The organism is Nostoc sp. JL31 (assembly GCF_017114965.1).
GTDB lineage: Bacteria > Cyanobacteriota > Cyanobacteriia > Cyanobacteriales > Nostocaceae > Nostoc > Nostoc punctiforme_A.
The window spans coordinates 57,672-159,819 of the sequence record NZ_JABXKO010000022.1 but is presented as its reverse complement, the minus strand read 5'-3'; the positions used below and the strand labels follow the sequence as shown (position 1 = coordinate 159,819).

Annotated in this window: 90 protein-coding genes, 2 tRNA genes, 3 pseudogenes and 1 CRISPR repeat array; of the genes and pseudogenes, 51 read left to right on the top strand and 44 right to left on the bottom strand. The window is 41.2% G+C overall.

Translation table 11 applies throughout. The features are described from left to right. Positions 1-503 precede the first annotated feature (503 nt). Positions 504-759: a CRISPR direct-repeat array (repeat unit 37 nt; unit sequence GTTTCAACACCCCTCCCAGCTAGAGGCGGGTTGAAAG). A gap of 348 nt (positions 760-1,107) precedes the next feature. The 3 genes from HWQ43_RS04415 to trmFO all read right to left on the bottom strand — a co-directional run bounded on the left by HWQ43_RS04415 (position 1,108) and on the right by trmFO (position 4,034). Next, a tRNA-Arg gene (locus tag HWQ43_RS04415) sits at positions 1,108-1,180 on the bottom strand. A 44-nt stretch (positions 1,181-1,224) separates the two neighbouring features. Further along, on the bottom strand, positions 1,225-2,421 hold the full coding sequence (locus tag HWQ43_RS04410; protein ID WP_292730664.1) for a murein hydrolase activator EnvC: 1,197 nt from the start codon (positions 2,419-2,421) through the stop codon (positions 1,225-1,227). A 296-nt stretch (positions 2,422-2,717) separates the two neighbouring features. After that, positions 2,718-4,034: an FADH(2)-oxidizing methylenetetrahydrofolate--tRNA-(uracil(54)-C(5))-methyltransferase TrmFO gene (gene trmFO, locus HWQ43_RS04405; RefSeq protein WP_099103823.1), complete on the bottom strand. Its 1,317-nt coding sequence runs from the start codon at positions 4,032-4,034 to the stop codon at positions 2,718-2,720. 388 nt (positions 4,035-4,422) lie between these two features. On the opposite strand from trmFO, the gene HWQ43_RS04400 reads away from it, so the two are divergent. After that, entirely contained in the window at positions 4,423-4,677 is a 255-nt protein-coding gene (locus HWQ43_RS04400) for a hypothetical protein (RefSeq protein WP_292730661.1), read from the top strand. Positions 4,678-5,128: 451 nt separating this feature from the next. Further along, a complete protein-coding gene (locus tag HWQ43_RS04395; protein ID WP_292730659.1) occupies positions 5,129-6,400 on the top strand; it encodes a ribulose bisphosphate carboxylase small subunit in 1,272 nt (423 codons plus the stop codon). Between the two features lie 488 nt (positions 6,401-6,888). On the opposite strand, the gene HWQ43_RS04390 is transcribed toward HWQ43_RS04395, so the two are convergent. The 3 genes from HWQ43_RS04390 to HWQ43_RS04380 all read right to left on the bottom strand — a co-directional run bounded on the left by HWQ43_RS04390 (position 6,889) and on the right by HWQ43_RS04380 (position 9,758). Continuing rightward, on the bottom strand, positions 6,889-7,638 hold the full coding sequence (locus HWQ43_RS04390; RefSeq protein WP_292730657.1) for a hypothetical protein: 750 nt from the start codon (positions 7,636-7,638) through the stop codon (positions 6,889-6,891). 363 nt (positions 7,639-8,001) lie between these two features. Then, the gene (locus HWQ43_RS04385) at positions 8,002-8,397 is read right to left on the bottom strand and encodes a hypothetical protein (protein ID WP_292730655.1); all 396 of its coding nucleotides are present in this window, start codon (positions 8,395-8,397) and stop codon (positions 8,002-8,004) included. A 1,076-nt stretch (positions 8,398-9,473) separates the two neighbouring features. After that, the gene (locus HWQ43_RS04380) at positions 9,474-9,758 is read right to left on the bottom strand and encodes a hypothetical protein (RefSeq protein WP_292730653.1); all 285 of its coding nucleotides are present in this window, start codon (positions 9,756-9,758) and stop codon (positions 9,474-9,476) included. A gap of 265 nt (positions 9,759-10,023) precedes the next feature. Between HWQ43_RS04380 and HWQ43_RS04375 the strand changes: the two genes are divergently transcribed. The 5 genes from HWQ43_RS04375 (at position 10,024) to HWQ43_RS04355 (ending at position 12,470) form a co-directional block, all read left to right on the top strand. Then, complete coding sequence (locus tag HWQ43_RS04375; RefSeq protein ID WP_292730651.1) at positions 10,024-10,368, top strand: hypothetical protein; 345 nt, start codon at positions 10,024-10,026, stop codon at positions 10,366-10,368. A 2-nt stretch (positions 10,369-10,370) separates the two neighbouring features. Further along, the gene (locus HWQ43_RS04370) at positions 10,371-10,589 is read left to right on the top strand and encodes a hypothetical protein (RefSeq protein WP_292730649.1); all 219 of its coding nucleotides are present in this window, start codon (positions 10,371-10,373) and stop codon (positions 10,587-10,589) included. Between the two features lie 249 nt (positions 10,590-10,838). Next, entirely contained in the window at positions 10,839-11,936 is a 1,098-nt protein-coding gene (locus HWQ43_RS04365; RefSeq protein WP_292730647.1) for a Gfo/Idh/MocA family oxidoreductase, read from the top strand. 7 nt (positions 11,937-11,943) lie between these two features. Continuing rightward, entirely contained in the window at positions 11,944-12,189 is a 246-nt protein-coding gene (locus HWQ43_RS04360; protein ID WP_292730645.1) for an HNH endonuclease, read from the top strand. Between the two features lie 35 nt (positions 12,190-12,224). Continuing rightward, a complete protein-coding gene (locus HWQ43_RS04355) occupies positions 12,225-12,470 on the top strand; it encodes a hypothetical protein (protein ID WP_292730642.1) in 246 nt (81 codons plus the stop codon). Between the two features lie 272 nt (positions 12,471-12,742). On the opposite strand, the gene HWQ43_RS04350 is transcribed toward HWQ43_RS04355, so the two are convergent. Next, positions 12,743-15,484, bottom strand: a complete 2,742-nt coding sequence (locus HWQ43_RS04350; protein ID WP_292730640.1) for a DUF3536 domain-containing protein — start codon at positions 15,482-15,484, stop codon at positions 12,743-12,745. A 530-nt stretch (positions 15,485-16,014) separates the two neighbouring features. Between HWQ43_RS04350 and cax the strand changes: the two genes are divergently transcribed. Together cax and HWQ43_RS04340 are read left to right on the top strand one after the other, a co-directional pair. Further along, on the top strand, positions 16,015-17,106 hold the full coding sequence (gene cax / locus HWQ43_RS04345) for a calcium/proton exchanger (protein ID WP_292730638.1): 1,092 nt from the start codon (positions 16,015-16,017) through the stop codon (positions 17,104-17,106). A gap of 238 nt (positions 17,107-17,344) precedes the next feature. Then, positions 17,345-18,484 (top strand): serine/threonine-protein kinase, encoded by a 1,140-nt coding sequence (locus HWQ43_RS04340; RefSeq protein ID WP_292730637.1) that lies wholly within the window; start codon positions 17,345-17,347, stop codon positions 18,482-18,484. A 193-nt stretch (positions 18,485-18,677) separates the two neighbouring features. Here the strand turns inward: HWQ43_RS04340 and HWQ43_RS04335 are convergent, their stop codons facing one another. Together HWQ43_RS04335 and gndA are read right to left on the bottom strand one after the other, a co-directional pair. Then, positions 18,678-19,226: a hypothetical protein gene (locus HWQ43_RS04335; protein ID WP_292730634.1), complete on the bottom strand. Its 549-nt coding sequence runs from the start codon at positions 19,224-19,226 to the stop codon at positions 18,678-18,680. A 300-nt stretch (positions 19,227-19,526) separates the two neighbouring features. Further along, positions 19,527-20,957 carry an NADP-dependent phosphogluconate dehydrogenase gene (gndA, locus tag HWQ43_RS04330; RefSeq protein WP_292730632.1) on the bottom strand — a complete coding sequence of 477 codons (1,431 nt, stop codon included), beginning with the start codon at positions 20,955-20,957 and terminating at the stop codon, positions 19,527-19,529. A gap of 216 nt (positions 20,958-21,173) precedes the next feature. On the opposite strand from gndA, the gene HWQ43_RS04325 reads away from it, so the two are divergent. Further along, on the top strand, positions 21,174-21,911 hold the full coding sequence (locus tag HWQ43_RS04325; protein WP_292730630.1) for a Ycf66 family protein: 738 nt from the start codon (positions 21,174-21,176) through the stop codon (positions 21,909-21,911). Between the two features lie 418 nt (positions 21,912-22,329). On the opposite strand, the gene HWQ43_RS04320 is transcribed toward HWQ43_RS04325, so the two are convergent. The 4 genes from HWQ43_RS04320 to HWQ43_RS04305 form a co-directional block, all read right to left on the bottom strand. After that, on the bottom strand, positions 22,330-22,521 hold the full coding sequence (locus HWQ43_RS04320) for a YqaE/Pmp3 family membrane protein (protein ID WP_094353212.1): 192 nt from the start codon (positions 22,519-22,521) through the stop codon (positions 22,330-22,332). 129 nt (positions 22,522-22,650) lie between these two features. Further along, the gene (locus tag HWQ43_RS04315; RefSeq protein WP_292730627.1) at positions 22,651-23,046 is read right to left on the bottom strand and encodes a phage holin family protein; all 396 of its coding nucleotides are present in this window, start codon (positions 23,044-23,046) and stop codon (positions 22,651-22,653) included. 272 nt (positions 23,047-23,318) lie between these two features. After that, entirely contained in the window at positions 23,319-23,660 is a 342-nt protein-coding gene (locus tag HWQ43_RS04310) for a 2Fe-2S iron-sulfur cluster-binding protein (RefSeq protein ID WP_292730625.1), read from the bottom strand. A 13-nt stretch (positions 23,661-23,673) separates the two neighbouring features. Beyond that, entirely contained in the window at positions 23,674-25,833 is a 2,160-nt protein-coding gene (locus HWQ43_RS04305; protein ID WP_292730623.1) for a Tex family protein, read from the bottom strand. Between the two features lie 536 nt (positions 25,834-26,369). Between HWQ43_RS04305 and HWQ43_RS04300 the strand changes: the two genes are divergently transcribed. The 8 genes from HWQ43_RS04300 (at position 26,370) to HWQ43_RS04265 (ending at position 35,027) form a co-directional block, all read left to right on the top strand. After that, a complete protein-coding gene (locus HWQ43_RS04300) occupies positions 26,370-26,588 on the top strand; it encodes a hypothetical protein (protein WP_292730621.1) in 219 nt (72 codons plus the stop codon). Positions 26,589-28,501: 1,913 nt separating this feature from the next. Then, on the top strand, positions 28,502-28,798 hold the full coding sequence (locus HWQ43_RS04295; RefSeq protein WP_292730619.1) for an EamA family transporter: 297 nt from the start codon (positions 28,502-28,504) through the stop codon (positions 28,796-28,798). Between the two features lie 22 nt (positions 28,799-28,820). Further along, entirely contained in the window at positions 28,821-29,177 is a 357-nt protein-coding gene (locus HWQ43_RS04290) for an EamA family transporter (RefSeq protein ID WP_292730617.1), read from the top strand. An 81-nt stretch (positions 29,178-29,258) separates the two neighbouring features. After that, a complete protein-coding gene (locus HWQ43_RS04285; RefSeq protein ID WP_292730615.1) occupies positions 29,259-30,563 on the top strand; it encodes an NAD(P)/FAD-dependent oxidoreductase in 1,305 nt (434 codons plus the stop codon). A gap of 45 nt (positions 30,564-30,608) precedes the next feature. Beyond that, a complete protein-coding gene (locus tag HWQ43_RS04280) occupies positions 30,609-31,433 on the top strand; it encodes a glycosyltransferase (protein ID WP_292730613.1) in 825 nt (274 codons plus the stop codon). Between the two features lie 418 nt (positions 31,434-31,851). Beyond that, a complete protein-coding gene (locus HWQ43_RS04275; RefSeq protein ID WP_292730611.1) occupies positions 31,852-33,324 on the top strand; it encodes a TldD/PmbA family protein in 1,473 nt (490 codons plus the stop codon). A 37-nt stretch (positions 33,325-33,361) separates the two neighbouring features. Beyond that, the gene (locus HWQ43_RS04270; protein ID WP_292730609.1) at positions 33,362-33,607 is read left to right on the top strand and encodes a four helix bundle protein; all 246 of its coding nucleotides are present in this window, start codon (positions 33,362-33,364) and stop codon (positions 33,605-33,607) included. 79 nt (positions 33,608-33,686) lie between these two features. Further along, the gene (locus HWQ43_RS04265; RefSeq protein WP_292730607.1) at positions 33,687-35,027 is read left to right on the top strand and encodes a TldD/PmbA family protein; all 1,341 of its coding nucleotides are present in this window, start codon (positions 33,687-33,689) and stop codon (positions 35,025-35,027) included. 65 nt (positions 35,028-35,092) lie between these two features. Here the strand turns inward: HWQ43_RS04265 and HWQ43_RS04260 are convergent, their stop codons facing one another. The 5 genes from HWQ43_RS04260 to HWQ43_RS04240 all read right to left on the bottom strand — a co-directional run bounded on the left by HWQ43_RS04260 (position 35,093) and on the right by HWQ43_RS04240 (position 39,775). Next, on the bottom strand, positions 35,093-35,533 hold the full coding sequence (locus tag HWQ43_RS04260) for a pentapeptide repeat-containing protein (RefSeq protein WP_292730605.1): 441 nt from the start codon (positions 35,531-35,533) through the stop codon (positions 35,093-35,095). Positions 35,534-35,707: 174 nt separating this feature from the next. Beyond that, entirely contained in the window at positions 35,708-36,721 is a 1,014-nt protein-coding gene (locus HWQ43_RS04255; protein ID WP_292730603.1) for an aspartate carbamoyltransferase catalytic subunit, read from the bottom strand. A gap of 144 nt (positions 36,722-36,865) precedes the next feature. Next, positions 36,866-38,218, bottom strand: coding sequence for a magnesium transporter (gene mgtE / locus HWQ43_RS04250; protein WP_292730601.1), 1,353 nt, complete (start codon positions 38,216-38,218; stop codon positions 36,866-36,868). 146 nt (positions 38,219-38,364) lie between these two features. Beyond that, positions 38,365-38,538 (bottom strand): hypothetical protein, encoded by a 174-nt coding sequence (locus HWQ43_RS04245; protein WP_292730599.1) that lies wholly within the window; start codon positions 38,536-38,538, stop codon positions 38,365-38,367. A gap of 115 nt (positions 38,539-38,653) precedes the next feature. Further along, positions 38,654-39,775, bottom strand: a complete 1,122-nt coding sequence (locus HWQ43_RS04240) for a glycosyltransferase (protein WP_292730597.1) — start codon at positions 39,773-39,775, stop codon at positions 38,654-38,656. A gap of 1,126 nt (positions 39,776-40,901) precedes the next feature. Between HWQ43_RS04240 and HWQ43_RS04235 the strand changes: the two genes are divergently transcribed. Both HWQ43_RS04235 and HWQ43_RS04230 read left to right on the top strand, forming a co-directional pair. After that, a complete protein-coding gene (locus HWQ43_RS04235; protein WP_292730596.1) occupies positions 40,902-44,108 on the top strand; it encodes a glycoside hydrolase family 15 protein in 3,207 nt (1,068 codons plus the stop codon). A gap of 46 nt (positions 44,109-44,154) precedes the next feature. Then, positions 44,155-44,517, top strand: a complete 363-nt coding sequence (locus HWQ43_RS04230) for a GxxExxY protein (protein ID WP_292730594.1) — start codon at positions 44,155-44,157, stop codon at positions 44,515-44,517. A 161-nt stretch (positions 44,518-44,678) separates the two neighbouring features. On the opposite strand, the gene HWQ43_RS04225 is transcribed toward HWQ43_RS04230, so the two are convergent. The 3 genes from HWQ43_RS04225 to HWQ43_RS04215 form a co-directional block, all read right to left on the bottom strand. Then, complete coding sequence (locus tag HWQ43_RS04225; RefSeq protein WP_292730592.1) at positions 44,679-44,993, bottom strand: YkvA family protein; 315 nt, start codon at positions 44,991-44,993, stop codon at positions 44,679-44,681. 254 nt (positions 44,994-45,247) lie between these two features. Then, complete coding sequence (locus HWQ43_RS04220; RefSeq protein WP_292730590.1) at positions 45,248-46,969, bottom strand: serine/threonine-protein kinase; 1,722 nt, start codon at positions 46,967-46,969, stop codon at positions 45,248-45,250. Positions 46,970-47,193: 224 nt separating this feature from the next. After that, a complete protein-coding gene (locus HWQ43_RS04215; RefSeq protein ID WP_292730678.1) occupies positions 47,194-48,042 on the bottom strand; it encodes an alpha/beta hydrolase in 849 nt (282 codons plus the stop codon). Positions 48,043-48,334: 292 nt separating this feature from the next. Between HWQ43_RS04215 and HWQ43_RS04210 the strand changes: the two genes are divergently transcribed. After that, positions 48,335-49,867 (top strand): SagB/ThcOx family dehydrogenase, encoded by a 1,533-nt coding sequence (locus HWQ43_RS04210; protein ID WP_292730676.1) that lies wholly within the window; start codon positions 48,335-48,337, stop codon positions 49,865-49,867. A gap of 67 nt (positions 49,868-49,934) precedes the next feature. On the opposite strand, the pseudogene HWQ43_RS04205 reads toward HWQ43_RS04210, so the two are convergent. The 8 genes and pseudogenes from HWQ43_RS04205 to HWQ43_RS04170 form a co-directional block, all read right to left on the bottom strand. Then, a pseudogene (locus tag HWQ43_RS04205) lies at positions 49,935-50,138 on the bottom strand (hypothetical protein); the annotation flags it as partial. Between the two features lie 342 nt (positions 50,139-50,480). Beyond that, positions 50,481-51,209, bottom strand: a complete 729-nt coding sequence (locus HWQ43_RS04200) for an ABC transporter ATP-binding protein (RefSeq protein WP_099102504.1) — start codon at positions 51,207-51,209, stop codon at positions 50,481-50,483. 77 nt (positions 51,210-51,286) lie between these two features. Further along, positions 51,287-51,511, bottom strand: coding sequence for a ferredoxin family protein (locus HWQ43_RS04195; RefSeq protein ID WP_094353237.1), 225 nt, complete (start codon positions 51,509-51,511; stop codon positions 51,287-51,289). A gap of 135 nt (positions 51,512-51,646) precedes the next feature. After that, positions 51,647-52,861 carry an ATP phosphoribosyltransferase regulatory subunit gene (locus tag HWQ43_RS04190; protein ID WP_292730585.1) on the bottom strand — a complete coding sequence of 405 codons (1,215 nt, stop codon included), beginning with the start codon at positions 52,859-52,861 and terminating at the stop codon, positions 51,647-51,649. Further along, complete coding sequence (locus tag HWQ43_RS04185; protein ID WP_292730583.1) at positions 52,861-53,811, bottom strand: J domain-containing protein; 951 nt, start codon at positions 53,809-53,811, stop codon at positions 52,861-52,863. Before HWQ43_RS04185 ends, HWQ43_RS04190 begins: the two co-directional genes overlap by 1 nt. A 74-nt stretch (positions 53,812-53,885) precedes the next feature. Beyond that, positions 53,886-54,698: an inositol monophosphatase family protein gene (locus tag HWQ43_RS04180; protein WP_292730581.1), complete on the bottom strand. Its 813-nt coding sequence runs from the start codon at positions 54,696-54,698 to the stop codon at positions 53,886-53,888. 164 nt (positions 54,699-54,862) lie between these two features. Continuing rightward, positions 54,863-55,408, bottom strand: a complete 546-nt coding sequence (locus HWQ43_RS04175; RefSeq protein WP_292730579.1) for a thermonuclease family protein — start codon at positions 55,406-55,408, stop codon at positions 54,863-54,865. A 25-nt stretch (positions 55,409-55,433) separates the two neighbouring features. Further along, positions 55,434-55,802, bottom strand: a complete 369-nt coding sequence (locus tag HWQ43_RS04170; protein ID WP_292730577.1) for a 2Fe-2S iron-sulfur cluster-binding protein — start codon at positions 55,800-55,802, stop codon at positions 55,434-55,436. A 106-nt stretch (positions 55,803-55,908) separates the two neighbouring features. On the opposite strand from HWQ43_RS04170, the gene HWQ43_RS04165 reads away from it, so the two are divergent. Continuing rightward, positions 55,909-55,993: transfer RNA gene (locus HWQ43_RS04165), tRNA-Ser, on the top strand. Here the strand turns inward: HWQ43_RS04165 and HWQ43_RS04160 are convergent. Then, on the bottom strand, positions 55,954-56,292 hold the full coding sequence (locus tag HWQ43_RS04160) for a hypothetical protein (RefSeq protein WP_292730575.1): 339 nt from the start codon (positions 56,290-56,292) through the stop codon (positions 55,954-55,956). The two genes, HWQ43_RS04165 and HWQ43_RS04160, sit on opposite strands and share 40 nt — an antisense overlap. 502 nt (positions 56,293-56,794) lie before the next feature. Here HWQ43_RS04160 and HWQ43_RS04155 point away from each other — a divergent pair. Next, entirely contained in the window at positions 56,795-58,324 is a 1,530-nt protein-coding gene (locus tag HWQ43_RS04155) for a glycosyltransferase (protein ID WP_292730573.1), read from the top strand. 134 nt (positions 58,325-58,458) lie between these two features. Here HWQ43_RS04155 and HWQ43_RS04150 read toward each other — a convergent pair whose 3' ends face one another. The 3 genes from HWQ43_RS04150 to HWQ43_RS04140 form a co-directional block, all read right to left on the bottom strand. Continuing rightward, a complete protein-coding gene (locus HWQ43_RS04150; RefSeq protein WP_292730571.1) occupies positions 58,459-59,559 on the bottom strand; it encodes an alpha/beta hydrolase in 1,101 nt (366 codons plus the stop codon). Positions 59,560-59,704: 145 nt separating this feature from the next. After that, complete coding sequence (locus tag HWQ43_RS04145) at positions 59,705-60,988, bottom strand: MFS transporter (RefSeq protein WP_292730569.1); 1,284 nt, start codon at positions 60,986-60,988, stop codon at positions 59,705-59,707. A 379-nt stretch (positions 60,989-61,367) separates the two neighbouring features. Next, positions 61,368-61,535, bottom strand: a complete 168-nt coding sequence (locus tag HWQ43_RS04140; RefSeq protein WP_292730567.1) for a hypothetical protein — start codon at positions 61,533-61,535, stop codon at positions 61,368-61,370. Between the two features lie 249 nt (positions 61,536-61,784). On the opposite strand from HWQ43_RS04140, the gene HWQ43_RS04135 reads away from it, so the two are divergent. After that, complete coding sequence (locus HWQ43_RS04135) at positions 61,785-61,973, top strand: hypothetical protein (RefSeq protein WP_292730565.1); 189 nt, start codon at positions 61,785-61,787, stop codon at positions 61,971-61,973. 81 nt (positions 61,974-62,054) lie between these two features. On the opposite strand, the gene HWQ43_RS04130 is transcribed toward HWQ43_RS04135, so the two are convergent. Further along, positions 62,055-62,237: a hypothetical protein gene (locus tag HWQ43_RS04130; RefSeq protein ID WP_292730563.1), complete on the bottom strand. Its 183-nt coding sequence runs from the start codon at positions 62,235-62,237 to the stop codon at positions 62,055-62,057. A 598-nt stretch (positions 62,238-62,835) separates the two neighbouring features. On the opposite strand from HWQ43_RS04130, the gene HWQ43_RS04125 reads away from it, so the two are divergent. Continuing rightward, positions 62,836-63,816 carry an aldo/keto reductase gene (locus HWQ43_RS04125; RefSeq protein ID WP_292730561.1) on the top strand — a complete coding sequence of 327 codons (981 nt, stop codon included), beginning with the start codon at positions 62,836-62,838 and terminating at the stop codon, positions 63,814-63,816. 152 nt (positions 63,817-63,968) lie between these two features. Here the strand turns inward: HWQ43_RS04125 and HWQ43_RS04120 are convergent, their stop codons facing one another. Continuing rightward, positions 63,969-64,166: a hypothetical protein gene (locus HWQ43_RS04120; RefSeq protein WP_292730559.1), complete on the bottom strand. Its 198-nt coding sequence runs from the start codon at positions 64,164-64,166 to the stop codon at positions 63,969-63,971. Positions 64,167-64,200: 34 nt separating this feature from the next. On the opposite strand from HWQ43_RS04120, the gene HWQ43_RS04115 reads away from it, so the two are divergent. The 5 genes and pseudogenes from HWQ43_RS04115 to HWQ43_RS33705 all read left to right on the top strand — a co-directional run. Continuing rightward, positions 64,201-64,701, top strand: coding sequence for a DUF4174 domain-containing protein (locus HWQ43_RS04115; protein WP_292730557.1), 501 nt, complete (start codon positions 64,201-64,203; stop codon positions 64,699-64,701). A gap of 429 nt (positions 64,702-65,130) precedes the next feature. Beyond that, positions 65,131-65,403 carry a GlsB/YeaQ/YmgE family stress response membrane protein gene (locus HWQ43_RS04110; RefSeq protein ID WP_292730556.1) on the top strand — a complete coding sequence of 91 codons (273 nt, stop codon included), beginning with the start codon at positions 65,131-65,133 and terminating at the stop codon, positions 65,401-65,403. Positions 65,404-66,569: 1,166 nt separating this feature from the next. Then, positions 66,570-67,268 (top strand): hypothetical protein, encoded by a 699-nt coding sequence (locus HWQ43_RS04105; protein WP_292730554.1) that lies wholly within the window; start codon positions 66,570-66,572, stop codon positions 67,266-67,268. Positions 67,269-67,380: 112 nt separating this feature from the next. Then, positions 67,381-68,706, top strand: a complete 1,326-nt coding sequence (locus HWQ43_RS04100; RefSeq protein WP_292730552.1) for a hypothetical protein — start codon at positions 67,381-67,383, stop codon at positions 68,704-68,706. 148 nt (positions 68,707-68,854) lie between these two features. Continuing rightward, positions 68,855-68,944: pseudogene (locus tag HWQ43_RS33705) on the top strand (macrolide ABC transporter ATP-binding protein); the annotation flags it as partial. Here HWQ43_RS33705 and HWQ43_RS04095 read toward each other — a convergent pair. The 4 genes from HWQ43_RS04095 to HWQ43_RS04080 all read right to left on the bottom strand — a co-directional run bounded on the left by HWQ43_RS04095 (position 68,934) and on the right by HWQ43_RS04080 (position 73,421). Next, a complete protein-coding gene (locus HWQ43_RS04095; RefSeq protein WP_292730550.1) occupies positions 68,934-69,491 on the bottom strand; it encodes a 3'-5' exonuclease in 558 nt (185 codons plus the stop codon). The pseudogene HWQ43_RS33705 and the gene HWQ43_RS04095 overlap by 11 nt on opposite strands. 187 nt (positions 69,492-69,678) lie before the next feature. Continuing rightward, positions 69,679-70,113 carry a hypothetical protein gene (locus HWQ43_RS04090; RefSeq protein WP_292730674.1) on the bottom strand — a complete coding sequence of 145 codons (435 nt, stop codon included), beginning with the start codon at positions 70,111-70,113 and terminating at the stop codon, positions 69,679-69,681. Between the two features lie 125 nt (positions 70,114-70,238). Then, positions 70,239-71,501, bottom strand: a complete 1,263-nt coding sequence (locus HWQ43_RS04085) for a response regulator (RefSeq protein ID WP_292730548.1) — start codon at positions 71,499-71,501, stop codon at positions 70,239-70,241. Positions 71,502-71,534: 33 nt separating this feature from the next. Beyond that, entirely contained in the window at positions 71,535-73,421 is a 1,887-nt protein-coding gene (locus tag HWQ43_RS04080; protein ID WP_292730546.1) for an ATP-binding protein, read from the bottom strand. Between the two features lie 258 nt (positions 73,422-73,679). On the opposite strand from HWQ43_RS04080, the gene petN reads away from it, so the two are divergent. The 6 genes from petN to HWQ43_RS04050 all read left to right on the top strand — a co-directional run bounded on the left by petN (position 73,680) and on the right by HWQ43_RS04050 (position 79,875). Further along, positions 73,680-73,769, top strand: coding sequence for a cytochrome b6-f complex subunit PetN (gene petN / locus HWQ43_RS04075; protein WP_012408302.1), 90 nt, complete (start codon positions 73,680-73,682; stop codon positions 73,767-73,769). 7 nt (positions 73,770-73,776) lie between these two features. Next, positions 73,777-73,938, top strand: coding sequence for a hypothetical protein (locus HWQ43_RS04070; protein WP_292730544.1), 162 nt, complete (start codon positions 73,777-73,779; stop codon positions 73,936-73,938). Between the two features lie 153 nt (positions 73,939-74,091). Beyond that, positions 74,092-77,241: a GAF domain-containing protein gene (locus tag HWQ43_RS04065; protein WP_292730542.1), complete on the top strand. Its 3,150-nt coding sequence runs from the start codon at positions 74,092-74,094 to the stop codon at positions 77,239-77,241. A 13-nt stretch (positions 77,242-77,254) separates the two neighbouring features. Continuing rightward, on the top strand, positions 77,255-77,413 hold the full coding sequence (locus HWQ43_RS04060; protein ID WP_292730541.1) for a hypothetical protein: 159 nt from the start codon (positions 77,255-77,257) through the stop codon (positions 77,411-77,413). A gap of 116 nt (positions 77,414-77,529) precedes the next feature. Then, entirely contained in the window at positions 77,530-78,714 is a 1,185-nt protein-coding gene (tcmP, locus tag HWQ43_RS04055) for a three-Cys-motif partner protein TcmP (RefSeq protein WP_292730540.1), read from the top strand. A gap of 195 nt (positions 78,715-78,909) precedes the next feature. Further along, entirely contained in the window at positions 78,910-79,875 is a 966-nt protein-coding gene (locus HWQ43_RS04050) for a radical SAM protein (protein WP_292730538.1), read from the top strand. Positions 79,876-79,930: 55 nt separating this feature from the next. Here the strand turns inward: HWQ43_RS04050 and HWQ43_RS04045 are convergent, their stop codons facing one another. The 3 genes from HWQ43_RS04045 to HWQ43_RS04035 form a co-directional block, all read right to left on the bottom strand. Then, on the bottom strand, positions 79,931-81,337 hold the full coding sequence (locus HWQ43_RS04045; RefSeq protein ID WP_292730536.1) for an NAD(P)(+) transhydrogenase (Re/Si-specific) subunit beta: 1,407 nt from the start codon (positions 81,335-81,337) through the stop codon (positions 79,931-79,933). Next, positions 81,334-81,627, bottom strand: coding sequence for an NAD(P) transhydrogenase subunit alpha (locus tag HWQ43_RS04040; protein WP_012408294.1), 294 nt, complete (start codon positions 81,625-81,627; stop codon positions 81,334-81,336). Before HWQ43_RS04040 ends, HWQ43_RS04045 begins: the two co-directional genes overlap by 4 nt. 80 nt (positions 81,628-81,707) lie before the next feature. Then, entirely contained in the window at positions 81,708-82,880 is a 1,173-nt protein-coding gene (locus HWQ43_RS04035; RefSeq protein ID WP_292730672.1) for a Re/Si-specific NAD(P)(+) transhydrogenase subunit alpha, read from the bottom strand. A gap of 767 nt (positions 82,881-83,647) precedes the next feature. On the opposite strand from HWQ43_RS04035, the gene HWQ43_RS04030 reads away from it, so the two are divergent. From HWQ43_RS04030 to HWQ43_RS03975, 12 genes are all read left to right on the top strand, one after another. After that, entirely contained in the window at positions 83,648-84,160 is a 513-nt protein-coding gene (locus HWQ43_RS04030; protein WP_292730535.1) for a DUF2808 domain-containing protein, read from the top strand. 113 nt (positions 84,161-84,273) lie between these two features. Next, the gene (gene rpmH, locus HWQ43_RS04025) at positions 84,274-84,408 is read left to right on the top strand and encodes a 50S ribosomal protein L34 (protein WP_094327629.1); all 135 of its coding nucleotides are present in this window, start codon (positions 84,274-84,276) and stop codon (positions 84,406-84,408) included. 26 nt (positions 84,409-84,434) lie between these two features. Further along, complete coding sequence (gene rnpA, locus HWQ43_RS04020) at positions 84,435-84,857, top strand: ribonuclease P protein component (RefSeq protein ID WP_292730533.1); 423 nt, start codon at positions 84,435-84,437, stop codon at positions 84,855-84,857. Further along, on the top strand, positions 84,844-85,236 hold the full coding sequence (locus HWQ43_RS04015; RefSeq protein ID WP_292730531.1) for a PH domain-containing protein: 393 nt from the start codon (positions 84,844-84,846) through the stop codon (positions 85,234-85,236). The genes rnpA and HWQ43_RS04015 overlap by 14 nt, the downstream gene beginning before the upstream one ends. 165 nt (positions 85,237-85,401) lie before the next feature. Continuing rightward, a complete protein-coding gene (gene yidC, locus HWQ43_RS04010; RefSeq protein ID WP_292730529.1) occupies positions 85,402-86,553 on the top strand; it encodes a membrane protein insertase YidC in 1,152 nt (383 codons plus the stop codon). Further along, complete coding sequence (locus HWQ43_RS04005) at positions 86,550-87,077, top strand: R3H domain-containing nucleic acid-binding protein (RefSeq protein ID WP_292730527.1); 528 nt, start codon at positions 86,550-86,552, stop codon at positions 87,075-87,077. The genes yidC and HWQ43_RS04005 overlap by 4 nt, the downstream gene beginning before the upstream one ends. 155 nt (positions 87,078-87,232) lie before the next feature. Next, complete coding sequence (locus HWQ43_RS04000) at positions 87,233-87,748, top strand: YceD family protein (RefSeq protein ID WP_292730525.1); 516 nt, start codon at positions 87,233-87,235, stop codon at positions 87,746-87,748. Between the two features lie 108 nt (positions 87,749-87,856). Then, a complete protein-coding gene (locus tag HWQ43_RS03995; RefSeq protein WP_292730523.1) occupies positions 87,857-87,991 on the top strand; it encodes a hypothetical protein in 135 nt (44 codons plus the stop codon). 73 nt (positions 87,992-88,064) lie between these two features. Further along, positions 88,065-89,576, top strand: a complete 1,512-nt coding sequence (locus HWQ43_RS03990; RefSeq protein WP_292730521.1) for an AAA family ATPase — start codon at positions 88,065-88,067, stop codon at positions 89,574-89,576. 390 nt (positions 89,577-89,966) lie between these two features. Continuing rightward, positions 89,967-90,476: an SH3 domain-containing protein gene (locus HWQ43_RS03985; RefSeq protein ID WP_292730670.1), complete on the top strand. Its 510-nt coding sequence runs from the start codon at positions 89,967-89,969 to the stop codon at positions 90,474-90,476. 197 nt (positions 90,477-90,673) lie between these two features. Beyond that, positions 90,674-92,095 carry a peptidoglycan-binding protein gene (locus tag HWQ43_RS03980; protein ID WP_292730519.1) on the top strand — a complete coding sequence of 474 codons (1,422 nt, stop codon included), beginning with the start codon at positions 90,674-90,676 and terminating at the stop codon, positions 92,093-92,095. Between the two features lie 178 nt (positions 92,096-92,273). Continuing rightward, positions 92,274-92,513, top strand: coding sequence for a carbonic anhydrase (locus HWQ43_RS03975; protein ID WP_292730517.1), 240 nt, complete (start codon positions 92,274-92,276; stop codon positions 92,511-92,513). A 186-nt stretch (positions 92,514-92,699) separates the two neighbouring features. Here the strand turns inward: HWQ43_RS03975 and HWQ43_RS03970 are convergent, their stop codons facing one another. Beyond that, positions 92,700-95,726, bottom strand: a complete 3,027-nt coding sequence (locus HWQ43_RS03970; RefSeq protein ID WP_292730515.1) for an SMC family ATPase — start codon at positions 95,724-95,726, stop codon at positions 92,700-92,702. A 320-nt stretch (positions 95,727-96,046) separates the two neighbouring features. Further along, complete coding sequence (locus HWQ43_RS03965) at positions 96,047-96,244, bottom strand: hypothetical protein (protein ID WP_292730513.1); 198 nt, start codon at positions 96,242-96,244, stop codon at positions 96,047-96,049. A 162-nt stretch (positions 96,245-96,406) separates the two neighbouring features. Between HWQ43_RS03965 and HWQ43_RS03960 the strand changes: the two genes are divergently transcribed. The 3 genes and pseudogenes from HWQ43_RS03960 to HWQ43_RS03950 form a co-directional block, all read left to right on the top strand. Further along, on the top strand, positions 96,407-98,680 hold the full coding sequence (locus HWQ43_RS03960) for an NACHT domain-containing NTPase (protein ID WP_292730511.1): 2,274 nt from the start codon (positions 96,407-96,409) through the stop codon (positions 98,678-98,680). 404 nt (positions 98,681-99,084) lie between these two features. After that, positions 99,085-99,804, top strand: a complete 720-nt coding sequence (locus HWQ43_RS03955) for a conjugal transfer protein TrbI (protein ID WP_292730509.1) — start codon at positions 99,085-99,087, stop codon at positions 99,802-99,804. Between the two features lie 1,634 nt (positions 99,805-101,438). Continuing rightward, positions 101,439-102,080 (top strand): annotated as a pseudogene (locus HWQ43_RS03950) (S-layer homology domain-containing protein); the annotation flags it as partial. Positions 102,081-102,148 lie beyond the last annotated feature (68 nt).

Sequence of the window (102,148 nt, the reverse complement as noted above, 5' to 3'; positions counted from 1 at the left end):
CCCAGCCATACACAGATACACCCCTCTCATACGAGAAGTAGATTACCATATTTCGGTATTAGTGGGATAGGTTCAAGAAAATTCAACAGCGCCGCAGTTCATGCTTGTTATAAGCCTCTGTGCTGTGTAAATTTGGGTTAGTTTGACTGCTGTTAAACAGTCTTGCTTTCTGACCCTGGTAGCTGCCCACCTTGATGCTGCTGTCCCTTGTGGATAGGAATTAGGTGCGCCCCCAGTAATAGAGGTGCGGGTTTACCGCAGTGGTGGCTACTGAATCACCTCCGAGCAAGGAGGAACCCACCTTAATTATTTTTTGGCATGGTAAAGCGGGGGCGATTTCCCTGGGACTCCTGCCAAAACTTTAAATCGCTTGTTTAATAAGGTTTATAGCCTTTAATGTGTCAGTTGATTTACTTTTTTAAGTATTAACTGACGGGCGGTTTTGGGAGACGTGACAAAAATGCCTTCAGAACTATTGGTAAATCAAGGGTTTGAAGCGCAGAGTTTCAACACCCCTCCCAGCTAGAGGCGGGTTGAAAGGACAAATTCCTCTCGAATAGTGGATATCACTTCTGTTTCAACACCCCTCCCAGCTAGAGGCGGGTTGAAAGGCAAGAGAGTGAGCGTAAATAAAGGTGGATGGGATGGTTTCAACACCCCTCCCAGCTAGAGGCGGGTTGAAAGATTGACCATATTGATGCGATTGATGTGGAAGTTGTGGCGTTTCAACACCCCTCCCAGCTAGAGGCAGGTTGAAAAAATATATACCATCTTGTTCTTAAATTAGCTCTTTCTCGGTATTAGCATTACTTTAAAAGCTTTATCGACTTTTTGTGACTGGTTCTCAATTTCGATAACAAGCTGACAGGTTTTAGGTGGGTTGAAAGGATAGAGCAACAGATTCTTTGTTTGGAGGGAATGACCTCTGGCTCTATTAGTGAATAATTAATCCGGTTATAAGTTAGATGCACAAGGATAATACTGCCATACTTATAAAGAGATAGCAGTATATAAATGTGACAGCTAATATGTTAACAGTGACATCAATTAGTTAAATATGACATCAATCTGTTAACAGTGACAAATAATTAGTTAATGTACAGCTAACGAGCGCGGAGGGATTTGAACCCCCGACCCACAGAACCGGAATCTGTTGCTCTATCCACTGAGCTACGCGCCCCTACTCTTCCATATTATAGCACGTCTGTGATAAAATTCGCAGCTTTAAAGATAATTAGCTGGGTCTACAGGTGTACCATTCCGACGGACTTCAAAGTGAAGATGAGGGCCAGTTGAGAAACCTGTAGAACCAACAGCAGCGATCGCTTGTCCGCGTTCAACTGCTTGTCCCTCAGAAACATATAACTCGCTGGTATGACCGTAAAGTGTAGTTATGCCATTACCGTGATCGATAATTACCGCTCTACCGTAGCCACCATACCACCCAGCAAAAATTACTCTTCCCGAATCGGCTGCCCGAATTTTACTGCCATAGCTAGCGGCAAAATCTAACCCGGCATGAAAGCGACGATAGCCAAGAATTGGGTGTACCCGCCAACCGAAGGGACTGCTAGTAGAAGCATCGCTAGGATATGCCATTACACCAGTTCCCCGAATGATGATGTTTGTCCGGCTGTTGGTTTTTGCTTGCGCCTCTTCAGCTTCTGCTACCTTTTGTTGAATCAAGACTTCCAGATTTTTGGATTCTCTTTCTAGCTGATTTTGCGCGGCTTCTAAGGCCAGGCGATCGCTATTCAGGCGTTGAATCAATTCTGATTGTGATTGTGCCTGGGTTTGATAATCGGCTTTTTGTGCTAATAGTTGCTCACGAATTAAGCCAATTTCATTTTTTTGCTGTTCTACTTCCGTTTTTTGTTTATCGATTGAGTTTGCTTGGGTGTTGAGTTTTACCAAAATTTTCTGGTCTGCTTGAAACACTAACTTCAACTGATGACGACGGCTGAAAAAATCGCTGATATTTTCACTTTCGAGCAAAACTGCCCATCCAGCAAAAGCAGGCGATCGCTGAAGATAACGCAATCGTGCTACTGTTGCAATTTGCCGCTCCTGATATGAACGTTCTGCCACATCTAAATCAGTTTCTAACTGCTGGAGGCGTTGGGTAGCGAGTTGTAATCGTGATTCACTCTCTTGAAGATAGCTATCTGTAGTTTGCAGATTTTGCTTTAAACCAGTGAGGTGTTTTTGCGCCTCTTGTTGGAGATTAGTTAAGCGATCGCGCTCTCCAACTACACCCTGACGCTGCTGGTTCATTTGTTGCTGCTGTTGTCGCAGAGTATCAATAGACCCTGTAGACGTTGCGTGGGCTGGAATTAATGCCAAACAAATCCACAAAATACAGCAAAATGCAATAGATAAACAGCAATAAATCTGCTTTTTTTCTAGAAATCGCCCTCTCATAGTGCGAACCTAATCAATACGATACTTTCAAACACTATGAGGATTATTCCCAAAATCTAATTCACCCACGCCAACACATTATTAAATTGGTATGCCAAGTTGTAACACAAGGATTCCAGCTATGTCAGCTTTGAGCAGGTATGTGAGCAGGGGAGCAGGGGAGCAGGGGAGGCAGGGGAGGCAGGGGAGGCAGGGGAGGCAGGGGAGGGAGAAGAATTAATAACCAATGACCAATGACCAATGACCAATGCCCCATGCCCCATGCCCCATGCCCCATGCCCAATGCCCAATGCCCATTAATTACGATTAGCTTTCCAGTTTGCCAAATCAGCTAAAGAGCGATCGCGATAACGTCCATAACGCTCTGGTTTACTTTTGATTTTCATTCCTAAATCGGGAAAAATCCCAAAGTTCGGCGGCATTGGTTGGAAATGCTTCGGCGATGCGGAACTAATAAATTCTAATAACGCACCCATCATTGTTGTTGGTGGTAAAACCAAAGCTTCTTTACCCAAGGCTAACCGTGCGGCATTAATTCCCGCCAAGCAACCACCCGCAGCCGCTGCGGTATAACCTTCTGTACCAATCAATTGTCCAGCAGCTAATAATGTCGGACGCTCTTTAAATTGCAAGGTAGGATGCATTAACTGAGGAGCATTAATAAAAGTGTTGCGGTGCATCACTCCCAGCCTGACAAACTCTGCTTTTTCTAAACTTGGAATTAATTGAAAGATTCGCTTTTGCTCACCCCAACGCAGATTAGTTTGAAATCCTACCATATTCCACAGTTGACCAGCTTTATCTTCTTGTCGTAACTGCACCACAGCATAAGGACGTTCCCCTGTGCGAGTATCTGACAATCCCACTGGCTTCAGGGGGCCGTAACGCATGGTATCTTCCCCGCGCTGGGCTAGTTCTTCTATGGGTAAGCAAGCTTCAAAAAATTTCGCCGTTTCCCGTTCAAAACCCTTGAGTTCTGTTTGTTCAGCTTTACAGAGTTCTTCTCGAAAGTGCAAGTACTGCTCTTTATTCATTGGGCAGTTGAGATAAGCGGCTTCACCTTTGTCATAACGTGATGCCATAAAAGCAATGTCACGATTAATCGATTCTCCGACGATAATCGGACTAGCTGCATCAAAAAAGCTGAGGTATTCCATCCCTGTAAAGCGTTGCAAATCTTCTGCTAGATCGGGACTAGTTAAAGGCCCCGTTGCTAAAACCACAATCCCTTCAGGAATTGCAGACACTTCACCCCGCCGAAACTCAACTAAAGGATGACTCGCTAAAGTTTCAGTTAAATCTTGGCCAAATTGTCCCCTGTCTACAGCTAGCGCCCCACCAGCCGGAACGGCGTGTTCATCAGCTTTTGAGATGACAATCGAACCGAGTTGGCGTAACTCTTCGTGCAATAATCCCGCCGCGCGATCGCTTGCCATTGCCCCAAAGGAATTACTACACACTAATTCTGCTAAATGTTCTGTATGATGAGCCGGACTAAATCGCTTTGGACGCATTTCATGCAGAATTACTGGCACTCCAGCTTGCGCTATTTGCCAAGCTGCTTCTGTCCCAGCTAGTCCACCTCCAATTACTTGTATCGGTTGTGTTTCCATAGTTAAATTTTTAATTTCCATATTATAAGTATCCATCAGCATTACAAAAGTAAAATTAAATCAAAAGCCATGTTAAACCACAACAAGTGCAAATAAAGTATTGGGTCGATTGTAACGTTGAGACTGCACTCTCAAGATTTTTTACAATCGATTTTGCTGTCACATGAAAAGCCATCGTCAGCACTGGGCTGAACATTTTCCAACTGGTACACTGTCAGGAAGTGCGTTAGCGTAGCTTACCGTAGGTATCGCGTCCTCAGCCCTTCCCTAATTGCATGAATCAAAAAAGTAGGATTTTTGTATAAACCCTTGATTTTTCCTTTTTCCAGATGATACATTCAGTATGCATTCAATAATTAGTTAACAATGCGTAATTCGGACGTGATTTATGACTAAAAACAAAATCAAAAATAAGGTCGTTTTAAATCTAGCTCCAGTTATGTTTATTGAGGAAGTAACAGATGATGAGGAATTAAAAAGTGTATACGGTGGTGAAACGCCTCCTGATTCAGTACTAAACAGTAAGATTAATTCTGCTCTTGTAAATTACGGTATTCCATCTTCTGAAGATCCTAATAACCCATATACATTAACAGAAGAGGCGGTGTCTGCTTTCAAAGGAATTGCGGTTAATGAGACGTAGTAGATACAAACGATTTCCATTAACTATAGCAATATTGCAATACTAGGACGTGTTTTCAAACACGCTCTATTCTCAAAAATAGGCTAATCTAAGTAATCCTGGAATTATACAAATGGCTCATCAAAGTCATTTGATATTGTAATCAAATCTTTGGCACTACCAAATAACAGCAGTTTTCACGAGTCCATGCTTGGGAGCGTGTTCAACTTTGGCAACAGACAATAGACTTCTTAACATTGTGGGGATAAGGGGAAGGGGTAAAGGTATGGAATTTTCCCTTACCCTTTACCTTTAACCTTTCCCCAACATCTTACAAAAGTTACTTTTGCAAGATGTTTAATCAACCCAATAAATTAACAAGCACAAGCTTGTCTGAAAGAAAAGCGATCGCTATCCCCAAAAAAAACTTAACATTAATCTTAGAAGTGTTAATTTTTCATCACATAAACTCATGGGTTACTACATCGCTCCCCGCTTTTTGGACAAACTTGCTGTCCACATTACCAAAAATTTCCTGAAGCTTCCTGGCGTGCGAGTTCCCGTGATACTGGGTATTCATGGACGCAAAGGAGAAGGTAAAACATTTCAATGTCAATTAGTCTTCGAGAAAATGGGTATCGAAGTAACTCACGTATCTGGCGGCGAATTAGAAAGTCCAGATGCGGGAGATCCAGCGCGGTTGATTCGGTTGCGCTATCGGGAAACAGCAGAACTGATCAAAGTACGCGGCAAAATGTGTGTACTAATGATTAACGATTTAGATGCTGGTGCTGGACGCTTTGATGAAGGCACTCAATATACTGTAAACACGCAGTTAGTGAATGCCACACTAATGAATATTGCTGATAATCCCACAGATGTGCAGTTACCGGGAAGCTATGATTCCACACCTTTACATCGTGTACCGATTATTGTCACAGGTAATGATTTTTCCACCCTTTATGCACCGTTAATTCGGGATGGGCGGATGGAGAAATTCTACTGGGAACCAGATAGAGATGACAAGGTAGGAATTGTTAAGGGGATTTTTGAACCAGATGGATTGTCACAGAAAGAAGTTGAACAGCTAGTTGATACTTTTGTCAATCAGTCTATCGACTTTTTTAGCGCTTTGCGATCGCGTATTTATGACGAACAAATCCGCAACTACATCCATAAAGTAGGTTTTGAGCAGATATCCTTGAATGTGGTTAACAGCACTCAAGGGCCACCAGAATTTAAAAAACCAGATTTCAGACTGTCTCACTTAATCGAGTCTGGTAACTTCCTGGTTGGCGAACAAAAACGGGTGGAAAGTTCCCATTTGGTTGATGATTACAATCGACTAAATCGAGGTAGAAATTCTCAATCCACACCACCTGCTGTTGTAACACCAATTAGTCAGCCATCAAATGGCGCAACCAAAGAAGTAAAAACTAATCAATTCCAGAAACAGCAAGCATCAAGTGCCCATTTAACTTTAGAGACACAAGAACAGATTCGGCAATTATTGTCTCAAGGTTACAAAATTAGTATTGAACACGTAGATGAGCGCCGTTTTCGCACAGGTTCTTGGCAAAGTTGTGTTCATAGCCACATTGATGCCGAATCTGATGCCATCTCAAATTTAGAGGCAACTTTGTCAGAATATAGCGGTGAATATGTGCGCTTAGTAGGTATCGATCCTCAAGCCAAGCGGCGGGTGGTGGAGACAATTATTCAGCGTCCAAATGGAAACAATTAGGGGCAGATGCAGCAGAATCCGGGAGTTAAAAATCGGAAGTTAAATCGACGCTTAGAAACTGCATCTAAACAGACTAAACCCGCCCACGCGGGTTTAAAAAGCTTTATTTTCTATTAGCTCATATCATTTCTGGCTAATTATACCAATTTGAAAAAAGAATGCAACAAATAGACCATTTGTAGAGACGCGATTCATCGCGTCTTTACCCAAGGATATGTTGTTGCAATCATTAATTAAATTGGTATTAGCTGCTAAAGAGATAGTGTTTTAGCTATAGCAACGCCAATGCTGTTCGGTTAAGGCAAGAGACGCGATGAATCGCCGTCTCTACAAAGTCAATCCTAAATCATTTGTGAACAACAAAAACCCCAACTTCTTAGAAAAGTCGGGGTTCTAAGGCTACGAATTAGATTCGCCAGATTTTTTGTCAATTCTTAAACAACAGGAAACAATATGTTTCCTCAATTTGATAGCTGAATTTTTCCCTTTTACCTACAAGTACTGGCTGAAGCTGAGGTCATCGTTCTTAAATCGCCTGTAAATGCAGCTGTATATTGATAAGGTGATGAACCAGAGCAATACATGGAATTTGTATAGGTGTTACGGGGAGTCCACCATGACGTTGCTTTCACAGTCAAATTTGTGCCATTCCATGATAGATAATTGACAAGTAAAGAGTTAGTTTGTCCATTATCTGACTTTTTAGAAGAGAAAAATGTGGCATAATCAACCTGGCCATTATCTGGATTAATCCGGGCTATAACTGCGGCTTTTGGCCCGCCTCCATTGCCATAGCTAGGCAACCATCGACCACTAGCAAAACGGCGAAAATCATTACCTGTCTGACTGCCTGTGGAAGAGTAAATGCCATATAAAACATCACTTCCATTCCAATACAATCCGTAACCTGTACCATCGTCATTTGTTGTCTCGTAATCATTACGACACCATGCTTTTATGCCATTATTAAAGCGGATAGTTACAGGGTTTTTGTTATTTGAGAGTTGCTGATAACCAATGTAAATTCTTGCTGTTCCATTAACTACTTTGGGGCCATTTTTAGCTGCGATTGTCGCTTCACTATCATTGCAACTGAATGTCACAGAATCGCCGATCGATGTATTTATGGTTTCGGCTAAAACTGGAGCAGTTTTTTGTGTGATAACTAAGTCACTTACTAAAATTACAGACAAAGAAATGCCCGCAAAATACTTGTGTAATTTGCCAGAATAAATCATGTTATGAATCTGCCGAGACAAGGAACGGAAAACACCGTATCACTATAAACTCTAATCAGTATTTATACAAGCAAAAAGGTTGAAAATACTATATAGCAAGACTCTCAGCGCTCCAAAAAGTTAAGCAGAGCTACAAAATCCCCGTTCTAATATGCATGATGATGCATGATAATAGCTGTATATAATTGTTGTTTATCAGAGAGCATTAGTAAATATAAAAAAATGCAATAGGTTATGATATGTCATAAACAATTGCAGTATTTTAGAAAATAATTTTAATCAGTAAAGTCGCCTGTGTTCGTTCCCCACAGCCCTTGCAAGAAGATTTATTGCTCTCTGTCTTATGCTTTTATCCGGGCTGTATTAGGTAGTTTTAGGATTTTCAACTGATGCTTCTCCAGCAGCAGCTTTCAGGCGGCTCAATCTGCTTTTGCGAACCCGTTCACTATCGCGAATCCCACCTGCCATTTCATATTCGCTGCTATCTTTGCCATATTTAAAAGCAACCCCTCTTACCATCTTGTCTGTAAGATTACTTAGGGCCTTTTCCATTGCATCAATTTTAGTTTTAGAAGAATCAATTACAGTTAAAGCAGTGTTATAAGCATCAAGCATAGTTCTTAGCTGCTCAATTGCTTGACTTAAGCTTTGCAAATCGCAATTATCACCAAAACTCATATTTGAATCAATTGCTTTGAGTCCAGCGGATCTCAACTCAGCTTTTTCGAGAACACGGGATGTACGTTTTTTACGAGACATCAATATATTCCTTAGAGAGGTTTATAAAGCTACTTTGCCTTACTAAAGCTGTTTTTTGGTTCAGTAAAATTAGTGATAATTATATTTGTTAAAAAAATCTCAACCAATTTGAGTAATTTTTCTTGGTTTTCAGTTTTTACCTATTTTTCTTTGCAATTGCTTTAATCTTGATGAGAAACATTGCAATGTTGATGAAGAACATTACAATGTTGATGAAGAACATTACAATGTTGATGAGGAACATTACAATGTTGATGAGAAACATTTCAATGTTTATGAAGAACATCGCAATCTTGATGAAGAATATTGCAATGTTGATGAGGAACATTACAATGTTGATGAGTAATCTTGCAATGTTACAGCAGTTTTCAGGTGTTTAGACCACGAATTAGATGGAGAATGTGGAGTAGGCTTGCCGTAAGCGTAGTCGAACGGGAGTAAGGAGTGGGGTATGAAACAGCAGGAGGAGACAAAGGCAGTTATTTTGTTGATACTGCCAGGAAAATTCATAGTCTGGGAAATATAGCAATCCGTAGGAGGCAAGAGCAAGAGGCTATAGGCAATAAGCGACAGTCAAGAAGCCTCTTTGAGTTGTACTGAATTTTTTCGTAAATCAAATATTGATTTGGCTACTTAGCAAGTATTGACAGTAATTAAGTATAGTAAATCTCCTTACCGTGAATAAGTTCTATTTAATACAGTTAGATATTTATAAGATACTTATTTTCTCATAAATATTTCAATAAGTGGTCAGACAAAAATATTTACAGTCATTGTGATTGCTTTATTGCGCAACTCTTGGAGACGCTACCGCGTAGCTTGCTTCTCCGTAGGAGTACGCTCCATTCGCAATGACATTGTGTAATTAATTTTGTCTGACTACTTACTGCTTCACTCATGCCATTTATATTCCCAATACAAAGCTTTCAGAACGAAGACAAAGTAATATTTAGTACTATCATAGGGCGATCTTAGTGTGCCAGTTGGGTAAGTCTTAGCTAAGTATAAATACTTTCCCCCCAACACATCCCCAATTAGTGTGAGTCGTCCCCAGTCATCCCCATATTTATCCCCACTTACTCTTCATTTATTTCTGGAGATGCTTCTAAAAAGCCAGCAATTGGGAGAGGGAATTCACCGTTATTGAGTAGTATTTCAAAGCATTCATCTTCTGAAATTCCGTGTTTTTTAGCTTTGTAGGCTAGTAGCTCTTTAAACGCTCCGATATTTCTTCTTATGTAGAATGAAGTTATTGAGGCTAAATTAGCCCTTACAGATCGCTCCATTAGCTTTGAGGCTACCAAAAACCAATCTTTATCAAAATCTGATAAATTTACTGATCCGACATTTAATTTAGCCATTTTTTACTTTTTTATTTTTTCTATATTACACTTGTTTGATACTGGTATGGTTGTTTGATACTGGTGATGTAAATTACGTATACTAACTTTTTGATATACTAATGTTAAACCTATATAACATTGGTATATTAAAGAGGTGGACAAATATACAACATCTGACCAGACCGGTATACGCTACAAGATTAGACAGAGGATAGTAACTTTTCTTGTAGCTACTTGGACGCGTCTTCTACATGTCTAAGACTGTCGGTTTCTTGTCCGTTCCTTGTCTTGTCCACAGTTTGACTTACTACTAATAGAGACAATATTAGCTACTGACCAAGGCACGACCGCTAACGATTCACTTGATGAGCTTGAATATACCCGAACGATTGTTGCTGGGAAATTAAAGATACCAGCAATAACTCTTGTTCGTTATTTAACATTAGGTGCTGATTATATTCCTGCCTTGAAAGCTTATGTATCGGATGACGACCCTTTGAACGGTAAACAAATTTTGGAGTCTAATATCAAATATTTAGAAGAAATTCAATATCTAAAGTTACATTATTTGCCTTTGCGAGTAACTGAGATTTTGAATCATAAATATACAGCACTGGAGAGTGGTTGATTATGAATATTTCAGAACTTGTGACATTTTTGAACGGTGTTTCTAATATTCTGGACTCTGTACAAGATTCACCGGAATTAAAAAGATTGGTCAAATCAAGATATTACTCGACAAGTAATAATCTAGTTTTGGCTGACATTCAGCTAGTAATCGAGGAAGTATCTAAGGGATTAGACCAAGCAAATAAATTTGAATTAGATCAAAAACTATTAGAAGAATAAATCATACAACTAAAAAATTATGCTCTCAAACATCGGATTTCCGTTATCGATGTCATTGAGATTTTATCTTGCAAATTTACCAAAATTGCTCTTACAATAAAATCATTCTTTTCCGCTATTGTTTGCGTAAGTCTTAAGATGATTACAATAGAAAATTATCTGGTAAATCCACTTGCACATAAAAAGCTATGCTTTTTTGAGGTGGAATTATTAGGGTTTAACTAAGTAATTAATGGGAGCAAAAATGATATGGTTGGAATTGCGATCGCAGGCACTGGATTTGGTCAAAAAGTCCACATCCCTGGATTCCAAGCACATCCTCGCACTGAGGTAGTTGCTGTTTATCACCGAGATATCAATAAAGCCAAAGCCATAGCAGAATCCCATAATATCCGCCACGCTTGCGACTCACTTACAGATATTGTCGCCTTACCAGAAGTGCAAGCAGTCAGCATCTCTACACCGCCCTTTTTGCACTATGAAATGGCAAAAACCGTATTACAAGCTGGCAAACATTTATTACTAGAAAAGCCGACCACTTTAAATGCAGTTGAGGCGAAAGAACTTTATCAGTTAGCTAAAGCAAAAAGCGTCATTGCGACTGTAGATTTTGAATTTCGCTTTGTACCAGCATGGCAGTTGTTTGCAAAATTATTGTCAGAAAACTATGTAGGTGAGTTACGCCTAATTAAAATTGATTGGTTAGGTTCTTCTCGTGCTGATACCTCACGTCCTTGGAATTGGTATTCTGATAAAGATAAAGGAGGCGGTGCATTGGGATCTTTGGGTTCTCACGCCTTCGATTATATTCACTGGTTATTCGGGCCAGTGCGTAGATTAAACGCCTATTTGAGTACTGCTATTCCTACACGAGTTGACCCGATTAGTGGAGAATCTAAGGCAGTGAATACAGATGATAACTGTATATTAACCTTGGAATTAGCGAATGGTACACCTTGCCAACTTTCTATCAGTGCGGTTGTTCATGCAGCAAGAACCCATTGGGTAGAAGTATATGGCGATCGCGGTACATTAATTGTGGGCAGTGAAAATCAAAAAGATTATATACATGGTTTTCGTGTTTGGGGTTCCCAGCCAGGTAAACCTCTAACGGAAATAGAAATACCGAATCGGTTAATTTTTCCCAAAAATTATGCTGATGGCCGCATTTCGGCATTTATCCGCGTAGTAGACCAATGGGTGCAGGGAATTGAACGCAATCAGGAAATTACCCCATCACTACGGGAAGGAATTTATTCTCAGTTGTTGATGGATTTATCTCATGAATCTCATACAAAAGCAAGTTGGTTAGACGTACCCAGTTTGGAAGAGTTTCTTAGCAACTAGAGAGAAAATGAGCAAAACTCCCCGTATTCGTATCCCCCTGGAAGTCAAGAAATATGTTTTTGAACGTGACAAATATCAATGCCAAAGCTGCGGTAAAACTACTACAGAAACTCACCTCAGCATTGACCATATCATTCCCCTGGCCCGTGGTGGTCAAAATGATATCAGCAATCTCCAAACTCTCTGTCTTACCTGCAATCAGCAAAAAACAGATAATATTGACCCCCGTTTCCGGCGATATTTTCAGCTTTAGGCTACAATCATGTGGGCTATTCGTTTCTTATTTCTATGCCTCAAAATCACAATAGCAATTCCCGAAGATTCCCCAATATTAAAACTACAATTCTTTACCTCTTCACCTTTATGACTGTTTTAGTAATAGCCTTTCCCTGGCTATATGAGGTTAAAACTAAAGCTGGGATCAATATATCACGTAGCCGCCATGCAGGAACCTTTTTTGAGAAACATACATTTGGACTCTTTAGGTGTGAGTGGCTTTATCCCTACCATTGTGATCGCTCTCACGTGAAGTAAAGAAAATTACAGCATAATTCAAAATTCAGAAGTCAGAATGGGCTACGCCCCGCTGCGCTAACAGTAGTAAAACAGGGTGCATTACCTGGACTTGAGATGAATCGTTGTGTACAACACTTTTCTTGAAATTCACTACCAAAAGGAAAGGGGATAATTATCCCCTTTTCTTTGTGTGAAGTTTTTATCCAAAAATTGACCTCGTTCCCAGTATTTAGCTGGGAACAAGGTTTTGACTTAAGTTGATACTAATGTTGCGCTGTGAGTTCCTAAATCTATCCCAACTGATTTGAGATAGAACTGACATCAACGGCTAATTTTTTGCCCAACTTGAGCAACTGAAGACACTGATTATCTCCTTCATTGCCAACGCTAGTAATACACACTGGCGCTATCTGACTGTGCAGACAACTAAAATATAATTCTTGCGATCGCTGTAGGGAAATATCAATATTTAGTTGATCCCCGACATCAATCAATCGCTCCAATAGTTGGATATCTGCATTAAAACTACCATTGGCATCGTGCAACAATTGCCAGAGCGATCGCGCAATTAACTGTTCTAACATCTGCTTACCGTCAGGAATATTCAGCCGACAACGCAGATGTTTTGCTTCAGTTGCGATCGCCTCCAATTCTAAGATGTGATTCCAACTCTTTTGGGGATCGGCGATATCTTGCTCAAGCGATCGCAATGTCATCAAACAGCGATGCCCTAAAGCAATATCTGCTGCTACCTGCAATTCTTGCGGTACTGCGATTTCATCTCGATGAAACGCCATCAGCACCCCATAATTATCACGGTACGCTTGAGTATACAACTGTCCTAAACGTGTCAGTGTTTCCTCACTAAGCAGCCGCATAATCCGGTGGCGTTCTTCAGCAAATAGATTTTGTAAGCTGAAAGCTTCTTCGCCAAATAGCTGTGTCATCGCCAAGATAGTATGAGCCGCACTAGCTTGTTTTAGTGCCCCAAACAGCTTTTCTTTTAATTGGCTGTAGTTACGTCTCCCAGTAAATTGTTGAATGCCACAGTGGAAATCCCAGCCTCCCAAATGCAGAACTGCAAAGACCAAATGTTCACTTTCCCAAGTAATCTCTGATACCAGCTTTAAATTTCCCACAGCCAGAGTTAGCGATCCCATCCGTTGCATTTGGTAATCTAACTCATTGGCTGCGTAGCAGTAAACCCGCTTATGGTAACGCTGAGACTGTTTGTCAGCAGCATCTTTTCTGGGTAGGGAATTGTGCGCCTCTGCTGGTTTCTGATTGCTAAATAGGGAAGTAATGGCGTAATGGGCTGCTACTTGCTTAAAGCCAAGCTGGGCAGTTAACACGAGTTGTCGATAAATTTCTGCACCGTGTTTGAACTGATCCACATTACTGGGGGCTAAACCAAGACGCTTGACGAAGCCTTTTTCCAACTGCACACCAGCCACATCCCCGGCCAATTCCAAAGCACGGGCAGCGTAGCGCAGAATTTGCGTCCCCTCTGGACGGGAAATTTCTTCAAAAAACCAACCGCAACTAGTGAACATCAACAAAGCGTGACGCTGCATTTCTAACAGGCGCAAAGCGTCTACTTGTTCGGCTGCGGTTAGTTTGTGGGTTTGATGACGGGCGAGAAAACGGTTGACATTGGTAGCAGAGCGATCGCGCAATACTTGGATATATTCATCCCGTGCTAACCAGGGATCGCGAAATAACTGTCTACCATGTTCTGCATACACCTCAGTTAGCTGATCCCGTAGCCAATTTAGGGCATCCCGTAGGGGACGACGCCATTTCTGATGCCAAACACTACCTTCCCCACCGCAACCACAGTCATCCTCCCATCTGCCGACACCGTGGGCGCAACTCCAGGCTGTGACTGACTTTAATTCCACTTCCCAGCCGGGAGAATTTAAGCTCAGGTAGTGGGCGAAGTTCGTTACTGTCCAACCTTGTTGAGGAAACTCTTTAGTAAAGGCATAGGCTAAAGTTTTCTCTGTTCCCTTCTTGTGATGTCCAAAGGTTTCCCCATCCGTCGCCACAGAGATTAACTGTGCCAGACGATGATCCCCACGCACTGCCGAACCGATACGTCCGGCAAAGTGACTGGAGTTATAAACCACATCACTAAAACCCATGTCCCGCGATATCGGGCCATCGTAGAAGAAGATATCAATGTAGGGTAATTCTTCTTTTCTACCATCGTTGGGGCTAGTAGCGATCGCCTCCGGCGGGGCGTAGCTTATCGCACTCAGAGGTGAAGATGAAGTGTCGAGTGTGGGCTTCAAATAACAACGATAGGGACGGGTAGAATCAATCTGACTACCGCCGACTTCGATCCATTCAGGATGGGGATGATCTGGAGTGGGGAGGGGACGGCAACGCAATGCTTGAGATGGTGCAAGGATAATGAAGCGAATACCCTCAGCAACAAGAGCTTCTAACGTGGCGTAGTCTACAGCAGTTTCTGCTAGCCACATCCCTTCGGGATCGCGCCCAAAGCGGGAGCGGAAGTCTTCTTTACCCCAGCGAATTTGAGTATATTTGTCGCGCTCATTCGCCAGAGGCATGATGATGTGATTGTATACTTGCGCGATCGCATTACCGTGACCATGCAAGCGTTGGCTACTCTTAGCATCCGCCTCTAAAATTCGCTGATAAACTTCCACATCGTAGCGTTCTAGCCACGACATCAGCGTCGGCCCGATATTAAAACTGAAATACTCATAATTGTTGACGATCCCCACCACTTCACCTTGGTCATTTAAGACTCTGGCAAAGGCGTTTGGACGATAGCATTCCCAATGAATCCGCTCATTCCAATCATGGAAAGGTGCAGCGCTCGGTTGGCGTTCAATTGCGTCCAGATAAGGGTTTTCCCTTGGTGGCTGGTAAAAATGACCATGCACCGTCACATAAACACCATTAGCCTTTCTCAGGGGATCGGTTTCTTTGGTGTTATTGGGATCTGAATGTAATGTTAACGTTGAGCCAGAGCTAGCTGGCATTTCAGCAGCAGAAGTCATGTATATTTAATCCAAAACAAAAAACTTGCAGTTGCACCGAAAACATTGTGTGTAAACCTTACTACAATAGTTTGAACACAAAATCCGGTATAAACAACAACTATGAGATCCAACTAAATTTTGACAAAGCTGTTTTATTGTAGTGGGAAATCTGCGTTATCGCACAGCCCTTTCCCTGAAGGCTTAAAGTAATTAGCCATTGAACAAAGCCTCAGTTAGGGGTTTTCTCTTCTTTAGCGTCAATCAAAATTTTAATTGTCTTTTAATAATTAAACCCCATTTTTGATGTAATATTTTGGCTAAAATTCATACTTTTGCAACAAAAGATTACAAGAACTGATCATATCGCAATTTTGCTTTACACAACATCGGCAGCAGTGAACGGAAAACAGTACAATCTCTGAATTGTTCTACAGGCGGTTGAGAGTACCATATCGGAGTGCTGAGTGAAAGTGATTGTTAATTCAACACTCCAAATTTGAAACTTAGGATTGCTCGCTGTGAATGATACCCTCAACTTAAGACAACAAATGTCAACCAAAAACATTATTCTTTTCGCTTTACTACTGTTTATCCCGGTTTCTGTAGCAGCTCACTTTCTGGAATGGGGAGAATTGATAGTTTTCATTACAGCTGGATTAGCAATTCTGCCCTTAGCAGCTTGGATGGGTACAGCCACAGAAGAAATTGCTGTCGTAGTCGGGCCATCACTGGGGGGCTTGTTAAACGCCACCTTTGGTAATGCTACAGAACTAATCATCGCCCTAGTAGCGCTAAACGCTGGGTTAATAGATGTAGTCAAAGCTAGTATCACGGGATCGATTATTAGCAACTTACTACTGGTGATGGGTTTTTCCATGCTTTTGGGAGGACTGCGCTACAAAGAACAGACATTTCAGCCAATTGTGGCGCGGGTGAATGCTGCTTCGATGAATTTGGCAGTGATTGCCATTTTGATGCCAACGGCGATGAATTATACCTCTCAAGGAATTAACGAAGAAACAGTGCAAAATCTTTCTATTGCTGTTGCTGTAGTGTTAATCCTGGTTTATGCCCTAACGCTGCTATTTTCGATGAAAACCCACTCCTATCTATATGATGTGGGTGTAGCGGAGACAGAAGAAGAGGAAACCCCTCACGCGAAACCAAATATGATGTTGTGGGTTGGTGTCTTGCTAGTATGTACCTTGCTAGTGGCACTTGAGTCAGAAATGCTAGTAGATTCTCTGGAAGTGGCCACATCTCAACTAGGTTTAACGGCGCTGTTTACAGGGGTAATTTTGGTTCCCATCGTCGGTAACGCGGCTGAACACGCCACAGCAGTCACCGTGGCGATGAAAGATAAGATGGATCTTTCCCTTTCGGTAGCTGTGGGATCGAGTATGCAGATTGCCCTATTTGTTGCACCTGTGTTGGTGATAGCAGGGCGGATATTGGGTAAACCAATGGATTTGGATTTCAAACCCTTTGAATTAGTAGCTGTAGTTGTGTCAGTGTTGATTGCCAACAGTATTAGTTCCGATGGTAAGTCCAATTGGCTGGAAGGTACTTTGTTATTAGCTGCTTATACAGTATTGGGATTCGCCTTCTACTTCCATCCAGTTATGGAAGGTATGGGGTAGTACCGCAAGGCGGAAGTCAGCCCCTTTGGGGAAGTCAAAAGTCAAAAGTTAAAAGTCAAAAGTTTTGTATATCAAGGCTTTTGCTTGTTTAAAATGGCAGCTTGATTTCCGCCGTGCTGTACTAGTGAGTTAGTAGTGCGTAGGCGTAGCCTGGCGTAGACATCGCAGTTTAATGGATTGGCGGAAGTCCCCACCCTTAACGCCAGTAAAATAAAGAGATATAAGAGCGATCGCCTGTATGAGCTACTGCCTTAATCCCCATTGTCCCAAACCGGAAAATCCCAATCACGTCAATTTTTGCGTGACTTGCGGTGCAAAATTACTCCTCAAAGAACGTTATCGTGCTATCAAACCAATCGGACAAGGTGGTTTTGGCAAAACTTTCTTAGCTGTGGATGAGGATAAACCCTCAAAACCACGCTGCGTAATTAAGCAATTTTATCCTCAATCTCAAGGCACTAACACGCTGGCAAAAGCCGTAGAGTTATTTAATCAAGAAGCGGTGCAGTTAGATGAATTGGGTAAACATCCCCAAATTCCCGAACTACTGGCATATTTTACCCAAGAAGCTCGGCAGTATCTTGTACAAGAATTTATCGACGGGCAAAACTTAGCCCAGGAAGTAGCACATAGAGGCGCTTTTAGTGAAATAGAAATCTGGCAATTATTAAATGATTTATTACCAGTATTGCAATTTTGTCATGCTAGACAAGTAATTCACCGCGATATTAAGCCAGAAAATATTATTTTACGCGAGAGCGATCGCAAACTAGTATTAGTAGATTTTGGTGCTGCTAAATCTACCACTGGTGCTGCCTTAAATAAAACTGGTACTAGTATTGGTAGTCCAGAATATGTTGCCCCTGAACAAATGAGAGGTAGGGCTATTTTTGCCAGTGATATTTACAGTTTGGGTGCGACTTGTATTAATTTATTAACAGTGCGATCGCCTTTCGATTCTTATGATATCAACAACGATACTTGGGTATGGCAGCAATACTTGCAAACTCCCGTAAGTAATGAGTTGAGTCGCATTCTCAACAAGATGCTAGAAAGTATCCCAATTCGGCGTTATCAAACAGTAGATGAAGTTCTCAGAGACTTAAATAAATACTTGCCAGTAGCATCAAAGCCAGCGATTGCACCAAAACCTATCCCTCAATCACCACCAAATTATTCACCTGCTTTTGTATCGAAATCTCCTAGTCAACTTGAGAAAGAATTAGAAGAAATGAAAACCCAATTTATGGGTAACAACAAACCTCAACCAAATAAAATACAGCCACCAAACCCCACACCTCAGCCAACGAGTAAAAGCAAAATAGATGAAGAATTAGAAGAGTTAAAAGCTAAGTATCTTGGTAATAACAATCCTTAAAATTTATCTGGTAAAATAAACGCTATATTTTGCGTTTCTACATAATTAATCGTCCTCTAGATTAATTAGCCCCTGTTATTACTGTCTGACTAATGATGCTGAGAAAACTGTTAATTAGACATCTCCAAAATAGTCGCATTACCCCTCGGTTCGAGCAGATAATTCCTTTCATGAGCTTACCCTACACTCATATTTATACCTGTAAACTCCAGTTATGTACGCAAAAACCCATGATTTTTTGTTCAGGATTATCTTCTAAAGATTCTTCTGCACCATAGAAGGCAATACCTTTAACATGCGATGATTCAGAAGGATAATGCATTTCATCCCCGCTATCATATTCAAGCTCAACATACTCGCTTAAATCCGAAACCTTAAAGCCGATTTCAAATTTATCCAAAAATTTTCCTTGGTAGCCCTCAAACACAAAAATCTCGAATAGAATATCATCTGAATTGAATTCAAGAAGTACAACCCTATTTTTATAATAGAAAACTTTATGTCCATCTAACTTCTCAGAATCTGAGCAGATTTTCTGACATATCCAGCCATCCGACTTAGATAAAGCTTCGTTGATATTAATTGATTTCAATCCTTTTTCTCTCTTCTCTCTTTCTTCTTGGAGATTGACAACCAGATTAGGCTCACTAAGATCAGGTATTGATGAAAGATGTTGTCCAATACTAAATCCTGCTGCGGAAAGTCCAGGGATAATTTCAGCCCACAAATCAAGTCTGGCCATTAATTTGTCCCCTCTCCAATAACTTTAAATTCTTTACCGATATATTCTATGCAGTTTCATCTGGAATGACATTACCTCTGATCTTTGAAGTGTATAAACCGAGGGAAAGACTACAACCAGGAGATAAATATTTAACAACTTAGCTGGTGGAGGAAAAGTCGTTTTGATTCCAAAAATTGGATAATTTATTTTTTGGAGTTTCCTAAAAAGAAAGTGACTCTGAAACTCAGAGCCACCCTTAAAACTGTATTCTGAAACTTTTTAACTTTTCACAGAATCCTGATGTAGATGTGTGAAAATTTACTTCTTAGCTTCAGCAATAGGTACCCATTCAGTATGGAAACTTCCGGGCTTGTCAAGACGCAGGTAGGTATGTGCGCCAAAGTAGTCGCGTTGTGCTTGAGTTAGATTTTGAGGTAGGCGATCGCGGCGATAGCTGTCAAAATAATCCAAGGATGCGCTAAATGCGGGTACTGGAATTCCTACTGTTGCGGCTGTCGCAATCACTTCCCGCCAAGCAGTCTGTCTGTCGAGAATTGTCTGCTTAAATTCGGGAGCTAACAGCAAGTTAGGCAAAGCTGGATTTTCGCTAAAAGCCTTCTTAATCTTATTCAAAAAGCGAGCGCGAATAATACAACCACCTTTCCAAATCCGCGCCATTTCGCCCAGATCCAAATTCCAGTTATATGTTTTTGAAGCTGTGGATAGCAATGCCATCCCTTGAGCATAAGAACAGATTTTTGAACAATAAAGAGCATCACGGACTTTGTTGATAAAGTCCTTGGTTTGCCCGTTATACTTGCCACTGGGGCCTGTAAGGACTTTAGATGCTGCAACCCGCTCCTCTTTAATGGAAGATATAATCCGGGCATTAACTGCTGCTGTAATTGTAGGAATAGCAACTCCCAATTCCAATGCAGTTTGCACAGTCCAGCGTCCAGTTCCCTTTTGACCTGCTGCATCAACAATCAAATCCACTAGGGGTTTATTTGTTTCTGGGTCAAGATATGGGAAGATATTCTTCGTAATCTCAATTAAAAATGAATCGAGTTCATCGGTGGTGTTCCATTCAGCAAACACCTCATGTAGCTGATTATGGTCTAATCCAGCGACATTTTTTAGCAAGTCGTAGGCTTCAGCAATTAGCTGCATATCGCCGTACTCAATACCATTGTGTACCATTTTGACATAGTGGCCAGAACCACCAGGGCCAATGTAGGTTACACAAGGGCCATCATCGACTTGGGCAGCAATTTTGTTGAAAATTGGTGATAGAAACTCGTAAGAGCTTGTTGTACCTCCAGGCATCAGTGAAGGCCCATTTAGCGCTCCTTCTTCACCGCCACTGACACCCATACCAAGATACCGAAGCCCAGCGGGTTCTAATTCCTGAGTGCGTCGTTCCGTATCTTCAAACCAAGAGTTGCCACCGTCGATAATGATATCGCCTTCCTCTAACAAGGGTTTGAGTTGAGCAATTACCGCATCCACTGGCTTACCAGCTTGCACCATTACTAGAATTTTGCGGGGACGTTCCAATAAGGCAACGAATTCTTCTAGAGTAAAGGCGGCTTTGACGTTCCGTCCTGGCGCGCGCTGCGCCATAAACGCATCCGTTTTTTCTCGGGAGCGGTTGTAAACTGCAATTGGGAAGCCATTGCGCTCTACGTTTAGAGCGATGTTCTCACCCATAACGGCTAATCCAATCACACCAAAGCTTTGTAGTGTCATAAAAAATTTCTGGCTAACTCTTGCAGATCCTTTTACTTTAAGGGTAGTCCGATATTTTCCCTTCTCTCCTAAAGAAGACCTTAAGACTTGATATAAACGACAAAAATCCACAACTAACATGGATAATTAATTTTAAATTGTATCTAAATCAACAATTGACTGGCAAAATTTGCAAAATTGAAATAATTAAAGGACGCAGTAAGGAGTAACCAAATAATGCTGGCATTTGTCCTAGCTTTGGTAGTGGGTCTTGGTAGTTTAGCCATTTACATAGCAGCTTTCTTTTTCCCAGAAATCCACCGCAAGAATGACTTTATCTGGAGTGGCGTAGGATTATTCTACGCTTTAGTCTTATGGGTGTTTGCGCCACGCATTACTGGGGGTTTGTTGCTGGGTCATGTGGCTAGTGTGGCTCTTTTGGTCTGGTTTGGCTGGCAAACTCTATCATTACGTCGGCAATTAACCCCACAGGCACAACAAACCCAAGTACCCAGTGCTGAGACGGTAAAAACTGGCATTCAAGAACAGGTGAATAAGTTGTCCCTTCAGGAACGGCTGGGCCAGTTGCAAAAAGGTCTTGGTACTACCTTCAGTGGCGCGAAAGACAAGGTGCAGCAGACTGTGAGTAAAAAGACACCCACAACCCCCAAACCTGAAGATATTACTTCTGTACTGTCAGAGAAACCTGCTATTGAGATTATTGACAAAACTATTGTCATACCAGAACCACCAGCAAAGGAGACAGTTACTACCGAAACCGAAGCAAAAACTGAGATTGTACCAGAAGCGATTCCACCACATCCCCCATCTCCTGACTTGGTGGAAGCCGCGCAACCAGATTTTGAAATTGAGGATAAGCAACCGATTCCCATAGAAGAAATTGCTCCAGATGCGGTACTCGCTCCCCCAGCAGAAACGCCACCTGAGCAAATACCGCCTAATCAACCTGGTTGAATGCGGTTGAATGCTGTGAAACCCAACGTTAACCTAATATAATGCTGGGTTTCACTATTTCCATCCGGCTATTTTAGGGCTAATTTCAAACGCTAATTCAGAACGATAGAAGCACACATCAAACGCTAAAAAGAAATTCATGTGTCCTAAAATCAATGGGGCGTTTCTATCTCTTGTCCAAGCAAAAACTCAGTGCAATCGCGATTTTCTTGCCCAATCATATTTTTTAGTTACCTGACTTTTTTGCTTGAAACGCTTGTAAATCAGGGCCTTTTAGGGAATGAAACAGCCCTGCTTCGGGAAGGGGGTTAGAGGGTTAAGTCTTATAACTTTTAATTCTGGTAGAAACTAAAATGGTACGTTACGGCTTTAGCTGTAACGCACCATAATTAAGATTCCCTAAAATTCATCTTGCGTATTAGTAAATATTTCCTTCTCTATTGAGTTGTTCATCATGCTTGGCAATAACCCAAATTGCATGAATACTACCTGGTAGCCAACCTAGAACTGTAAGCAAGATGTTAATAAACAGAGTTGGACCAACTCCAACAGTCAGGAAAACGCCTAAAGGAGGCACTAACAAACCTAGAAGAAAACGAACTAATTTCATGATTTTGCCGTATTTTTGTGATTTTCTTTAATTACATTCTGCTGAAAATACCGAATTAGGAAATCCACCTTCGGATATTTATTTGGAGTAGAGACATAATAAAATTGGTCTTTCTACTCCTTATAATACTTATCTAGAAGGTAATTCACCTTGGGTTTTTTCGCCACCGCTCGCTAACAGGTTTCTTTCAACAAAGTAGTTGTTAATGAAGGTGTTAGCAAAAGTTAGAATCACTGGCCCAAGAAGGAAACCAATAATTCCGCGAACTGCGAACCCAGGAACTAGGACTGCTGCTAACCAGAAACACAAACCGTTAACGACGAGCGAAAATGCTCCAAATGATAAAAAGTTAAGTGGTAGAGAAAGAGCAGACAAAACTGGTTTAACTGAACCGTTAATTAGACCAATTACTAAAGCAGCAATCATAGCTGCGGGAAAGTTAGCAATATTAACGCCTGGAACAACTAAATCAACAATCAACAGGCTCAAAGCTGTAGCTAGGGCGGTTAATAATGGTGTTAACATTTTTCTTACCTATCACTAAATATTTTTTGTAACTTCTTATCTCATCTTCAGCTATGTGCTAGGTTTTAACCTCTCTTGCAAGATAGAATTTGGTTCTATCGTTAGGCCGATCATTGAGAAAAATATAGCGGTTCCAATACTGCGTAGGTTTTACTTAAAAAAGCACTCCGAGTAGATTGGGTTGAGGAACGAAACCCAACATTTTCACGATTTTGTCGGGTTTTACTACCTTTAACCCAACCTAGAAATTTTCTTAACTGATTAGTATGCAATCACTCAGATTTTCCAGACTCAGGCTTATAGTAAAGGGCTGATTTATATAAGACTTGTTCTTGATGGGTTTCTAAAGTGCAATCAGACAAAGGATAAGTTACACAAGTAACAACATAACCAGCCTGTATTTCGCTGGGGCGCAGAAATTTTTGCTCACTTTGATCGACTTGACCATTAATAAGTTTAGCAATACACGCAGAACATTCGCCTTGTTTACACCCAGATGGTAGGCGGATACCAGCATCTTCCGCCATATCGAGAATATATTGATCGTCTGGTACTGGAATGGTGCGATCTAATCCAAGTGTAGGATTGATAAATCGAACTTGATAAACTGCCATCTGCTGTTTCTAATTATTGTTTAACTGCTTTCATCGATAAACTAATCCGTTTGAGTTTCTCGTTGATTTCTAACACCTGCACTTTGACTACTTGTCCAACTTTGACAATTTTGTTGGGATCGTCTACAAATCTATCAGCAAGTTGGGATATATGCACCAAGCCATCTTGATGTACGCCGATATCGACAAACGCACCGAAGTTGGCGACGTTCGTCACAATTCCCTCTAGTTCCATTCCCACATTTAAGTCCCTGATTTCCTTAATTCCTTCTCTGAAGGTGGCATACTTAAACTCAGCACGAGGATCTCTACCTGGTTTTTCTAGTTCGCTGAGGATGTCGCGCAGTGTGGGTTCGCCGACGCTATCGTTAACATATTTTTTCAGGTTGGTCTTTTTGAGCTTTTCGGCAATTTGTGTTACCTGATTTAATGGCACATTTAGATCGGATGCGATCACTTCTACTACAGAATAACTCTCTGGATGCACTGCTGTATTATCCAAAGGGTTATCACCGCCGCGAATCCGCAGAAAACCCGCTGCTTGTTCAAAAGCTTTTGGCCCCAACTTCGGAACTTTCAACAGTTGTCGGCGATTTTTAAAGGCTCCATGCTGGTTACGATAAGCGACAATATTATTGGCTACTGTTGCCGTAATCCCAGAGACGGATGTCAGAAGTTCTTTGGAGGCGGTGTTTAAGTCTACGCCGACGTAGTTGACGCAGCTTTCTACAGTGTCATCCAATTTCTTTTTCAACAACTTCTGATCGACATCGTGCTGATATTGTCCCACACCAATAGATTTGGGATCGATTTTCACCAGTTCCGCCAAAGGGTCTTGCAAACGGCGGCCGATACTAATTGCGCCGCGCACGGTAATATCTAAATCGGGAAACTCTTCTAACGCCACTTTACTTGCAGAATATATAGATGCGCCAGACTCATTCACCATCACCTTAACTGGTTTGCGTTCTATATTTTGTAGTACTTGCGTGACAAATTCCTCTGTCTCGCGGGACGCTGTACCGTTACCAATGGCGATTAACTCAATTTTGTACTTTTCAATCAGATTTTTGACAGTTTGTGCAGCTTTGAGTCGCTGTTCAGCCGCTTGGTGGGGAAATACCGCCTGATATTCCAAAAATTGTCCAGTTTGGTCAAGGACAGCAACCTTACACCCAGTTCTAAATCCAGGGTCTATCGCCAGCGTGGGTTTCATCCCTGCTGGTGCAGACAGCAGCAACTCCCGCAGATTAGTTTCAAATGTCTTGATTGATTCTATGTCTGCATAAACTTTTATCTCAGAAATAACCTCTCCCATTAGAGAGACTTTCATCAAACGATTGAATGCATCCTTCAACATTGCTTGATAAAAATCCCGAATTGTCCGTACTTTGGTTTTAATTTCTTTCGACTCTAGATAGTAAAGTACCGTATCTTCATCGAAAGCAATTTCAAAGCTTAATACTTTCTCCGTTTCACCCCGACACAACGCCAGCATATTGTGGGGTGCAATATTTTTTACCCTAATTTGATAGTTACGGTACATCTCAAATTTGGTTGTACCTTCAGGATAATCATCTTTGATGCGGGAGACAAATACCCCTTCTTCTAAAAGATAGTCGCGGATATACGCACGTAACTCAGCTTTTTCAGCTACTTCTTCCGCCAAAATATCAGCAGCACCTTTGAGCGCTTCTTCCGCTGTTTTTACTCCCTGCGTTTCCGAAATATACTTAGCCGCTTCTTCCTCCAAGGATACAATTGCAGCATTTTTGATGTTTAACGACTTGATGAAGTCTGCAAGGGGTTCGAGTCCTTTTTCTCTGGCGATAGTGGCGCGGGTGCGGCGCTTTGGGCGATAGGGTAAGTATAAATCCTCAAGTTCGGTTTTTTGTAAGCAGGATGAGATTTTGGCTTTGAGTTCATCTGTAAGTTTACCTTGTTGGGCGATCGCACTTAAAATCGCCGATTTTCGTTCTTCTAGTTCTGTTAAATAAGTATATCGATCAGCCAGTTCACGTAGTTGCACTTCATTCATCTCATCGGTGCGCTCTTTGCGGTAACGTGCAATAAAGGGAATTGTTGCACCCTCCGCCAAAAGTTCCAGCGCGTTTTGCACCTGATGGGATTTGAGGTTTATTTCAGTTGCCAGTATTTGAGGAATGTTCAGCATTAGATGTCTAAAATGAAAATGCTACTTCTAAAGGTAATATGCTAGATCCTTATCCTGGCGCAAGGCCAAAGTTTTAAGCTAATTTACCAGATGATTGCTCACAAGAGCACAATTGGCGAAATAGACAAAACACACCTACGCAAGTTTTATAACCCTTTCAATCCGCGTAGATGAATGAGAATTTGTCTATCACAGCGCAGCTTGGCTGAGTCGAGAGAACGGCAAAAGTAGCATCATCCACAGAAATTGTCTGTTCCTAAACACTATGCGAAATTGCGTAGCATTTCGCACCTAATTTTAAAGCCTGCTACGCACACCATCTACCACAAAAAAAGACTTGTCAAGCTTTTAGGCGCTTCATCTGTCGCAATAATTATTCCAATTGGCTTAATATATAACGTTGCGTAATCTTGATTTTCTATAATATTTATTTCGCTCGACTGTTGTAGCCAAAACCTTGTTGGATGTAAGATTAACCACACTTCCAAAAAATTTGTTCTAAAAACACTATAACCTTTAGTTCAGAGGTTAGTAAAATGCCTTTGTTTTTCTTGATACCACTATGTACTGCTTTAGCTACGGGCTACTTGTTCAAAAAGAGTAGTGATGAAATTGCATATCTTGCAGGTGTATTCGCAGCGATTAGCTTGATCTTAAGTTTAGTATTAGCACCTTGGCAGATTCAGTTTGGATTATTAATTATTGTCTTCGTCATTACCAACAGACTTTTGCAGGATAATGAGTCCAAACAATAGGAAAACAACCTAGAGAAACCTCTATCCAGCCAAGGAAACTTAGCGTTGTTTTTCTTGATACCACTATATACTGTTTTGGCTACTGCCTACTTATTCAAAAAGAGTACTAATGAAATTGCATACTTTGCAGCTATTAGCTTGATTTTAAATTTAGTATTAGCATCTTGGCAGATTCAGTTTGGATTGTTAATCATAATTACCAACAGACTTTTGTGAGGATAATGAGTCCAAACAATAGAAAAACCTCTACCCAGCTAAGGAAAATTGGCGGACTACTAGCTCTGTCCGAGATATGTGAATTTAGATGGAGATTTTTGTGGATAGATAGAAAACAATTCAAACTCTAGATTCTCATCTAAAATTCTGGCTGTAATTTGGTGTAAACTTGTGTGATCTTATCAGTGTAAGTACTGTTTTTCAAGCTTAAATTTTCCTTTGGTCAACTCTTAGCTTTGCATTTATCGAGTCTAATACTAACTTTTGACTTCTACAAGTTTAATACCCAGAAATTACTTCATAAATTTACAAAGTTCCCAGACAAAAATTCATAATAGAGGAGGATTTTTATTTTATGAAGTTTTTGTTTAAGTGTATTTGTCAGTAGATAAATTTTTGATAAAGTCTAACGATAAATTTGCAACATACCTTTCTCGTGGTATTCTAGTAAGTAATTACATGTAGCAATAAATTTGGAGAAAAAAGCCTATTTATAATTACAAAGAGAAATCAGGCAAACCTAATACTAAATGGTGTAAAAATATCTCAAATTCAATGCAACCAACGTCAACTTAAAGTTGATTAGCCAATGCTAGTTTGCATTTGTTGTTTTGTTAAAAAGGCTCCATTTGGACATTCAGGAAAATTCCCCATAAACCTGTAAAGCGTATTACTGTAGATTGATTTATCTCCTCTCTATGATTTACGCCGCCAGTTAAACTTGTATTACTTATTGCGTTCCCATACCCAAAAAGAGCACGTATACATACTCAATTTGAGTAAAAACCTTTACTTTTATAAATCGGCTTAATTGCCAGCCGAGATTACAGATATGTCTGTGAACCGGGAGAAATTTTATGATATGTCAGTATATTAATTAACTTTTCTGGAGCAAATAGAGAATATTTATCAATCCAGCTAGGTTTTATAACTTGAGAAGATCAATAGTATCTTTAAAAAATTTCTATAGCAGGATACAACTGATGAAAGTTAATGAATGGGTTAATCAAAAATTCTAGCAATCCATTTTGGTTTAGGTGCATCTGTTGAATATGTGGGTGCAATCAGAGTTCAGCATCAGCGATGTCTACGACTGGCTACACCTACGCACACTACAAACTTTGTGTATGTAGAGAGAATTTGTGACAAAGTTCTCAACCTTCCCTATTTCTGCATCCACTATTAGATTATCGCGATCGCACTAAAAATAGCGTTAGAGCAAAACTGGGTAGCGCAGAAAATATCTGTAATTCACAGTTGGGCAAACTCTAAATTGATTGTGCCAATTGCCAAGCAATAAACTGGTTTACTTGAGAGTATAACCCAGTAAAAAATTAAGCGTGCTTTAGTCCGAATCATATTGAACGCTGCCATGATAGAGCAACCTTGAATATTACATAGCATTTAGTTTTGAACTCTAGGGCATGAGCTTCAATGATTATTTTGATATCAGTCACTTCAGCATAGTCTTGCTAATTTTGCTGTCTATTTACTGAAGTGGAGGTCGATTTTTAAAGAAGGTATTGCTGAGATATTAAACGTTAAAAAAACTGATTTTTTACTGCCAAGTTCATACCTATCATCTTGAGTTAAGGCAAAGTACTATGAAATCTATGTCCCAAAATTCAAACTTTAAAATAATCCCTTATATTATTTTATTTGTAAGTATTTTATTTAGTATCAGCGGACAATTACTGATGAAAAACGCCATGATTTATACAAATGAGGGAGTATGGGCTTGGGATTTTCTTCAAAAATTGTCATTAGCTATTACTGTCTATTGTTTAGGTATAGTAAATTGGATATTGGCTCTGCGATCTGTAAAATTAAGTATTGCATATCCACTCACAAGTTTAAATTATGTCGGGATACTTTTCGGTTCATACTACTTTTTTAATGAGTTGATTACATTAACTCGAATATTAGGAGTCATCACTATCTTCTTGGGTGTTCTTTTAGTAGTTAACCCCATAAAAAAGCTCAATTTTAGATAATTAATTACTTCAAAGATTAAAAATGAGTATTTTTACTTGGATAAATTTAATGCTTGTTGTTTTGTTTGGAACAACAGCTCAACTTTCACTCAAGTATGGATTTTACATCTCTAACTCTAATAAAGGAGAAGGCGGATCTCTCAAAAATCTCTTATTATCTCGTTATTTTTTGATTTGGTTTATCTGCTATACATTTATGACTATATTGTGGCTTTATGTATTGCGGACAATTCCTTTAAGTCAAGCGTTTCCAGTTTTAGGATTAATGTATGCATTTGTACCAATTGCTTCTCACTATCTTTTAAAAGAAGAAGTTGTTTTTAGCCAGTGGTTAGGAATTTCCGTTATTATAACTGGCGTCATTCTAGTTGGACATTAATCTTTTATCATCAGATTATTAATATTGACAGTTTCGGAACATCATCCTCTAAAACATTTTCACAAAATCTAAATTTAATTTATGAATATAGGCATAGTTGGCGGAGGCATCACTGGGCTGGTATTAGCTCAACGTCTTTCACATCAAGGGCATAAAGTGACTGTCTTTGATAGTAACAAGCAGCTTGGTGGACTTACTACTTATCATGATTATGGATTATTTACCTGGGATCGTTTTTATCACGTTATCCTACCTTCTGATACTCATTTAATAAATTTTCTCAGAGATATTGGTCTTGGAGATAAACTACGTTGGCATCGAAGTTTAACAGGCTTTTACGATAATAAAAAATTTTATTCTATTAGTAATAGTATAGAATTCCTGCGTTTTCCTCTATTTGGGCTTATAGGTAAAATCAGATTAGCTTTTACTCTCCTATATGGTTCTCGTCTTAATAACTGGCGGCGCTTAGAGAAGATTTTAGTTGAAGATTGGCTATTGAAACTTGGTGGTCAAAACACATACGAAAAACTATGGAAACCTTTACTTTTATCCAAACTAGGAGAAAACTATAAGCGAATATCGGCAGTTTTTATCTGGGCTTATATCAAACGACTATTTTCAGCGCGCGATTCTTCATTAAATAAAGAACAACTTGGTTATGTCTCAGGCGGTTATAAAACTGTTTTTGACCATATAGAAAAATTAATTTCCGCGGCTGGAGGTCATATTCACAAAGGTGTTGCAGTTGAATATATTGCACCTCATCCAGGGGGTGGAATGTGGGTAGAATCTCAGGGTAAAAAAGAGCATTTTGATAAAGTCATCTTTACTGGGCCAGTTAATATCTTGCAACAGGTTGCTGCGAGGGGACTGGTGAAAGTTTCAGACACTACTGAAACAGTAGAATACCTGGGTGTAATCTGCATGGTACTGATTACTCGTAAACCTCTAGTTCCTTATTACGTAGTAAATATTGCCGATAAAAATATTCCTTTTACCGGAGTTATCGGTATGAGTAACTTAGTTTCTTTACAAGAGACAGCAGGGTATCACATTACATTCCTACCAAAATATATCCTTTCCACTGACCCGTTGTTAAAACAACCAGATGACGAATTACGCCCAATATTTTTCCAAGGTATACGTTTAATGTTCCCTGAACTTAAAGCCGATGACATTGTAGCAGCACATATTAATCGAGCGATTAAAGTACAGCCACTACAAGTTTTAAATTATTCCAGCCTTGTTCCAAAAGTGAGTACTGAAAACGATGATTTTTTCGTCGTCAATACCTCACAGTTGGTCAACGATAGCGTCAACAACAACGCAGTAGTTCGACAAGTCGATGAATTTCTCAAAAAATCAGCATTACTAAATTCTTGAAATTTGAGTAATCACACTTTATTTTAAAAATCACACGAGGTCTTTATGAGTCTTTTTGTTCTTTTACCTGCATATAACGAGCAAGAATCAATTCGACCCTTGTTCAAAAAGTTTCAAATATTGCAGCAAATCTTTAATATAGAGATAGAACTGATTCTTGTCGATGATGGCAGTAGCGATAAAACTGCTCAGACTGCAATAGATGAATCTCAATCACTAGGTATATTACTAAAATTAGTCCAACATCCCAAAAATGCTGGTTTAGGTCAAGCAATTAAAACAGGTTTCACGACTTTCTTAGAAATTTCCCAAGAAGGTGATTTTTTAGGGGCGATGGATTGTGATAATACTCAACCACCAGAACTATTAATAAAGATGTATGACACCATGATAGCTGGTAGTTATGATATTGCGATCGCATCTAGATATCGCAAAGGTTCTAAAGTCATAGGCTTATCAAAATTTAGAGAGTTGATGAGTTACGGAGCCAGCTGGCTTTTCAGAATTGCAGCCCGTGTACCAGGCGTAAAAGACTACACCTGTGGTTACAGACTGTATAATCGTACTTTCCTTACCAAACTGGATATGTATTATGGCGATAATTTATTCACTGAAAGTGGATTTGCTTGCATGATAGATTTACTGCTGAAAGCAAAAGCCCTCAAACCAAAAATCGTAGAAATTCCAATGGTTTTGAGATACGATGAAAAGCCGACTGCTAGCAAAATGAAAATTCTTAAAACTATTACTCGAACGCTAAAGCTCTTGTTTAAGAATCTAGCATCAACAGAGCTAAATTCCAATTTAGGTCAGGCTTTCAAAGAGCAAGAAACACTCAGAATTCCACTGAAAATGGCGAATCGTAAATAAGCCTGAGAAGAACAGTCTGGATTAAATTAAGTTAATCAGCAAACAATATTGCATATTTAACATGAGTTAGTCCTCAAGAAGCTTCTATATTCTCGCCATAGGTGAGTTTATCCTGTTCCACTCCTAACTCCTTTCGTTGAGAAGAGTGCTGGGTAAATACATAAGCGCAAGTGTATTTTATTGTACATTTATACTCTTAGCGGAGCTTTCCTCGCTCCGCTTTTGTATTCTGACTTCTGAATTCTTCGTCAAATAGCTCCAAATTTCTAGTCTGTGGGCGGATTTGCCAAAGCGTTGTAAAAGGGGAGGGAAATCCACACGCTTTTCTAGCAACTGTGGCTTTTGCTCATTTGTTAGACTGAACACACCAGGATTTTTCAGTCAAATCTCTGAACTACGCCAGCAGACGAGGCTACTCATGCTTACAAGTACGCTACTTCTTTCGAATCAACTTCCCACTCTCCAATATTCCTCCACACCAGAGCGTTTCGATGAAACCTGGGAAGCCCCACTGGCTACCCTTCTGGGGCTAGGACGCGCCGCTGGTGCTGACTTCATCGAATTATTTTTAGAGCGTCGCAACTATATTAGTTCTCTTGCAGAAGATGACGCTATCACGAGTATTTCACCCAGTTTGTCTACAGGCGCGGGAGTCAGAGTATTTCGCGGTAAAGCTGACTGCTACGTTAGCACCAATGACCTTTCGTTTTCCGGTTTGAAAGCAGCCTTAGAAAAAGGTCTTTCTATCTTGGGATTGCAACTACCCACTGCTAAGGCTTTCATCCCAGAAATCAACCTAGAATTACTCAGAGATTACGCCACCAAAAGAGGTAAAGATGCATGGCTACCTGTGTGTAGCTCCATCCGAGAAATGGGAGAAATCCTTCTTGATGGTACTGCCCACCTGAAGCAAAAAGCTAGCCACGTCCAATCGCGCCGTGCTACTTATTTCCGGGATTGGCAAGAAGTTTTAATCGCCGCTAGTGATGGGACTTTTGCCCGTGATATTCGCCTCACCCAATCAGTCGGATTTAACCTATTGTGTGCTGATGGTGCTAATCGTAGCTCAATTGGCGCTCGCGCGGGTAATACTAGCGATGCCAACTTCTTGAGAACTTGGGATTCTCAACAAGCTGCCGAGAAAATAGCAGAATCGGCTGGAAAAATGCTTTACGCAGATTACGTGGAATCTGGTACTTATCCTATCATTATGGCCAATCACTTTGGCGGCGTAATCTTCCACGAAGCTTGCGGACACCTACTAGAAACCACTCAAATAGAACGCAATACCACTCCCTTTGCTGACAAAAAAGGCGAAAAAATTGCCCACGAAAGTCTGACAGCCTGGGATGAAGGGCGGTCTGAAAATGCCTTCGGGACAATTGACATGGATGACGAAGGTATGCCTGCTCAAAGAACCCTATTAATTGAAAAAGGCGTTCTGAAAAACTTCTTAGCAGATAGAACAGGTTCTACACGCACCGGACACCCCAGAACTGGAAGTGGACGCCGCCAAAATTATACCTATGCCGCTGCTAGCCGGATGCGTAATACTTATATTGATTCTGGCGAATATAGTATTGATGAATTATTTGCCTCTGTTGATAAAGGTATTTACTGTAAAAAGATGGGTGGTGGTAGCGTTGGTGCTACAGGTCAATTTAACTTTAGTGTTGATGAAGCTTATTTAATTGAAAATGGCAAAATCACTAAACCGCTAAAGGGAGCAATTCTCATCGGTGAAGCCAAGGAAATCATGAATAAAATTTCCATGTGTTCTCAAGATTTGGAAATTGCACCGGGTTTTTGTGGTTCCGTCAGTGGCAGTATTTACACCACAGTCGGACAACCTCATATCAAGGTTGATTCTATTACCGTCGGGGGACGATAAGAATTTTAGATTTTAGATTTTGGATTTTGGATTGTGAATGAGCAGGAGTTTAAGGCTAGAACAAAGCAGCTGGGATTACGGAGCTAAATCAAAAGCTGATTTAATTGCCAAACTCAGTATCGTGGAAGAAGAAGCTGATGAAACGCTTTACTGGTTAGAGCTTGTTATTGAATCTGGATTAATGACAGCAGAAAAACTAAAAAGCCTAATGCAAGAAGCTAACGAAATTCTAGCTATGACTGTTGCATCAATAAAAACACTACGAGAAAAATATAAGTCATAACATCCAAAATCCAAACTCTAATATCAAAAATGGAATCGTTTCCAATCCAAAATCTAAAATCCAAAATCCAAAATTGACTATGCCGAATATAAATGAAATTGCAAATTCTGCCAAGGATAATGCTGATAAGCTTGGCATTAAGAAATTCGACATTTATGGCTCAACAGTAGATGACACTAACGTGCAAGTAGACCAAGGTGAGCCAAAACAAGTTAAAGCTTCAAATCGCTCTGGTGTTACTGTTCGTGTCTGGAATGAAGATAATACAATGGGTGTCACCAGCACCACAGATGTAGACCCCAAGGGACTGGAATTAGCTTTGAAAACTGCCTATGAAGCTAGTTTCTTTGGTGTTAAAGAAAATGTTCCTGATTTTAGTCCAGAGGCTACTACTCCGATTCCCAGTAAACCTCTGCATAAGGCACCCCAAGCACCTGTTGCTGAACTCATAGAAAAATTGTTGGTAGCTGAAAAAGAATTACTAGCGGCTCATCCAGCTATTAAAGGTGTGCCTTATAATGGTTTGTCTCAAAGAGATATTGACAGATTTTATCTCAATAGCGACGGTGCGGTGAGAACTGAATCACACTCTTTGGCATCAGTTTATCTTTACAGCAAAACTGAGGAAGATGGCAAAAAACCTCGCAGTGCAGGCGCTTTTAGAATCAACCAAAGTTTAGATAATCTAGATATTAATGGTTGCATCAAAGAAACCGCCGATAAAACTATCAGTCACTTGAATTATGAAAAAATCAAAACTGGTAAATATCGAGTTGTTTTTTCAGCGGAAGCTTTCTTAAGTCTGTTGGGCGCTTTTTCTAACTTGTTTAATGCCCAAAGTATTTTAGACAATCAAAGTCTATCTACTCCTGATGATTTAGGTAAGCAAATTGCTTCGCCTTTAATTTCAGTTTACGATGATGCACTGCACCCAGCTAACGTTGGTGCAGAAAGCTTTGATGGCGAAGGAACTCCCACTCGTCAAATTTCGCTGATTGAAAATGGCGTTTTAACAGGATTTCTCCATAGTGCTGGCACCGCTAAAAGGTTAAATGCCCAGCCAACGGGTAATGCTAGTATTGGTGCAAAAGTCAGCGTCAGTCCCAATTTTTATCACGTATTTTCAACGGCAACTCCTGAGCAAGAGTTTAGCTTAGAAAATGCTGAAAATGTGATTTTTATCGATGATTTACAAGCTCTCCATGCTGGAGTTAAATCCTTACAAGGTTCCTTTTCTTTGCCGTTTGATGGTTGGCTAGTTAATAAGGGTGTCAGGACAAGTATTGAGTCAGCAACTGTTGCTGGCGATTTCTTAGAACTCTTGAAGTCAATTATTTATGTAGAAAAAGAGCCAGAGTTAACGCCAGGTGGTGTTTGCCCGAAAATTTGGGTTAATGAACTATCGATTACTGGCGAATAAAACTTAGGAAGTGCAGAGTTAGGAGTTAAACTCTTAACTCTTAACTTGGAAATAATGACTCATCATTAGTATTCACCACCAATGCTAATGGCAGTATTAAATACATCAGCGCCGCTTAAATCAATACCAGCTAAAACAGCGCCGTCTACGTCACTATTATATAAACGGGAATTACTCAAATTCACGTTGGTAAGATTGGCATTATTTAACATCGTATCGCTAACAAATGCTTCTGTAAGATTAGCAGACTTTAAATTAGCTCCAGTTAAATCGGCACCTTCTAAGTTAGCACCTTCTAGATTAGCTCCTTTTAAATTTGCATTTCTCAAGTCAACACCGATTAGATGAGCGCCTTTAAGGTTAACTCCTGCTAGATTGCATCCCGAACATTCTCTAGTTTCTAACAAGCGGCGGACAGGGGCGGAATTTTCTGCTTTGACGGGAATGGGAGCAGCTAAGGATAGCGTGCTGAGTAAGGCTGCTGCCGTCAAAAAAATTCGTTTCATAATTTACCTCGGACACTTCTAGAAGTCATTAAACTCTGAACTTCTACGATACCAGTGTGCCAAGATTACAGAATTCTGTCCTCATGCGATCGGAGGAATAATAAATGCCATGAGATGAGATATTCTTCCGTAACGTAGTCCTATGGGAATAAATTTCAAACTGAGATTATATTACTAAGCTTTGCCGCTACCTAATAGGTACAAGAGTGCCATCCGAACAGCAACACCGCTGGTAACTTGTGATTGAATGAGACTAAACTCTGGGTCATCCATCAATTCAGAACTAATTTCAACACCACGGTTGACGGGGCCTGGATGCAAAACTTTGACGTTAGGTTTACAAAGTTGCAGTTTTGTGCGTGTAATACCAAACAGTTGATGATATTCTCGCAAACTTGGCAGTAAATGAGCCGTCATCCGTTCCTTTTGCAGACGCAATGTCATCACAAAATCGGCATTCTGCAAAGCTGGTTCTAGTTGCCAATGGAGAAATAATTGGGGATTGGGGGAATTACTCCTGCCTTCTGCCTCTTCCGAGATAAACTCGGCAAATAATTTAGGTAAGAGGGTTGGTGGTGCTGCCAAATGCACTTCGGCACCGCTGGCAATTAAACTCCAAATATTCGATCGCGCCACGCGAGAATGGAGAATATCCCCAACAATGGCAATCTTTTTCCCCTTTAAAAGTTCTAGTCGGGGATGATCTGGGTCAATTAGAGTAGTTATGGTAAATAAATCTAGCAGTGCTTGGGAAGGATGTTCATGTTGACCATCACCAGCATTCAGGACGCTAACTCGTACACCTAGACGATCCATTTCAGATGCGATCGCATTTGGTACTCCTGCCTCTCGATGGCGGACTACCATAATATCAGTTCCCATCGCCAAATAGGTTTTCGCCGTGTCGAGAATTGTTTCTCCCTTAGTCATAGAAGATGTGGCGGCGGCGAAGTTCAGTGTATCTGCACTTAAACGTTTGGCAGCAAGTTCAAAACTGCTACGGGTGCGGGTAGACGATTCAAAAAATAAATTCGCCACCACTTGTCCCTGTAAAGTTGGCACTTTCTTTGTCCGCCGTGATAGCACCTCTTGAAAACTGGCAGCAGTTTGCAAAACTGTATCGTATTCAGCGGTAGTAAAGTCAGCTAGGGAAAGAATGTGATGGCGATTCCAGGTAGTAGTAGGCATATTTGGGGACTGGGGACTGGGGACTGGGGACTGGGGACTGGGGAAGAAGCAAGGGAGCAGGCAGCAGGGAGCAAGGGAGAAGAGTTTTCCCTTCTGCCCCCCGCACCCTGCCCCTCAGCCTCTTATGCCCAATGCCCAATCCCTTCATGCTGGTAAATGGAAAACGTTTAAAGCTAAAGAAATTAGGCTGAGGAAGGTTAAAAACCCAATTGTATCTAGCATTGTAGTCACTAACGGACCACTAACCAAGGCGGGGTCAAGTTTCAAGCGTTTCAAAGCCATTGGCAGTAAAGTACCGAGTGTAACAGCCACAATTGTATTAGTTGCCATTACCATGCCGGCAATTAAAGCCACCCATCGCTCTTGGGGTCGTGCCCAAATTAAGGAAAGCAGGATCATCGTTGTGGCTAAAGCGAGAGCTGTACCTAAACCAGCTAGAAGTTCCTTGCGAAGAATTTTTAAAGTATCTTTGGGTGTTACCTCTCCCACTCCCAAGCCGCGAATTGTCACCGTTAATGATTGAATACCGACAGTACCACCAGTGTTAGAAAATATCGGCATGATTACTGCTAGAACTGGCACTGCGGCAATTACAGATTGAAAAGGCGCGATCGCACTGGCTGCACCAATATACAGGGCCATGATGCCCAACAGCCAAGGCAAGCGGTTACGGATGGTTAACAGGGGAGAGGATAAAGCTGCTTCATCACCACTCACACCCCCCAGTTTTTGGATATCTTCTGTGGCTTCCTCTTCCAAAATATCCATAACATCATCAATGGTGACAATGCCAACCAATCGGTCTTCCCGATCAACTACGGGGATAGCGATTAAGTCATAGCGCTGCATGATTCGCGCCACTTCTTCTTGAGGGGTTTCAGTTGTTACCTTAATGACGCGATCGCTAGCAATATCCTTAATAAATACATCGGGAAAGGTAAACAGCAATTGCCTTAGTGAAACTACTCTCACCAGCGTCCGGTTATCATCTGTGACGTAAGCGTAGTAAATCGACTCCTTGTCTTCATCCTGACGGCGGATTTTGCTCAAGGCCTCACCTACAGTCAATCCTTGCCGCAACCGGACATATTCAGTTGTCATCACCCGCCCAGCAGTGCCTTCTGGATAGCCGAGAATCGTTGCTGTTGCTTGCCTTTGTTCTGGACTCAGTTCTTGCAATAGCCGTTTGATTACCCCAGCAGGTAGTTCATCAAACAATTCTGCCCGTTCGTCGGGACTCATGGCTTCTACAAGTTGTACTACCTGGACATCATGGAGAGAATTAATTAGTTCTTCCTGCACCTCTGTCGGCAGATATTCAAATACATCAATTGCCTGACCTTTGTTGAGTAAACGGAATGCGATCGCCCGTTGTTGTTCAGGCAATTGTGTAATGTAGTCTCCCACATCCACAGGTTGCAAGCGATTTAAATCCCATTTCAACTGGTTTAAATCGGTAGTATCAGTCAGCAAATCACGAATATCCTGTGTAAGCATGATATATCTCCTAAGTCTCCCCCGCGCTGGGAGACTTCCTCACCACAGCTCAGAGGAGGTTGATACTGCCATCTTGTGGACTATGGTCCATAAAATTTCAACAATTCAATATCGATAGCTAAATCAAAGCATTGCTAGTCATCATCCTAACCTGGAATAGCGCTGTCCGGTAGATACTGAGAAAATTTTATATCTTTAAGTAGCTTTATATAAATTTTTAGCTTGCTACCTTGATTTTTTTGGGGAATTATTCTGCGATCGTAGTAAGTTTTGCTACTAATATAATCTGTGAGAATTGGCGATCGCGAATAAATAACCATACGGATGGCTAAAAAAAGAGGAGTTGTCTCCAAACAAGGGATTAGAAAACTTCAGCGTATTCACAAATACTTGAGGTTCAGTAATCTAAATTGAGATCCTCTTGCTTGAGTGTCGTTAACTGATTACTAAATCATAAATAGCTTCTAGCTTGGCAGTTTGCTTGTGAATATCAAAATTTTCGCAAATAAACTCTCGTCCTTTTTTACCCATACTTTTAGCTAAAGCCCGGTCAGACAAGAGAATATCTAATTTTTCGGCGAGAGATCGATCGTCTTTTTCATCAACTAAAAAGCCAGTTTCTCCATCTAAAATCGCATCAGGGATAGCGCTATGCCAGGTAGAAGCTATTGGTAAACCAGAAGCGGCAGCTTCCAATATTGAAAGGGGTAAACCTTCGCTATCACCGTTCTTTGCTGTTTGACTGGGTAGAGAAAATATTTCTGCATTTCTCATGGTTTTTTGAATCACTTCATAAGGTTTTGCCCCCATAAAATTTACTCTATTACTAATACCAAGCTCATCTGCTAGAGCTTTAAATTTTTCAGTCATTGTGCCATTTCCAATTTGGATAAGTGACACATCTGGATGCTTACTGGCAATCCGAGCAAAGGCTTTTAATAGGGTATCAATTCCTTTCTTTTCAGTATGTCTGCCTACACATAAAATATATCTTTCACCTTTTGATTCACTGGCTGGGGCAAATTTTTCTAAATCTATACCACTATTTAGCTTAATAATTTTATCTTCAGGATAACCATATTCAATCATCTTTTTATACAAAAAACTAGAAAAAGCGATAAATTTAGATGCTTTTTGTTTTAATTCTTCTTCATGCAAAAGAAATTGATAGAATGCTGGATTACCTGACAGCCACATAGATCGACGTGAAACTGTAATATCAAAACCGTAAAATGTAACGATGAAAGGAATATTTAATTTTTCTGCCAATCGCATTGCGTAAATACCATCTGGACCAAAATGTCCGTGAATTAATTTTAGATTTTTTAGTTCAGCCTCTTTGCCAAACATATTTGGTGAAGCAGAAATTATATGAAATAATTGCTTAATTTTCCACTGGTCATTATCACTAATAGCAATATTATCAAAAGGAATTTCTTCTAATAGTTTACAAGTTAGAAATAACGGTTTGTATGTTTGTAAATTATGGGCTTGCTCTCCAATAAAAGTTTCTGATACTCTCGGATAAGCTCGACGATACATCCCAACTGTTTTCATTGTGTTACTCCTATTTAAGATTAATATTTCTGTTGACAAAAAATGAACAAGATATTGGGTAAAAATTGCTGAAGTTATTTATATATTTACGCCCTTGCTTCTAGCTGCTGCTATTTTTTATAAAATGGTAATTACCTGATTCATTCAGAGCAGCAATAACAATACCAATTTTTAGTTTTTTCAAGCCAATATTAGCCTAAATCAAGGCTTCAATTATTTATGTTAGTAAGTGAAATAATAATTTTTCCTGAAACTATTATTTAGTAAATATCTTAGGGTGTAATAAAGCAAACTAGGATATTTATTATGTAAACAAACCGATTAATCTTTTATGACTTACGCATTGACAGAGAAGCCAAAATAGTAACTATGCTTTTCAAGGCTTCTAGCTAGATTTTTGCGATGCCTACGGTAAATGCTCGCCCACGCAACTAACAAAATATGGTTTGTAAAAGTCTGAACCGAGGTATTTATGCTAATGCACAAGATGAGATATTTGTACAGTGCATAAGCCCTATTTTTTATCAAACTTGATTGGGTTGAGGATAGCCTCCCTTTCTAGACTGCAATTATTTACCGAATGTTTAACACAAGCACATCAATTTTAAAACATATCTACATTAAAATTATATTTATTAAATAAATATTTTTGCAAAAAAATGATTTAGTTTATACCAGCATAAGCATAACCTCGGAGTAGTGATTTAGTTTAGACTAGCATAAGCTCATGCTTCGAAGTTAGGCACTCTTGATTTTTGACATCATCGCTACCACTGAATATTATGTCCGGCTAATTAGTTATAATTCCCGAATCTATGCACAAAGCCCAAAAGACCCCCACCTCTGCGGTCTTAATGATAAGTCTTTAACCGGACACGATATGATTTAGTACACCGAATCAATAGTGGATTCCCAAGATCACTCTTGAGAGTTCCTCTTTCTAACACTCGACTTACTTGGAGGGATTTTTCCACCCACGCAGAGATCGATATTTCTAGAGGAGATTAATGTTTCCGTATATCCTACGGTACAGAATCTCATCTCAATGTCCCATTCCCCATAGCCCAAGTGCAAGAAAACCACTCCTTTAAGGGGTTGAATTCTGCAAGTAGTTCTAAACCAAACCATGAAAACATCTACAAAATTGCTAACTCGTCTGGACTATTACTACCAGCAAATCAAAACAATCATTCTGACTCGTCAAAATCCAATTACTGGTTTACTACCTGCGAGTACAGCGATTACAGCCCACGGCGATTATACTGATGCCTGGGTGCGAGACAATGTTTACAGCATTTTGGCAGTTTGGGGTTTAGGACTTGCATACCGCAAGATTGACGACGACAAAGGACGCACCTATGAACTAGAACACAGTGTCATCAAACTGATGCGCGGGTTGTTGTTTGCGATGATGCGACAGTCTCATAAAGTCGAGACATTTAAACATACTCAGTCGCTACTAGATGGACTGCACGCCAAATATAATACCGCGACCGGTGATATTGTTGTTGGTGATGATGAATGGGGACATTTGCAACTTGATGCCACATCTATATTTTTGCTGATGTTGGCGCAAATGACGGCAGCAGGATTGCCAATAATTTATTCAATTGATGAAGTTAATTTCGTCCAAAATTTGGTTTACTATATTGGACGAGCTTACCGCACAACAGATTACGGCATTTGGGAACGTGGGAATAAAATTAATCGTGGTAGTGCTGAGTTAAATGCCAGTTCTGTAGGCATGGCAAAAGCTGCTTTAGAAGCTATCAATGGACTAGATTTGTTTGGTGTGCGTGGTAGTCAAGCATCGGTGATTCATGTGCTACCAGATGAAATCGCCCGCGCCCGGATTACCCTAGAATCCTTATTACCGAGGGAATCTGGTTCTAAAGAAATTGATGCGGCGCTGTTAAGTATTATTAGTTATCCTGCCTTTGCAGTGGAAGATTTGGAGTTACGCGATCGCACTCTAAACGATATTATCAATAAACTCGCAGGTAAATACGGCTGCAAACGCTTTCTGCGTGATGGACACCAAACCGTTTTAGAAGATCATCAGCGTTTGCACTACGAACCGTGGGAACTCAAGCAATTTGAGCATATTGAATGCGAATGGCCGTTATTTTTCACTTATTTAGTTTTAGATGGATTATTTCGCGGCGAACAAGAACAAGTTAAAAAATACCAAGAGCTTTTAGAATCATTACTCATAGAACAAGATGGTTTGCGTTTATTGCCAGAACTTTATTATGTTCCAGCCGAAAACATAGAAGCAGAAAGGTTAGCACCTCAAACGCAACCACGTTTGCCCAATGAAAATATTCCTTTGGTATGGGCGCAGAGTTTATATTTCCTCAGTCAAATGTTGAGTGAAGGGTTACTAGCGGTTGGTGATATCGACCCTTTAGGAAGACATTTGTGTGTGGGTAAACAACGCGAGGCATTGGTACAAATTGCTTTATTAGCAGAAGATGAAGATTTACAGACGAAACTAGAAGTTCATGGAATTGAAGCACAAACACCCGCCCAAGTAGAACCGATTCAAGTGAGAAAAGCTGGAGAATTTTCAGCTATTTATACCCAAATTGGACGTAATGATAAACTTGGTTTAACTGGGCGGCCAGTGCGGCGGCTGCGGAGTTTAACAACATCTAGAATATTTCGGATTCGTGGTGAAACAATTGTATTTTTGCCTTCCTTTTCCGACTCTCAACAGTTTTATTTAACCCTTGATTACCATTTTTTACTGGATCAAATTAGAAGCGAACTAGCTTACATTCAAAAATATTGGAGCGATTTAGGTCGTCCTACTCTGACTTTAATGTTGACGCACACCATGTTAGAAAGTGGTTCTGAGGCATTACTAGAACTGATGCAAGAACTCAAAGATGGTATTTGTAATGGTGTACGGGTAAAATTAGGGCGGCTAAATCAGCTAATGTTAACAGCCGGAATCCAAAGAATTGATTTCCTCCCCAATGCAGAATTCGCGCGATCGCCAGTAAAAAATGCTAGCCCACGTTGCTATTATTTAGCGTATCACCCTGAGAAAAACTGGCGCTTAGGGCATACCCAAGAATTTCAAATGGAGTGTGAAACCAACTTTGGGTTATTACTTTCTCATTTGCGTTCATCAGAGAATATCTACGAGCAAATTGAGTTACTGCAAACTTTAACTCGCTTACAGGGAATGCAATTTGATACAGGATATGGCGGGCCAGGATATCCTGTCACCGTAGGCGATTTACTCGACGAAGTTTATACCAAAGCTGGAGATTTAGGCATTTGGGCAGTAGTGCGTCGGGCTGCGGGGTTACGCCAAATGGTTGATATCAGCCTGTCAGATGCAGTAACGAGTATTTTGGTGCGAGGTAAACAAATTGCTGTGGGTAAAGCTTACAGCGAAGCGTCCTTAATTACAGTACCCATGTCCCACGATGAAATTGCCGATAAAATTAATCATTTTTGTCGTGAAGATATCCGCGATCGCGTCCTCACTCAAGAGATTTTAATCTATCTTGGTATCTTAATTCGCTCAGAACCCGAACTATTCCAAGGACTACTAACGCTAAGAGTTGGCTATCTCATCCTGTTGATAACCAGCGAACTAGCGCGGGAATTACACGTTACTCAAGATGAAGCTTACGATTACTTAATGCAACTTTCACCCTTTGAAGTGAAAATGCGCTTGCGTCAGGTATTAACTGGATATACTGGCATGAGTAACCTGTTACGCCAACAAGAATCACTGCACGTCAAACAAAAAGAAAGTGATATTGCTTGGGTGGTGTTACCAGGAATCGCTGAAGAAATAGAAGTCCCACCAGGTGGTTGGCGGCGGTTTCGTCAAGCCGAGGGTGCGACAGGGCGCGTACCAAAAGACTTTTTCAAGCAGGTTTGGCTATTAATGCAACATTGCAAAGGTCTAGTAATTGGCGATAAACTAGAGCGCCGCAACCGTTTAGATAGTGAGATAATGTTGTCAGAAATGACAGCGGGGGAAAGGAATTTTGCGCTGTTAGTTGAGCATTTGCTGAATAAAATCGAAGCTCCAGAATATCGCCAAGTTAATATTGAAGCATTAATCGAATTAGCTGCGATCGCAGCCAATAATCCCAAGCTGCAAATTGAAGAATATATCGTGTTGGATGTGTTGATTGGCCATGCAGTGCGATTGGCGTGGTTAGAGAATCATAGTCAACGCAGCGATCGCTATGATGAGGATAAGGCGAGTGCGTGGCGATCGTTTTACAATACCTCTCCTAGAGATTGCGCTAGTTATATTTTGAAGGCATTCAGGTTCTTGACGGAATTTGTGAAAGATTTTTAAACGCAAAGGGTCGCAAAGGGAAGCGCAGAGGAACGCAGAGAATGAGTTGAGTGGGGTGATTATTGGGTGTGCGATGAGGGTGCATACTGCTTTGGGGCCTGGTTTATTGGAGTCGGCTTATGAGGAGTGTTTGGATTATGAGTTGAAGAAGGCCGGGTTGGGTGTTGGTAAACAAATTCCATTGCCTTTGGTTTACCAAGATGTGCAATTGGAATGCGTTTATCGATTAGATTTGATGGTCGAAAACAAAGTAATTGTAGAGATTAAATCTGTAGAGTCCTTCCACCCAATTCACTCCGTTCAACTCCTAACCTATCTCAAACTAGCAAACTGCAAACTAGGTCTTCTCCTCAACTTTAATGTCCTCCACCTCAAAGAAGGTATTAAACGCGTAGCCAACAACCTCTAACTCCTCCTCTTACTCCCTCTCATCCTCCGCGAACCCCTGCGCTTCCCTCCGCGCCCCTACCCTGCGGGAAGGCGTTCGCGTAGCGTCTCGTAGAGAAGCGCCTATGCGTTGAAAAAAAATATCCCCCACCTAAGACTCCAAAAGCAGGGGTTTTATTAAAACTACTTAACAGAAACAGCATCAACATCAATGGTGCTTCCACTAGAGGTAGAACCCTCAGTAGTATTAGGTACTTCAGTACCCAGATCACCCTTACGAGCTTTCCAGCCCTCAATTACTAGCCCAGACACTTCACTAACTAGCAGAGTCAAAAGGAAAACATCATCAATCTGTCCCACAACAGGTATAAAATCTGGGAGAACATCAAATGGGCTGACCAAATAGACCAACGTTCCTAAAATTACCCACCAACGGTATTTGGGGTTACGAAGTACACTGTGATACCAGGCGTAAAGTGATTGGATTGAGAATTTCATATTTTGAACTGAACCTCCAGTTATCTTTTATTTTGACAAATTATGCGAAAAACTCACGGTGCGAATAACCGTCCTAGTTAGTCTGGAAGACGCTACTAGTAATCTGTCAGCAAAGACAAATAAGTAGGTAGCGGGTTCATCCCAAACAGGCGAAAGTTGTTTGTTTATAGGGCTGATTAATCGATGAGTGCTGATATCTGCTGCCCTAGCCATAAGAGATATGCCTATGTACTGATTGTAGTTTGCTAGAGATTTTATAAATTGCTCGGTATAGTCTTAAACTTCTGTGCAGACCCCAAAGAATAATCTTCTAATTTAAAATCAGCAAAAGGCTTCTTTTCTAACCTATTCCGTAGCGCCTCGTCAAGAATTACACCTGATGATTCTCTTTTAACACCAATAATTATCACACTTGTCTGATATGTCGTTAAATCCTGATTTGCCTGACAATCACTCCGTTGAAATTGACCCAAATTCAATAAGCGATAACTTTTGACACTTGATGTATTAATAAATAATTTTTTAACCAAAAGTTGTATTTGTTTAGAACGTTCTAAAGCCACACGTTCTTGAGCTGATGTATCACCTTTACAAGAAGCTGTACCAACAGAGATAATCTCATTGGGAGCTTCCATTATCTTCTCTATATCTTCTTGTTCTAAGTTCAACTTCAAAAGGTCAACACTAATAATTTCATCATTGTATTTAATTTGAAAGTTGCTACCTAAAAGCCATTTATATTTTAGTGATAAAACTGCTATATTAAACTCAGCAATCCTTCCCTGACTATCCCTGCCTTCTTGATAAGAGAAGTAATCGATATTACCTTTTTTCTCTGGATATTGTCTGTAATAAGATGTTTCAGAAAAATCTGATTTTCGCGTTGCTAAAGTTACTATGCTAAGTAATCCTAATGCAACTAAAAGAACTGCGAAGAATTCTAACAACGGCACTTTCTCCGGTTGTTTATTTGGAGAGAATAAGTTGTTATTAATATCTACAGGTAAATGTTCAAGGTTAGAAGATTCTAGGATATTACTATTTGTCGGAGTAGTTTCTGTTAATTGAGTTTCGATTTCTTCTAGGGAATGCAAAATTTCTTGAGTATTGGCAGGACGTTTTTCTATATCTGACGCTGTTAGCCAATCAATTAAATTCAATAGTAAAGGTGAAATATGGATAGCATGATTTTGCCAGTGCAACAAATTTTGCTGGACATCATACATCTCCAAAGGATGGTATCCTGTCAGCAAAAATACAAAAGTGCGTCCCAAAGCAAAGAAATCTGACTGTGGTACTGCTTGACCATTCATTTGTTCTGGGGCGCTGTAGCCAGATGACATCAGTGCTGTCATCTTGTCGCCATTGCTTAGTTGGTCTTGGTAGGTTTTATTAATTTCATTGGCGGTGCCAAAATCAATCAGTACTAGATTCCCCCAACCCTGCTCAAGGGGGGATCTAATCATGATGTTAGATGGTTTAATATCTCGATGTAGGTATTGTTTGCCATGTACTACATCTAAAATTTCTATCAACTGTCTTAACCAATCTATGGCTTGTTCTTGGGATATGGGGTTATCTTGCTGCTGTAGCCACTGTTCTAAGTTGTAGCCATCAATTTTTTCCATTGCAATGCAATGCAACACTAAACCATTTCGGGTTTGATACTGGAAGTAACTATCTTCTTTGGGAATTCCAGGATGCTTAAATTTTCCCAACACCGTTACTTCTTGCTGAAATAGTTCTACTGCTTTGGCGTCGCCTGATAAATCCTCTTTGAGTATCTTAAGAATTTTGGGAATATCTTGCTCGTATGCCTCATAAACTTTACTAAAACCTGTTTTCTCACTCAACAGGCACGTCACCCGATAACGCCCTAGCAATTCTAGATGGGAACCACAACTTTGACAAAAGCGGTTTTGATGATTATTCGGGTGATTTGGTTTAGGGCAAACGGGATTGATACAAAGGCTCATGACAGGGGAGTGGGGAGTGGGGAATGGGAAGTGGGGGAATGGGGAGCAGGGGAGTGGGGGAGCAGGGGAGCAGAGGAGAAGTAGCAGTAAGTTTTTCCCCTCTGCCTCTTTGCACCTCTGCCTCTTATGCCCAATGCCCAATTCCCCATGCCCAATGCCCAATCCCCCTAGACATCGCTCCTATTAATTCTTCTGTTGCTGTATGACTAATCCCGTCCAAATAATCATGAGATTTTTGATTTGTGTTCTGCCAAGAAAGCTGCCACAGTTTGGTTAAATGTTTCTGGTTGTGTCAAAAACGGCCAATGATTGCCGGGAACTTGGCAGATACATAAGTTATGAAGATAAGTTTTGTAGGGTTGAATTTGCCAATTTTGGCGGTTTAGTCCTTGTTTTGGCTGGACGAATAGGGCAGGAGTGTCAAGGGGAATTGTAAAACCTGGCACTTGCATCACTGCCTCAAAAATTCCGTCGCGGGCGGCTATGGTAAATTTGCTGCCCCAACTCCCATCGGGTTTTTGTTCTATTCCTGCTTGGAAGACTTGCTGTTGTAAGGAACTCCATCCTTGATATTGCTTTAATTGCCGTGCTTGTTGTTCGGCTTCTTCGTGGCTGGCAAAGGGCCCCATGCTTTTAAGAAAAGGCAAGAAGCGATATAACATTGGGAAAGTTACCCTGAAAAGACTGGGCATTTTCCAGATAAAAATCGGATCGACGAGAATTATACTCCGTAAACGCTTTGGGTTTTGTCTTGCCCAAATAGCGGCTAATTTTCCTGTCCACGAATGACTTACAATATGGGCAAAAGTCCATCCAAGACTATCCATGAGTGCTTCAAGGTCTGCGATCGCACTCTCAAAGCTATAATCTATCTCTGGTTTACTACTTTGGCCATGTCCGCGCATATCTGGCGCAATTATGTGGTAATCCGCCGCCAAGTAATCTCCTAAACTAGACCACACTAGAGCATGATCGCCTAAGCCATGTAACAGCAGTAAAGGTTCTTGACCTTGATTCCATTCTAAATAAGAAAGTTGGATATCAGGCTTTGATAAAGTTTGACGTACAGGCATCATTGCACATCCAGGCGTAGATAGTTTTGCGTTTATATAGTACTGCGGAAGAAGATGGGGAGCAGAGGGGCAGGGAAGCAGGGGAAGCAGGGGAAGCAGGGGACAAGGAGAATAACCATACCCAATGTCCAATGTCCGATGCCCAATGCCCAATGCCCAATGCCCAATGCCCAATCCAATTGTTACCATTTACCACTTTATGACTCTGAGGATTGTACCAATTGACACGAAACAATGAGGCTAATGAATGCCAAGATCAAGAAAAGGATGCCCCAAGGATATTAAAAGTACTATGCCAGAATTACACCAATCAATTGCCCAGCATTATCACGAACGGACTAAATACAACCCTGAAACTCTCGCTTCCAAAAGTCAGCGCTTAGACTGGACTAAACAGCCAGTCCCCTTTAAAGAGTACAAAATTGGCTCTACTTTTGATCTCAAACCCTATATCCAAGAAAAAGCAGAGGCTTACGCTAATAACCCAGATGCTCTATGGTGGCAAAGACTTTCACGGCTATTGTTTCGCAGTTATGGATTGACGGCGAAAATGCCTTCTATGGGTAGTGCAGTGTATTTACGCGCTGCTCCCAGTGCAGGCGGATTATACCCTGCTGAGGTTTATGTGGTTTCTCGTGGCACCTCGTTATTGCCGCCTGGTCTATATAACTACCAGTGTCGAACTCATTCTCTCATGCATTATTGGGAAAGCGATGTTTGGCAAACTCTCCAAGCAGCTTGTTTCTGGCATCCTTCTTTAGAAAATACTCAACTGGCAATTATTGTGACTGCGGTATTCTACCGTTCTGCGTGGCGCTATGAAGATCGGGCTTATCGGCGGATTTTTCTGGATACGGGACATCTGCTGGGTAATATCGAGTTAGCTGCTGCGATTACTGACTATCGCCCCCATTTAATCGGCGGTTTTGTGGATGAATCAGTTAACGATCTGCTTTATATCGATCCGCAACAAGAAGGTGCGATCGCTGTCTTACCTCTGGCAGACTTGTTAGACGTGAATCAAAATTTGCCATTGGGATGTACTGCTTTACCTTCCGCCACCGAAACCAGTTATCCTCAAATCCCTGATGGCGAACTACTAACATATTTCCATCGGCACACGCAGATCCAATCAGGTGTAACTGGTAATCTTAATCTACCAACTATTAAACAAGAAAAATCTTTGGAGGATAAATACAATTTTCCTTTCTGTTTAAAAATTCCCACCACCACCGCACCTATAAACTGGGGACAAAAACTATCAGAACTGGAAGGCACTATGTATAAGCGACGCTCTACCCGCGCTTACAATGGTGATGATTTAAGCTTCGATGAATTGAAAAGTTTACTCGATTTTACTTACCAACCGCAAAATTACATTGACCAAAGCTTAGATATTTCTCCAGACTACTTCGATCTAAATTTAATCGAAACATTCATTGCTGTTTGCGGAGTCAAAGGACTGGAGGCGGGTTGTTACTATTACGCACCCAAAGCCCAAGAATTACGCCAAATTCGGTTTAAAAACTTTCGGCGAGAGTTACATTTTCTCTGTTTAGGACAAGAATTAGGGCGGGATGCAGCGGCGGTGTTATTTCATACAGCTGATTTGAAAGCTGCGATCGCACAATATGGCGATCGCGTTTACCGTTACTTACACATGGATGCCGGTCATTTGGGACAACGCCTGAATTTAGCGGCAATGCACCTAAATATCGGCGTCAGTGGTATCGGTGGATTCTTTGACGATCAAGTAAATGAAGTTTTAGGCATTCCTGCTGATGAAGCTGTTTTATATATCACTACATTGGGACGCCCAAGATAAAAATAATCCCAGAGGCGCAAAGAATCCAGAGAGTTTCTTTCTGTGTCCTTTACGTCTCTGTGCAAGCTTACGGGGCTACAACTTGGACTAGGCGTGCAGATAAAATAAGCCTCATCGCCCTTTCTCCTTGTTGGTAGTACTGGTGCTTGTTAGGATTTAGTATCAATAATTCGGCAACTAATAATCCAATATAAAAACTGCTATGACGGCGAATAGTCCGTCCAGTTTCTTTAATTCGACCGATGTATTTTTGGATACCCATACATTTAATTTATGGTTGGGGTCTAAATACCCATCCATGACGTAATTCAGAATTGCGAATTGCGAATGGGGATTTTGGTAAATCTGGGTAATTTACGTTTTTGTCAGTTTTTCCTGAATGAATGTCCTGTTTTGCTTCTCGACTAGCTGTAGATGTGATTAGAAACGGATTATTAGGGAGAATTCTTTGAGCATCGAAAACGACGGTCGCGGCAGTGGCAGGTAGTGTTATGGCTTTTGTATTAGTTATAGATAGCGTCGGCGCAGCCCAACCTAGTCATCGCTATAGACTGGTGAAGCTCCGATATTGAGCTGGTGTTATGTTGAATGGGGCAAGAGTGATTAAAAAGGGTTAATGTCTCTTACCTGCTCCCAGATATAGCTCACCCACTTTCGGGTCATTCAACAATTCTTCACCAGGACCGGAGATCGCATCACGTCCCGATTCTAATACATATCCACGATTAGCCATCTCTAAAGCTTTACGGGCATTTTGTTCTACTAATACGATCGCAGTACCTGCCTGATTAATTTGTTTAATCTGCTCGAACACTTGTGTCACCAAAATCGGCGACAAAGCAGCAGATGGCTCATCTAAAATCAGCAAACCAGGTTCCAACATCAAAGCTTTGCCCATCGCTAGCATCTGGCGTTCTCCTCCAGAGAGAGTACCAGCGCGTTGACGACGGCGATCGCTTAGTCTGGGAAACATAGTAAATATTTTATCTTTAATTGGTTTCAGGGGAACGTTAAGCACAAAAGCACCCATCTCCAAATTCTCTTCAACACTGAGGGAGGGGAAAACATTGGCGATTTGCGGTACGTAGCACATTCCTCGTTGGACAATTTGATTGGACTTTAGCCCCACGATATTTTCACCTTTGAAGGTAATTGTGCCTGTGTGGGGGATCAAAAGCCCAAAAATTGCTTTTGCCAAAGTAGATTTACCTGCACCGTTGGGGCCAATCACTGTCACCAATTCCCCTGGTGCAACCTGAAAATTCACACCTTGCAGGATATCTACATCTTTGATGTATCCAGCGTGAACATTTTGAACTTCTAATAAATAATCATTTGTCATTGGTCACTTGTCATTGGTCATTGGTCAACAGTCAAGTCAAACATAACTATTGACTATTGACTGTTGACTATGGACTATTACGGAGTTTTTTGCAACTCTGGTCGTTCTTCTGCAAGAATTGCCCCTTCTACAGGGCAAACTTGGAGACAGATGCCACAGTCGATGCAAGTGGCAAAATCAATCCAGTACCAATCAGTTCCCTTGGTGTTTTTGCCTGGGCCATCATGAATACAAGCTACTGGACAGGCATCTACGCAATCAGCAACGCCTTCACAGACTTCTGTAACAATTGTATGCGGCATGTTCTTGATTCCCTCTTTTCTGTATCGGCTCTTTCTAGACTAGCAGGGGAGGGGGAGAGCAGGGGGGCAGGGGAGCAGGGGAGAAGTTGCAGTAAGTCTTTCCCCTCTGCCCCTCTGCCTCTTTTCCCATGCCCATTAAAGTAATGGTTCTATTTTGGGTGAGCCATCAGCTTTGATCCAGGCAATTTGGGCAATGCCGCGATCGCTTGCATATTGGCGAATCGCCTCTGCATCTCTTCCCCCCAAGTCAATTTCTACTCGCACCAAATCAGCAGAATCTCTGAGTTTTTGCGCGTATACAAAGGCGGCGGTGTTAGCACTAGTTGTCTCCGGTGCTACCAACCAGTCACTCGCTGGAGTTTCTTGTGGTAATTGCTGGGTAGACAACAGAACTTGGTATAAATCTTCGATACTTAGTCCAAAACCAATTCCGGGAATATTTTCTCCTTGAGGATGATATAGCCCCAAAAGCTGGTCATAGCGACCACCGCGCCCTAAGACTCTGGCTTGGGATTCGGTATCGTTGACAACTTCAAAGACGATACCAGTGTAGTAGTCTATGGTTTGGATTAGGCTGAGGTCGAGGATTAACGGAAATTTTTTCTCTGATTCTAGTAATTCTACTAGGGATTTGAGGTTATTCACTGCCTCTCGCTGTTCTTCATCTAAATCCAAACTACTAACTTTTTGCAACACGTCTGCACTTGGCCCACGCAAATCCATGATGATTTGGGCGCGATCGCGCAGTTTGTCACTTAGGGGTAAATTATCTATGGTGATGCGGTCAAGATGAGCGATCGCACTGCGAACTTGATCTTGTAAATTAGCAGGAAAGGCACTCAGGAGCGATCGGGTAATTCCCGCCTCACCTAAAATTAAATGCCATCCCTGCAAACCTAATGCTGCTAAACAATCTGCTACTAACAGCAGTACTTCGGCATTTGCCAGCAATCCGCCAGTACCTAACAACTCCACCCCAGCTTGATAAAACTCTTGCTGGCGATTATGCCTACTTTCCCAAGTGCGGCGAAACACATTGGCGTTGTAATACAACCGTTGTGGATAAGTGACACCAGCCATCCGAGTGACAACAGTACGAGCAATAGATGCTGTTAATTCTGGACGTAGCCCTAATTCATCATCTTCGCCATTTTGTTGTAGTTGAATCACCATCTGACGCTGGATTGCTTCCCCCGCCATCAGGGTATCCATGCGCTCTAAAGTCGAGGTGATAATCCTGTGATATCCCCAGCGATGAAACACCTGCTGTAACCGATCTTCAATCCAGCGTTTTTTCTCCACATCCAAGGGCAATAAATCCCTGGCTCCCGCTGCTGGTTGATACACCATTATTTTTTCTTCCCACCAAACAAACCACCGAACAAACCACTACCAGATTTATCTGGTTGCTTATCTCCATTATTGGGGGATGAAGTCACCTTATGATCGCTAGGTTGTTGTCCTAAAGCCTTATCTATTTTAGGTTTCCATTGCAGAGCCGTTTCGTCACTGGGGTCTAATTTTAGAGCGTTGTCAAAGTGGATTTTTGCCATTTTTAGCTGATTTTGCTTTAAATACACCATTGCAATTAAGCTATGACAGCGACTATTTTTCGGTTCTAGCTTCAGGGCATCTTGCAACTCTACTTTGGCTTGGGCAAATTGGTTTTTGTCAATCAAAGATTGAGCGCGACGAATATACTGTTCTAGAATCAAGTCTTCTTTTGATGGTGCTGGTGCTGGTGGTGTATTTTTTGGTGTATTTGGCTGAGGCGTACCTGATTCGGCTTTGGATTGAGCCTGTGGCGGTGCTGCGGATGCTTTACCCGCACTCCGCATTAAATACACTAAATTCAACTCACTAGCTTGGGCAATGACTTGCAGCGCTTGTTCTAAAGAATAATATTGGGTTTGGGCTAGTTTCGCGATCGCAGTTTTATAGAAATGATCGATATTAGCCGCCTCAACTAACTGTTTAGCCAAGTCGGTGGTGAGAGTTACCGAAGTAGACTCTTGTAGCAGGCGCTTGCCAATTTGCGACAAAATTAGAATATATTCAGTGCGACTGCGATCGGCAGCAAGTTTTTCGTAAGCTGGGTTAACCAACTTTGATAACAGTTCGTTACCAAGATGTTTTTGAGCAGCAGTTTCAGTAAGACTACTGTCTGGGTGCAAACGACGGGCGACTTGGAGATAGCGTTTGCGAATCTCTTTGACATCGGCATCAACTGGAACGCACAGCACTGCGTGATGATCTATGAAATCATATTTAAATAGTCCACGATCTATTTTGAAAGACATATATAGTTTTTGCACCAAGGGAGCAGTTAGATTGCTTTTAGTTTACCCAAAGTCTGGGGTAAAGCCCCCATCTGCTACACCCAAGCTGACAGTGGTGGAACCCGTAAAAGTTCGCTACTGAGGGAGTCGTGAATATAACTATTTGTGGCAAGAATTCTACCTGACTCAATTTTGACAGCAGTGCCATCGTAGGCGGTGATTTTGCCCCCAGCTTCTTGTACCAAAATTATCCCGGCGGCAATATCCCAAGGAGAAAGTCCCCGTTCCCAGTAACCATCGACACGTCCACAGGCAACATACGCCAAATCTAGTGATGCCGAACCGCTACGTCTAACTCCTTGGGTAAGATGGGTGAGGTGACTAAATTCTGCGTAGTTGTTATCAGAGGTTTCACGGCGATCGTATGCAAAGCCTGTTACTAGTAGACTTTTACTCAGTTCAGATGTCACCGAAACCTTGATGGGCTGACGGTTACGCGTTGCTCCTAAGCCAGCAGCAGCACGGAATAGCTCATTGTGAAATGGGTCATAAATTACACCAACTTGGGGAATGCCATTAATTAACAGCCCGATGGAAACGGCAAAAAATGGGTATTGATGAGCATAGTTGGTTGTGCCATCCAAAGGATCTATTGCCCAGAGGTACTCATTCTGTTGATTACCTAATTTCCCTGATTCTTCAGCGAGGATCGAGTGCTGGGGAAAATGGCAACGCAAAATTTCTAAAATCAACTCCTCTGAGGCTTTATCAGCAGCCGTGACTAAATCACCAGGGCGTCCTTTTTCAATAATTGCGTCTTCTAACTTACCCAAGTAACCTTGCAAAATAGCACCAGCAGCTAGTGCCGCTTCTGTAGCAATATCGAGAAAAATTTGTAGATTTGTCATTTGTCATTTGTCATTTGTCATTGGGCATTGGGCATTGGGCATGGGGCATGGGGCATTGGGCATGGGGCATTGATATATTACTTCTTTTTCACTTACTCACTCCCCCACTCTCCCCCTCAGCACTCAGCACGGGCTAAACGCCCCGCTACCGCTAACAGCACTAATTAAAGATTTTGGCGGCGAAACTCTGCGGGAGTAAGGCGCATGGGCTTTTCTGGGTTCCAGATTCCTTGCCCCATGAGTCTAGCCCATTGTTGGGCACGTTCTAAACGCTGGTCATATTTATGGTTAGGCGATCGCCCCACAAACATTGCATTCCCTTGTTTGACTAATTCTTCATTCAACAACATCTTATTTTTCCACACATAAGCAAGAGTTCGCCCAATTTTGTCTTTTGCTTCTAAATCAAACTCCAGTGTTACCGATTGTTCTACACCACCAATTAGATTCTCTAACTGTTCTTTTGCTGCTTCCCCCCAAGGGCGCTGTCGTAAATCTGGTGCATCAACACCTACTAATCGCACTTGGGAAATCAAATTTGGTTGTTCAGCCATGCCTAACACTTCCAAGCTTTGCCCACTAACTACCCGTGCTACTTTTACCTGGGCTTCATTATTTGGCAGCTGGTTTTTGCCTTGGCAACTCACCAAGAGCAATAAACAAGCCAAAATAGCTATTTTTTGCACCCACTCACCAAGACGCACAGGCATCAGAAATTTGGTGATTTTGAATTGTTTATTCCTCATCTAAGGGTAAACCCGCTTTAATTCTCCCCTTAGCAAAATAGCGTCCAAACTGGAGTTCGTAGACTTCATCTTCATCTTGCGTCTCCACTTCCAAGTCAGAACGGGGGTAGCTCACACACAACAAGGCATAACCTTGCTGACGTAAATCTGGCGACAAGCCGATCGCTTCTGGTTGGTAAATTTCTCCTGACAATACTCTCACAGCACAAGCGGTGCAAGCCCCGTTGCGGCAGGAAAACGGTAGTTCCACCCCTTGTTTTTCGCCAGTGTGTAGGATGTAGCGGTCTTCTGGCACTTCTAGGGTGTATGTTTTGCCAGTAGCGCGATCGCGAACTTTAATTGTGTATGTACGGGACATCTGGATTTGTGTTTTGGGATTAGGACTATCAGATTCAATCTAGAATATCTTTCTTTATCTTTGCATTTTCTGGGATTCTATAGTATAATCGTAACTTGTGACACCTGGAGAGGTGGCCGAGCGGTTTAAGGCGCAGACCTGGAAAGTCTGTTTAGGGAAACTTAACGAGGGTTCGAATCCCTCCCTCTCCGTTCTCAAACCTTGTGCCGCGTGGAATGATCAGACTATGACCTGTGATAAGGGAGCTTTTTTGCAACCGTCCATTAATTCGCGCTTCCACAACGTAGTCAGACGGCATATCTGTATAAATATGAATTGCATTCTCTGGAAAGACAATCTCTTCTGGCAATGCACTTGCGCTGATGCTATGAGTGAACTGGAAGCGGATACCGCTCCAACCCGAATCATCGTTGGAGAGTAGAGATTGATGATTAAAGCTTTTTAAGATTGCCTTTTCTACAGCGCAAGATTCATGGTCTATCTTTGACATGACTCAAGCTTATTTGTATTGAGTGATGATAAAAATTAAAAGACAGCTATAAAAAATCCGCCTAAATACACTACACTCAATTTCCATTTTTGGAAACAATAGTTAATTTACCTGATTTTAAGCCTTAAACCGTAGTGTTGTTAGGTAGATTAAGTAATTTTCCCTTGTATTTTTTAAGAGCAACGCAACCGATGGCGTACCACTTGCTACTCACCTCATGCCTTGTTTCTTCAGAGTTACCATGCTATTTATGTCATCCGGTATATATGCGCCAGCCGCAGTAGCGATTAACTTAAACATTAGGAAAATACGCGAACTGGCTGGGTTTAAGCTAAAGGGAATCAATAAAAGCCCTTTGGCTTACTTTTTGATGGCATTTATATACAGCCTCACTGCCTGTGTTTTTCAGCCTTGGGAGTTTTTAACAAGCTCACTAAGCTGTTATGCTACCACCTTCAGACAAAATCTCTAGTGGAAATCAACCTGTATTAGGAAGTGGGCGATGCACATTGGATTTCTCAACCCTCAAGGCAATTTTGATTCAGGCAATAGTCATATAACGAAACACCCAGATTTTGGGGGTCAGCTAGTCTATGTTAAGCAAGTCGCCATAGCCATAGCTCAAATGGATCATAAAGTTGATATTCTTACCCGTAAAATCATTGACCCGGAGTGGCCAGAGTTTGCCGAAGTGATTGACACTTATCCAGGGATCGATAATGTCCGCATTATCCGCTTACCATCTGGGCCAAAAGAATTTCTCCCTAAAGAGTTGTTATGGCCTCATCTGGTCGCTGATTGGGTACCCAACATCTTGAAATTTTATCAACAGCAAGGTGGCTTACCCGATGCTATGACTGCTCACTACGCTGATGGAGGACTGTGTGGCGTTCTAATTGAAGAGGAGACAGGCATACCTTTTACCTTTACAGCTCATTCTCTCGGCGCTCAAAAGATAGACAAACTGGAAGTCACCCCAGAAAATCTGCCAGAAATAGATGAGCAATTTAATTTCAGATATCGCATTTTAGCCGAACGCCTGAGCATGAATCGCTCGGCCATTAATATCACTAGTACACGACAAGAACGTTTTGAACAGTATTCTCATCGAGTCTATAGTGGTGCAGTGGATGTAGACAACGACAACCGCTTTGCAGTGATTCCACCGGGAGCAGATTTCTCGATTTTCGGTGCAAAGGCACGTTCCGAAAATGAGGAAGCTACCGAAGAGTTCATTCAGCAACGATTGGCAGGGGACATTGCAGAAGCCCGTCGAGATTTGCCCGTAATCCTAGCATCCAGTCGATTAGAGCCGAAAAAAAACATATTAGGGTTAGTGCAAGCCTTCGCAATGAGTCCAACACTTCAGGAACGAGCTAACTTGATGCTAATTACAGGGGGATTGGACGATCCTTTACGAGAGGAGGCTAGTGACAGCATGGCTGAAGAGGTATTAGCCCCCATTCGGGAAGTGGTTAAAGAAAACGACTTGTGGGGCAAGATCAGTGCCTTTGGTTTGTCAGATCAGTCTCAAGAGTCACTCGCAGCAGCCTATCGGTTTATGGTTAAACGCCGCTCGGTATTTGCGCTGACGGCACTCTACGAACCCTTTGGGCTTGCTCCCTTAGAAGCGGCAGTCGCAGGTTTGCCAGTGGTAGCAACTAAGAACGGTGGCCCCAGCGAGAGCTTGCTACAGGGAAATAAGGAATATGGTGTACTTGTTGACCCAGAAGATCCTGCTGATATTGCACGCGGCTTAGAGCGGTTGCTATGTGATGCTCAGGAGTGGGAGTATTTTGCCCAAGCTGGTCAGCAACGGGTGTTGAAGACTTACACTTGGGAATCTGCTGCTGAAAACTACTTGTCTTTGCTTGAGCAGATTTTGTCTTCACCGGAAACCCGCCCTCGTGCTGAACTCCTTCCCATCCATCCCTACTTCCGAAATCCAGAATCGCAGACCGATGTTTTTTTGGAAGAATTGGGCGAACTCTACTTTGGATCTAATCAAAAGGTACTAAAAAATGCGGATTAAATAAAGTGCCAAACTGGGGTCAAAGCAGAAGTTCTTGCAGGGAAGACGGAAGTTCCTACAGACTGCGCGAAACACCGAAACGTCAACCCTGGAGCAATATTTTTTGATGAATGCTAAATGTGGGATTCAGGCAGCTATGAGCAGCCAGCGCAAAATGTGCTGACTGCTTCGGCAAACTGCTGGTTTTGTTCCATCAATGCCATGTGTCCACCTGGTTTTAGGGTGACTCTTTCAGAGTAAGGTAATTCTGCTTTCATGCGATCGCTCGCCACAGGTTTTGTCGCTATATCTGAATTGCCGCAAACAACCAACACAGGAACGTTAATAGTTGCAAGTGTGTCTGTTTCGTCAAACTTTAACATTGCCAGTGTGCCACGAGCCAGAACACCAGGCGAACCCAATGCTGATAATAGACCTGCAAAACTTAGTTGACCGCGTGTTTCAGTACCTGTAAATCCAGATAGTTCGACGGTGATGTACAGCGAACCATTCAAATACGAGAGCCAAGTCATCAACCAAAAAATCGGCCACAGCACGATAGTCAGGTACAACACAGGTTCGATTAGCGGTTTCTGCAATTTGCGTACCAGATTGCTAAAAATGCAAGTTTTTACCGGATTAGTGTAAGTAGTATCTACAAGAATTAAGCCAGCCACCCGACTCCCCAATTGCTCTGGAAACAGGCGACAGAATGTCAGGTTAATCATTCCACCCATACTGTGTCCCAACAAGATAACAGGTTTATCCCCTGCTATGGCGACAACAGCTTCCAAGTCACGGGCATATTTTTCTATAGAGTGATCGTTGTTTTTCGGTTTAGCGGATTTTCCTAACCCTGGTAGATCCCAAACAATTACTCGGAAGCGATCGCTTAGTTGTCGTTTGGCATAATACCATATAGTACTGTTTGGCCCCCAACCGTGTGACAAGATAATTGGTTGACCATCTTCAGGGCCAAAAAACTCTACTTGCAACACGCTCCCATCTGGACGTGGCAAGCGCTGCACGGTTTTGCTACGCATAAACTTGGGTTCTTCGTCTCCAGGACGGCGCAGCAGTGGCAAACTGATAAAATGACCGCCAAAAGACCACAGAAACATTACTAGTCCAGCCACCAAGTAGGGGGTTCCTACAAGTTCTCGTTCGTACCATTCATAGAGAATGTAGATTCCCCCACCAAGTACCCCAACAGACAGCAGTTGAAACAGCCATACAAGTAGAAAATTATGAGGCATGAATATCATGAGCCTAAACCTTGCAATGCTTTGTTAACTGCTTTTAGCTTCATACCATAGTTAGAATCATCCAACTTTCACTCCCAAGAATGATTTATACAGTGTTATGGGGGTGATAAAAATGCTGATTCATATCAAATGCTTACTACTCAGGCAAAATATTAACTGAATCGTTACTAAAATTTTGTTCAAGATAGCGTGGATTGCTTACTCCTACGTGCAAAAGCAGTGCTGTAACTAATGCACTGATCGCTGCTACCAAAAAGGTAGTTCTATAGTCAATATTCTCCACTATCCATCCACCTAGTAAGGGAGCAAGGATGCTAGCAGGAGCAATAAGGGTATTACCAAGACCAATATAGGCTGGTCGTTGGTGTTGGTTTCCAAACTCTAAGGTCATTACCGCAGCAATATTTTGTAGAGCTATCATACCTATCCCTACTCCTATAAATACCAAGTAAAACCAGTTTGCATTTGGTGCCAAACAAGCGAAAACCGAACTGAACGCACAAGCGACACAACCAATTTGTAAAACCAACTTGCAACCGGTGCGATCGCCTAACCAACCCAAAACCAATCCAGCAATAGTTTGTGTAACCATCAATAGAGTCGTAATTAACCCAATAGATGCTTCTTTCATCCCATATTGATGTACGGCATAGAGTGTATAGAAGGGAAGTGGCATCAGTGCTAACTGTGAGATCATACGTGCGATCACAAAGCAACGGAAATTCTTATCACAGCGGAGAATCACAATCAGACTGTCCCAAAATTCACGTCTACTTTCAAAGGCTGATGGTGTGATGCTTAATGGCTCTCGCGTCCTAGACATAAAAAACCAAGATAGAGCCATTGCAAAACTGGCACACAAAAAACACAGAGCAAAGTTAAATGGTTGAGCAATTTCCTTAAGTAGTAAACCAGCGATCGCAGCACCACAAATACTCATCAGATTACCAGATGCTGCTAAAGTACCGTAAAAAATACCAAGCTTTCTGGAGGGAACAATTTTAGCAACCATACTTTGCCAAGCAGTAGCGCTAAACCCACTGCCTAGTCCTTGCCAAATGAGTATGGCAAATGTCAACAGTAAGATAATTTGGTGATTGAGTTGTAGTTCTAACAAAGCCACCAGTGCTAATCCCAAAAAAGGAAGCTTCTGATGAATTGTCAATAACATTACAGTTGGTTTGTAACACTGTAGACGCGCTACTTTACTAGCTGTTAATAGCTGCGGTAGTTGCCAGCCTAAGCGTGGAATAGCTGGGATCAGACCGATGAGTAATGCAGAATCAGTAAGAGTGCTAACAAATAGAGGAAGAATGATGAAAAATGAAGCAAAAACACTCCCAAAACCAAAAAATCCACTTTCAATAACATTGACAGTAAAATTATGGTGAAGGTTTTTTTGAATTTCAGAATTAAGCATTTTTATAGATATTGCAAGTTTGGTGATTTATTCTCTTTGGGGGAAACTCAGGCTGCATTTTAAACAGATTTATCTTCTTTTTGTAGGTACTTAGAAATCACCTAAGTACCCACAAAAACCTGAGTTCCATAGATTGTTCCCAAATGCTTTACTTAAATCACCGTTGAAAAATATTTTTGTAAAATATCCCAATTTTTGATGGTGAGCCTTACTGCAACGGATGTCTGAGTCAGTGGCAGGTATAGGTTAACTTTGAAGTGGTGCGTGATTGGCAAGCGGTGTAGATTATGCCCTCACAAAGCTCACATTTATTAATCACAGAGATGACTTGACGCTATCTAGAAGAATATTTTTCCGTCCTGCTGGTATTGTTTACTACTCAGCTGGTAGCTTTGGAGGAGTGCGGGCAAGCCATCCAGTTACGCGCTTTTCTGTCAGAGATGGGAATGCCTACTATTTCAAGCATTTTTGCTATTTCTAAAATTGGAAACTCTCTGGATGAAGCAGGTGCTTCACAGGAAGCTGCTTCATCCAGAGAGTCGGTCAATTTTTGGATGAATTAGAGTGGTACGAAGAAACATTACAACGACAAAAAAAGAAAAAGGAACCCCCTTCTAATCAAGTCAGCTTTACCTGCTTTGTATACCAATTAGCTTGGGGATATCGTGTTTCTTTCAATACTGGGAGGCAAACGCAACCTTTAGTCACTCTTTAAGAGAAACTTGTGTGAAGCTGTAAGAGAGTGAAGAATCAAACTCTCTTCTACTAATCAGTTCTGACTTACCCTTTTGTAAATATGCCTTCAATTAGCTACAATCGCACCGACAGCCAGCAGCCACAAAGCATTACCATTGAAGGTTATGTTGTCCGGCCAGGATTACACATTCTCAGTTACGAGCAACTCAAGTTGCTACGAGACCAAACACAGCATCATTCTCAGCTTGAATCTCTAGTTAGCCAAGGTGTCATTAAGTTGACTGGTTAATAGTCGTCAATTCACTTGCAATTCATCTCATCACCTGCTTATTGGGTAGGTGATGAGATGAATTGCTGTATTCGCTAAGTTCTAAGTAGATGAGTTTGAACGTTCTATTTGCTGACGAACGGTATCAATAGAAGCATTAATACCAGCCAGTTTAGACTCTAAATCATCTCGTAGCCAAATCAAGAATTTTAATTTCCGCTCTAAGCTAGCTTTGTGCGAAATGGGTTCGCTTCCATAACATGGATTACCCCAAAAAGGAAACATAGTTTACCTCTGAATTTAGCTCTTGTAACAGTGCAATCTATTGCACCACTATATTCTGACTAATCACAATCAGACTGGTGTATGTAACAACCGACCATTATTGTGCGTGCTTAACGAACTTTTGCTCAAAGTTGTCTCTCGAATTGGTGGAGGTATTTGACCAAATTGCCATCAACTCTTTCCACTTCTCCTCTAAGAACAAGTTGAAGTGACGATACCATATTCAAAGGTTCAAAGGTTCTGGCAATTTGGCATCACAATTCTGTATTTTGCAGTTTAAATGAGATATCAACAAAACAGAACAACCACAAATCGCCAGTTGTTGACCCAACGCTGTAAAATAACTCAGCAGCCAATTTACAGCGCTTGGTCATCGCTTCACTACAACTGGCTAGTAATTCACTAGAAAACCCATAGTAAAAGTGCGTAGGCTAGAAAGCTGTCTTAATACGGCTGGTAAAATAAATGTGAAGTACCCGCAAATCAACGTACTTGTATCAGTAAATACTTCTAATAATAGATGACTTGGTGAAAGGGAAAGGGATAATGCTGAAAGGTGTCATATTCTAAGACCAATTACTGAGTAGGAAATTATTTTATGAGAACCAGAAAGCTAGGCAAACAAGGCTTAGAAGTTTCAACTATCGGACTTGGTTGCATGGGAATGTCTGAGTTCTATAGTGGTCGTGATGAAATTGAGGCGATCGCGACAATTCATCGAGCGTTAGAACTTGGAGTTAATTTTCTTGATACTGCTGATATGTATGGGCCGTTTACCAACGAGCAACTAGTAGGCAGAGCAATTAAAGATCGCCGAGATCGAGTAGTTTTAGCAACTAAATTTGGCAATGTCCGTACTGAAGATGGTGGTTTTAAAGGGGTTGATGGCAGACCAGAATATGTCCATCAAGCTTGCGATGCCTCACTAAAACGTCTGGGAGTGGAGGTGATTGACCTCTATTATCAACATCGCGTAGATCCAACTGTCCCCATTGAAGATACTGTCGGGGCAATGGCAGAGTTAGTCAAGCTGGGAAAAGTGCGTTATTTGGGACTTTCAGAAGCTGCCCCGGCGACGATTCGACGGGCTGTAGCAGTTCACTCCATTACTGCACTGCAAACAGAATACTCTCTTTGGAGTCGAGAGCCAGAGGATGAAATTTTACCTACCGTGCGGGAATTAGGAATTGGGTTTGTTCCCTATAGCCCATTAGGAAGAGGGTTTTTATCAGGTGCGATCGCTAGCCCTGACGATCTTGCACCTGATGACTATCGAAGAAATTCTCCTCGCTTTCAAGGTGAGAATTTTTATAAAAACCTGCAATTAGTAGAGCAAGTCAAAGCGATCGCCAGCGAAAAAGGAGTAACTTCTAGTCAGCTTGCTTTAGCATGGCTATTCGCTCAAGGAGAAGATATTGTCCCAATCCCTGGTACAAAACGCCGTACTTACTTGGAGGAGAATGTTGCAGCTACCGAAATTATCCTGACTGAACAAGATTTGAATCGGCTGGAAACAGTTGCACCAAAAAATGTGGCAGCAGGTGAACGCTATCCTGATATGAGTACTGTTAACCGTTGATCTATCTGAAAAGCTGGAGTATTTTTTCAAATTCCGCTTCAAATGCACAAGCAGACATTACCGCAGCTTAACAAAGTAATCACCCAGAATTCTCTGAGGAAATGTCAAAAGTAGCGATCGCTATTTTATCGGCGACATATTTGGCTACTCATTCAATCATCTGGAAACTGCCAGCATGAGATATGTTCAATATCTTTGCTACCGCATTTACTACAGACTGCATCAATCACAGAGTCCACCCATTCATAGCTGCAACTACGACAATGACAGAAAATGTTATTGCGGTTAGCCATTTCAATACCTTGATGCCATTGTTGCAGTTGAGAAGAGTCTGGAAAAGCTTCTGACATTTCATCAAACCTTATTCATGTCATAGTCTACATTATGAGCCTAACAAGCCCCGAAGTGAATAACTCAGTATTAATCGCCCTGACTCTCACCGCGTCTATAGCCCTATCGCCCGTCAGCATTGCTGGTAATGTCCAAGGTTCAACCCATACTATCAAAATGTCTTCATTTAATCTCAATTCTCAAAAATGGCAAAATCGTGTGCTACTAATCTTTGCACCATCTGTTGATAACCATAACTATCAGCAACAGATGCGGGTATTTAACCAGCGCCAAAACGATTTGAAAGATCGGGATTTAGTTCTGGTTAAAGTCTTAGCAACAGATAAAAGCTATGCCAACGGACAGTTAATAGATGAGTCTTCTGCTGCCAATTTGCGAAATCGCTTTGGGGTTGATCGAGAAAATTTTCGCGTCATTTTGATTGGCAAAGATGGTGGTGTTAAGCGCCAAGAAACTATACCAGTCGAAGCAACAGCAATTTTTGAGCAAATTGATGCTATGCCCATGCGTCAGCAAGAAATGCAAGAACGATAAATTGGTACAGCAGTTGGTTTTATTGTCAGGACTTACGCAAGTAGAGGTAATTGCCCTTTACTACAAACGCTACGCCAATCCCTAAGCGCAAACCTCTTACAGCACCAGAATCCTACAAGTTGAATCAACTTAAGTGTGAGCCTACAAGAGTATCTGCTTTCAAACCTGAGCTTAATTCTTCAAGTAGATGAGAACAATCATTAAAAATGCATATACTGCAATTATCAAGCAATGAATTTATTAGCTCCTGGTTTCATATCTACTAGGAGCTTTTTTTTATTATCCATCTCAATAAAGGGAGTTCATCATGAGAAGTAATAGCGTTCATCCTCAAGGCTATTGATCATTGCTTCTGTTGGTAGATTGAATGTCAATATTTGGATTGCTATTGTGTATTTGTCACTAAAAAACGTTTATCAAATAAAAACAATGAATATTCTTGCTTGGATTGTTTTAGGTCTAATTGCTGGTGCGATCGCAAAGGCTATCTACCCCGGTCATCAAGGCGGCGGAATTTTAGCAACAATTTTATTAGGAATCGTTGGTGCTTTTATTGGTGGTAGTTTGGGCGTATTCTTCAGTACAGGAAGTTTTGCTCTAGCGGCTCCCTCTTTGAGTATTCCCGGTATTGCAGTAGCAGTTCTGGGTGCAGTTGTTGCAGTCTTCTTGTGGAATGCGTTAACTAGCCGCAGTGCTTTGTAATAAATTAAATTGAATTAACTAATTTGGAACTTACGCACTTTTTGTCTTACCTGTCAATGTGTAAGTTCTGTTTATCAAGAATTATTGACATAATTTGCCACTTGTCATGCTGATAGCCTCAACATTATTAACCTGAATAATGTTGAGGCTATGATTTTATTTTGGATGCCCTATCTGTCGCAAACATTTTTTGAATTGGCATTCGAGAAGTCATAAATCTTTGCCTTACGGGCTTATAATATCTGTGCCAACAACAGCAACAGCGTGCTAAATTGCAAATTTGATACCTGTAATCTAACTTAACTTTGTTTGCTGCATAGGCGTAGCCCTTCGTAGACAGTGCTTGGCAGGATAATTAAAAACTTGGGTTAGCGATCGCAATCTATTAGTTATACGTGTTTTTTTATATAAAAGTTATATTTAAGACATACAATTACTGGTTTACACACTACTAGTATTAAGTTCTTAAATACTAGTAGTGTGTAAATAGATTAAGCTTGCCTCTCACCTATTTGCTATTAAATTTAATCAAGGGGTAGTTACGATTCCCAGTGTACAACTTTGACAACTGTCCACAATACTGTTGCATGTCTCAAGCTCATGGTAATATTATTTTACTGTCAGGGAGATATTATTTATACATCAATTTGTAACCATGCTGAAAGAGTTAGTTAGGTGCGCTACCTCCAAAAAACAAAAAATTATTCAACCTACCCAGGAAATCAACAAAAGCCCTAACGTGCAAAGCACAGAGCTTTTTAAACTCTGCTTATATAAGGTACTAAAGAGCTAACTAAAGCTCTTTTTTAGGAATCATCATAGTCAGCGAGAAAGGCATAAAACCCTCTTAGGATGGCAAAAAATTAGACAAGAGTAAATAGAAAAGTTTTGACACAATGTCAATAGTTTTTTGTATATGTAAAAATATCAAAAAGCCTAATTTGTCTTGTCAATAAGACATTAGCATTGTGTGTTTTATTTAGATATTGATTCTCTTTGTGCTTGTTACCTACATATAAAAGTCCTATTTGATTAGTGAAAACTTAAGCTACCTCGATCAAATCAGGCAAACACTTAAATTTAATAAATAATTTCGGACTGCTAGATAATCTCGATCTAGTAAAAATTCGATTATTCACAAAGTCAGTAAGAGTAACAGGAAAAACATGAATATCATAGTTCGTTTGTTTGGAGCGATCGTTCTCCAAGTATCTGCGTTGGCTGCGATGTCTAGTATGGCAATGTCTGATGACAAGCCCTTTCGCGTCAATACCCAACAGACTCCTACTGTTTATCCACGGAAAACAACACAACCCTTTCGCGTCAATACTCAGCAGACTCCTGCTGTTTATCCACGGAAAACAACACAGAGGATTTGCTCTTTAGATCCCATTGAAGATTTATTACCTCCACCACAAACTAAAGCAAGTAATTCTTTGCTTTCTTACCTTGCTGAACAGGGTTTTACACAAAATAAAGAGGGTTCCTGGGTCTGTTATGCGAACGATCCTAAAAAAGAAGGACGTTACTTTACTTTATTTAAGGTCAAACAAGTTAATAGCAGGCTCATAGCAAGTTCTTTCCTAGATGAAGGCAGTCTGATTCAAGGGCAGGAAAATCGTAGTTTGGACTTCTTTATGATGCTGATTGAGCATCATACGAATACTACTAAAGAGAACCGTCAAGGTATACGTAGATATCTACAAGCCTTCGTTTCCTTAGTCAAGGAAGGGAAGATCAAACCTACACGCCGTGGGTATCTTTTTGACCAACCAAACCGAGCTATGGTCTTATATCACACACTCTCATCAGGAAACCTTAAAGGTACAGGAATCACGATCAACATTTATTTACCTAAGAGTTGAATTGGGGAAGTAGGGGAGCAGAGGAGCAGGGGAGAAGTAGCAGTAAGTCTTTCCCCTCTGCCTCTTGTGTCCAATCCCCAATTAAATTGCTGTCGTTTAGTGGAGGTGCATCTTGTCTAGATCAATTGTTCAAAGAATTGCGATGCCGAAGGTAGTTCGCTTTACAGCGATCGCATTTTCATCTGTTGCAGTAGTACTCACTACGTGTCAGTCTGCTTTTGCACAGCTAAATGTTGGACGCTATGGCATCCAACAAGGACTGGAATCTGAGTATCTCCAGTACCAAATTAATAACCAGAATTTGAGCAAGATGCGAGTCATTCCTGCATGTGATGTGGGATTTGGTCTGACCTGCAATAAGACTGGATCAGTAATCCAACGATTAGTGGAGTTAAACAATGGGACTAGTTATCAAAACCTTCTGATCCGAGCAGCTGGTGGGGAGAAAAACTTTCAGAATTTCGCTAGTTTCTACGGCAATAATCCCAATCTCTCTGCGGTGCCTTACGCCTCATTTTGGAGAAACGCATCTCCCGCAATCATGGATGGATCTCAATACCTTCTTGGACAACCTTTTGGTCGCAATCCAGTAGAAGGACTCGGACTTGTAACCAAGCAGTTCTACTGGGCACCATACTCAGGAGTTAATGACTCTGTTAGCCTCCGTAGTGGGTTACTAGACCTGAAATTGTCATACGGACGATTGCTGTTTGAAGAGGCTTCAAAAATTTCCAATATTCAAGAGCAGATTCAGTCTCTAGGTCTGTCGCCAGAGATGACTAATTTTTATTTAGATAAAATCTCTACAGGCTTGGATGCGTTGAGTTCTGGAGATCAGCACCAACTCCAACAGAAGATTTTTGAAGTGCTATCCTTTCCATACTCCGAAGATGGTGGGGAACTCGGACGTCCCAACAATGCGATTCCAGCGGAATTTAATCAGCTCTTAGGAGAAGATATCGCAGGAGAGACTTTGCTAAGTGACAATCCACTGGCCTTGGATGGAGAAACAATAGCTTTTGATGCTTTCCCTGGCTCTACGGGAGATGTCTTGGTACCAGACAGTCCTAATTCCTTTCCACTTTGGCCAATAATCGGCGTTGGGGGTCTTGGTTTAATTCTGCTTCTACTACTGAGTGGTGATAGTTCCTCAGCTCAACTATCGACACCTGTTTCCTCAGTTCAACCACCTATACCTGTTTCTCCAGAAAATGCACCTTTGTCTCTGACCAATAAAGGCGAATGTGATTTGACTCCTAGTGGTAATGGTTCCAATCACACACAGATCATTGAGGTTCCGTGTAATGTTACTCCTCAAACCCCCACGGAAGTGAAGAAGGTAGTGGAGCCATCAACGATCAAAGCGCTTGTATTGCTAATTGTTCTACTATGGATAGTCCGTAACAAACACCGAACTTTAAAAATCCTTAATTCGTAATTATGTTACATAAGTAACGGGATTTAGCGAAAAGTTAGAGCGCTAGTTTCCAGCAATGTCTACGACAGCCTACGCCTACGAGCATCAGGTTTAGATAGAAATAATTAACCACTTAGGGTAGCACGGCTAGCTGTGCTACCCTACCCGTGTAAATCATTCAAATGAGAATGACGAATACGTTTCTATTATGGGAATGTCTGGTTCGGGGAAGTATACGCCGATGAATATCATCGGTTGCTTTTCATCTGTCTGTAGATAGCTGCAATATTGCGGGCATCATCAATACCACGATGGTGTGTGCCTTTTAATTCTATCCCCAACTCATTGAGAGCCTGTGCCATACCAAATTTTTTAGACACGCCAAGATATTCCGAAAACTCCTCTTTAATATTTATATGTTCTGAAGTAAAAGGATAAGAAAAATTATGAAACGCACAATCTTGAATAAATTGCTTTTTGTCGTAATTACCCCAAGAACAAAAAATATGATTGGGAAATAAATTAATCCAGTCTTTGAAGCGAGAAATTACCTCTAAAAATTTTGGTGCTTTGTCAACATCTTGCTGCCGAATACTAGTCAATTCTGTGCAAAAATCTGTAAGTTGCGGATGTCTCACAGGTTGGATGAATTGCTGAAACTCTGAATCAATTTCCCACGTTGTTCGATTGAGCATCACTGCACCGATTTCGATTATTTCCATTTGGTGACGGGGAATAGTTTTATTGTTGCAGCATGTAGCTTCCAAATCGACTATCAGATAATAGTGGGATATTTTAGTATTCATATTATGTAATATAGTAATTATAATTAATTTTAGTGATTATTTATACATGCTTAGAATAATTACACAATTCCCTTTGTAAGCTTTTTGTATTTATTATACTACAAAATGTGATACTTACAGCCTTTTTGATTTATTTGAACTACAGCTAGCTGTAATATCACAATTTCACAACATAGAGAAAGGAAATTTAGATTGATGAAAAAGGTTTAACCCAACGGAATTGAATAGCAAGATCAAGAGCGATCGCAGCCAGCGCAAACCAGAACAAACTTTCTGCCGCCAACACAAAAAAAGGCCAAATTGTGCTATTAGAATTATACCCAAGTTCTATCTGAGTTAATCCGCGCACCAAGCCAAAGGCTAACACTCCACCAGCTTTGAGTTGGGGATTTTTATCAGAGCGGATGATATAGCGGTAGGTGACACCAAATAGGAAACCAGTAAAAGTTGCAACTGCACCACTCACCACCAAGTGCCAGTTAACATCATTTTGCAGACATCCAAGTGTCTGAAAATACTTTGCTAGTACTAGAGTATTCAACAGACTAGCGATCGCGAAGTTAAAACACACAGATAAACCCCCAATTATTCCAGCCTTGAGGGATTCTATGCGTTCTGCCATTAATTGAGAATCTAAAGTTGGTTTCACTCTATATCTAAATTAGGGATTGGGTATTGGGAAAATTCTTCCCCAGTCTCCAATATGATAAATGCTATATCTGTTTTGTAATTAATCAAATGTTGTTCTCATGTAGGAATTTTGATGATAAACTCGGTTCCTATGCCAGGTTGAGAATTCACTTCTAAAATACCATTGTGTTTATCTACAACTATTTGATATGCAATAGATAAGCCAAGTCCAGTGCCTTTACCAACAGTTTTTGTAGTAAACAACGGCTCAAACAATCGTTTTTTAAGCCGTTCAGGAATACCAATCCCATTGTCAGTAATCCGAATTATAACTAATTTTTCAGAATCTATTTCTGTGGTAATTTTAATCTGAGGAATTAGATTGCTCTTTTTGCCTTCCATGATAGCTTCATCAAGGGCATCAATTGCATTTGCCAGAATGTTCATAAATACTTGATTCATCTGCCCTAGATAGCAATTTACCTCTGGTAATATTCCATAACTTTTAATAACTTCAATGCCGGGACGATCGCCATTAGCCTTGAGGCGATGTTGTAAAATCACCAGTGTACTATCTAGTCCTTGATGCAAATCAGCAGGTATTTTGGCATCACTATCTGAGCGAGAGAAGTTGCGGAGTGAATTAGAAAGGTTTTGAATTCGTTCACTTCCTATCTGGAGTGAGTTCAAGATTTTTCCCATATCTTCGAGGACAAATTTCAGATCCAAGTTCTCAATAGTATTGGTAATTTTGGCTGTTGGGTTGGGATACTCTTGTTCATATAGTAGAAGCAACTCAGTGACTGCTGTAATATATTCTTGCAAAGGTGGAATATTGCTGGAAATAAAGTTGATGGGGTTATTGATTTCATGGCCAATACCAGCGATTAGCTCTCCGAGTGTTGATAGTTTCTCTTGCTGCACTAATTGGACTTGAGCTTTTTGCAAATCCTTGGTGCGATCGTTAACTTGTTGTTCCAAAGATTCAGTCAATTGTTTGAGTTGTAAATGTACACGCACTCTCGCAATGACTTCCTCTTGTGCAAAGGGTTTAGGGATATAGTCTACTGCGCCAAGGGAAAATCCCTTCGTTTTGCTCTCTGTATCTGCTAAGGCAGTAGTGAAAATAATCGGAATGTTTTGGGTAACAGGATTGGCTTTGAGGCGGCGACAAGTTTCAAATCCGTCAATACCGGGCATTTGTATATCCAGCAAAATCAACTCCGGTTGATTACGTTCGGCTTGGGCGATCGCACTTTCTCCATCGACAGCAACACGAAAACGAAAACCCTCACTATTGAGCGCTTCACACAGCACAGATAAATTTGTCGGATTATCATCCACAATCAATATAAATCCATTATTTTGAGTTTTTTTCATGATGAATTTTAAATTTAAATTTCTTAACTCAAATTAATTTATGTATTGTTGAATAAAAGTTTCCAAACGTTTAAGTTGGAAATTACTAGCAAGTTGGACGATCTGGTTGACAAAAATGCTTAAATACTCATCAGATGCAGAAAGTTCCTCGGCCATTTCCAAAACTTTTTGAATATCACCGTCTTGCGTTAGTTCGAGTAAATCTTGTAAAACCTCTTTGCCAGGATAAATCATCTCATTTGGTCGATCGAAAGCATCTATATTGTTTTTGTTGATTTCATCTACCGTCACGTCAAAAATCCATTCCAGTTGCAAAAATTGTCGTAGCATTTCCAGCAGCGTTTCAGCTTCTATAGGCTTTGGTAGAAATGCATTTGCACCTACATCAATACTCTTGTATTGGTCGGCTGCAAACACACTGGCTGAGGAAGCGATAACAGCAATCTCTTTAAATTGCTCAGATTGACGCAAACGTTCTATCAACTCAAATCCATTCAATATAGGCATTACGAGGTCAGTGATAATCAAGTCTGGTTTTTGGGCTAGGACTTTTTCCCATCCTTCCTCACCTTGGCTAGCTTCTACAACAGTAAACCCAACTGGCTCTAGTAAATTTACAATTACCGATCGATTTTCCCATTTGTCATCCGCAATCAAAATGGTGCGCCTTTGTCCTTGATAAGCAATAATAGTTCCTTGTTCAACTACTCTAGAAACTTTTGCCCAGTCTTTAGATTCTGGAAATTCTGCCTCGAACCAGAAAGTACTTCCTTTGCCAAATTCACTTTCCACTTGAATTTGACCACCCATCAACAAAACAATGTTTTGGCTGATTGCTAATCCCAAGCCTGTACCTTCAGATTGTCGTTTTTGATTTCCTACTTGTTCAAAGGGTTGGAAAATTTTCTGGGCTTGTGCAGCGATTATCCCCGCACCAGTATCTATTACCTCAAAGCGAATTTTGTAGTTAGTCTGTTCATTGGTATTTGATTGTTTACCAATGACCTTAACTTTGAAGGTGACACTGCCTTCATTCGTAAATTTAATCGCATTACTAAGCAAGTTAATCAGTACTTGCCGCAAGCGTTTTTCATCAGCATGAATGCCCGTTGGTAAATCAGGATCGAGTTGGACGTGAAATGCAATCACCTTTTGTTCTGCCCGGATGCGGGAAATTTCAGTCACGCTATCTATAAAGGCAGGTAAGTAGAAATCAACAGGATACAATTCTAGTTTTCGGGCTTCTATTTTGGAAAGATCCAGAACATCATTAATTAGGGTTAAAAGATGAGAACCACATTGATAAATAATGCTGACTCCTTTACGTCCTTTTTCACTCAAAGATTCTGTGCGTTGGAGAATTTGTGTATAGCCCAGAATACCGTTAAGAGGTGTGCGTAGTTCGTGACTCATATTGGCCAGAAATTCACTCTTGGCTTGGCTAGAGTTTTGAGCGACTTCTTCTGCAAAGCGTAATTCTTTTTCGATGCGCTTACGCTCGACAATTTCAGTGGAAAGCGTTTCATTGATAGCTTCCAACTGGGCTGGACTGGGTAGTGTCAGAGCTTGAGGCATGAGATAAAATAACGCAAATGCCGTATAGATGGAAATAATGGCAGTTAGAGCTTTTAAACTACCTGCAATCCAATAGTCTGGATGCCAAAGTGTCCAAATATCCATCAAGTGTCCAGTACCGCAAGCAATGATAAAAGCACTAAATAACAAAAAGACTCCATTAAAAGGAACGTCTTTACGCTTGGAAATAAAGTAAATCAGTAGGAAGGGAATAGAATAATAGGCTAGAGCGATCGTGGCATCAGAAATAATGTGCAGCCAAACTAATCCAGTTTGCCAGAGATAACAATGTCCGTGGGGAACAAAACCGTTGGAGTGGAAAGGATAGTTGAAAAATGTTGGCATGATATTAGGGGTTGCAGGATTGAAAATATATATGCATAGCCCTAGTATTCCCAAAGCATCAAGTCAGAAACCGCGATCGCTACTTTTTTACATTCGTCTTTATCATTGCTTAAAGTATTAGCGTACCAATAAAATCTCGTATCTTTTTTGCGCTCGCACGCAAAACTTAACAATGTCACTGATAAAAAAATCTCAGCCGGCCCAATCCCTGTATGATAAATATTAGAAACCTTTTGTAATTATTTGAAAAGTGGGACTATGGAGATTTTGACACTAGGTTGGGTATCGCTGTTAGTTGTGTTCACTTGGTCAATTGCAATGGTAGTGTGGGGACGTAACGGACTGTAGAGGCATTGTGGAAAGTCCATTCTTGAGTATTTTGGCTTTATTTGCTGTAGTGCTGCTCGTAGTAGTCACTGGTGGTATTGGTTATTTGACCCTGGCAGATTGGCGCGATCGCCGTCGCCGAGATGAAGAGAAACGCACCACCCGCAGCAGCACTCCCAAGCGGCGATAATTTTCTCATAATTGAAAATCTTGATTGTAGGGACGCGATATTATCGTGTCCCTACACTATTTTGTATGATATCCCAGGAAATAACTGTTACCTTTGCGATCGCAACGGGAATCATGAGATAGAAGACTTTCAATATTTAAAGTCCCACTGGGAATGGAAAACTTCTCTACTAATCAACCCATAGAACCAAATTCAGAACGGCAAGAATCTCATTCAGATGTGACATGCTCCTTGCATCAGAATGAGCAACAAAAAGCCTTATCTGGAGTTATTGCCTGTATTCGGGAGTCTCTAGACATAGAAGCTATCTTCAAAATTACAGTCACTGAAGTTCGCCAACTTCTGAAAAGCGATCGAGTTGGCGTGTTTCGTTTTTATCCTGATTTGGCATGGGAAGGGGAATTTATCTATGAAGATGTAGCAACAGAATGGGATTCGGCATTAGCAGCCAAACTGCGCGATCACTGCTTTAGTGAGAAATTCGCAGGAATATATCACCAAGGCCGGATTAAAGCAATAGCTGATATTTATCAAGTTAATGCCAGTGATTGCTATATTCAGATTCTAGAAAAATTCCAAGTACGTGCCAGTATAACTGCCCCCTTGATCAAAGGTAAAGATTTATGGGGATTGTTGTGTATTCATCAGTGTGGTAGTCCTCGACAATGGGAAGCATCAGAAATTGAGTTTGTGCAATTAATCGCCGAACATCTAGGGGTTGCTTTACAGCAAGCAGACTACCTAGAACAAGTAAAACTACAATCAGCTGAACTAGCACAAGCAAAAGCCAGAGAAAAAGCAGCCCAATGGCAGAAAATCATAGCCATCACCATTGAGAAAATTCGTCAGTCCCTAGATTTGGAAAATATTTTCCACACAACCACCGCAGAACTTAGGCAGCTACTAAATACTGACCGCGTGGCTATTTATCGCTTTAATCCCGATTGGAGTGGTGAATTCGTATTTGAATCAGTGGCAGAGGGTTGGGTTTCCCTCATCGATCAACAGTCGCAACGGACGGAATTGAAAGAGAACGTCAGCGAATGTAGCGCCAAAGATTTAGCTAATCCCCCAGTCGCTGATACCTATTTACAAGATACAGAAGGTGGTAGCTTCACTCAATGTGAAGTGTACCGGATTTGTAATGATATTTACAATTCAGGGTTTAGTGACTGCTACATTAAAATTTTAGAGATATATCAAGCAAGAGCTTATGCGATCGTTGCCATTTACCACGGTCAGAAGCTCTGGGGCTTGCTAGCAGCATACCAAAATGCTGGAACCCGTGATTGGCAGAAAGATGAGGTTTACTTGCTTACCCAAGTTGGCACTCAACTAGGTGTGGCTTTGCAGCAAGCGGAATTTATCCAACAAATGCAGATTCAAGCAGCACATATCAGCAAAGCTGCCCAAAGGCAAAGGGCATTAGCAAACACGGTAGAAAAAATTCGTCAGTCTCTTGATATTGAAGTCATATTTAAAACCACTACTCAAGAAGTTCGTCGGTTATTAGAAGTGGAACGAGTCGCAATTTATCGCTTCTATCCTGATTGGAGTGGGGAATTTGTGGCTGATTCCATCGTTGATGGCTGGACACCAATGGTTAAGCCACAGCCTGTGACAGAAAGCGTTCTAGTACAAGGAAAACAAGCGGGTAAGTATGCACGTAATGAAGTTTTTGTACCAATTTCTCAGGGCGAAAAACTGTGGGGATTACTAGTAGCTTATCAAAACTCCCAGCCCCGTTATTGGCAAGATGAAGAAATCAACTTACTAGCACAAGTTGGCGTTCAATTGGGGGTAGCATTACAGCAAGCTGAATCCTTGACACAGATGCAGGTGCAAGCCCAAAAACTGGCTAAAGCCGCGGAACGAGAACGGAAAGCAGCCGAAAGGCAGAAGGCTTTAGCTGCAACAGTGGAGAAAATCCGCCACTCTCTTGATATTGACACCATTTTTGCGACCAGTACAGAAGAAGTCCGACGGCTATTGGAAGTTGACCGAGTGACAATCTATCGATTCGGGACTGATTGGAGTGGCGAATTTGTTGCTGAGTCTTTAGCCGAAGGTTGGACACCAGTAAAAGAAATTGTACCTGCGATGTCTACAACGGGCTATGCCTACGCAAGTAATTACTTGCAAGAAACCCAAGGCGAGGATTTTGCTAATGGTAAAACTCTGGTTATTAAGGATGTTTACAGCACTGATGATTCTATTCCTTATATTGCCCTGATTGAACTAATGGAAGCTAGGGCATATATGATTGTGCCGATTTTTCAGGGTGAGAAACTTTGGGGATTGCTAGCAGCTTATCAAAATATCAAACCCCGTGATTGGCAAGAAGATGAGGTAGATTTGCTGATGCAAATTGGTACTCAGTTAGGCGTAGGACTTCAACAAGCAGAATTACTAGAACAAACTCAACGTCAAAAAGAAGAAATTACTCAGACTCTTAAAGAATTACAGCACACTCAGAGCCAGTTAATTCAAAGTGAGAAAATGGCAGGTTTGGGGCAGTTAGTTGCTGGTGTAGCACATGAAATTAATAACCCAATTAGTTTCATTTATGGGAATATCACTTATGTTACCGAACATACCGAAAATTTATTTAAATTACTGCACCTTTATCAGAAACAGTATCCTGAGACAACAGAGGAAATTAAAAAGCAAGTAGCAGCACTAGATTTAGATTTTATTAATGATGACTTGCCCAAAATTCTGGCTTCAATGAAGATGGGGGCAGATCGGATCTCTCAATTAGTGTTGTCGTTACGAAGTTTTTCTCGACTTGACGAAGCAGGAATGAAGCAAGTTGACCTTCATGAAGGTATCGACAGTACTTTGCTAATTTTACAACATCGACTGCAAGCACAAACTAATTCTTTTGCTATTGAGGTAGTTAAACAATATGGTGAATTGCCTCCAGTAGTCTGTTATGCAGCCCAGATGAATCAGGTATTTATGAATATTCTCAACAACGCGATCGATGCACTGGAAAACTCAGCAACTAGTAGAAAAAAAATTGACAATCCTAAAATTTGGATACGTACAGAAGCCATACAAGGGAATACTATTCTGATTTGGATTGCTGACAATGGTTGTGGGATTCCAGAGATTGTGCGATCGCGCATTTTTGAACCTTTCTTTACTACCAAACAACCTGGACAAGGTACTGGTTTAGGGTTATCTATTAGTTACCAAATTATTGTAGAAAAACACGGTGGTACTATCAAGTGTGTTTCTGAACCTGGTAATGGCTGTGAGTTCTGGATACAAATTCCGATGAAAAGGACAATTAGTTAGAAAAAAATAAGCGATGCATTCTCTACGAGAGGCTACGCCAACACCTACGCACTGTGGAGATTTAACAGTCGATACCCACGCTCTTTTTAACGAACCACAGAGGCGCAGAGAACGCAGAGGAAAAAGAGAGCGATCGCACGCTGAAAATTTTGCAGGCGATCGCTATTTTTAACAAACCACAGAGGAAGAAGAGAGCGATCGCTTTTTTGAGAGAACTTGGCGCGTGCGATCGCTTTTCAATCTACTTATTTTAGATTAGTATTGAATATTACTGTAGAGACAATCAACGTGAGCGAATCACAAGCAAGTTGGAGTGCTGATGGAAGCCATATTCCTGATATAAATCCTCATACCAAAGCCAAGCATCAAATTCTTGAAACATATCTTGAAAATCTCATTTACACACTTTATGGCAAAGGTAGATATGGAGAGACAACGTTTACTTTTGTTGATGGCTTTTGTGGAGGTGGTATGTATTATGACCAGGATAATAAAACAGAGTGGCAAGGCTCACCTATTAGAATTATAGAAGCTATTCGTGCAGGATATAGAAAATCAAAACGCCAGTATGATTTAAATGTTAAATTTATTTTTATAGATAATAAGCGAGAACATTTAGCTTGTCTTAAAAATTATTCCATGCCAAAAGCGGGTCTAAGTGAGTTAGTTAATGGGCAACCACATGAATCTAAAGGCGAAGTTGGAAAGTTAATAGAACAATGTGACTTTATATGTGGTGAATTTGAAAACTTGGTAAATGAAGTTATATTCAAAATCGATATTCGCAAAGGACACTCGTTCTTTTTTCTCGATCCCTTTGGATGGACTGATGTTTCTATGCAAAGTATTAGAAAAATTAATGGTTTAAGAGGATCGGAAATACTATACACATATATGATTGATTTTATTAAAAGATTTGTTATTGGTAAGTATGGAAAAGAAAAAGATATATTTAACAGAATGCTAGAGGCAGAAGAATACTATAAATTTGATAATTTTAATAGTTTTGAGACAACAGGAGGTAAGTGTTCTCTTAGAAATGAATCGATGAGGTTATTTAGAGACAAAGGCAAGGCTGAATATGTATTTACTTTTTCAATGATTCCTAGACATAATGTTAGCGTTTTATATTATCTCATGCATCTTTCTCAAAACATTAGGGCTTTAGAAGTAATGAAAGAAAGTTTTTGGCAAGAAAATAACTTAGATTATCAATATTATTTTGAATTGTATGGACATGGTTTTAAAACAGCAGACTTTTATGAAGAAAACCAACTTAAATTGAAATTTGATATTACCAAAAATAGCCAAGAATTGTGTTTAGAGAAATTGGATACTCATTTGGGCAATATTATACGTAATAATCAAGACGTAATTATTTTTCGTGAACTTTGTCATCAAACTATGGAACGTAATCCAGCTAGTAAAGAGCATTATACAATTTATATAAATCTGCTTAGAAATGAAAAATAAATAGAGGTTTGGAGAAAAGGTGAAATAGTAAAAGAGCGTAAAGTTGATTTACGAAAAAGTGATATAATTAAGTTAACTAAATATAAACAGCTTTCGTTTTTTTGAAATACTTTATTTATCATAATATTAATAACCAAACTAAGAATGTGAGGATTTTAATACTAATAATAAACTATATAAATAAAAATGTGTGCTATGTCTATTGTTAAAGGTGTTGAAAAAATTGTTAATCCTCTGCAACAGAGCGCTCTTAACAAAAAAGGGCTATGTGACTATGTGGTTAATGTAGCATCAGGGTGTTTGCATGGATGTACATTCTGTTATGTTCCTTCTACGCCTGCAATTAGAACAAAGCAAGCACAATTGCATTCAAAAGGAGTAAGCGATCCTCAAATGGATTGGGGACAGTATTTATTTGTTCGAGAAGAGATACCTGAGCAACTAGAAAAAATCCTTAGTCGTAAAAGGTCTTGGCGTGAAACACCAGCAGGAAAAGGTGTAGTATTAGTATGTTCTGGTACTGCTCCTTATCAAACTAAACAGACTGCAAATGTTACGCGGGGTGTTGTTGAGGCTTTATCGAGATATAAGAAAAAAATCCGAATTCTTACTCGTGGTCTGTTATGGGTAAATGATATTGATATTCTTAATCGTACCAACGTGATCGTTGGTATGAGTTTGCCATACCTAAATGATGAACTTAGTCGCCAGATTGAACCTCAAGCTCCTCCTCCTTCAGAACGTTATAAAGCAATGCTGGCAGGTCATAAAGCCGGGTGTAGGATGTATGTTGCAGTTGCTCCTACTCCTCCAAATATGACTTTAGATGATTTCAAAAGACATTTAGAAAAAATAATGTGTATCAATCCAGAAGTTATATTTTGGGAGCCTATTAATGCTCGCGGAAGTAATGGAAAACGTATGATAGCGGCTGGCTTGGATTTTACGGATTCCATAAGACATAAAAAGTCATGGGCAGAATGCTTTAAAAGGCAATGGAATTACATTGAAACAGCGGCAAAAGAGCTTGGATGCGAGGATCGGCTTCATATTTGGCCCGATCCTGAACTTAGAGGGCTTGTTGATGATGTCAAGCTGGATTATTGGTTGTATAAGCCAACAGTGGAAAAGTGGGATAGCTTGACATCCTTAAAAAAGTAGAGACGCGAAATTTCACGTCTCTACTTTTTGCACTCTCTGCGCCTCTGTGGTTCGTTTAAAGTTGCTTCACTTCCGAAACCAACTTCGCCACCATATCCTTCGCGCTACCAAAAAGCATCGTCGTTTTATCCTTGTAAAACAACTCATTATCTACACCGGCAAAACCCGTACTCATCCCGCGCTTAATTACAATCGTCTGCTTCGCCCGATCTACTTCCAAAATCGGCATACCATAAATCGGGCTATTTGTATCACTCCGCGCCGCCGGATTTACCACATCATTTGCCCCAATTACTAAAGCCACATCCGCTTGATCAAACTGGGGATTAATATCATCCATGTCGTACAACTGCGTATAAGGCACATTTGCCTCCGCCAGCAACACATTCATGTGCCCCGGCATTCTCCCAGCAACGGGGTGAATGGCATACTTGACATCAACGCCCATTTTTTCTAACTGATCTGACAATTCCCGGACGCTGTGTTGCGCTTGAGCAACTGCCATACCATAACCAGGTACAATTACCACAGAACGGGCATAACCCAACATCATAGCCCCTTCTTCAGGATCAATGCTGCGGACGCTTTGATCAGTCGCACCACCACTAGCAGCACCACCACCCGAACTAGAACCTGTACCAAAAGCGCTGAACAGCACACTAAATAAGGAGCGGTTCATTGCCTTACACATAATCTCGGTAAGGATTAAGCCAGATGCTCCTACCAAAGCACCAGCGATGATTAACATATTGTTCATCACCACGAATCCAGCCGCCGCCGCCGCCACACCTGACAACGAGTTCAACAGCGAGATTACTACTGGCATATCGCCGCCACCAATGGGGATGACGAACATCACACCCAGCACCAATGAAACGCCAACCACTCCCAAGAATATGGGTAAGCTATCGGGTGTGATGATTAAATAGGCACTACCTACCAGATAAGCACCCAGAAGCAAGAGGTTAAATGGTTGCTGGAATGGAAATGTAATTGGGGAACCGCTAATTAAACCTTGCAATTTGGCAAAGGCAAGAAAACTACCGGTGAAGGTAACACCACCGATTAACACGTCCAACAGCATGGAAATGTTAACATCTAGGGGTATCGGCTGAGAACTATCTAATAACCGCCAGAATTCGGCAACGGCTACTAATGCCGAAGCCGCACCGCCTAAACCGTTGAGTAAACCCACCATTTGGGGCATTTCAGTCATTTGGACTTTGTAGGCAACGATCGCACCAATCAGCGATCCTATAGCCAAGCCCAACAATATCATCTCGTAGTTCAACACATGTTGATCGAGCATTGTCGCCACAATTGCCAGTAGCATCCCTACAGCCGCTACAATATTACCGTTTCTCGCTGTAGCAGGTGATCCCAGCTTTTTCAAGCCCAGAATGAATAACGATGCAGCGACTAAGTACGTCAGCTGAATGCCAGTTGGTAAAAAGTCGCTCACGCCTTAATCTCCTTCTTCTTGAACATTTGCAACATTCTGTCTGTGACTAAAAAACCACCCACAACGTTGATTGTTGCCAATACCACAGCAATCAAACCGAGAATTACTGACACACTTGTGTCTCTCGCACCAGCAGCAACTATTGCTCCCAGTACCGCAATCCCCGAAATCGCGTTTGAGCCTGACATTAAGGGTGTGTGTAGAGTCGGTGGGATTTTGTTGATGACTTCAAAGCCGATAAAAGATGCCAACACAAATACAAACAAAGCAGCAAGTAATGCCTCTGTCATGAAATCAAAACTCCTTGTGTAAATGGGAATGGGGCATTGGTTATTCTCTTTGTCCCCTTATCCCCCTCATCTCCCATTCCCTAATTAACCGCCGGTTGTTGAGTAGTCAAAGCTTGTAGCGCATCTCGTACTCGTTGATTGCGAATTTCACCAGCGTGGGTAACGCAAGCTGCATCAACGATGTCGTCGCTAAAGTCCACCTGCAAAGCTTTGTCTTTAATTAGCAATTGCATCAACGAAGTTACGTTTTTGGCATACAATTGGCTGGCGTGAATTGGCATTGATGATGGGAGATTGATGGGGCCGATAATTGTCACGCCGTTCCATACAATATCTTTACCGGGTTCTGTACAGGCGCAGTTACCACCTTGTTCAGCAGCCAAGTCCACAATTACTGAACCTGGTTTCATTTGTGCCACCATTTCTTCTGTGACGAGCCGTGGTGCTTGTCTTCCAGGAACTTGGGCGGTAGTAATCACCACATCAGAATTTTTGATGTGTTCGGCGACAACTTCTTGAGTGCGTTGTTTACTAGCCTCAGAAATTTCCTTGGCGTAACCACCAGCAGCGACAGTTTCTTCATCTAATTTGACTTCAACGAATTTTGCCCCTAAGCTTTGCACTTCTTCTTTAACGGCGGGACGGATATCAAAGGCTTCTACCACTGCTCCCAAACGTCTGGCGGTAGCGATCGCTTGCAATCCGGCTACACCAGCGCCCATAATAAATACTTTCGCTGGAGCGATCGTACCTGCGGCTGTGGTTAACATTGGGAAGTATTTCGGTAATGCAGCTGCCGCAATTAATACTGCTTTGTAACCTGCTAATGAAGCTTGCGAAGACAAAGCATCCATACTTTGCGCCCTAGTAGTACGGGGGATCATTTCCATACTCAAGGCTGTGACTTTCCGATTTGCTAGTTGCTGGGCTACAACAGGATTTCCCAAAGGATTGAGGAAACTGACTAATACAGCCCCTTCCTTTAACAAATCAACTTCCGAACGTCCATCTTCTCGTTCTTGTGGTGGACTGACTTTCAACAGAATATCTGTTTCACCCCATAATTTGGCAGTATCGCCAATTATTGTGGCTCCTGCTGCTTCATAGTCAGTATCGCTGAAAAAAGATCGCTCTCCTGCACCTGTTTCTACCCAAACTTCCAAACCTTGTTTTACCAATCGGGCAACTGTGTCAGGAATTAATGCCACACGACGTTCACAAACTTCAATTTCTTTAGCAACTGCTATTCTCATGAAATCTCCTGAAGATAAATACTTAATCTCTGCCAAGTAAGCGATTGTCCAGATGATGCGTGTCCCGCACTCATAGTACTTAGGCAGGAACATCAGCCATGAATTTTACTTGTAGATTGAACCTTGAATCTTTCCTCTCCCACTCTTAGCTCTCCAGGCAAAGCCTCACTTTGCCGCTCGCAGATGTCATATTTCCAGATAGTTGCAAACAGGGTTACGTATTGCACATCCTAAATTGATTCCCAAATTTTGCATCTTTATCTTTAGCTTGTTTTCGGGATTGAAAAATTTTGGTATTCCTTTCTTATAGAGTAATATTGACCGAATTTTGAAAGCTGGATAATTTCCCAATCAAATTTTAATGATTACGACTTCGATTCCAATTCAACTTATTTTAATCAATTTAGCCCAACTTAACTGGCGATCGCTGATGACGCGGCTCAATTTTTATAACAAAATTCTCAAATTTAGATACACTTATACATATTTAGAAATACAATCCAACCCCAACTGTGTTTCTATCTAGTTCAAATTTGACCAACTTAGTAATCAAATCAGGGCTACATAAGGGTAATGAAGTAAATTTAATCTATGTTTATTTTAATACTAAGTAAAATTTCTGTTGCCTAAACTTCAGGCAGGATGGCACTTTTTTTGGAAATTAAACGTCCATTGTCAGGAAGCCAGTAGTAAAGTTTAGTAAAGAATACTAACACACAGTTATTTTTAGATAACAGATTTATATTTCGTTTAGAGGAAGCCCAATTATGCGACGTTTACTTTCTACTTTAGCCGTGACTAGCTTTTTGGTTACTGGATTACCAGCCTTGACTTGGGCGCAAAGTTTACCTGGATTTACGCTGTTTAGCGGCGTCAAAGCCGAAAACCAGCTGCCCTTTAGGTTAGATTTTGGTGGACAAGCTAATGGTTGGGATCGATACATATTAAGGATTCCAGCCAAAAGAATGAAATTGGCAGTTGGTCAATTTGCCATTAACTACCCTGATTATTACAAAGGAACTTTTGACCAGAAAAAAATTGAAGTCCGAGTCAAAGGCAAAGCAGTGCCGCTTTCTGAAGTGAAGTGGGACAAAGAAGGTAAACTGATTAATATTTTTCCTCAAGAGCCAGTACCAGCAGGTAGCGCAGTCGAGGTAGTGTTATCTAACGTGAAAAACCCATCCTTCGGTGGAGTTTACTATTTTAACTGTCAAGTACTCTCCCCTGGCGATGTGCCACTACTGCGCTACATGGGAACATGGATTTTGAGCATTAATTAAGAATCGGGAGTAGGGAGTGGGGATACAACCAATCGGCGATTCCCAATTCCCTAACAAAGTGATAGAATAAGAGATTGTGAGTTTTTATAAAAATCACCTAAGAGGAGAACAGTATGAAAAGAACACTGGGCGGCACTAGCCGTAAGAGAAAAAGAACCTCTGGTTTTCGCGCCAGGATGCGGACACCAGACGGCAGAAACGTGATTAGCGCTAGAAGAAGAAAGGGGCGTCACCGTCTGAGCGTTTAGGACAAAGCAAGCGATAAAGAGCATCAGTGGCTTTGCCCAAAGCAAATCGGCTAAAATCCCGAAAGGATTTCCAGGCAGTTTTCCGAGAAGGAATTCGGCGTCACGGCTCTTATTTAACATTGAGAGCCTTAAAGCCCTTATGTTCAACGAAACCTTCTTTGGACACTGCCACCCAGACTACACAAGTAACTGACTCAAAACTTTTTGCCAGCACGCGGATTGGCATTTCGATTAGCACAAAAGTCAGTAAAAGGGCAGTGGTTCGCAACCGAATCAAACGGCAAATTACTGCTGCTTTACATAACTTGCTACCAAAATTATCACCAGGATGGCGGCTAGTATTCATTGTCAAACCTACAGCAGCAGAATCTAAGTGCGTAAGCCCACAATTTCTGCAAGAATTAGAGCAGTTGTTGGCACAAGCTGAGGTGTTCGATGGGAATTCGTGAAGATGTTTATTATGAAGGTGGGCCCCATGTTGGGGATTTAATTGTCAACCTGCTGATTGGGCTAACCATTGTCGGGATACCATTAACAGTCGGGGCAATTGTCAGGGCATTGTGGCTGCGTTTCCGGATCACCGATCGCCGAATTACTGTGATCGGAGGTTGGCAGGGACGCGATCGCACTGACGTAATTTACTCAGAAATTGTCAAAATCGTCAAAGTTCCCCGTGGCATTGGCTTTTGGGGAGATATGGCGATTACCCTAAAAAATGGCAGTCGTCTGGAATTACGTGCAATTCCCAATTTTCGGGAAGTTTATGACTACATAAACGAAAGAATTGCTGCGAAAAATCCCGAATATAGCGCCACTGCCAACAAGTGATAATCGTAAGGAGTAGGGAGTAGAGGGAGAAGAACCAATGCCCAATGCCCCATCCCAATGCCCAATTTAAATGTGCGGCTATCCGTAGCGAAAGATAGTCGCCGGCAAATGATGATTTAGATAAATTAGATTCAGTTTACAGTACCTCAGGTTGAATTCAGAATAATGGATTTTGGTATCGGCTTTCTCTCGAACAACGTGATGCTGCCAATCATAGATTTCTTCTATGGTATAGTGCCTAGCTACGGATTAGCGATCGTTGCTTTGACCTTGATAGTCCGCTTCGCGCTCTATCCCCTGAGTGCTGGCTCAATTCGCAACATGCGGAAAATGCGAATTGTACAACCTCTGATGCAGAAGCGGATGGCAGAAATCAAAGAGCGCTATAAGGATGATCCGCAAAAGCAGCAGGAGGAAATGGTTAATGTCCAAAAAGAATTTGGCAACCCTTTGGCAGGCTGTTTTCCATTACTAGTGCAAATGCCAGTTTTGCTAGCGCTGTTTGCCACTTTGCGGGGTTCACCTTTTGCAAGTGCGAACTACAGCGTTAACCTGCAAATTCTTCCCGCAGAACAAATCGAACAAATTCAACCACAAGCCTTTGCCACTGCTCCCCAAAATATTTACGTTGCAGATGGAGAACACGTTAAAGTAGCTGCCATTCTTCCCAGTGGAAGTAAATTAGCGGTGGGAGAACAAACCAAAATACAGTATCAGACTGTTGACGGTAAGCCATTTCAGGTACTTTTAGCAGAACACCCAGAAAACAAGCTGATTCCTGATTGGAAAATTACCAAAGGTGAAGATAGGATAAAAATTGATGCCGAGGGCAATGTAGAAGCCTTGCAACCGGGAGATGTCACCATTCAAGGAACAATTCCTGGACTAGCAGCAGAAAAAGGCTTTCTATTTATTGATGCTTTAGGCAGGGTTGGCGCACAAGATCCAGATGGCACAATCCACTGGGATATCGTTGCCATGATCGTCTTCTTTGGGATCAGCCTTTATGTTAGCCAAATGCTTTCCGGGCAAAATTCCAGCGGTGGCAATCCGCAGCAGGATACAGTTAACAAAATCACCCCCGTCATCTTTTCTGGGATGTTCTTGTTTTTCCCCCTACCAGCTGGGGTGCTGATGTATATGGTGATTGGTAATATTTTCCAAACCGCCCAAACTTATCTTCTCTCCCGCGAACCTCTACCAGAAGAACTGCAAAAAATCGTAGAAACCCAGGAGAAAGAAGCAGCAGTCACAGAGCAAAAAGCATTACCGTTTGAACCAAAAAGTCCTAAGAAAAAGGCAACAGGGGGATCATGAGCGACATTCCGATGCAGCGAGGTCAGCAGTGGTTAAAAACCCTGCTGGAACTCACTGGAATACCTGCTGAGATTCAGGGTCATTTAGAAACTGCCCAATCTCAAGACGGCGATTCTCCAGAACCAGATAACTACTGGTTGACTATTGACCAAACCAATTTGACATCAGAACAAATCCAGCTATTAATCGGTGCTGATGGTTCTGTGTTAGACGCGATTCAGTATCTAGCAAATTCGGTTCTAAACCTTAGCCAACCCACAGAAGAACAAGCCTCTTACACCATTGAGTTAAATGGCTACCGGGTCAAAAGAGAAGCTGAAATTCGCGCATTAGCAGAAGCAGCAGCCGATGAAGTGCGCTTTTCTGGTAGAGAAGTGGAAATCAAATCTCTTAGTTCTGCTGAACGGCGTCAAGTTCATACCTTCTTAAAGGAATTTGGAGATTTAGAAACCTTCAGTCGTGGTAAAGAGCCACATCGTCATCTGGTTGTCTGTCCAGCTTCGTTGGAAGGAGTTAGGAGTTAGGAGTTAGGAGTTATGAGTTTGGAGTTAATTGAAAACTCATAACCATAATATAATTTCAAAATTTCTCTTGTTCTTAAGGGATAAAATAAAAATTCAATATCAGTATAGTTACTGGTAATCAAGATAAATTTTAGTGAGGATGTCTCACAAATCCTATGGACGCAATTTATATTCCGCAGCTAACTCAAGCCCCGGAGCGGACAGAGGAAGTTCAGGTTAATGAATTTCTGCCTGGTCTGGAAACTTTGACACCAGTTCGCGGCTACGTGCGCGTGCAGCATCATGGTAATTACTTACAAGTATCTAGTCAGGCAGAAACAATTATTACTTGTACCTGCAATCGCTGCTTGCAGCAATACAATCGACGTTTAGGGCTTGATACGAAAGAAATCATCTGGTTAGACGAAACGTCAAATCAGGCAAATGACTTACCCCTGGAAAGGGAAGTGGTTATGGAAGATTTGCTGGAAAGTTTACCGCCCGATGGTTATTTTTACCCCAACGAATGGCTCTATGAGCAGATGTGCTTGGCAGTACCACAACGGCAACTGTGCAATCGCAATTGTCCAGGTATTCCTGCAATTACTGTTGAGAGTTCTGATAGTCCTGAAACTCCAGTTGATAACCGTTGGGCTTCTCTGGAAGCACTGAAAAAACAACTTCCGGGATAGTAACGTAGCTAGTACTTTACTCAGTTAATTTATGAGATTTATATAGAACCCGATTTCTTGAAGAAGTCGGGTTTCTAGTTTACAGCTATTTTCAGGTAAATAGACCACGTGGTAGGGGCGCAAGGCCTTGCACCCCTACCACCGATGTGGTTACAATACATGATTTTTGCTGTAAAAGAGCGATCGCCTTTAAAAAATATCTCACATAGAGCGATCGCACTGGCAACCGCTATGAACTGGTAGATGTTGGTTTTTTAGTTGTTAGAGGCGATACAAACCTGAACAATGAGAGAAGAACAAATAACCATAGCTAAATATGAACTTCCGTGAAGAGTTTAAACTGCTCCTACGCGCCCGCTACCCTTTGATTTATATTCCTACATACGAGGAGGAGCGGGTAGAAGCAGCTATCCGGGAAGAAGCAACCAACCAGGGTAATCGCCCAGTATATACTTGGGATTTTGTCGATGGCTATCAGGGAAACCCCAATGATGTTGGGTTTGGACGACGTAACCCGTTGCAAGCTTTAGAATTTATCGAAAAATTACCAGCTTCCGCACCTGCGGTATTGATTCTCCGAGATTATCATCGTTTTTTAGATGATGTAGCGATCGCTCGCAAACTCCGCAACCTGTCCAGACTCCTGAAGTCGCAACCAAAAAATATTGTCCTACTGTCACCACGCATCGCCATCCCTGACGACTTAACGGAAGTGCTGACAGTCGTCGAGTTTCCCTTACCCGCCGCGCCAGAAATTAAAACTGAGGTGGAACGCTTACTGCAAAGTACAGGTAACTCCCTTTCTGGAAAAGTTTTAGATGATTTGGTGCGCTCTTGTCAAGGGCTTTCGATGGAACGAATTCGCCGGGTTTTGGCAAAAGCGATCGCAACTCACGGTGAATTGCAACCAGAAGATGTGGATCTCGTTTTGGAAGAAAAGCGCCAAACTATCCGCCAAACTCAAATTCTGGACTTCTACCCTGCCACTGAGCAAATTTCTGATATTGGCGGACTGGATAACTTGAAAGACTGGTTGATTCGTCGGGGAGGCTCATTTACTGATAAGGCACGACAGTACGGATTACCGCACCCCCGTGGTTTAATGTTGGTGGGTATTCAGGGAACTGGGAAATCGTTAACGGCAAAAGCGATCGCTCATCACTGGCATTTACCCCTGCTACGTTTGGATGTGGGAAGGTTATTTGGTGGTTTGGTGGGTGAATCAGAATCTCGGACTCGCCAAATGATCCAAGTAGCCGAAGCTCTCGCTCCCTGTATTTTGTGGATTGATGAAATAGATAAAGCCTTTGCCGGACTTGGTAGTAAAGGTGATGCCGGAACAGCTAGCCGTGTGTTTGGTACTTTTATTAACTGGCTAGCCGAAAAAAGCTCACCCGTGTTTGTCGTCGCCACTGCCAACGATATTCAAGCCTTACCACCGGAAATGCTCCGTAAAGGGCGATTTGATGAAATTTTCTTTGTGGGATTGCCCACCCAAGAAGAGAGAAAAGCAATTTATGATGTTCATTTATCCCGACTGCGCCCCCATAACTTGAAAAGTTATGACATCGATAGGCTAGCTTATGAGACCCCCGATTTTTCTGGGGCAGAGATTGAGCAAACTTTAATTGAAGCGATGCATATTGGATTTAGCCAAAACCGCGACTTTGCTACCGACGACATTTTAGAAGCAGCTAGTCAGATCATCCCCTTAGCACGAACTGCCGTAGAGCAAATTCAGCAACTCCAAGAATGGGCTGCTGCTGGGAGAGCGCGTTTAGCATCTAAACACAGTCCTTTGAGCGAACGCCTCCGGCGCACTACGTGAACCCAAAAATAAATGTAGAGACGTAGTACTCCTACGTCGCTACAAAGGTTTTAGATAACGCATATTTAATTTCACCAGATGTCTATTCAGCATAGCTACAATAATCAGTTAGTCAAAAGTCAATAGTTAATGATGAATTATTATGGACTATTGATTCTTATACTGATGGGTTACTTACTTCTCTACTCATAATACCAATTTGAAAAATGATTGCGACAGATGGAAAACTGAAACACTTATCCAATGGATGTTTCACAATCCAAAATCTAAAATCTAAAATCCAAAATGGTATAACCCTTGAGAGCCAGTTAAACAGCACTTTCCTCAATGGGGAAAATACGCACGACTGGCTCACCTTCATCCTTGACTCTTGATAATCAGGTTTTAATTATGTTTTCTGGCTTAACAAAGTTTATACTGGGGTTTTTCTTAGCGATCGCTGTGCTAATAGGTGGCGGTGCTGCAATTGCGCTTTATTTTATGAATCGTACTGGCATAGCCCCTGCCAAACCCATTTATTCCAATGATAGTCCTTCGGTGAAAGCCCAAGCTCCTAAAAAAACTGAGCCTGGAGGAGGTAAGCCCGCTCTTACACCTGGGACATCTACTCAATCGTCTCCAAGCTCAACCTCTACTCCCACAGAAGCACCAAAGGCTACCCCATCATCAAAACCATTACCAGCAGGAGCTTACCGAGGGCGTGTTAGTTGGGCCGAAGGCTTGAGTTTGCGATCGCAACCAAATCAAGAAGCTGAAAAGATTGGTGGGGTTCCTTTTAATCAAAAAATTATTATTTTGTCAGAAAGCGACGACAAATCCTGGCAAAAGATTCGTTTGGAAGGTAGCGAACAAGAAGGTTGGGTGAAAGCAGGTAATACTGAAAAAGTTGATGAACAATAGGTATAGGGCATGGGGCATGGGGCATTGGGCAAAAGAGTGCTGTTAGCGGATAGCTAGGGTTGAGCCAGTGCTGAGTTTTGTTGATCCCCTTGTCCCCTACTCCCCAGGGCACTTACTTATAAAGAATCATACGAAAAGTAATTATTACACATAGTAAGTAGTATACTTTTTTATAGTCGTTAACTTGAAAAAAGCAAGTGAAAACAGGGGTAGCTAGCCATTTAATCAAGCTTGCCTCAGTCTACGAGGCATCCGAAAGCATCAAGGTTGTTCCTATCGTAGTTAATTTTAAATTTTTAAATGGGAAAAAGTTATCGACTGGTGCTGCAATGCGTCTTTTGTCTGTGGCTCTAATTACGGGGCTTCTGAGTATTGCTGGGGAAGCTTTAGCGCTTCAGAAAATAGGAAGTAATGGGTCTGAAGTTAGCAGTAGCCAGAGATGTTTAAAAAAGTTAGGCTATTTTAACGGCCCGGTGACAGGTAAGTTTGCTAGCTTGACTCAAAATGCTGTGATCAAATTCCAGCAAGCCAATAGAATATCGACTGATGGAATTGTGGGTATTAGTACTCAACGAGCCTTGCAACGAGCGTGTCAAAGTAGAAGTTCTAGTAGAAATATCGGTGGCGCATCGCAAGCGCCAGTTGGTCAATATCCTACTCTTTCTCAAGGCAAAACTGGTGCAGCCGTCACAAGATTACAACAACGTCTACGGCAGTTAGGCTACTTTAATACTAATCCCACTGGGAATTTTGGACGAATTACTAAAGATGCTGTAATTGCATTCCAGCGAAGTTATCGCATAACTGCTAACGGGATTGTGAACCGACAAACTTGGAACGCACTAATGGGTTCCTCTCCGACTCCAGGAAGATCGAGTCTTTCCACTCAACAAGTCAGAGAACTCCAAGTGCGTTTGCGCCAGCTAGGTTATTTAAATGCTGATGCCACTGGGAATGTTGGCCCAATGACTAGAGAAGCTGTAATTGCATTCCAGCGAAATAATGGACTACCTGTTGATGGCATTGCTAATGCCCAAGTTTTGGACTCAGTGCGTAGAGTCTCCACAGGTGGTATTCAACAACCAGGTAGAAATTATCTAACTGTAGGCGATCGCGGAGAAAATGTCACATTAGTTCAAGAGCGTTTGGCGCAGTTGGGTTTCTCTAATACTAATCCTGATGGAGTTTTCAACGATTACACCAGACAATCTGTGATCGCATTCCAGCAACATTCTCGAATTAATTCTACTGGAAATGTAGATTGGCAAACTTGGGAAGCATTGGGGTTAAATGGTTCAACTGGGGGCAATTATACTCAAAATAATGATTATGTATTAGCTGAAACTAATCGCTATGCATTACCTCCTGCCAATGACTATGTAGTACCTGTTACCAATGGCAATACATTAGTTGCTAATAATCCTTACAGAGTAATAATTCCAATTTCTAGTAATGATACTCTGAGTAAAGTGCAACAATATATACCTAACGCTGTCACAGAGCAATCCAATCTAGGGGATTATGTGAATGCTGGAGCATTTAGCGATCGCGCCCAAGCAGAAACGCTAACGAAAAAGCTCCGTTCATTAGGTCTTGATGCACGGGTAAAATTCAATTAACTAATTTAAAATTCTTTTCTTCAAAATAAAATAAGCAGCCAAACCAACTATCAAATTGGTCAAAGAATAGCTTTGATCAAATCCTTGGGGCAAGAAATAGGGAATAGGCAACAGTGGTAAAAATATACTTATAAGGCACTATTGCAATAGGGAAAGATTAATTGCTTGTTGCCTTAAGGTGTACGAAATTTTTTCAAGCAATCGCAAATTTTCAGAGGCGATCGCACCAGCGATTGAATCAGCTAACAAGCAATTGGGGGATGCTGTTGATAATGCCGTACGAGCCAACATTAAATATGTCACTAATGAATTGAAGACATCTCAACCTGTATTAGCAGAATTTGTGAAGAAAGGACAAGTGAAAGTTCTAGGAGCTTACTATAATCTGGATACAGGTGACGTGCAAGTAATTGCTTAGTTATACAGCAGTTTGCAAGTAAGTGAGGTACAAAATGCAGGATTCAAAATTCAGATATAAAGAGTTTTTACATCCTACCTTAACACCTATAGCTTTGTGCTTCATGCAAAAGAAAACTGCTGTATCTTTGCTCTAACTCCAGACAAGAGCCTTCTTTGACAGCTATTTAAACTCTTGGAACTCAGGTTAAATTGACAGACTCAACTGTGAACCTTCCTGAGTTTTATTCACTTCAATCCTGGCTTGGAAAGCTTCTTTGAGGTGGGGCATGTGAGTGACAGTGAGAATGCAGGCGAAATCGGAAGCGATCGCATTAATCGCTGCAATCAAGCGATCGCATCCTTCAGCATCCTGTGTACCAAAACCTTCATCCACAATCAACAATTGCAACGCCGCCCCCGCCCGTTGCGCTAATAATTTCGCCAAAGCTAAACGAATGGCAAAGTTAATTCTAAATGCTTCTCCACCAGAGTAAGTTTCATAAGATCGCGTTCCTCTAGAATCAGCAATTAAAATATCTAAGGTGTCTATCAGTTTGGCATTTTTCTTGGTTGATTTAGCACTGCGCCCAGCTTTTTTAGTAATAAATTGTACATGAAACTGATTACCACTCAGCCGCGAAAGTAGTTGATTTGTCTCGGCTTCTAGTTGTGGTAAGACATTTTCAATCATCAGTGCTTGGATACCATTTTTACCAAAAGCTTGCGCTAATTCCTGATAAACCCGATATTCCTGCTTGCAAGATTGTAGTTGCTGCTGCTGTTGTTCATACTGAATTTGTAGCGTTTCCAATTGATGTGCCAGCTGTTCTAAACGCCCCAACTTTGTAATTTGCTCATCGAGTTGCCGTCTGCGTATTGCTAACTGCTGCTCTAAAGCTTGAATTTGGGCAGATGGGTTAGCTGTTGCTTGTAGTTGCTGAATAATGCTTTCGATTTGTCCGCCGAGTTTTTGCCGCTCCGTTAATCTGGCGCTTCTAGACTCCTCTAACTCTTGCAACCTCGTCTGGAGTTGCGGATACTGCTGCTGGGCTGATAGCAGTTGTTGATACCGCAAATGCCAAGATTGAGCTTTCTTTGCAGCTATACGCAAATTGTTGTGCTGCTCGGAACTGTAGCCAATTTCAGTAATGTGACGCTCAAGAGCCGCGATTTGTTTAGCACATTCAGAATCAATCTGATCCTGCTGGATTCTGGCTTGTAATTGGGCAATTTGGGATTGTAATTCTGGTTTTCGGGCTAATAGTTGCGCTTGTCGCTTAGTTGCATCTTTAATTTGCCCTTGTTTAATTTCTGCCCATCGCCACCGCTCAACTTCACTCCGGGCGAGGGCGTGGTCTTGTTCACTATAATTAACTTGTTGCAGATATTGGTCTAGCTGCCGGAGTTCGGTTTGTTTATCGGGAGCGTAATCACCAGCTTGGAGCGATCGCTCTAAATGCTGTTTTTCAGCAGCAATTTGTTGTAACTGTTGTTGCACATCAGTTGTCGCTTCTAACTGTGCTGCCAACTGTCCCCGTTGTTCGCGTAAACCGTCGTAGCCAGCCAATTGTTGGGATATATCGCGATATTCCTGCCTAAGTACCTGAATTTCTCGGTCAGAGACAGCCATTTGTTCTCGAACTACCCAAAACTGCCCTTGAGTATCCTCTAGCTCACTTTGGGTTTTTTCCACCACCCGACTCCAGTGATGTTCGTCTAAAGGACGCTCACATAATGGACAAAGTGCTTCGGGATTTTGGAGCATTTGCAATTTCTGCTCTAATTCTCCCAGCAGTTTTTCATAATCCCGTTGATGAGCTTGCAGACGTTCGATAAAGTGCCGCCTTTCTTGCCCTTTTTCTTGGACTCGTTGCAAATAAACCCGCTTTTTTTCCAGTTCCTCGATCTGGATTGCCACATCCATCACCGCTTGTTGTAGTTGCGGTTGGCGGCCGTGCTGGCGTTGCAATTGGTTCTCAGTACTTTGGAGTTGTTCGAGTCGCGCTACTAAACCAGCATGAGTGCGATCGAGTTGGCTTTGTAAAGTCGCTCGTTGTTGCAACAAGGGAGTCACTTGCATTTGCAATTGATCTAAACGAGCAACATGGTGACGTGCTGCGGTTAGTTGTGACAAAGCGGCTTCTACTTCACCTGATTTAGTCAGAGTTTGCTGAATGTCCCGCTCTTGCTGCTGCAAAGCTTCTAGCTGCGCTTGGGCTTGTTGGAGTTGCCGTTCGATTTCGTGAATTTGTTTGGTAAGCTGTTGTTGCTTTTGTTGGCGATTCTGTTGGGCGCGGGTGTATTCTTCAAATTTGACAGCAAAGGCTTCTTCTTGAGATTGGAGACTTTGATATTGGGCGTATCCAGCTTTAATCTCAGCTTCTTGGTGTAATATTTTTTCTAAATCTGATAGCTGAGAGCTAATAGCTGATTGTTCTTGTTGGAGGCGATCGCAATCTTGGGTAAGATTTTGGTATTGCTGCTTTACAAAATTTAGTTGTTGTTCCCAATTTTGGCGCTGGTGCTGGACAACTTGTAAACTTTGCAATTGAATATTATCAAAAGCTTGCACCTGTTGCAGTTGGTTGAGTTCGGCTTCTAACTCCACTCTTTGCGCTTGGGTGATTTCGCGTTGTTGCAGCTGAATTTTTATCGACTCCAAAGAACGCTCTAACTCTAGCGATCGCGCTTTGAACTGACGAGAAGATTCCTTTGCCCGTTCTTCCAAATCATCATACTGATTGAGTTTCAACAACTCCGCTAAAATTTCTTTGCGTTCTGTGGGACGCTTGAGCATGAATTCATCTGCACGACCTTGACGTAAGTAGGCAGAATTAATAAATGTATCGTAATCGAGCTTGATGTGTTCTAAAATCAAATCCTGTGTCGCTCTTACCCCTTTGCAAGTGAGTGAGCGAAACCCAGATGGTATTTCTATTTGAAATTCAAGAACGCTAGTACCTCCCCGAATTCGGGTGCGAATCACCCGATATTTTTGCTGGTTACTTTGAAAAGTAAAATCAACCCGAACTTCTTTCGCACCAGAATAGATGACATCATCTTCAGCAGTGGCGCGGCTTTCACCCCAAATTGCCCAAGTGATTGCTTCTAAAAGAGAAGATTTACCCGCACCATTGGAACCACAAATACAAGCCGTATGCAAACCGCCAAAATCTAAAGTTGCATCACGGTAACTGAGAAAGTTTTTGAGGATAAGTTGTACTGGGATCATTCAGGCTATAGCGCCACATCTACTTTTAATAAATAACAGTACAGATGCACTGTTTGTTAGTTTAGCTATCTAGATATCAGGTTTCTAGTCTTGAAGACATCAAATTTACAAAAATTTACAATAGTATGAGTTAATTTTTCTTGTTGCATGAAAAAGTTTTACTGTCTTCGGAGAAAAATGAAACTCTCCAGGAGGCTTTTCGTTATTTTTTTGTGTTGACTGAGAAGAAAACATTCTTATTTGATTTGTGAGAATTGAAAGTTACAGATCCCTGACTTATTAAAGAAGTCGGGGATCTTTCTTGTCGAATTTGTCATTGGCTAATTGCGATTGCGATCGTTTGACCTAAACCGAGGTATCAACAGTTCAATGTATGTACCTATAGCAAATTTGGTTAAATCTAAAAATTGAGGGCGACTCTTCTCATCGATGACTGCAAGAGTGAGAGAACCAATCACCATAATCAGCGTTACAACAGCCAGCACTTCATCTCTTGAAGAAAACTTCTTGGATAACATTGATCCACTCCTAAATCGTTTGAATCACTACATCCCTACTTTGACAGGCGAGTGTTTGTTGTAAGCTTAAATACAGGTTTGTGATATGAGTGACTTGTGTATGCGATGAGGATGAATTGCCAAATTCGCAGTTAGAATCAGCAAAAGTGTAATGGTTAGCTTATGTCCGGGCGATCGCTTTTCAGTTCTCCAGAAGGTATCCAAAAAGCAAGAAGAGCTTTAATTCGTTATTCCTTAACTCAAAAAGCATTAGCTGAAGATTTAGAAGTAACTCGCCAGCCGATCGGAAAATTCTTTACAGGTAAACCTGTTAACCGCAATCTCTTTGTCCAGATTTGCGACAGACTAGACCTAGAGTGGGAAGAAATAGTCGCTGAACCAGCCAGTGAACCAGAGGTAAATCAGGATAACAGTATTGATATTGATGCGATCGTGCAAGAAGTACGCGAAAAGATAAAACCCCTCATTCAAGAACGCTGCGGCACAATGCGGGTGTTAGATATGACTAAACCCATCGGCTTGAATGACATCTATACCAGCATTAATATCCTAGAAAAAATCACTGGGCGACAACGGTTAGGAATTGATGAATTATTGCAACACTGTAGCAGACAGGATTTTGACCTCTTTGGACTTAACAGAATCATTGAAAAACGAGTTCCAGGATTGGAAGCGGTTGAGAAATATTCCAAGCTAATGATTTTGGGTAAACCAGGAGCAGGTAAAACCACATTTTTGAAGTATTTAGCAATTCAGTGTATTAAAGGTGAGTTTCAAGATCATCGCGTGCCAATTTTTATCACACTCAAAAATTTTGCCGAAGCTGCAAATAAACCGGGATTATTAGAATACATTAGTGAAAATGCCATAAATCACGTTTTTGAGACAGATAATATTTTAGACAGGCAATTTATTGCGTCTATCCAAGATGTAATAACTCAGGGCAAAGCATTAATTTTACTAGATGGATTGGATGAAGTTAGAGAAGAAGATAATATCTGCGTCTTAAAGAAGATTCGAGACTTTTCTGAGCGTTTCTGGAACAATCAGTTTGTAATAACCTGCCGCATTGCAGCACGAGAATATACATTTGAAAAATTTACCGAAGTAGAAATTGCTGATTTTAATGACGAACAAATTACGACATTTGCAAACAACTGGTTTCAGGGTAAGGGTGTAAAAGTGGAGACTTTTATTAAACAGTTGAAAAACAATAACAGAATCAAACAACTGACCGCAAGCCCTCTGCTATTGACGTTAGTATGTTTGGCATTTGAAGAGTCAGGGGATTTTCCAGGCAATCGTTCTGAACTGTATAAAGAGGGACTGGATGCGCTGCTAAAAAAATGGGATGCTAAACGCGGTATTCAGCGCAATCTGATTTACAAAAAGCTATCAATCCACCGAAAGGAAGATTTACTCAGCAAAATTTCCCTAACTACGTTTGAGCAAGGAGATTATTTATTTAAGCAGAAAACAGCAGAACAATATATCATAGATTACATCCGCAATTTACCTTCTGCTAATACTGATGAAGAAGAATTGCAAATCGACAGTGAAGAAATTTTCCGTTCTATTGAGCATCATCATGGCTTAGTTGTGGCAAGGGCTAAAGGAATTTACTCGTTTTCACATCTAACATTTCATGAGTATTTTACAGCTAGAGAATTTATTATTGTTAAGCAATCGTCAGAAACATCATTGCAAAGCCTGGTCAAGCACATCACCGAAAAACGCTGGCGAGAAGTCTTTTTGCTAGCAGTTGGAATGTCGCCAAATGCAGACTGTCTGTTACTGTTAATCAAACAAAAGGTTGATTTACTTTTGGCTAGTGATGATAAATTGCAGGAATATTTGATGTGGGTAAATCAGAAATCTGTTTCAGTTGAGGTTCCTTATAAGTTAGCTGCTGTTAGGGCTTTTTACTTTGCTCGTGCCCGTGTGCGTTCCCGTTTCCTTTCTCGCTCTCTTGCTCGCTCGCTTGCCCGCTCTCGCTCTGTTGCCCGCGCCATTGCCCGCGCCCTCGATCTCGCCCGTGCCCTCGATCTCGCCCGTGCCATTGATATCGATCTCGCGCGCGACCTCGCCCGCGATCTCTCACTCGATTTGGATTTCAAGAAAGCACAGCAACAACTTCAGGAGCAACTACCTAAACGAGACAGTGAGAATGAAATATTTAAGCAATGGTGGAAAGCTAATAGCCAAGCTTGGACTGAGAAATTAAGAGTAGTGATGATTAAATATCGTACTACTTGCCATAATTGGCAGTTCAGCGATGGGCAGAAGGAATTATTGAACCAGTATTACAATGCTAATAAGTTTTTGGTAGATTGCCTAAATAGCGATTGTTATGTAAGTCGTGAAGTGCGACAGCAAATAGAAGATACTTTGCTATTACCGATCGCAGAGATTAAACAGCGTCAGCAGCAATCTTAAATACACACATAACAGATACTAAATCATTCGTTAAGAAAGCGAAAATATTTTCCAATTTCTAGCAAATAAATTTATAATGGAAGTAAGAGTTCGCAGTCAGCCTATTCGCCTCTATTCGATGGCTTAAGATATGTGGACATAAATAATAAAACAGCATTTAGGAACAAAATAATACTCATTTTATGTCTTATGAGTGTTTCGCCTCTTACTTTTAGTAATGCACATTAGCAGGATAAAAATTCTGAACCACTATGTCTACAACGGGTTAAGCCCACGCGATCGCACACTCTTCCCATCATAATAAGTACTTGTATACGTCTATAGACAGGTTCAACAACAGTCAGAAACAAACTCAGTGAATCCTCGTCATTAAATACATCACATACACAAAGGATAACCCTCTTATGACTCGCCTACATCAATGGAAATCTGGAACTGCTGCACTTATGGCAATGGCCGTTACTACAAGCGTCATTAGCCCCCTATTCAGCTTGGCTCCTGCTAATGCACAATACAACATTGGGCAAAACAGAACTGGGCAATACGGAAACGCTACCATTCCTTCTGGAGTTGCTCTTCCTGTCACCTACGAAAAAGAGACAATTACTATTGCTCCTGGAGAAAGTAAATCTCTAACCTTGAGAATAGCCAACGACATTATCGACAGAAATAGAAACGTCTTGATTCCTGCTGGTACTAAAGTACATGGACGGCTAGAATCTGTTGACTTAGATAGTTATTCAAGAGATACAAGAGATGATGATAATCAAGGAAAAGGTGTAAAGTTTGTCGCTCAAGAATTAGAATTTTCTAATGGTCAGCGTCAGTCGATTAATGCAACTTCTCGGACATACACCACAACTCAAAGAGTTTCACAGAAGCCCAACACCAATCAGGTTTTAACTGACGCAGCTATTGGTGGGGGTGCTGGTCTTTTAGGTTCATTAATTACTGGTAATCGCAGAATTGACGATTTAAAACCTGTTATTGGTGCGGCTGCGGGTGCGGGTGCTAGCGTGCTATTGCGGAAAAAAGAAGGAAATGCATTTGTCCTCAGACCTGCACAGGATTTAAGGCTTACACTGGATTCTAACTTGAATTTAGTACCAAGATCGCGCTACTAAATTTACCTTCATTCAAGTTGTGAATTTAATTATCCGTTATATGCGATCGCCACTTTAACTAGAGTGTGCGATCGCCTTTATTTTTAACCCTCAAAACTTCTATTGATCAGCAACTATTGCACCTTTATATCGTCTTAATCAATATCGATATCGATATTGATTGTAATACTTATTTAAAAGTTGTCTCTATTGTATTCTGTATCTAAAAGAGTATTCAAAATCATGGAATATCCTGATACTTTTGTTAAGTAGTGGCGATCAAGGAGCTTTTTCTTGTGGTAATTCAAGGTTTAAATTTAAGCACATATCTTGCAATTCCCGTATTATTAAGTCTTTTGGTTCCGGGAGACAATATAAAAGTATCTTTAGTTGAAAACGTCCGTCAGGCATCCACTAACAAGGAAGTGAGCCTATCTAGCCGTGAGCTAATCAGCGCCAATTCAACACCGAAAACATACTATGTTAGTGGTACTGGAAACGACAATAATAGCGGACTTTCTACTTCATCCGCCTTTAAAACAATTCAAAAGGCAGCAGACCTTACGAACCCTGGCGATACAGTACTGATTATGAACGGAGTATACACAAATACAGACAAAGCTGGGAGTGTAGTAAGTATTAAACGTTCTGGGACTGCAAATGCATGGATTAGGTATAAAGCATATCCTGGGCATTTCCCAAAAATTCAGCACAATACATGGAATGGTATCACAATTTCAAATAAAGCTTCATATATCGAGATCAACGGGCTAGAGGTTATAGGAAACAATGCCAATATCACCCTTGATTACGCGATGAGTGAGAAGACTAACAAACAAAACCCACTGACGAATGGAAACTGCATCAACGTTGATGGTCGAACGAATGGTCATGTTCATCACATCCGTATTCTGAACAACAAAGTACATGACTGTGGAGGAGCAGGTATTTCAGCGATTCAAGCGGACTATGTGACAATAGATAATAATGTGGTATTTAATAATGCCTGGTACAGCGTTTATGGTTGCAGTGGCATTTCAATGTTGAGTAATTGGAATTCTGACAACAACCAGGGATATAAGATGTTTGTTACCAACAACAAGACCTACAACAATCGCATGTACATCCCTTGGATTGCAGTTGGAAAGATCACAGACGGCAATGGCATTATTATCGATAGTACAAGAAATGATGAAAACTCAAAATTGGGTGCATATAAAGGACGTACTTTAGTTAAAAACAATCTTGCATTTAATAATGGTGGTTCAGGAATTCATGCATTTTTAAGTGAGCATGTTGATATTGTAAATAACACAGCTTTTTTGAATAATCAGAGTCCAGAACTTAATGGTGGACAAATATTTGCTCATACCTCATCCGATGTCAGAATTTTAAGGAACATTCTCTATGCTTTTCCTGGAAAAAATATTAACAATAACACTAAAAATGCAAACGTTGTTTATGATTACAATATTTATCTGAATAGTTCTAAGATAAGTGTCAAGGGGACTCACGATATTGTTGCAGACTCACAGTTTTTAAGTAAGCATCCCACTCTCGAAAAAATCTCTGAGAATTGGAAATCGCTAGAGAAACAAAATCCGCCAACGCGGACATCTATAGAGGCTAAGTCAGCGGATTTTGTTTGCGATCCAGTGAATTATCCTTTGCAAGACAAACTCATCAAAGTGGGATGCTCCCCGCTATCTTTAGCTCAAACTGCTTTTTCTGATGTTTCATCTAACTATTGGGCAGCACAATTTATTCAACAATTATCTCAGCGAGGTGTAATTGCCGGATTTCCCGATGGTAGCTTCCGCCCAGAAGAACCGGTGACACGCGCTCAATTTGCCGCGATGGTCAACAAAGCTTTCCAAAAAGCACAGCAACGGCAGCCAATCAGTTTTGCTGATGTGCCTAGCAACTATTGGGCATCCAGTGCGATTCAGCAAGCTTATACCATTGGTTTTTTGTCTGGTTATCCTGGAAATCGCTTTGAACCTAACCAGGCTATTCCTCGCGAGCAGGTTTTAGTTTCCCTCGCTAACGGTCTAGCATATACTCCCAGTGGCAATACCGAAAGCACTCTGCAATACTTCAACGATGCCTCTAACATCGCTAGCTATGCCCGTAGCCCGATCGCCGCAGCAACCCAAAAGCAAATTGTGGTGAATTATCCAAATGTCAAGTTACTGAATCCAACCGCAACTGCTACTCGCGCTCAGGTAGCAGCTTTTATCTACCAAGCATTGGTTAGTTCTAATCAAGCCTCAGCAATTAACTCACCCTATGTCGTGTTAAAACTTAGCAATTAATTCGCCATACACAGTAGTTGTCGGGTCTACTACTTCAACACCTGTATCAG

Excerpts from the sequence above, each read along its gene's own strand:
- HWQ43_RS04410 (WP_292730664.1), bottom strand. The coding sequence starts at position 2,421 with ATGAGAGGGCGATTTCTAGAAAAAAAGCAGATTTATTGCTGTTTATCT.
- trmFO (WP_099103823.1), bottom strand. The coding sequence starts at position 4,034 with ATGGAAACACAACCGATACAAGTAATTGGAGGTGGACTAGCTGGGACA.
- HWQ43_RS04400 (WP_292730661.1), top strand. The coding sequence starts at position 4,423 with ATGACTAAAAACAAAATCAAAAATAAGGTCGTTTTAAATCTAGCTCCA.
- HWQ43_RS04395 (WP_292730659.1), top strand. The coding sequence starts at position 5,129 with ATGGGTTACTACATCGCTCCCCGCTTTTTGGACAAACTTGCTGTCCAC.
- HWQ43_RS04390 (WP_292730657.1), bottom strand. The coding sequence starts at position 7,638 with ATGATTTATTCTGGCAAATTACACAAGTATTTTGCGGGCATTTCTTTG.
- HWQ43_RS04385 (WP_292730655.1), bottom strand. The coding sequence starts at position 8,397 with ATGTCTCGTAAAAAACGTACATCCCGTGTTCTCGAAAAAGCTGAGTTG.
- HWQ43_RS04380 (WP_292730653.1), bottom strand. The coding sequence starts at position 9,758 with ATGGCTAAATTAAATGTCGGATCAGTAAATTTATCAGATTTTGATAAA.
- HWQ43_RS04370 (WP_292730649.1), top strand. The coding sequence starts at position 10,371 with ATGAATATTTCAGAACTTGTGACATTTTTGAACGGTGTTTCTAATATT.
- HWQ43_RS04365 (WP_292730647.1), top strand. The coding sequence starts at position 10,839 with ATGGTTGGAATTGCGATCGCAGGCACTGGATTTGGTCAAAAAGTCCAC.
- HWQ43_RS04360 (WP_292730645.1), top strand. The coding sequence starts at position 11,944 with ATGAGCAAAACTCCCCGTATTCGTATCCCCCTGGAAGTCAAGAAATAT.
- HWQ43_RS04355 (WP_292730642.1), top strand. The coding sequence starts at position 12,225 with ATGCCTCAAAATCACAATAGCAATTCCCGAAGATTCCCCAATATTAAA.
- HWQ43_RS04350 (WP_292730640.1), bottom strand. The coding sequence starts at position 15,484 with ATGACTTCTGCTGCTGAAATGCCAGCTAGCTCTGGCTCAACGTTAACA.
- cax (WP_292730638.1), top strand. The coding sequence starts at position 16,015 with ATGTCAACCAAAAACATTATTCTTTTCGCTTTACTACTGTTTATCCCG.
- HWQ43_RS04340 (WP_292730637.1), top strand. The coding sequence starts at position 17,345 with ATGAGCTACTGCCTTAATCCCCATTGTCCCAAACCGGAAAATCCCAAT.
- HWQ43_RS04335 (WP_292730634.1), bottom strand. The coding sequence starts at position 19,226 with ATGGCCAGACTTGATTTGTGGGCTGAAATTATCCCTGGACTTTCCGCA.
- gndA (WP_292730632.1), bottom strand. The coding sequence starts at position 20,957 with ATGACACTACAAAGCTTTGGTGTGATTGGATTAGCCGTTATGGGTGAG.
- HWQ43_RS04325 (WP_292730630.1), top strand. The coding sequence starts at position 21,174 with ATGCTGGCATTTGTCCTAGCTTTGGTAGTGGGTCTTGGTAGTTTAGCC.
- HWQ43_RS04320 (WP_094353212.1), bottom strand. The coding sequence starts at position 22,521 with ATGAAATTAGTTCGTTTTCTTCTAGGTTTGTTAGTGCCTCCTTTAGGC.
- HWQ43_RS04315 (WP_292730627.1), bottom strand. The coding sequence starts at position 23,046 with ATGTTAACACCATTATTAACCGCCCTAGCTACAGCTTTGAGCCTGTTG.
- HWQ43_RS04310 (WP_292730625.1), bottom strand. The coding sequence starts at position 23,660 with ATGGCAGTTTATCAAGTTCGATTTATCAATCCTACACTTGGATTAGAT.
- HWQ43_RS04305 (WP_292730623.1), bottom strand. The coding sequence starts at position 25,833 with ATGCTGAACATTCCTCAAATACTGGCAACTGAAATAAACCTCAAATCC.
- HWQ43_RS04300 (WP_292730621.1), top strand. The coding sequence starts at position 26,370 with ATGCCTTTGTTTTTCTTGATACCACTATGTACTGCTTTAGCTACGGGC.
- HWQ43_RS04295 (WP_292730619.1), top strand. The coding sequence starts at position 28,502 with ATGAAAAACGCCATGATTTATACAAATGAGGGAGTATGGGCTTGGGAT.
- HWQ43_RS04290 (WP_292730617.1), top strand. The coding sequence starts at position 28,821 with ATGAGTATTTTTACTTGGATAAATTTAATGCTTGTTGTTTTGTTTGGA.
- HWQ43_RS04285 (WP_292730615.1), top strand. The coding sequence starts at position 29,259 with ATGAATATAGGCATAGTTGGCGGAGGCATCACTGGGCTGGTATTAGCT.
- HWQ43_RS04280 (WP_292730613.1), top strand. The coding sequence starts at position 30,609 with ATGAGTCTTTTTGTTCTTTTACCTGCATATAACGAGCAAGAATCAATT.
- HWQ43_RS04275 (WP_292730611.1), top strand. The coding sequence starts at position 31,852 with ATGCTTACAAGTACGCTACTTCTTTCGAATCAACTTCCCACTCTCCAA.
- HWQ43_RS04270 (WP_292730609.1), top strand. The coding sequence starts at position 33,362 with ATGAGCAGGAGTTTAAGGCTAGAACAAAGCAGCTGGGATTACGGAGCT.
- HWQ43_RS04265 (WP_292730607.1), top strand. The coding sequence starts at position 33,687 with ATGCCGAATATAAATGAAATTGCAAATTCTGCCAAGGATAATGCTGAT.
- HWQ43_RS04260 (WP_292730605.1), bottom strand. The coding sequence starts at position 35,533 with ATGAAACGAATTTTTTTGACGGCAGCAGCCTTACTCAGCACGCTATCC.
- HWQ43_RS04255 (WP_292730603.1), bottom strand. The coding sequence starts at position 36,721 with ATGCCTACTACTACCTGGAATCGCCATCACATTCTTTCCCTAGCTGAC.
- mgtE (WP_292730601.1), bottom strand. The coding sequence starts at position 38,218 with ATGCTTACACAGGATATTCGTGATTTGCTGACTGATACTACCGATTTA.
- HWQ43_RS04245 (WP_292730599.1), bottom strand. The coding sequence starts at position 38,538 with ATGGTTATTTATTCGCGATCGCCAATTCTCACAGATTATATTAGTAGC.
- HWQ43_RS04240 (WP_292730597.1), bottom strand. The coding sequence starts at position 39,775 with ATGAAAACAGTTGGGATGTATCGTCGAGCTTATCCGAGAGTATCAGAA.
- HWQ43_RS04235 (WP_292730596.1), top strand. The coding sequence starts at position 40,902 with ATGAAAACATCTACAAAATTGCTAACTCGTCTGGACTATTACTACCAG.
- HWQ43_RS04225 (WP_292730592.1), bottom strand. The coding sequence starts at position 44,993 with ATGAAATTCTCAATCCAATCACTTTACGCCTGGTATCACAGTGTACTT.
- HWQ43_RS04220 (WP_292730590.1), bottom strand. The coding sequence starts at position 46,969 with ATGAGCCTTTGTATCAATCCCGTTTGCCCTAAACCAAATCACCCGAAT.
- HWQ43_RS04215 (WP_292730678.1), bottom strand. The coding sequence starts at position 48,042 with ATGCCTGTACGTCAAACTTTATCAAAGCCTGATATCCAACTTTCTTAT.
- HWQ43_RS04210 (WP_292730676.1), top strand. The coding sequence starts at position 48,335 with ATGCCAGAATTACACCAATCAATTGCCCAGCATTATCACGAACGGACT.
- HWQ43_RS04200 (WP_099102504.1), bottom strand. The coding sequence starts at position 51,209 with ATGACAAATGATTATTTATTAGAAGTTCAAAATGTTCACGCTGGATAC.
- HWQ43_RS04195 (WP_094353237.1), bottom strand. The coding sequence starts at position 51,511 with ATGCCGCATACAATTGTTACAGAAGTCTGTGAAGGCGTTGCTGATTGC.
- HWQ43_RS04190 (WP_292730585.1), bottom strand. The coding sequence starts at position 52,861 with ATGGTGTATCAACCAGCAGCGGGAGCCAGGGATTTATTGCCCTTGGAT.
- HWQ43_RS04185 (WP_292730583.1), bottom strand. The coding sequence starts at position 53,811 with ATGTCTTTCAAAATAGATCGTGGACTATTTAAATATGATTTCATAGAT.
- HWQ43_RS04180 (WP_292730581.1), bottom strand. The coding sequence starts at position 54,698 with ATGACAAATCTACAAATTTTTCTCGATATTGCTACAGAAGCGGCACTA.
- HWQ43_RS04175 (WP_292730579.1), bottom strand. The coding sequence starts at position 55,408 with ATGCCTGTGCGTCTTGGTGAGTGGGTGCAAAAAATAGCTATTTTGGCT.
- HWQ43_RS04170 (WP_292730577.1), bottom strand. The coding sequence starts at position 55,802 with ATGTCCCGTACATACACAATTAAAGTTCGCGATCGCGCTACTGGCAAA.
- HWQ43_RS04160 (WP_292730575.1), bottom strand. The coding sequence starts at position 56,292 with ATGTCAAAGATAGACCATGAATCTTGCGCTGTAGAAAAGGCAATCTTA.
- HWQ43_RS04155 (WP_292730573.1), top strand. The coding sequence starts at position 56,795 with ATGCACATTGGATTTCTCAACCCTCAAGGCAATTTTGATTCAGGCAAT.
- HWQ43_RS04150 (WP_292730571.1), bottom strand. The coding sequence starts at position 59,559 with ATGCCTCATAATTTTCTACTTGTATGGCTGTTTCAACTGCTGTCTGTT.
- HWQ43_RS04145 (WP_292730569.1), bottom strand. The coding sequence starts at position 60,988 with ATGCTTAATTCTGAAATTCAAAAAAACCTTCACCATAATTTTACTGTC.
- HWQ43_RS04135 (WP_292730565.1), top strand. The coding sequence starts at position 61,785 with ATGCCTTCAATTAGCTACAATCGCACCGACAGCCAGCAGCCACAAAGC.
- HWQ43_RS04130 (WP_292730563.1), bottom strand. The coding sequence starts at position 62,237 with ATGTTTCCTTTTTGGGGTAATCCATGTTATGGAAGCGAACCCATTTCG.
- HWQ43_RS04125 (WP_292730561.1), top strand. The coding sequence starts at position 62,836 with ATGAGAACCAGAAAGCTAGGCAAACAAGGCTTAGAAGTTTCAACTATC.
- HWQ43_RS04120 (WP_292730559.1), bottom strand. The coding sequence starts at position 64,166 with ATGTCAGAAGCTTTTCCAGACTCTTCTCAACTGCAACAATGGCATCAA.
- HWQ43_RS04115 (WP_292730557.1), top strand. The coding sequence starts at position 64,201 with ATGAGCCTAACAAGCCCCGAAGTGAATAACTCAGTATTAATCGCCCTG.
- HWQ43_RS04110 (WP_292730556.1), top strand. The coding sequence starts at position 65,131 with ATGAATATTCTTGCTTGGATTGTTTTAGGTCTAATTGCTGGTGCGATC.
- HWQ43_RS04105 (WP_292730554.1), top strand. The coding sequence starts at position 66,570 with ATGAATATCATAGTTCGTTTGTTTGGAGCGATCGTTCTCCAAGTATCT.
- HWQ43_RS04095 (WP_292730550.1), bottom strand. The coding sequence starts at position 69,491 with ATGAATACTAAAATATCCCACTATTATCTGATAGTCGATTTGGAAGCT.
- HWQ43_RS04090 (WP_292730674.1), bottom strand. The coding sequence starts at position 70,113 with ATGGCAGAACGCATAGAATCCCTCAAGGCTGGAATAATTGGGGGTTTA.
- HWQ43_RS04085 (WP_292730548.1), bottom strand. The coding sequence starts at position 71,501 with ATGAAAAAAACTCAAAATAATGGATTTATATTGATTGTGGATGATAAT.
- HWQ43_RS04080 (WP_292730546.1), bottom strand. The coding sequence starts at position 73,421 with ATGCCAACATTTTTCAACTATCCTTTCCACTCCAACGGTTTTGTTCCC.
- petN (WP_012408302.1), top strand. The coding sequence starts at position 73,680 with ATGGAGATTTTGACACTAGGTTGGGTATCGCTGTTAGTTGTGTTCACT.
- HWQ43_RS04065 (WP_292730542.1), top strand. The coding sequence starts at position 74,092 with ATGGAAAACTTCTCTACTAATCAACCCATAGAACCAAATTCAGAACGG.
- HWQ43_RS04060 (WP_292730541.1), top strand. The coding sequence starts at position 77,255 with ATGCATTCTCTACGAGAGGCTACGCCAACACCTACGCACTGTGGAGAT.
- HWQ43_RS04050 (WP_292730538.1), top strand. The coding sequence starts at position 78,910 with ATGTCTATTGTTAAAGGTGTTGAAAAAATTGTTAATCCTCTGCAACAG.
- HWQ43_RS04040 (WP_012408294.1), bottom strand. The coding sequence starts at position 81,627 with ATGACAGAGGCATTACTTGCTGCTTTGTTTGTATTTGTGTTGGCATCT.
- HWQ43_RS04035 (WP_292730672.1), bottom strand. The coding sequence starts at position 82,880 with ATGAGAATAGCAGTTGCTAAAGAAATTGAAGTTTGTGAACGTCGTGTG.
- HWQ43_RS04030 (WP_292730535.1), top strand. The coding sequence starts at position 83,648 with ATGCGACGTTTACTTTCTACTTTAGCCGTGACTAGCTTTTTGGTTACT.
- rpmH (WP_094327629.1), top strand. The coding sequence starts at position 84,274 with ATGAAAAGAACACTGGGCGGCACTAGCCGTAAGAGAAAAAGAACCTCT.
- HWQ43_RS04015 (WP_292730531.1), top strand. The coding sequence starts at position 84,844 with ATGGGAATTCGTGAAGATGTTTATTATGAAGGTGGGCCCCATGTTGGG.
- yidC (WP_292730529.1), top strand. The coding sequence starts at position 85,402 with ATGGATTTTGGTATCGGCTTTCTCTCGAACAACGTGATGCTGCCAATC.
- HWQ43_RS04005 (WP_292730527.1), top strand. The coding sequence starts at position 86,550 with ATGAGCGACATTCCGATGCAGCGAGGTCAGCAGTGGTTAAAAACCCTG.
- HWQ43_RS04000 (WP_292730525.1), top strand. The coding sequence starts at position 87,233 with ATGGACGCAATTTATATTCCGCAGCTAACTCAAGCCCCGGAGCGGACA.
- HWQ43_RS03990 (WP_292730521.1), top strand. The coding sequence starts at position 88,065 with ATGAACTTCCGTGAAGAGTTTAAACTGCTCCTACGCGCCCGCTACCCT.
- HWQ43_RS03985 (WP_292730670.1), top strand. The coding sequence starts at position 89,967 with ATGTTTTCTGGCTTAACAAAGTTTATACTGGGGTTTTTCTTAGCGATC.
- HWQ43_RS03970 (WP_292730515.1), bottom strand. The coding sequence starts at position 95,726 with ATGATCCCAGTACAACTTATCCTCAAAAACTTTCTCAGTTACCGTGAT.
- HWQ43_RS03965 (WP_292730513.1), bottom strand. The coding sequence starts at position 96,244 with ATGTTATCCAAGAAGTTTTCTTCAAGAGATGAAGTGCTGGCTGTTGTA.
- HWQ43_RS03960 (WP_292730511.1), top strand. The coding sequence starts at position 96,407 with ATGTCCGGGCGATCGCTTTTCAGTTCTCCAGAAGGTATCCAAAAAGCA.
- HWQ43_RS03955 (WP_292730509.1), top strand. The coding sequence starts at position 99,085 with ATGACTCGCCTACATCAATGGAAATCTGGAACTGCTGCACTTATGGCA.